Here is a 113,995-nt window from a genome sequence, read left to right as displayed (position 1 = left end):
CGTCTCGGACGTAGAGGTCGAGCACGTCGTGGCGCATCTGAAAGCGCAAGGGCGTCCCGAATATCTCGACACCGTCACGGCCGACGAGGAAGAGGCTGAGGAAGCGGCGGACGCCGGTCCGGTCTTCGACAAGAGCGCGATCGCCGAGGAGGATGGCGACGCCCTCTATGAGGAAGCCGTCAAAGTGGTCAAGCGCGACAAGAAATGCTCGACCTCCTACATCCAGCGCCGGCTCGGCGTCGGCTACAACCGCGCCGCCTCGCTGGTCGAACGCATGGAAAAGGAGGGCCTGGTCGGCGCGCCCAACCATGTCGGCAAGCGCGAGATCCTCACCGGCCGGCGCGATCGCGAGCCCGAACGCGACGAGAGGGATTGATCCTGACGGATAGGTACCTGGCGGCCGGTGTCAGCCGCCGTTCGCCACCAGGGCGATCGCCGCGCGCAACTCATCCAGCCCGGCCGCCTTCTCCGAGGAGGTCGCAAGCACCACCGGAAACGCCGCCGGGCGCCTCTTGATCTTGGCCAGGGTCTCGTCGATCAGCCTCGGCACGCCGGCCGCCTTGATCTTGTCGGTCTTGGTCAGCACCACCTGGTAGGACACCGCCGCCTTGTCGAGCAGCGTCAGCACTTCCTCGTCCTTGGCCTTGATGCCGTGGCGGGCGTCGATCAGCACATAGACGCGCTTCAGCGTCACGCGGCCCTGCAGATATTCATAGATCAGCTTGGTCCACTCATCGACCTTGTCCTTCGGCGCGCTGGCGTAGCCGTAGCCCGGCATGTCGACCAGCGCCATCGGCGGCAGGTCGGCGCCTTCGCCGGAAAACCCGTCCGGCACGAAATAGTTGAGTTCCTGCGTGCGGCCGGGCGTGTTGGACGTGCGCGCCAGGCCCCTGTGCCCGACCAGCGCATTGATCAGCGACGACTTGCCGACATTGGAGCGGCCGGCGAAGGCGATCTCCGGCGGCCCTTCCGGCGGCAGGAATTTCATCGACGGCACGCCGCGGATGAAGATCCACGCGCGGGTGAACAACTCGGGGCTGATCGCCGTGTCGTTCGTGGTCTTGTCGGGCGCGTTCAAACCGCTGCCTCCAGTCTGGAAATATCGGCGCCGCGAATGGCGTCGAGGTTGCGGCCGATCTTGTCGACCGGCCAATCCCACCAAGCCGCCTTCAAGAGCCGCCGCACCGTGAACTCGTCGAAGCGCATTTTCACCACCTTGGCCGCATTGCCGGCAACGATCGCATAAGGCGGCACGTCGTGCGTGACAACCGATTTCGCCGCCACGATGGCGCCGTGGCCGATCCTGACGCCCGGCATGATCACGGCGCCCATGCCGATCCACACGTCATTGCCGATGGTGGTGTCGCCGCGAATCTCTTTCGACCATGTCTGCGGGTCAAAGCCTTCCTCCCAGCCATGGCCGAAGATGTTGAACGGATAGGTCGAGAAGCCGGACATTGCGTGGTTGGCGCCGTTCATGATGAAGCGGGTGCCCTCGGCGATGGCGCAGAACTTGCCGATCACCAGCCTGTCGCCGATGAAGGGATAGTGATGCAGCACGCATTTCTCGGCGAATTTGTCGGGGCCGTCGGGGTCGTCGTAATAGGTGAAGTCGCCGATCTCGATGTTGGGCACGTTCACCAGCCCCTTCAGGAAGCCGACGCGCGGATGCGTCGCGATGGGATGCTTGATATTGGGGTTGGGTCCGGTCATCGCGGTCCCTCCATGGTTGTCCGCGGGTTCGCGCGCCGCCGGCGACACCCGCGCGCGATCAAACTAACGTGATCCTTCCATAAGCACCAACCGTTCAGTGGCTGCCGCGGCAGATCACGATCGGATTGGAAAGGGCGCTATCGAACCCGCTGCCCTGATAGACCTGGACGTTCGACGCTCCGGGCGGCAGCGAGAAGCTGCCCTCGACGACTTTCTGGTCGCCGGCCATCGTGTGCAGGGCCCAGCTGAACGTGCAGAATTGCGGCGGTGCCTTGGGTTGCACGTGGCTGCAGTTGAGCTGCGCACCGCCCAGCATCGCCGCCCCGCCGCAGCTGACCGCTTCCTTGGCCGCGGCTGGAAAGGCGTATCCCGTCAGCACCGCCAGGATGGTGATCTTGAGCCAGTTCATCGTCTTGTCCTTGCCGCAAAACAGGCCGTCCGGCCGGGTTCTGGCCCATGCGATATTTTTACCAAGCGACTTAGTCGGTCTTGCGCTGGGCGTCTAGCAGGATTATGTGCATGATGATAATAAGCATGCTCACGAAAACTTGTCTGCCCGACTCCGAAGTTCTCCCATGCCCTCCTCACCCAATATCAGCTTTGTGCTGCACGACGTCGCGCGCCTGCTTAGGAAGCGGTTCGAGCAGCGGTCGCGCAGCTTTGGGCTGACCCGCGCGCAATGGCAGGTGCTGGCCTGTCTTTCGCTGCGTGAGGGCATCCACCAGAACAAGCTGGCCGACCTCATCGAGATCATGCCGATCACGCTCGCAAGATTGCTCGACAGGATGGAAGCGCGCCGCTTCATCGAGCGCCGGCCCGATCCCGCCGACCGGAGGGCGTGGCTTCTCTATCTGACCCCGAAGGCCCATCCGCTCATCGAAGTGATGCGCGGCAATGGCCTCAAGACGCGCGAGGAGGCCTTTACGGGCCTGTCCGCGGACGCGCGGCGGCAACTGCTGCAAACCCTTTGCCTGATCAAATCCAATCTGCTCGAGGCCTGTACCCAGCCGGCCGTCGACCGGGAGAAAGTCCATGTCTGAATCAACCTCATCAAGAAAGCCCGCCGAAGGCGACAATGGCGGCAACAGGGTAGGCGACCAGGTCATCCGCCTGGATAGCCAGCGCGAGCAAAGGCGCACCACCAACCCTGTCATCGAAGACGACGAGCTGGAGGCGCCCGTGGCCCCCGAGCCCGCCACGATGGAGGCGCCGTCGGCACAGCCGAAGCCTGCCTCGGTCACTGTGGCCCCGCCGGCTCCCGTCAAGCCGCGCCGCAGCCGGACGCGGCCGATCCTGTTCGCGCTGCTCCCGGTCGCGCTGGTGGCCGGCGGTTATTACTATGTCGTCGGCGGCCAGGTCATGACCACCGACAATGCCTATATCCAGGCGCAGTCGCTCGGCGTTTCCACCGACGTCTCCGGCACCGTGCAGGAGATCGACGTGCATGACAACGAGGCGGTGAAGAAGGGCGACGTGCTCTACCGGCTGCGGCCCGCGTCCTTCGAGACCGCGCTTGCGGGCGCGCAGGCGCAGCTCGGCACCGTGCGCAACCAGGTGCTGACCCTGCAGGCGAGCTATCAGCAATCGCTGGCATCGATCGACCAGGCCGAGGCCGACATCCCCTATTACGAGTCCGCCTTCCAGCGTCAGCAGGATCTGCTCAAAACCTCGACCGCTTCCAAGGCGACTTTCGACAGCGCCCAGCACGACCTCGTCGCCGCCCGCCAGAAGGTGACCGTCGCCAAGGCGCAGGCGCAAGCGATGCTTGCCCAGCTCGGCGGCGACGCCAGCCAGCCGGTCGAGAAGAACCCGTTCTACCTGCAGGCCCAGTCGGCCGTGGACGATGCGCGGCGCAACCTCAACGACTCCGTCGTCAAGGCGCCGTTCGACGGCATCGTCACCAATGTCGATGCGGTGCAGGTCGGCAAGTATCTGCCGGCTTCGCAGCCGGCCTTCAGCCTGGTGTCGTCGACCGATATCTGGATCGCCGCCGAGCCCAAGGAAACCGAGCTCACCTATGTGCGCCCGGGCCAGAAGGCGACGATCAGCATCGACGGCTATCCGGGCGAGGTCTGGCACGGCACCGTCGGCTCGATCAGCCCGGCTTCGTCGTCCAGCTTCTCGCTGCTGCCGGCGCAGAACACCAGCGGCAACTGGGTCAAGGTCGTGCAGCGCATCCCGATGCGGGTGACGATCGATGATCCGGAAGGCAAGGCGCCGCTGCGCGGCGGCATGAGCGCCGTCGTCAGCATCGACACCGGCCACGCCCGCGGCCTGCCCGACTTCGCGAGCGACCTTCTCAAGCGCTTCGGGCAAAAGTCATGACCACCGCTTCCGCGACAGGCGTGGTCGCCAATCGCGGCGCCATCACCGCTTGCGTGATCCTGGCGGTCATCATGCAGGCGCTGGACACCACCATCGCCAATGTGGCGCTGCCTTACATCCAGGGCAGCGTCTCGGCGAGCGCCGACCAGATCAACTGGGTGCTCACCTCCTATATCGTCGCCGCGGCGGTGATGACGCCGCCGTCGGGCTATCTTGCCAACCGTTTCGGCCGCAAGCGCATCCTTTTGGTGGCGATCACCGGCTTCGTGGTGGCCTCGGTGCTGTGCGGCTTCGCGCAGTCGCTACCGCAGATCGTCGGCTTCCGCCTGCTGCAGGGCCTGTTCGGCGCGGCGCTCGTGCCGCTGTCGCAGAGCATCCTGCTCGATATCTACAGCGTCGAGGAGCGTGGCTCCGCCATGGCGTTGTTCGGCGTTTCGGTCATGGTCGGCCCGGTGCTCGGCCCGGTCATCGGCGGCTGGCTGACCGAAAACGTCTCCTGGCGCTGGGTCTTCTACATCAACGTGCCGATCGGCATGCTGGCTTTCGCCGGCGTCTCGATGTTCGTCCAGGAAACCAAGCTCGACCTGAAGGCCAGGCTCGACTGGCTCGGCTTCGGCATGCTCAGCGTCGCCATCGCGTCGCTGCAGATGTTCCTCGACCGCGGCGAGCAGCTCAACTGGTTCTCCTCGGCCGAGATCATCGTCGAGGCGCTGGTCTGCGCGTCGGCCTTCTATATCTTCATCGTCCACACCTTCACCGCCCGCGACACCTTCGTGAACCCGCGGCTGTTCCTCGACCGGAATTTCGCGGTCGGCATGGTCTTCATCTTCATCATCGGCATCACCTATCTCGCCTCGCTGGCGCTGATGACGCCCTATCTGCAGACGCTGATGGGCTATCCGGTGGTGACGGCCGGTATCGTCATGGGGCCGCGCGGCCTCGGCACCATGGCCTGCATGTTCCTGGTCGGCAGGCTGGTCGGCAAGGTCGACACACGCTGGCTGCTGTTCATCGGCCTCGCGATCACCGCCTGGGCGATGTACGACATGACCGGCTGGACGCCGGGCGTCTCGCAATGGACGATCATCAGCACCGGCTTCATCCAGGGAGCGGGCTTAGGTTTCCTGTTCGTGCCGCTCACCACCATCACCTTCGCCACGCTGGCCCCGGAACGGCGCTCTGAAGGCACGGGTCTTTACAATCTTTCGCGCAACATCGGCTCCAGCGTCGGCATCTCGGTCGTCACCGCGCTTCTGACGCAGAACCAGCAGATCAATCACGCCGACATCGCCACCTATGTGACGCCGTACAATCCGGCGTTCGCCGACCCGGCGGTCTCCCAGGCGCTGAGCCCTTACACCGCCGCCGGCCGCGCCGCGCTCGACGGCCTGGTCACGCTGCAGGCGACGATCATCAGCTATGTCGACGACTTCAAGCTGATGATGATCCTGTCCCTGGCCGCCATCCCGCTGGTGCTTCTGCTGCGCAAGCCGTCCACGCCTGCCAAGGTCGATCACAGCGCGGCCATGGAATAAAGGACCAGGGTCCCGCCGCGGCACCCCGGCCTGCCGCACAGCCTCACCGAGGCAGATCGCGCGGCACATGCCGGGCTGGTCGCGACGCTCGCTGAAAAAGGCCCTGGCTGAAGATGGGGGCGGGGTGAACGGGCGCTACTGGCGCCGACGTCGGAGATTGGCCGAAACCCCCGTGACGTCGTCATACTCGGGCTTGACCCGAGTATCCATGCCGTGACCTCTGCCGTAGGGTGCAACGGTGCAGAATTCTGAAGAGCAGCAACGCCTTAGCGTCGCGGCATGGATTCTAGGGTCTGCGCGCGTCGCTTCGCTCCTTGCTCCGCCCTAGAATGACGACCGGGACGTAAGCCACGGCCAATCGCGAAGGTTGGCGCTGGCGCTTCTTGTCGCCGACGTTGGAGATTGGCCGAAACCCCCGCGACGTCGTCATCCTCGGGCTTGACCCGAGTATCCATGCCGTGACCTTGAATCGAAGGGCGCAACGGAGCAGAATTCTGCACCCTTGCAACGCTTCGAGATCACGGCAGGATTCTAGGGTCTGCGCGCGTCGCTTCGGTCTGCGCGCGTCGCTTCGCTCCTTGCTCCGCCCTAGAATGACGACCGGGAAGAGGGCCACGGCCAATCGCGAAGGTTGGCGCTGTCCCGTCGGCATTTCCAACAAAAAACCCCGGCCAGGCCGGGGTTTTGGTGTGGATCTCGGGGAGCCTTCTATTCCGCCGGCGATGGTTTCTTGCGGAACAGCGCCGCCAGATTGTCCCACAATTCGATCTTGGCGCCCTGGCGCTTCATGATCACGCCCTGCTGCAGGATCGACAGCGTGTTGTTCCAGGCCCAGTAGATGACGAGGCCGGCCGGAAAACTGCCCATCATGAAGGTGAAGATCACCGGCATCCAGGTGAAGATCGCCGCCTGCGTCGGGTCTGGCGGCGCCGGGTTCATGCGCATCTGCAGGAACATGGTTATGCCCATGACCACGGCCCAGGCGCCCATATGCGGCAGGAATGCCGGCGCCGCGAACGGCAGCAGGCCGAACAGGTTGAAGACCGACGTCGGGTCGGGCGCCGCAAGGTCGTGGATCCAGCCGAAGAACGGCGCATGCCGCATCTCGATGGTGATGTAGAGCACCTTGTAGAGCGAGAAGAAGACCGGGATCTGCAGCGCCACCGGCCAGCAGCCGGCCAGCGGATTGATCTTCTCGGTCTTGTAGAGTTCCATCATCGCCTGCTGCTGCTTCATCTTGTCGTCCGCGTATTTCTCGCGGATCTCGACCATCTTCGGCTGCACCTTCTTCATATTCGCCATCGAGGCGTACGACTTGTTGGCTAAAGGGAAGAAGATGGCCTTGACGATGACGGTGGTGGCGAGGATCGCCAGGCCGAAATTGCCGAAGAATTTGTAGAGCGTGTCGATCAGCCAGAACATCGGCTTGGTGATGAAATAGAACCAGCCCCAGTCGATCAGAAGGTCGAACTGGCGGATATGTCGGTCCTTGGCATAGGCGTTGATGGTGGAGACTTCCTTGGCGCCGGCGAAGATTTCGGACTCAATGGTCGTCGATTGCCCGGGGCCGACGCTGACTGCGTCAGACAGGAAGTCGGCCTGATAGCTATGGCTGTGCGGCCCGTCCTTGAATTCGAAATACGAGAACTTTGGCTGGAAGGGCTGCTTCTCGGTCGGCACGAGGGTTACCGCCCAATATTTGTCGGTGATGCCAAGCCAGCCGTCGGTCGACTTGCCAGGTTTGACTTCCTTGTCCTTTTCGATGGTGGCGTATTTGTACTCCGCCAGCCCTTCCGTGCCAGTAACGCCAATCAGGCCTTCGTGCAGCACGTAGGTGCTGGCGACAGGTGGCTTGTCGTAGCGGGTGACGCGGCCATAGTTGTAGAGCGAGACTGCGGCGGTTCCCGAATTCTGCACGGTGTCGGAAACGGTGAACATGTATTCGTTGTCGATCGAGATGGTGCGCTTGAACGTCAGGCCCTTCTCGTTGGTGAAGGTCAGCGTCACAGGGGTCGACGGTGTCAGCGTGGCATCGCCTTCGGCTTGCCAGACGGTGTCGGGCCCGGGGAGCTTGCCAACATCCGCCGATCCTGAAAAGCCGATCTCGGCGAAATAGCCATTGGGCAGCGATGACGGGTTGAGCAGCTCGATCTCGGGCGAGTTCTTGTCGACCGTCTCGGTGTAGTGCTTGAGCTTCAGGTCATCGAGGCGTGCGCCGGTCAGGTTGATCGAACCCTCGAGGCTGGGCGTGTCGATCCTGACGCGCTTGGTCGCAGCGATGGCCTGGTCGCGGCTGGCCGCCGTCACCGTACCGCCGCCGGGTGCGCTGGGAATGGCGCCCGGCGCCGGAGCCTGCGTCCCGGTTGCACCGGAAGTCGCGGCACCGCCCGCTTCCTTTTTCTGCGCTTCGACGCGCTGCTGCTCGACGCGGGCCTGGTCGCGCTGCTGCTCCATGCGCGGGTTCATGTAGAACACCTGCCAGAGTGTCAGGATCAGCACCGACAGCGCGATGGTGATGAAGAAATTGCGGTTGTTTTCCATCGAAAGCCCTTGGCCTATCGTGTTGCGCGCAGCCGGCGGGAAAGCTCGGCCTTCAATTGGCCGAACGGTATGGCAAGCACGTCTTCACGCCCGACGATGACATAGTCATTACCGGGCGCCATGTCATCGGCCGCATGAACGCGCACGGCTTCCCTCAGCCGCCGCCGGACGCGATTGCGCACCACGGCGTTGCCAACCTTCTTGGTGACGGTGTAGCCGACGCGCGGCGCGAGATCATCGCCGCGGTCGAGAACTTCAACGAGAAAAAGCCGTCCGCGGCGTTTCTCGCCGCCGCGCACAGCCAGGAAGTCCGCGCGTTTCAGAAGCCGCCCGGGAGTTTTCCCCTTTGGCTTGCCGGTTGCGGGCAACGATCTCGTCTTCCGTTCAGGCGCTGAGCCGCTTGCGACCGCGATTACGGCGGGCAGCAACGACGCCACGACCACCTTTGGTGGCCATGCGGGCACGGAAACCATGCCGGCGCTTACGCACGAGCTTGGACGGTTGGTAGGTACGCTTCATTTGTTTTAATACCGCGGGGTGCGGCCCTTCTTGATTCTGTCACGTTGTAACAGGAGCTTTGCCGGGCCGGCTTAGGCGCGATCGAAACCGCGCCGGGACGAATGGCCCGAGCGTGAGCGGGCTTATAGAAAGAAGGTTTTTGGAAGTCAATCCGCCCCGGCCGCGAGACATTTTCTCGCGGGCCGACGATGAATTGGCAAAAAAGCCGCAAATCGCATAATCTTCACTGATCAAGCCTTTGTGAAATGCGCGTCAATGACGAGTGAAACCCTGTCCACGAACGAGAAGGTAAGACCGGCGGCGGCGAATTCGACGCGCCGGGTGCCGCTTTCGCGCGGCCTGTCGACCAAGCTTCTCCTGCTCACCATCGCCTTCGTGCTCTTGGCTGAAATCCTGATCTTCCTGCCCTGGATCGCCAGCTACCGGGTCAATTGGCTGAAGGAGCGGCTGGGCACCGCCGCCGCCGTGTCGATCGTGCTGCTGCAGGGCGAGCCCAACTCGCTGTCGCACAACGCCCAGAACGACGTGCTGATGGCGATCGGCGCCAAGGCGATCGCCGTGCGCGACGGCGGGGTCTCGCGGCTGCTCGTCGTTTCCGACATGCCGCCCCAGGTCGACAAGCATATCGACATCACCAATGTCGGCCTGGTCAACGGCATGACCGGCGCGCTCGACACTTTGTTCTTCGGCGGCAAGCGCATGCTGCGCGTCTTCGGCCCGGTCGGCGACAGCGACAAGGAATTCGAGCTGATCATGCCGGACTACCGCCTGCGCGACGCCATGCTCAGATACTCGCGCAACGTCGCCGTCGTCTCGCTGCTCATCTCGCTGTTCACCGCCATGCTGGTCTATGCCGCGATCGACCTGATCATGATCGGGCCGATCCGCACCATGACGCGCTCGATCCTGTCCTTCTCCGAGGCGCCCGACGACCCGGGCCGCGTCATCTGCCCGACCGAGCGCGCCGACGAGATCGGCGTGGCCGAGCGCGAGCTGGCGCAGATGCAGGACCGGCTGCAGAAGATGCTGTCGGAGCAGAAGCACCTCGCCGATCTCGGCATGGCCGTGTCGAAGATCAATCACGACATGCGCAACATCCTTGCCTCCGCGCAGCTGATGTCCGACCGCCTGCGCCAGGTGAAGGACCCGACCGTGCAATCCTTTGCGCCGAAACTTCTGCGCGCGCTCGACCGCGCCGTCTCCTATTCGGAAGGCGTGCTTCACTATGGCCGCACGCAGGAGCCGGCGCCGTCACGCCGGCGGCTCAGGCTGCGCCAGCTGGTCGACGACGTGCACGGCCTGCTCGATATCGAGCAGGGCATCGAGTTCATCAATGGCGTTGATCTCGCTTTCGAGGTGGACGCCGATTCCGACCATCTCTTCCGCGTGCTCACCAATCTGTGCCGCAACTCGGTGCAGGCGATGGCAGCCGATACCGAAAGCGCGGTGGTGCGCCGGCTGGCGGTCGCGGCCGAGCGCCATGGCAGCGTCAGCCGCATCACCGTCACCGATACCGGCCCCGGCCTGCCGCCCAAGGCGCGCGAGAACCTGTTCGCCGCCTTCCGCGGCTCGGCGCGCAGCGGCGGCACCGGCCTCGGCCTGGCGATCGCGCATGAATTGATCCGCGCCCATGGCGGCGCGGTCGAGCTCGTCGAATCGATCGGCGGCCGCACGGTCTTTGCCGTCACCATCCCCGACCAGCCGGTGCGGCTCGACCAAGCGCGCAACGGCCTGCGCCGCCCCGCCTGAACTGGATCCCCACGCCTTGGTCGGTATTGGCAAAACGACCTGCGACAAAACTTTTGCCGGATCGGCTTGCTTTTCGCAAATTCAGTCGTTAGGGAACACTCCACATCGCGGCCGGCCGTCTCGACCGGATCGTGGGGCTTGTGTCAAACATGGCCTGTTGCGCGCCCGTAGCTCAGCTGGATAGAGCACCAGACTACGAATCTGGGGGTCAGGAGTTCGAATCTCTTCGGGCGCGCCATTGCATCCAATTGATTTGTCTCCGCTTTTTGGCATTTGAGACGGGACGGCGCCGGCTTGATTTCTAAAATTCAGCCGGTTTTTCAGCCGGTTTTGGAACGACGGCGGCAGACGGCGCCAAAATCGCACTATGGGCTAGTCGTTATCTTGGAACGACACAATCTGTGGCGACCGGCAGCAGCTTCGCTGGCACGACTACCCTGCCGGCTCAAGCGGTTTGCGCTCGGCCGGCGCGCGGCATGGACGCCTTCAACCCGGTTCTCTTTGCCGGCCAATCCGGGCAATATCCTCGATGGCTGAGCGGATTTGGGGCCAGGGAAACTCGGCATCGTTCGCAGACGACTGACCTTCCCTGAGCACTGCATCAAGCTTGGCTGCCACGCCGGCAAGAGTAATGGCAGGCGTTTCCGACAATTCTTCGAGCAAGGCCTCCGCTCGGCTGGCCGCCTTGTGCTCAGCAAGCATCGCGGCGGAGTACCCTATTTCCCTGTCGGCAGCATCCCAGCGCGCCTGGTGGGCCGCCAAGTCGGCCTCAGCCTCCGCACGGATGCCCTCATCGATAAGGCCGACGCGTTGCAATTCACGAATTTCTTTTCGCGAATGTAGCGTCACGCTCTCACCATTCGACTGGAGGATGGTCGCACTCGGAAAGCCAATAATTTCGGCGAGCTTCCGCTCTAAGCGTTGTTGCTCACGGCACAACTGTTCGGTCAATTTGTGGGCATCCTGCCAGTGGCGCCACACGGTCACGGCACGATCGGAGGTGTGGTCCTTTTCCAAGTCGCCCCGCGCAAGCTCGGTTGGATGCGATTGCAGCTTTACATTCGCCGTTCGCGCAAGTTCCTTCCCGCTCGTGACGAACGACAAAGGCGTGCTATTGTCGGAGTCGCCCATGATCCGAGCTCCAAACGGCTTGGCGTGGTGAGGCTGGGCTATGTGCAGTCGCATATCGCCCAGCCGTACTTGCGCGCAGCCAGACCTGCAGGGGCTTGGGACACTGCAGACGGCTCGCGTGAGTAGTCCGTTCCTATCTAGCAGTTAAGAGATCACTTTGCAATCATATGATATGAAAGATATCACTGGCGCGCAGATGCGAGCGGCGCGCGCGTTGGTGCGTTGGAGCGCAAAGGATCTGGCAGACGCCGCCAGCGTGGGGGTGGCGACCGTAAGGCGCGCGGAATCCGACGACGGCATACCCTCTATCACTGCGGCGAATCAAAGGGCGATTCGCAATGCACTTGAGGCGGCCGGCATCGAGTTTATTCCAGCAAATGGTGGCGGCCCAGGTGTAAGGCTTGCCCGTCGATTTTGATGGCGGATGACTTTCGAAGAGGCTTTTGCTCGAACCGCCACCACCGACGAAGCATAAGGCCTTTAGAAGTAGGAGGACGGTCGCAATCGAAATGTGGACGCGAAGGAATGCCGCCTTCGCGACCGTGTCCATACTCGCGCCAGCCCGTAGGCCAGAACCAGCAGCACCAGGATCAGAATGGCGCTGACCCGGTGATACGACACTGCGCCATAGTGGTCAGGCCTGCTCTTCAGTATTCACATTCTCCTCGAAATACTTCCGCAGGATCTTCACGACGCGAATTGCTGCCTTGACGTCCTCGATGGCAATTCCCTCCGCCAGCGCGTTGATGCTGGGGTCATAGATTCCGATGGCGGCGTCAAAGGCCTGCCGTCCCTTGTCTGTCATCACCACCAGCTGGGCACGGCGATGATGCGGATTGCGCTCGAACCTGACGAACCCGTCCCTTGCCAAGTCATTGACGATGCGCTGCACGTTCTGCCGGTTGGCACCCAGATCACGGGCCAGCCATGCGACGGGCTGCGGACGATCTGCGGCAACAATGGCTCCTAGTATCTGCCACCGTGCGCTGGTCAGGCCTAGGTGGGCTACGAGCCGGTCCCCCCACGTCACAGTCAAGTTGTTCACCCGGAACAGGTCGAGCACGAGTTCGGTCATAGCCTCCCCAGCTGGGGTTCGTTTGGTCTGATTCATTTGGTCACCATAAATCATTGTTGACACCACGATGTCAAATCACTATGTAGCGGTCTCACCGAATTGACATCATATAACCAAATGGAAAGAACCTGTCATGACCCGAATGCGCTCTATGGACCCAAACTTCCCGATCGAACGCCAATTCGCCGTCGACGCCTCCCCCATCGTGCTCGTCAATCTCATCACGATGGGCAAGGCTGACGAGCAGGCCTTCCTCGACATTTGGGGTCGCGAAGCCATCGCAATGAAGCAGAAGCCTGGTTTCATCTCGACCCAGCTCCACCGGGCCATCGGCGATAGCCCGACTTACCTCAACTATGCGGTTTGGGAATCGACCGCCCACTTCCGTGCCGCGCGGCAAAATTCCGCCGCTCCGGACGCAAGCATCGCCATTCCGTCATCTGTCGTCTCCGCGCCGCACCTCTTCCAGAAGGTCGCGTTGGCCGGCGTTTGCGTGGCTTAGCCCGCTGCAGGAGACAAATTCGTGACCAAGATCATACACCCACTGGCCGGTATGGTCGTGCTTCTGACGATCGCGACCTTCTGGCTGTCGACGGTTCTCAGCGAACTGTTTGCATCCGAGGCAACCATTATCGCCGTCAAGACGGCGATACCTTGGGGCTTCCTGCTGCTGATCCCCGCCTTGGCGGCGACAGGTGGCTCAGGCTTTGCCCTGGCGAAGGGTGGACGATCCAGCGTGATCGGCAAGAAGCTGAAGCGAATGCCATTCATTGCCGCGAACGGCCTTCTCGTTCTCATCCCGGCGGCGCTGTTCCTCGCGTCCAGGGCCAAGGCCGGGGATTTCGATATCGCCTTTTATACGGTGCAGGCGCTCGAGCTGATCGCGGGCGCGACGAACATCACACTGCTCGGGCTCAACATGCGTGACGGCATGAAGCTCACGCGGTGGCGGCGGAAAAGCTTTCTTCGTCCTGCCTCCACATTCTCGACCAGCCTCACCGCCCGGGAAGAGGTCGCAAAAGGCACGATGGCGTTTCATTTGAAGAAGCCTGAAGGCTTCGTGTTCGAAGCCGGGCAGGCGATCTATATGAGCCTACCCGACCTGAAGGCCACAGATGCCAAGGGACAGGTCAGGACCTTCTCGATCGTCAGCGGGCCGCACGAGCCGGAATTGATGATCGCCACACGGCTCACCGATACGAGCTTCAAGCATGGCTTGATGAGCTTGCCCCTGGGGACGACCGTCGAGATCGAAGGACCCTATGGCGACCTCTCGCTGCATGAGGACGCGGCGAGGCCGGCGGTCTTTCTCGCGGGCGGGATCGGCATCACGCCGTTCCGCAGCATGATCATTGATGCAACGAAGCGCGGTCTCCCGCAGCGGCTGTTTCTTTTCTACGGCAATCGCCGCGTCGAGGACGCCGCTTTCCTTTCCGAACTGACAGAGATCGCGAGGCAGAACCCGCGCTTCAATCTTGTCGCAACATGCACCGAGGCGGATGGCGCCCCTGCCGAGTGGCGCGGGGAGCAAGGGTACATCACACAAGAAATGATCTCGAAATACGTCGGCGATATCGCGGCACCCGTCTACTACGTCGCCGGACCGGAAGCGATGGTCTCCGCGATGCAAACGCTGCTCAGGGAGGCGGGGGTCAAGGGTAAGGACGTCAAGATGGAGACGTTCCTGGGTTACTGATCTCCGGCCAGACGAAACTCACGTCCCAACCCCTCATCATAAATGCCACGGCGGGCTGATCAGCACTATCGCCAGGGCAGAGGCTTGTGGTCGTGCCACCGGTCGTATCCGTACAATTCCAAAATGAGGTTCACACAATGATTGCAGTTACAGGCGGTACTGGCCAACTCGGCCAACGCGTCATCGACGCTCTCCTCAAAAAGATGGCTGCGGCCGATATCGTTGCGTTGGTTCGCAATCCCAGCAAGGCCGCGGGGCTGAAGGCCCAAGGCGTGACCGTTCGGCAAGGTGACTACAATGACCCGGTAAGCCTGCAGTTGGCCTTCGCCGGTGCGCAAAAGCTATTGTTGATCTCGGCGGGCGAGCCCGCCGAACGCGTTCGGCAGCACGAGAACGCCGTTCGAGCCGCGAAGGCTGCCGGCGTACAACTGATCGCCTACACCAGTATACTCCACGCCGACACCTCCCCAGTCTCCCTTGCGGAAGATCACCGGGCGACAGAAGCCTTGTTGAAGGCCAGCGGCGCGCCCTACGTGTTGCTGCGCAATGGATGGTACACCGAGAACTACCTCGAGGCGCTGCCAATTGCGCTGCAACACGGTGCCTTTCTCGGATGTGTCGGCGATGGACGGCTAACGACAGCGACCCGAACGGATTATGCAGAGGCCGCCGCTGCGGTCATGGTGTCTGATGAAGATCAGTCCGGGATCACCTATGAGTTGGCCGGCGACCAGTCTTATACTCTTTCAGATTTGGCTGCGGAGGTTGCCCGCCAGTCCGGCAAGGTAGTCACGTACCGGAACTTGTCGGAGGAGAGCTATCTCCAGGCCCTTGTCGAAAGCCGCCTTCCGGTAGAAGTGGCTCAAATGCTCGTCGGCTTCGATGTAGCCGCGAAGCAGGGGGCGCTATTTGATGACAGCCAGACCCTTAGCCGACTCATCCGCCGAGCCACTACCTCACTGGAACGCGCGGTGGCCGATGCACTGGGGGGCTAATCCGGCTTGGGAGGCGATTTGGCCTGCGGAGCATGTTTTGGTCGGCGCTGGACTGCGCGCGCACGCTGATGACCGCTTCTGAGGACCAACCCGCTCACCAACGATGTCTGCTCCGGGAAATGGCGAGATGATCTATATGGCCGACTCGGGCGCATATCAGGCATTCAGCAGCTGACCGTCCGCCTGCAGGTCGTATCATCGCTTCCACATCGTCGATCCAAGAACAGCCTGCATATGCTCTGCCAGGTCGAGTTCGCCGCGCGCCTCGATCTCTAAAAGATAGTGAGCCTTGGCCTGGCGATCCGCTTCCTTAACCGCAGGATAGCTGCAGATGGCCAGGAGCGCCCTCTCCTCTCTATGGCTGGCCCTGACGACGTCGCGAATACCGCCGCCCGTTTCATGCAAGGCTTCGCCGAAGGACGAGTATGCCGTCTTGTGCGCGTCAATCAGCGTTCGCAATTTGTTGGACGGTTCTGGGTCTTGGCCCTGCGGCTCTGTGCCGAGTGCAGTTGCCGCAACCGTCGAGGCGACGGCTACGCTGCTGGAGTGGAAGAGCAAGGCGCGGCGGTTGATCCTGGACGTGGCGAACTCTCCATTTGCTTCGAGGGCTATCGAACGGTGACGTAACACCATCAGACCGTAACACGCCGGTTCCCGCATTCCTGTCAGGATGGAGGTTCCATGTCAGCCGGCAGCCACTGCGCTGGGCGATGCGCAGCGCCCGCATCTCGGACGGGGCGCTGCGCCCTGCAAGCCGAGATGGAAGCTTGGACCGGGGCAGGCTTGTGGCGGCCGGGGGGTCTCTATCGAGGCCGTGAAGTCGGTGCATCCGCAATGCGGTAGGGGCGGACAAGCCGGCGCGGCCGCCATCCTACGGCCGGCGCTGGCGATGTCGGCTGCAACGAAGACCGCCCACACAGCCCTGCCCACCGCCGTCGCAAGCCACCGCAAGCTGAGTCGACGAGATTCTGACGTTGAGGATCCACCTGCTCAGCCGCCTGCCGACCAGAGGTCACCGAAGGGACCCGCGTCCCTCCGAGAACTGGGCTTTTCTGTTGAGCGCCTTGCTGCTGTCTCTGACCATTTCCCTTCCCGGCTCCGGCCTCGTCAAGTACCGGCCTAAAGTCGGCGCACGTTGCATTAAGATATGGATCTCGCTCAGAGATCGCCAATGCGGCAATGTGCAGTGAACGTTCACACATTGCGAAATCATTGCCTAACTCGTTGAAAAACAACCGCCAGACCGGAGCACAATGTGTGGGCTTTTATCTTGCCATCTTCAACGGTCGTATTCTGCGAGATTTATTCACTATCGTCGTTACTCCTCTACGCTACGATAATGTACTATTCTATGCTCGATGTCACGACTCCGTATTCTGGCGTCGAGTCCCAATGCGCCGTGCATTCTTCCGCGCTCGGCGACGGTGTTGTTGCGCTGCTCATTTGCAGCACGGGAACCTTCGTGACGCACTTTCCATCGAGCCGACGGAACATCGTCACAGGCAATCCGGCGCGGTCCGGCCGTCTCGCGATCGGCGCGGCCGCAGGCAAGATAACGTGCGTTCCGTCGTTCCTGGTCTGCATCAGTCCTCATCCGCCGGAGCGGATTCCCTTTGTCAGATGGCGCCCGTCAGCGTGCCGACGCCATGCGGTTCAACTTCCGTTGCACCGTCCATCGATGCACTCCCAACAGCCTGCGATCGTTGATACGAGCGCGCCGGGCGGCATCGCTTCGGTTCGCCGCGGAATCGCCGACATAGAACGTTCCGTCGCACCACATGGCGTGCATGATCACCGCCAGCTTGCGCGCCACAGCGACACAGACCTTGCGGTGGCAGGAGCGTTTGGCGATCGCCTGGCCCCAGTTCTTGACCTTGTCGGAGCCCTTGAAGGCGTCATCAGCGCCGACGCCGCCTCGTAGAACGAGCGTCGAAATCAGCGTCGCCGGCTTTCGATAAGCGACCCTGAACGTCGGCCGAGGTGCCCGACTGACATTGCCGCGAGGTCAACCCCAAGTAGGTCGGGACGTGGCGAGAGCAGCGGATGAACGACGGATCGTCGATCGCCATCATGAACGACAGCGCCTTCACCGGGATGGCCATGGATCGTCGGCACGGCTCGCTGCGCGCGACGATCGTTATGACGAGATCGTGCAGTTGGCGATACGATCGCCACAACCCCGCGCGTGACAGCGGCATGGCGTCCGTAGCCCCAAGCGACAGCGGATCGTCAGCCACAGCCTGCGCGAACGCACCGCGACCGACTCTAGCTCAAGCGGATGCCAAACGCCTTCCCCGAATGATGGATTGGCGTTCTCCAAGTCGAGCAAACCTGTCCTTCGAGTTGCACCGGTGGGTCAAGAGAAGCTTCGTGTAGAAGCAGCTCTACGTTTTTGATGTAGGTTTGGCGGAACCGCCTACGCGCATCAAGATGGCAGTGCTAAGCGCATCGAACTTGTCAGTCTTGTATCGCTGCGCCGACATCGGGGGCACGCATGCACCGTCGCGAGGCAGATCGCCTGCATCAACTCCCGATGCAGCCAAGCGACAACGATCCCGGCTGGTGGCCAACAAGGCGGAGCCGTCCAGGATCGCCCGCGCACCCTTCTACCGCGGTCTGGGCTGGGCATTATGCGGCCACACCGGCTTATTCCAACCTACGCCGAGGAGTTGTCCGAGAGCTCGGCAATAGAATCCGTGACCGCGTTCGCATCGAGAGCATAGCTGCGAAACGAGAGCACCGAATCCCCGACTGAGTAGGCCTCCTCATGTTCGACCATCGCGTCGAAGAGCATCACAGAGAGGCTATCTTCCTTGAGATATCGATAGAGGAATTTGGGATCAGGCTGAGTAGCATTCCAAAGGTTCCGCTCAACGACATTCTCCGTGCGGACGTCTAGTCCGGAGCCGTCATCAAACACCGACAACTGTACGGTTCTGACAACCCCCTTTTCAATCATGTTCAACAACTCAGCCCATCTTCTCACAGGGTGTCCGTCGACCCGAAGGCCGGAGAACATGCCATTGCAGGAGACGATACAGGTCACAATCTCGTCCGCAGGACCAACGCTCCATCCCAATCGACGATAGAATTCCGCCTCGATTTTCGGATCCGAGAGCAAACGGATTATCCGATCGAGTTGGCCAGCGCCTGTACGAACGTGTTTGAACGAAGTTCTTAATTCGTGCACGTTGCAGGGCAGCAGTGAATGTTTGCACTCGAACAGAAATAGATATTCCCCAAACCGACAGACTGCATCAATCTCGATGCGTTGACCGTTGAGTACGGTCTCATATTCCGCTCGCACGTGTTCGCAATGGCGCTGCAGGGCATGCGTCAACGCACGAGAAGCGGCTTCTTGTTCAACCGAGTCAGTGAGGCGAATTTTTCCGGTATGAACGAGGTTTCGATACCAGTTGGCCATCCCTGCGATATGCATAGGCACAAGGAGATGGCCGTCCTCTCCTCGGATGATCGGCCGATACTGAAGATCAAACACGCCTGCGCTACCCGGCTTCCAGGATAAAAGGCCTAGCACATCGTCGATTTGTTCGGGTCTCAGACACCAACCCAAAAGCCCTTTCAACACCCCTTCTTTAAACACCGGGATCAACGAGCGATAAGCAATGGCGGGGTCATGGCTCAACAGAGGCTCTAGTTGCCTCGTCGCAAGGCGGGCGACAAACAGGAAGAGTCGATAAACTTTCGCAACGTCGAGAAGCGACAAGCCAGGGCGGAGCTCAAAACGCTCCAACTCTTCCCATGTCACCAGTTCCGTATTTACGATGTCACGCAGGTAGACTATTTCCTCAGCCGTGAAAGCATCATTCGAAAATAAGGCACGCAAAGGCGGCACATCCGGCAGGTGAAATGTATAACGGCTAAAAGGAAAATCGATGAGTTTGACGACACTTTCATGCAGACGATCATAGAACGCATCAGATATATCGAATACCGAGATTACGCCTCCTTTAATAGTCTTTATTCTTTCAAATTGCATCCGGCTACGCGCTTGATTTTCTTGTATATATCCTAATCGTATACTCTTTTCCAATTCGGGCGTTGGTGCTGATACGATAGATTTACCTTTACTCGTGTGAATTTGATAATTGAACGCATCGACAAGGATTTCCGCCTCGCAATACCGGCGGATCTTGCAAGCCTTTACGATTAGCTTGTCAAAAATTCCGCGCGAGATCTTCGATTCGGCCATCTTGTTGAAGTGCTTAGTTTCGATGCCGATTTCGGTGTCCATGCAATGGACGATGTAGGATGCGCCTTCAGCCAGGTCCTCCTTCGAATAGAAGCCGATATCCTCCGTGCTTGCTCCATGGTCGGCCTGGTGACCAGTCATGAATATGGCATCGACCCTGGCTATGACTGATTTTAACGCGGTGTCGGCATTGCGCCTTAGAAACTGCCGAAGAGTCTGGTCCAGGTGATGAATCGGAGTGGCGAGATGGGCTAGCGCCTTCACCGATGCGAGATATGTGCTAACATCCTCAGATAAATGCAACTCCGCGCCTGTCTGCTGAAGAGCGGTCAAAACGTCCAACAGGCTCTTGGCCTTGAAGCCATACTTCGAACTACGAAAGGTCCCCGAGGCTCCCAAAGCCTCTCTCGCGATCGACTGATCGCAATAGAATCCGAGCGCAAGCCAGTTCACCGCCTGTTGCGCCTTGCCGACCGCAATGGCTCGCAAAGCAAGGTCGCCGACCTGGGAGAGTTCCCGCCGCAGCGCCTGACACAATTCGACCTTGTCTAGGAACACCAAGGTCGGTAGCCAGACCTCGGCCGCCAGTAACTTGGGGGAGACCAAACCGAGGCGGTCTTCAAGGCTTCGTTCTTGTGCCATCGAGAAGAATCCCAGACCAAAGGCTCCAGTCCCGCCGATGCCACCTGAATGGTGATGGACCGTCGGGCAATTCCGGTTGATGAGCAGACGCGAGGCGCTCAACCTATGCGTGACCGACCAGCAGAATTAGCAAAGTCTAAACTAGCGCCTTTCTGACAGTCCGGAAGCTCAAGTTTCACCGATCTGGTTAATCCTGATCTGCTATTGGCACCAGACCGGATCTGCTCCTACGTTGCTGAAGCCGTCGACTTTCCAGACCCATTGTCGCCTGACAGCCTCGACCTTGACTTCGATATCATTTCAGGACGAATTCTAGCGGGGGGATTTGGCATGAAGCGACCTTTTATTTCGTTGAGGATCGACCAGCTTGAAACGATGCTGGAAAAGGCCACGGCGAACGGAGACAGTAGGGCCATCAAGGCCATCGCGAGTGAGGCAGCAGTTCGGAGTACCGCTCGGGCGGGAAAGCTACTGGTCCGAGCCAAATCCGCACTCGATGTCAAGCAGGCGGATCTTTTCGAGCAAGCCCCGAAAGCCTCCAAGAAGCAGCCCCGCGTTGTACACACGCGGGCCCCGGTCACGAAAGGGAAGCGCAAACCCACCGGAGAGCAGGAGCAGGCAATCGACGCCTTCCTCTCCGGCGGATCGCTCCGCATCAATGCCTATGCCGGTACGGGGAAGACCTCGACCCTGCAGTTCCTTGCCCACGGAACCCGCAGTCGCGGCCAATACATTGCTTTCAACAAGGCTATTGTCGGGGATGCCCGCGAGAAATTTCCTTCCACGGTGGATTGCTCGACAACTCATAGCTTGGCGCTGAGGTCCCTTCACTCTGATTACAAGAAAACCAAGGACAAGTTTGCCGGAAAGGTCAGCGCAAAGCAGCTCGCAGAGATACTTGAACTCAAGAAGGCATGGCGGGTCGACCGTGACCACTCCCTGCAGCCGGTGTCGCAAGCCTATCTGATCCAGCAGACTGTCAGACGTTTTGCCCAAAGCGGCGACGAGGAAATCTCTGACGAGCATGTACCGCGTCACGGATCGCTGCTTGCGGCGAGCGATGAAACCTTGAACGCGGTGAACGAGTTTGCGCGCAGCAACGCCAAGCATCTCTGGGGGCGCATGTGCGATACAAAGGACGCAATCCCGCTGGGTTTTGACGGATTTCTGAAGCTCTGGGGGCTGTCCAAGCCGCAGATCGCTGCCGACTACATTCTTCTTGATGAGGCACAGGACACCAATCCCGTGGTCCTGGACGTTCTGAAGCGGCAAAACGCTCAACTTGTCTACGTTGGAGATCGCTATCAGCAGATCTACGAATGGCGTGGCGCAATTAATGCGATGGAGGCGATCGAGACCGATGCCGTCGTGAGCTTGACGCAATCGTTTCGGTTTGGTCATGCGATTGCCCACGAGGCATCCCGCATCCTGCAGCGACTCGGCGAAAGCGTACCACTGACCGGCAACCCGGCTTTGTCGAGCAGAGTCGGGACTTGCAAGCCTAACGCCATTCTGGCGAGAACCAACGCGAACGTCATGACTGCGCTGATTGAGTGCATTGATGAAGGTCGCAAACCCCATCTCGTTGGCGACAACAACGACCTTAAGGAGTTGTTATGGGGGGTACGAGACTTGAAGGAAGGGCGTCCAACAGACGTCGCCGACTTTTTCGGGTTCAATAGTTGGGAGTCGGTGGTCGACTTCGCCAAAACCGCAGAGGGCGAGCACCTGACCATGTTCGTCAACCTCGTGCAGAGCAAGGGCGAAAGACGCCTTTTGTGGGCTATCAATCAATCCGTCGGTGAGGATCAGGCCGATATCGTCATCTCGACGACACATAAGGCTAAGGGACGAGAATGGAAGAACGTTCGACTTATGGACGACTTCCTGAAGACCCGTGCAGCAAAGGGGCATAAAGAGGGGGCTGATCGAGAGCGGGAGGACGCGGCGGAACTCAGACTTTTCTACGTCGCGGTCACGCGCGCAAAGGAGGCGATCGAGATTCCTGCTATGGGCGATAGGGCCGAGGCGCAGCGGGCTTCATCGCGGCAGGCCACTCCGGTGTCGGCTAAGACTGTATTCGCCCAACCAGTCGACTGGACGGAGCCGGCCAAGCAAAATCGCCAGCAAGCGCAATCGCAACATACCAATCAAAAGGAGTCCAAACGTGGCTTCTTCTCACGCCTTTTTGGCCGCTAACGCAGACGGCCATCGAACCCGTTCGCTTGCGTCCCCCGTTCGACCGGGACCGTTCCGCTAACCGTTCGCCTTCCTCGATCGGCGGACTGGCAGAGAGTTGCTGGCTTCGACCGGCTCGAAGAGTCTGATGGGGGTCATTTCTGCGTATCGGACGCTGAATGGGCCGAAGTTCCGCATGATCCGGCGCCATTCATCAGAAAGCTCAGAGGGGGTAAAAATTAGACTTGGCTCAAATTTGCCATGTGTGTCTATTCGAAACCCATCTCGGCCATACTCGGCAAGCTTGTACTGGTTGCCTATAAAATGAATGGCTTTGATCTTTTCCGCCAATGCCTCGTTCATGAAAAGAGCAATCATGCAGTCGTCAATGTCAGAAAGGCGGAGGTAAGGACCGAAGCGAAAGCTCCCGCCTCCATACCCAAATTCAGCACGCAAAAAGCGCACATTCTCCATCCCGACTGATGTGAAAGTGCCGACATTCGTACCCTCGTCATGATCGGCACCCCCATCGGCAATATCCTCGTTCAGCGTGTCTGCCGCAGCCGGAATGCGCCCCTCCCACTTGGCGCCCATCATTCCATGCAAGATGCCTGCCGGCATGGCCTCAACATCGGCCACTGATTTTGCACTCGCCCTATCTGCTCGATCCGATGTCCCAAACGTCACCATAAAGAGCCCATCTCGTGGTTCGGCGAGACTCATGCTCACGAAAAACCGGAAGTGGCCGATTTCCTTGCCATTGTACTCGCGGTCCAGTTCCAACAGGACGAGGAACTGATCAAGAGGAGCATTCATCTCTTGCAAAAATTGCATTCGGTTCAGCGATTTCTTAATTTCGCTGAACCCATCAACAATCACACTCTGGATATCGTCGCCCCATCTAGCGAAGAATGTTGCCTGTTCCGCCTCAGACATCGAAATGCCGAGCGACTGAAACCGGATCGCCATTCCATCTGCGCCATCAAGGACTAAGCGAATTCTTTCTCGGTCGAAGATTTCGCAATGGGCCAGTCCGCTTTTTGTGACCTTCTGGATCAAGGCATCCTTTTCGCCAGCGGTAAGATTCACGTTCGTAAAAAAAACAAATGCCTTGATTTCAGGATCGGCTGCGATCGCGCTCGCCAAATCCCCCACGAACTTTTTCTGGGCTTTCTTCTTGTGATCCGTCGAATCGTTGGCTTGATTGACGAACCCGATAGCACCGTAGGCTTTCTGTTCTCCATTTAGGATAGCCTCAATATCTCGGCCGCCATCAGGCCCACCTCGAGGGTGGCGTGGCCGAACATTCGTAAACCGCTTGTCCAAGGCAAGGACGGCAGTGCACATCCGTTCCCTTTGCAACTGGTTTGTGTCCAGGTAGCTTTTCAAGCGTTCATCAGTACCAAACGTCATGACACTATTCTTTGAAAACGAGCAGAGATCGGGCTTGGCGTTGTTCTACTTCTAACACGTCACTCATGAGCGAACGTGATAGACCAGTGTTGGTCAACGCAAATCAGTGGCGAGAATTTCGCTTCGAGCCTATGCCAGTCAGGTAAGCCTGCGGCTGTCAATTCCTGCACACCGTGGTTATGCTAGGGAACGCACTTAGAATGACGAGTACTTTTTCGGACGCATCGCATATCGCGCGAATTGCCGAAGCCCTTTGGGCACGTGAGCCGGTGGGGTCGGCAGCTTTGCTGGTCGGCGCTGGTTTCAGCCGCAACGCCGCTCCGGTGCGGGCCTCAGCCGGCACAATGCCCGGCTGGAACGACATCTATAGAACGATGGTAAACCAGCTTTACCCGGCACCCTCCCGCCACCGTGAATGGCTGTTAGGACTGAGCGGCGCAACCAGCGCCTATCTGCGGGTAGCAGAAGAATTCGAGGCACAATTCGGACGCAACACGCTCGACAAATTGATACTGGCAAATGTCCCCGACCGCCAGTTCGCGCCGGGTAAACTGCACAAGATGCTCGTCCAGCTCCCTTGGGCCGATATAATGACGACCAACTGGGACACGCTGCTTGAACGTGCGGCTGAAAGCGCCGAAGAGCGCGTTTATGACATCTTGCGCACGGTCGAGGAGATACCGGAGGCGCGGGCACCGAGGGTCATCAAGCTGCACGGCAGTTTGCCCTCCCATCGACCATTTGTCTTTACGGAAGAGGATTTTCGGACCTATCCGGCGCGTTTCGCGGCGTTCGTCAATCTCGCGCAGCAACTCGCGATGGAAAACACATTGGTGTTGCTCGGTTTCTCGGGAGACGATCCCAATTTCCTGTTCTGGTCGGGCTGGGTCCGCGATCGGCTCGGACCGAAGGCGCCACTGATCTACCTGGTGGGGGCGCTGGATTTAAGCGCAGCGAAGCGCAAGATGCTTGAAAGCCGCCGCATCCAGCCAATCGATCTGGCAAAGCTCCAGATGTTCGAGAATTGGCCGGAAAGCCGCCGGCTGGAAAATGCCCATCAGTGGTTTCTTGAATCCTTGCGTGCGGTTGAGCCGTACCGTGCACAACGCTGGCCGCGGCCGGCTGCAGGTTTCATACCCCCGCTGGTGCATGTGACTTCGGTTCCCGATCCCAGATCGCCAATGCCAGAGCCCCAGTTGGGTAACAGCATCACGCCCGCCCAAACGGTTCGCGAACTGGTGGTGCAGTGGCGGCAGAACCGAGCGGTTTACCCCGGCTGGGTTGTGCCGCCCTTTGATACGAGCCAATTGCTCTGGCGACGTCTAATCATGCGGATCCACGATATCATTCCCGGCCTGCGTGAGCTTGGCGAGGATGAGCGGCTCGATGCATTGTTCGAGCTCAACTGGCAACAAGAGGTCGCGCTCGTGCCTCTGGTGTTGACTGTCGACGATGTCATTGCCGAACTTCTAGACACTTTGATTGGTCGATACGAACAATTGCCACCCGAGCAGGCAAGGCAATTCCGTGCTCTTGCGCTTGCGATCCTGCGCCATGCACGCGAGGACAACGACGCCGTGCTTTACAAGCGCTGGTCGGATTGGCTGGCGCCCAGACTTGCGGAGGATACGGAAGGGCTAGAACGCCTGACTTATGACAACTGCCTGCGCCTCCGCGCGGATTTCGATATCGACGGACTTGAGGCCGCGCTCAACAAGTGGAATGTCCAGGGGGACAGCTTCTGGCTGCTGCGCAAGGCGGCTTTGCTCGCAGATCTTGGGCGCGACGAGGAAGCATCGCAATTATCGGTGCAGGCGCTCAACGCGATCCGTGAGCAAACTCAGCGGGGCGCAAAGGACATCGCCTCATGGTCACGTGAAAGTTTCGCCCTTTTGTTCCGCAGTTCCGTCCTTTTCGGTGCGCTCGGCGATTGGCGTGAGAACGGACCGGTGCGTGATCGGTTCGATATGCGCCAGGAGGAACTGCAAGCGCGCGGCTGCCCGGGTCGCAGCGACTTCTTCGACTTGCAAGAGAGACTTGCTCAGCCGGCGCCGCCGCTCAAGCAGGAGCGCGAAAGCACACGGCGATTTGATCTCGGCTCGATATACAGAACCTTCAACCTTGGACCACTCGATCCGCGCGTTGAGCGGCTTCTAGCCTATCAGGCCCTCCGGTTCCAGGAAGAGGGTGGCCTTCCGCTTCGGATCGGACATGCAGCGGTCGCCCGGCAACTCGTGTTCGACGCCGCGCGCTGGCTGATGGATGTGGCACCAACGAGGGCGATCGACGCCTTCCTTCGGGCCTCACCTGGATCCGCTAACAGGGATTTCGATAAGCTTTTTTCTCGGGCGACGATCGCCAGGATCAATGCAGGAGAAGCGAACCGTTTAATCGATCGCGTTTTCCGCCTCATCGCTGCGGCAAAGGAGCGGATCGATGCGGGCAACACGGAGCCCCGCTTTTGGATGGACCGCCTCAAGTCCGCGCTCGATATCGCTTCGCGCGTGGTCCTGCGCACGCCTCATCGCGCGCCAAAGCTTCTGGAAATCGGGCTGGCCCTACATGCCGATCCGCGATTTCGGCGTAATATCGATCTAGGCGGTCAGCTGCACCAGCTTGTGAGCCGATGCTTCGAGGCTGCGGAGATCTCCGAGCACGATGCGATGCTGCTCGCAATCTTCGAACATCCGATCACCAAAAATGCCGGCGATTTCGCCCACGGCGTTCGCGATCCGGAGGAAAATCTGCCAGGCGACGTCAAGATCGAGAAACCCGATCCGAGGTGGCGGAAGGTCGTCTCAGATACAACTGCGGCCTTGCGTCAGGCCGATACGCGGCTGGCGGCCGCATCGCGAATGGTATGGCTGTTCAATGCCAAGCTGCTAAACAAGAAAGACTTGCAGGTATTTGGCGCTGCGTTGTGGGATCCAAATCATGTTGAGGACGGCCTGCCTAGCGGAACTGCCTTCTACGCCGGGGCCTTCCTTTCATTGCCAAAACCGGCCCGCGCCGATCCGCAACGAGGACTGTGCGCCAAGTTTCTTACCGATGCTCAGCTTACGGATGCAGATTTCGACAGCGGAGCGTTGGCAAACCTGCTCGGCGAAAAACAGTTTCTGCTTGACGAGGCTCAACTCGTTGCGTTGATCGAGCGTCTGCACGTCTATGTTGCAAGTCACGCTGCCGCGCCGGCGATGCCAAACCTGTTCAGCGGCAATGGCCGAAATTTGGCACAAGAATGCGCGCGGATCGTAATAAACCTTGCGATTCGTGCACGATCGAGTCCCATGGCCACCGACAAATTAAGAGCGCTAGCGAGGCTCAATCGATATCCACTTCGCATCGAACCTGCCTACCCCTTGCTCCTAGACCTCGGCGTTGTGACTGTGACTGCGGCGACGAAGGGGCTTCGGACGTTGATAGCAAGTCGCGATGAAACCGACGTCCTGATTCTCGGGAGCTTGCTTGATCAGATTTACCGGTCAAAAGCCTGTGTGCCTGCCTTCGAAGTAGTGGTTTGGCGCGAGATCGCACAGGTAGTAGCTGTGCGAACGCCTTCGTCCTTGACGTTGGCCCTTCGGTTTTTGGCATCTTCGATGCGCAAGGACCCCGCGCGAATACCTGCTGAAATTGACGACGCATTGAGCACCGGCCTCAGACTGATCCTCGATGAAACCGAAATGACTAGCCCGGTAGAGCATCTGCACTCCGATCCGTTCCTCGCGAGATACTTCAGCGCCGCGCTAGTCAGCGCGATGGACCACAACAACCGTGGCGACCCTGCCATGCGCGCAGCCTGGGCGGAAGCGATTGAGAGCGACCCGCTACCCGATACGCGCCGCGGCCGTCGATCAGCATCGTAGGTGTCGGACAGGACTAGGTCTCAGACAACATTTCGAATGGCTTCAAGCACCCAGCTAGGTTGGAGAGCCCATTCGACGCCTTTCGTTGAGAAGCTTACTGTTGGCCGTCGCCCATGGGAAAAGACCGCTCGCCCCCAAGCGAGTACGTCAATCAACTTTGTCCGCAACGGAATCTGTAATCTCGTTGTCCATGGGCGGCGCGGATCGTATCGCGGGCCGGTGAAAATTTCGAGAGAATAGGATAGATTCACATGTACCTCTGAAAGGCTCGAACCAGGGCATTTGACCGCATCGCCGCAGCCCTGAAGGAACCGCGCACATCTTGACTGCCTGAACCCTTCAGATACCTTCTACGTGCCTTGAGATAAGCGGCCCTAGGCGCGCCTTTGACTAAGCCGCGTGATAACCGACGATGGGGGAGCCCTTACGTCGTAGAGAACGAGCAGCACGGCTGCCCCCACGACACTCCCACACGTCAACTGGCTCGCCACCCTCCGATAGGTGTTGCGGCCCCTATAGATCATATGGAGAGATCGATGCAGGCGAGCGATGGATACTGGTGGGCAAGCCACTTACACGAGGACCGCAAGCCGGAGATTATCGACGTGCACGGTTTGGCAGCGTCACGCATGACCGATGACTGGCCCTACCATGTCGGCGAATTCGAGCTGCTTCGGCATATCGATACCAGCGCCTGGCCGCAGAAGGGAAAACTGACGGAGCAGGAACTACTCGACGAAAACTACGCGGTCGATCCATCCGCTGTCCGCGCAGGCTATTGGTGGGTCATCCACTATGAGGATCTCCTGCCGCTCATTGTCTTGGTCGGAAAGGATGCCGTCTATCGAATTGATGGCGAAGACGGCCTCAACGACTTCGAATTTCTTATGCCGATCGACACAGATGGCTGGCCCAAGGAAATAGGTCATGGATGAAAACAAGGCAGAGAAAAAGCCAAAGGTCGTCTATGGCGTCGGCGTCACGCCGTACGGCATGTATTTGATGGCTCAAAACTACCGGGCCACCGCTGACGCCCTTGAGAACATCCTCGTTCTGCCCCGAACATCGAACCATCCCCGGCGCTTTCTTTACTACCAGGCGATCGAGCATTTCCTCCGGACCTTCCTGCGTTTGAACAGTCAAGAACTGGAGAAAATCCAAGGGTTTGGGCATAGGTGGGGTGACATGCTGGACTCCTGTAACAGCTACGGCCTTGTGATCCCCGCCAATGTTGAAAAATACATCCGACTATGTGCGCTCAACAACGCCTTGGTCGGCATTCGATATGAATATGAACTCGACCTGGATCCGGGAACTGGCAAGAAGGCCACGCGCTCGACCCTGCCGCTTGAAAAGACCATCTACGCGCTGGAGCTCGCCGTGGGTGAAGCAATCGAGCGAACCGGCCGAGAGGTGTTCAAGAGACCTGATCCGCCCTGGCTTGATCAGCCTAGTGGCCACAGCTAATGGCACCTTCCGACAAACACCTTCGATGTTGCTAGCGACTCCGTTAGTCCCGGTCCGAATCCACGTCTGCCAAGCGGATTAGATGCCCTCTGGAGTTAGCCGCTCGCCGGAGCCCAATCTCACAGGCTTCCGAAGTGGTATTTATTCTCGCCATCGCTCAAAATTGCGATATACGACAAATGGGCGAGGCGGATTTGACCCCATGCCAGGAGCGAATACTTGAGTGATCAAAACGAAACTATGACGGCCGATTTGGTTGGGCTGACGGCAGACATTGTCTCTGCCTATGTCAGCCAAAACCCCCTGCCCGTCGCTGGGTTGCCAGACCTTATCGCATCGATCCATTCGTCGCTTACAGGCCTTGGTCAGCCGAATGTTCCCAAGCAGTCTCAGCAGGAACCCGCCGTCAATCCGAAAAGATCGGTAACGCCGGACTACATCATCTGCCTGGAAGACGGGAAGAAATTCAAATCGCTCAAACGTCATCTTGCGGTTCACTACGAGCTCACCCCGAACGAATATCGCGAAAAGTGGGGATTGAAGCCGGATTACCCGATGGTTGCGCCGAACTACGCGGCCCAAAGATCCACGCTCGCCAAGGCGGCGGGGCTCGGACGCAAACCGCAACCTACCCCGACACGAAAGGCACCTGCTAAACGAAAGCCTAGGGTTGAGTGAATGCTGGCTGTCGGTGCGTCAAACCTCGGGCGCGCCGTCAGGGGCAGCTAGCGAATCGGGACCGTGCGTCAAGCGACCCTAATTCCGACGATCTTCGGCGACGTTTACGCTCTTGCCGATCGGCGCCGATAGCAGAAGAGTGCTTCTTCGATAGTGGGTCTCGCGATGTAGCGGTCTCCTGACTCGAACCCCTGATAGACGACCAACCGATGCCTAGATGGGTCATCTAAACCATGAGCTGCCGAGGTCCCTGTGGCTCTCCAACACTCGCTCAAAAGTTCAAGCTGAACGTCGCGGTCAATGCCGCTCGCCTTTGAGGCAGATTCCCTCTTTCCAAGGCAGCATCGTGCAGAGCGCTGCTTTCTTCCCGCTTGGCGGCGTCGATTGCTTGATGCGTCGCATATGGACCAAGCCAAGAGCGAATTGTTGCGTCCTTAGTGATCATATTGCCCAAGGCGCTGAACATCGTGTTGCTGATGGCTTGTTGCTGCGCACGGAGGTGATCTTCAAGCAGCTTGTGTCGCGAAATGTACCCGGCATTCACGCCGGGAATGGCGTGGTTCATCAGCAGACGTGCGTCGAACTCGGAGATGCCCGCAGGGTTCGCTAGCGTTCTAAACGTCTGGCGTAGGTCATTGCCCCACTTAGCGAGGACGACCCGATCTTCCTTCTGTTCGGCCAGATGGCCGCTGTCACTGTCCGCCGTGAAGAGCCAGTTCTTGGCTTCAGAGGGATAGAAATGACAGGCAAAGCGGATCGCGCGCACAAGGCAGAGGATCATCTGGCGTGACAGTGGAATGTCGAAGGCACGATCCGCGCCCCCCTTGGGCCGCGGGATGTGCAGTACGCGGCGGCGGAGATCGAGATGCTGGGGCTTCGCCTCCATCAGCGCCGTTGGGCGGCACCCTGACAGCAGTGAGAACAGGTGGAATTCGCGCCGGATCGGGTTCTGCAGTGCAGCGACTTGGTGGAACCAATGGGGCAGATCGTCGAGCCCCATCGCTGTGTTACGCCGTTTTTCCGAATTCCAATCTACGACGCTTGCAGGGTTATCGGGTGGAAGGTAGCGATGGGCCTTGCGCGCGTGATTGTAGACCGCGCGCAGGGTCCGCATGCTGCCATTGGCGATGTAAGGGCCGTGCTCCTTGGTGATCTCGTCATGCCTGGTGATGACTTTGGCCGGGTCCTCGGCGAGGTCTTGTAGGGGCGTATCTCGCCAATCCTTGAAGAGTCGTTCAACGTGGTCGCGATAGCCCTCGATCGTACCGTCGCTTCGGCCCTTCCGGATCAGGTGTGCATCGCGATAACGCTCCCATGCTCGGCTCAAGGTGACACCTTTGGGTGCTGCATCCGTCTGTTGATCCAACTGTACCGTCGGATTGTCCCGAGACACACTCGCACTGCCTGGTTGCTCGGTCGGCACGTCAGGTTTCGGATCCGGGTGTTCCCCCTTGGAAATCTGCGCGAGGTATGTCTTTGCTGTTGCGCGAGCCTCGCGCGTAGACATCGTCTCCGCGTCGCCGATCCGTACTGAGATCGATGCAACGCGCTTGCCATCCTTCCGCAGGTCTCCTTGAACGGCGAATGTCTTGCTTCGCCTGCCGACGATGACGTGGAACCCTTTAAGCTGGGTGTCACGGGCGCGATACTGTCCCGAACTAGGCGCCTTAAGGTCGCTGACCGCCCTGTCGTTGATGAGGATACGGATGTCGGCCATGGCGCGGTTCCTGCAAGTCTAGTGGATACCGGACAGAATATTCAGCCGGTTTTTCAGCCGGTTTTAGACTCGCATGGGATGATGCGCCGTGTCCACGCCAAACTTCGCGGTTCCGCGCAAATAACTGAAATTAAAGATGCATTTACAACTATGGAGAACAATTGGATATTTTAGGCGAACCACAAAAGTAAACTACGAATCTGGGGGTCAGGAGTTCGAATCTCTTCGGGCGCGCCATTTTTTCAGACGTTAGCCGGACCTCACCGTTTCAAATGGCCCCGCGGAACGAGATGATCGCCTGCCGTATTGTTCGGAACGCGGTCCGAGGTCTTAGGACGGCGGAGCTTTAAATCTGCATCTCTTTTTCCCACCAGCCGCGGGTGTTCACATTAGCGGCGCCAGCAAGAGCTTCCAGGTCCGCGATCTCGTCGCCGGTGAGCGTGATGCTGCCGGCCCGGACTAGACCGTCGATATAATGGGGCTTGGTGACGCCGACGATCGGCGTCGCGCCCTTGGCGATGGCCCAAGCCGTCGCGACATCGGGCACTGCGGCATCCTGTGTCTGGCCGATCGAGGCGAGCTTGTCGGTCAGCGCCTTCAGCTGAGGCAGCATGGCATTGTAAGTTTTTGCCCGGCTGCTGCCTTCCGGCAGCGGGTTCTCCGGATTGTACTTGCCGGTCAAGGCGCCCTGTTCGAGCACCATATAGGCGAAGAACGGGATGCCTTGGTTGCGGCAGTAGTCCAGGATGCCAGCATCCTCAGAGCTGCGGTAGAGGAGGCTATAGTGGTTCTGGATGGCTTCGACCCGGAACCCGGCTTCCCCGAGGATCTGGTTGGCGAGCTCGATTTCGCTCAGGTTGTGATTCGAGACGCCCACATGTTTGACCTTCCCGCTCTTCAGCAACGGGATCAGGTGCGGGGTCCAGCGTGCTACATCTGCTGGGTTGTGAATCCAGTAGAGGTCGATGTAGTCGGTGCCGAGGCGTGCCAGGCTCTGCTCCACCATGTCCGCCATCGGGTCGTCGCCAGTTCCCGCGGCCTGTGGGGTGAACTTCGTGGAGAGCTGGTAGTCGCTGCGGGCGTAGCCCTTCAGTACATCCCCGAGTACGGCCTCGGAACGGCCCATGCCATATACCGCGGCGGTATCCCACAGGGTGAAGCCGGCCGCATGCGCCTTGTCCGCGACCCCTTCCAGGTCAGCCCGGGTCAGGCGGCTGCCGAAGTAGCCGTCGCCAGCCTCGCCGCTGTCGCCCCAGGCCCAGGTCCCCAGTGCGACCGTGGGGATATTCAGATTATCGATTGTCATGTTCGCGCTCCATACTTGTTTTGCGGCCAGGTTTGCTGTGACCCAGGCGCTGCTGACACTATGATGCGCGGCGACGCCGAACCGTTAGCCCGATGCACCGGGACTATTGCCCAATCCTCCAGAAGTCGCGTTTCGCATTGCCGCCCTTCCGGGCGCGTGCGATGGTCCGTTTCATGGAAATACTGACCGAAATCGCGGCCGTGATTGCCCGGCACGTCTCGAAGGATGGCTTCCACGCCACCCCCATCGAACGCGTGACGCTTGTTCGATCCTCCACGGTGACGATGCCGATGCCGAATGTTTACCGGCCGCAACTGTGCCTCGTCGCGCAGGGGCAAAAGGAGGTCACGCTGGGCGACCGCGTGTTCAGATACGCACCGGGGCGCTATGGGGTCGTGACCTACGACCTGCCGGTTACAGGCCATGTGGTCGAGGCGACGCCTGACAAGCCCTATCTCTGTCTGTACCTCGATTTCGATCCGGTCATGCTGGGGGACTTGGCGTTGCGCGTGCCGTCGCCGCCGGGAGCGCCATCCCCGCCCATAGGCAAGACGGTGTCCGACGCCGGCGCCGGTCTGCTCGACGCGGCGCTGCGCCTGCTGCGCCTGCTCGACGATCCGGCAGCGCTGCCCGTGCTCGGGCCGCTTGCCGAGCAGGAAATTCTCTACCGCCTGCTCGCCGGTCCGGACGGCGCCAGGATGCGTCACATCACCTCCAGCCAGGGTCGGGTGGCCCAGGTCGGCCGCGCCATCGCGTGGATCGGCAAGAACTTCCGGGAGCGGTTCAGCATCGAGCGGCTTGCCGCGGACGTGGGCATGAGTCCGTCGAGCCTGCACGAGCATTTTCGCGCCGTGACGGCGATGACGCCGCTGCAATTCCAAAAGCAGCTCAGGTTGCAGGATGCGCGCAGCCTGATGCTGGTCCAGGACATCGACGCCACGACTGCCGCCTTCCACGTGGGTTACGAAAGCCCGTCTCAGTTCACTCGCGAATATCGCCGCCACTTTGGAGAACCGCCGGCCCGCGACATAGCCCGCTTGCGCGCTTCGCCGGGCTTGGCGGTGGTAGCTTGAGTTCAGCTACGACGTCGGCGCATTGACGTTTGGTCCAAATATATCCAGATTCCCGTCAGGATGCCGGTCGATGTAGTCCAGCGCCCGCTGCATCCGGGCATGGTAGTTCTGAAGCGCCGCTTTCATCGTTCCCTGCTCTGTGGCCGCATCAGTTAGCCGCCCGAGGCCACGATGTTCTCGACCGATCTTGCGGTTCGGCAACGATCGAACGGAAACACGCCAAAAAACCAATTGCGAAATAAAACCAGTCGATCTAACTTACAACCGATTGCATAACGCAATCGGGTACGCATTGTACCATTCGAAGGAACGGGTATGGCCAAGCTCGTGTTCGGAATGAACCAGTCGCTGGACGGCTATGTCGATCATATGGCATTTGGGCCGAGCCCCACGCTCTTCCGACACTTCATCGAGGATGTGCGGCGGAAGGCGGGTAGTGTTTACGGCCGCCGCATGTATGAGACCATGCGTTACTGGGACGACGATCATCCTGAATGGGATGCCGGGCAACAGGCCTTCGCTGCGGCGTGGCGGAACCAGCCGAAATGGGTCGTCTCGCGCTCGTTGACGTCGGTCGGCCCCAACGCCACGCTTGCCGGGGATGATATCGAGGGCGCGATGCGTGAGTTAAAGGCCGAGCGCGACGGCGAGATCGCCGTTGCCGGCCCTGACCTTGCGCGAAGCCTCACCGAGCTTGGATTGATCGATGAGTATCGGATCTACCTCCGGTCGTGCTGGGTCACGGCAAGCCCTATTTCGCCGGACCCCGGCCGCCGCTCCGCCTTTTGACCAACGATCGGATCGACGAGGATGTGATCAGGCTGACCTACGCTCCTGCCTGAACTTGCGATTCGCCGGCTGGAAATCGCCTGAAGTCTGGTCCTTGGGCTGGGCCCACGGCGACGAGAACGGCGTGCCTTGTGCGGTCGCGGCAAGCGGTGCTCTACGCCGCCATTGCATCCTTGCCGAGCAGCCGGCTCCAGAGCCGCGGCAACGTCGCGGCCCTGGCCGCTCAGCCCCTGGAAGCGCCGGCCTTCCCGTTCGCGCCGTCGAGCAGCGCGATCAGCCCCTTGAGGATCTCGATCGGCGCCGGCGGGCAGCCTGCAATGTGCAGGTCGACGGGCACCACGTCCGACACGCCGCCGACAACCGCGTAGCTGCCGGCGAAGCAGCCGCCGTCCTTGGCGCAGTCGCCGAGCGCGACCACCCATTTCGGGTTGGGCGTCGCATCCCAGGTCCGTTTCAGCGCCTCGCGCATGTTCTTGGTGACCGGTCCGGTGACCAAAAGCACGTCGGCATGGCGCGGCGAGGCGACGAAACGGAAGCCGAAGCGCTCGATGTCGTAAAAGGCGTTGTTGAGAGCGTGCATTTCGAGCTCGCAGCCATTGCAGGAGCCGGCATCGACGGCGCGGATCGACAGGCTTCTGCCCAGCCGCCTGTGGGCAACGCCGTCGAGTGCGCGCGCCAGTTCGTCGACCGCAGCATTGCTGACTTGCGGCGGGCGCTCGGTCAAAGGCGGGCGGATCAGGCTTTCGAAGAGGAGCTTACGCATGACGGCATGCCTGTTGTTTGACCATGATCTTCTCCGAAAAACCGGCTTTCACTTTTCGCTGACGCGGACCTTCGGTTCGGGATCATGGTCCTAGAGGTCATGGCCGGAGTAAGAGCAGTTGAACGATTTGTTGCAGAGCGGGAAGTCGGCGACGATGTTGCCCTCGATCGCCGCTTCCAGCAGCGGCCACTGGAACCATGAGGGGTCGCGCAGATGGCAGCGCTCGATGGCGCCGTCTTCGCCTATGCGCAGCCAGACCAGTATGTCGCCGCGAAAACCCTCGACCAGCGCCATCCCCTCGCGCGGTCCATCCGCAATATTGCCCGCTGTGGCGAAGTCGATGCCGATCGGCCCGGCGGGCAGGCGCGCCAATATCTGCTCGACCAGCGACAGGCTCTGCTCGACCTCGCGCACGCGGATCCAGACGCGCGCGTTGACGTCGCCCTCCTGCAGCACCGGCACATCGAAGGCGAGCTGGTCGTAAGGCGCGTAGCCTGGGCTGCGCCGCGCATCGAAATCGCGGCCCGACGCCCGCCCGACATAGCCGCCGGCGGCATATTGCCGGGCAAGCTCGACCTTGAGCCGGCCGGTCGCCACGGTGCGGTCCTGCAGCGAGGCCGTGTTGTCGTAGAGTTCCACCAGATGCGGGAAGCGCTGCCCGATCTCGACGACCAGCGATCGGATGGCGCTGATGCCAGCCTCGTTCAGATCGCTTGCCGTGCCGCCGGGCAGGATGCGGTCGCGCATAAGGCGATGGCCGAAGGCCGCGTCGGCGGCGCGCAGCACGCGTTCGCGCAGCACGCCGCAATGGGCGTGCATGATCGCGAAGGCGGCGTCGTTGCAGATGGCGCCGATATCGCCGAGATGACTGGCAAGGCGCTCCAGCTCAGCCATCAGCGCCCGCAGCCATATCGCGCGCGGTGGTGGCGTGATCCCGAGCGCCGCCTCCACCGCGCGGGCAAAGGCCAGCGAATAGGCAACCGTGCTGTCGCCGCAGGTCCGGCCCGCCAGCCGCGCCGCGCGATCGATGGTCGCGCCGGCCATGAGGCCCTCAATGCCTTTGTGCACATAGCCCAGCCGCTCTTCCAGCCGCACCACCGTTTCGCCGCCGGCCGTGAAGCGGAAATGCCCCGGCTCGATGATCCCGGCATGCACCGGCCCAACCGCGATCTGGTGGAGGCCTTCGCCCTCGGCCGCCAGGAACCGGTAGGGAGAGGCGGCCGCCGGCCCGCCCGGTTGCGCCGCCAGCGGATGCGAGATGCCCCATTGGCCATGGTCGAGCCAGCGGCGGGTGTCGGGAAGGCCCTGCGGAGCCAGCCCGAAAAGATCCGCCGCAGCGCGTTCCAGCCGCAAGGCGGGCGGGTGGCGATGGCTCACCGACGGGTAGCGGCCGCTGCGGCAGTCCAGGCTGATCACCCCGACGTTCAGCGCTTCGTCGAGAAGCGCCATGTGCACCTTGTCCGGCTCGCCCCACAGGCCGAGCAGGCTCCAGCGGCCGCCGGCGAGCTGCTCGACGGCAAGGTTCCAGACCTTCGGGGCGACCACGGCGCGCCGCCAGGGCGCGTGATGCTCGATCCGGCGATCGGCATTGATGAGATCGGCGAGCGCGGGCGTTCTTCTCCTGATCATCCGCCTCACCCCAAGATACCGGCAACGTGCTGGAACCACGCGACCAGCGGCGCCGGCAGATAGATACCGGCGGCAAACACCAAAGCGAGGTGCGAATACATCGGCACGTAGGACGCTTCGACCGGTGCCATGCCGCCGCGCGGCTCGCCGAAGGCGAGGCCGGTCAGCCGCAGCAACAGCGCGCCGAAGGCAATGAGCAGCCCGAACACCAGCGGGATCGCCAGCCACCAATATCTGGCGAAGGTCGAGCTGACGACCAGGAATTCACTCATGAAGATGCCGAGCGGCGGCAGGCCGGCGATGGCGACGACACCGATCACCAGCGCCCAGCCCAGTCCGGGATGGCTTTCGGTCAGCCCCCTGATCTCGGAGATATTCTGCGTGCCCTTGACCTGCGCGATATGGCCGACGGCAAAGAAGATCGCCGACTTGGTCAGGCTGTGCATGACCATGTGCAGCAGGCCGGCGAAGTTGGCGAGCGGGCCGCCCATGCCGAAGGCAAAGACGATGATGCCCATATGTTCGATCGAGGAATAGGCGAACAGGCGTTTGATGTCGCGGCGGCGGTAGAGCATGAAGGCCGCGAAGACGAGCGAGGTCAGCCCCATCGTGGCCATCAGCGGTCCGGGCCCGATCGCCTGCGGGTTTGCCGCCAGCAGAAGCTTGAAGCGCAGCACGGCGTAGAGCGCGACGTTGAGCAGCAGGCCCGACAGCACCGCCGAGATCGGCGTCGGGCCCTCGGCGTGCGCGTCGGGCAGCCAGGCATGCAAGGGGGCAAGGCCGACCTTGGTGCCGTAGCCGAGCAGCAGGAAGATGAAGGCGACGCTGAGCAGGGCCGGATCGAAATGCGCCGCCTTTTCGATCAGCACCGACCACACCATGGCGTTTGTGCCCTCGCCGACAACCGGCTGCGCGGCCATGTAGACGAGGATGGTGCCGAACAAAGCGAGCGCGATGCCGACGCTGCCGAGGATGAAGTATTTCCACGCCGCCTCCAGCGCCTCATGCGTGCGGTAGATGCCGACCATCAGCACGGTGGTCAGCGTGGCGAGCTCCACCGCGACCCACATCAGGCCGATATTGTTCGACACGAAGGCGAGGTTCATGCCGAACATCATGATCTGGTACATGGCGTGATAGAACCGCAGGTTGGGCGCGGTCAGCCGGCCGGTTTCCAGCTCATGCGCGATATAGGACGCGCTGAACACGCTGGTGGTGAAGCCGACGAAAGTGTTGAGCACGATGAAGACGATGTTGAGGTCGTCGACCAGGAGATATTGCCCCGGCGCCGGCCGCTCGGTGACGAACAGCGACAGCGCCGCGAGCAAGGTGAGCAGGCTGGCCGCGACGTTGACGGCCGCCGTCATGCGGTAGTTGGGCAATACCGCCAGAATGGCCGCGGCGGCCGCAGGAATGAAAAGGATGGCGGCCACGGCATCGAAGGAGATCACCGGCGCTCTCCACGATAGTCGTCGAGCGCGCCGACATCGACCGAATCGAACCGCTCGCGGATGCGGAACAGGAAGACGCCGATGACGATGAAGGCGATCAGGATCGAGAAGGCGACGCTGATCTCGACGACCAGCGGCATGCCCTTGGCGCCGGTGGCGGCCAGCACCAGGCCGTTCTCCAGCGACATGAAGCCGACGACCTGGCTGACGGCGTTGCGCCTTGTGACCATCACCAGCAGCCCCAGCAATATGATCGACAGCGCGAAGGCGAGATCCTCGCGGGCCAGCGGGTCGGCCTCGGGCGTCACGCGAAGCATCAGCACCATGGAGAGCGTCACCAGCCCGATACCTGCGAGCATGGTCGGGCCGATGCCGACGGCGGTCTCGATGTCGCGGTGGATGCCGAGCCGCTGGATGATGCGATGCAGCCCGACGGGGATGACGATCGCCTTGAAGACCAGCGCGATGCCGGCGGTGATGTAGAGATGATGCGCATCCTGGATATAGGCCTGCCAGGCGACCGACAGCGCAAGCACGACCGCATGCAGCGCAAAGACGTTGATCAGCGCGAACAGGCGGTCCTGGTAGAGCATCATGAAGGAGATCAGCACCAGGCTGCCGGCGAGCAGATGGGCGATGTCGAAGGTGAGACCGCTCATCACAGGCTCCGCGAGACGAACAGCAGGAGCGTGCCGAGCAGCGCCAGCATCAGCGCGGCGCCGAGGAAGTCCGGTACGCGGAAGACGCGCATCTTGGCGACCGCCGTCTCGAAAACGGCAAGCAGGATGGCAAGCAGCGCGAGCTTGCCGAGATAGGCGGCGGCGCCGATGGTCAGCGATTTCGGCCCCGCGCCCGCGCTCTCCAGCCCCCAGGGCAGGAAGACGCAGGAGATCAACGACATGTAGAGCAGCAGCTTGAGGAAGGTGGCAAGTTCGATCATCGCCAGATGACGGCCGGAATATTCCAGGATCATCGCCTCATGCACCATGGTGAGTTCCAGATGCGTGGCCGGATTGTCGACCGGAATGCGCGCATTCTCGGCGATCGCCACCATCACCAGGGCGATCAGCGACATGCCGAGCGACACCCGCAGTCCGACCTGCGGCGATCCCATGAAGGCGGCGACCGTCGAAAGCTGCGTGGCGCCGGCGACGAGCGCCAGGCTGAAGACGATGAGCAGCATCGCGGGTTCGGCCAGCGAGGCGATCATCACTTCGCGGCTGGCGCCGATGCCGCCGAAACTGGTGCCGACATCCATTCCGGCCAGCGCCTGGAAGAAGCGCGCGCTGCCGAGCAGCGCCACGATGACGATGAGATCGGCGGCCCAGCTGAACTCGAGGCCGGTGGCGAATGTCGGAACGAGCGCCGCCGCGACCCAGGTGGCGGCGAAGATCAGATAGGGCGTCACCCGGAACAGCCAGGACGCATTGTCCGCCAGCACGACCTCCTTGCGCATCAGCCTGGCGAGGTCGCGATAGGGCTGGATCACCGGGGGTCCCTGCCGCCGCACGAGCCTTGCCTTCACCTTGCGCACGAAGCCGATCAAAAGCGGCGCCAGCAGAAGCACGACCAGCATCTGCGCGCCCTGCACGGCCAGATCGAAGATCACGGCCATAACGCAAGCACCAGAAGCAGGATGACGAGGTAGAGGAAGACCAGCGTCAGGTAGCGGCGGATGGTCAGGAACTGCAGGTGGTTCAGCCGCTCGGTGGCGAAATCGATCGCCCCGGCGATCGGCTGGTAGAAAATCTCCCAGGCCACATCGTGCATATCCACCTTGAGGCGCGCCGGTTCGAGGGCGCCCGGCACCGGCATTTCCACCGTCTCGCGGGCGCGGAACGCGAAGCCGCCGAAGACGCGGCGAATGGGCTGCGCGAAGCTTACGGCGGTGTATTGCGCGGCGGGCACCGCGTCCGCGAAGCCGCATCCCCATGCCGGGCCCCGGCGCAGCGCGTGCGAGGCGAAGCGGTGGATGACGAAGGCCGCGAGCGACGCCGAGATGGTGATGAAGACGAACACCAGCAGGCCGTTATAGGAGCTGCGGCTCTCGGCGATCGGCACGATCGACAGCCAGGGCTGAGCCATTTGCACCGGCATGCTGTCGCCGATGAGCGAAAGCGTCACCGGCGACAGGCCGTCGATGACGAAGCCGGGCAGAATGCCGGCGAGCAGGCAGAAGGCGGCGAGCATGGCCATCGCCGACAGCGACCAGCGGTCGACCTCTTGCGCGCGTTCCACCGCCGCCGACCGCGCCCGGCCAAGGAAGGTGATGCCGAATGCCTTGACGAAGCAGGCCGCGGCCAGCGCCGCCGACAGTGCCAGCATGCCGCCGACCGCGGGCACGATGACCTTCAGCCCCCATTGCGGCAGCTCGGGGCTCCGCAATATGGCCTGGAAGACCAGCCATTCGGAGGCGAAGCCGTTGAAGGGCGGCAGCGCCGAGATCGAGACGCAGCCGACGAGGAAGACGAAGCTGGTCACCGGCAGGCGATGGATCAGGCCGCCCAGTTTTTCCATGTCGCGTTCGCCGGTTGCCGAGAGCACCGCGCCGGCGCCGAAGAACAGCAGGCTCTTGAAGAACGAATGGTTCAGCACGTGGAAGAGCGCCGCTGTGAAGGCCAGCGCCGCTGCCGACGGCATGGCGTTCGCGTGGAAGGCCAGCGCGAGGCCGAGGCTCGCAAAGATGACGCCGATGTTCTCGATGGTCGAATAGGCAAGCAGCCGCTTGAGGTCTTTTTCCATCAGCGCGTGCAGGATGCCCAGGACAGCCGTGACGCCGCCGATGAGAAGCACGGCAATGCCGGACCACCATGCCGGCTGGCCAAGCAGGTCGAACACCACGCGGATGAAGCCGTAGATGGCGACCTTCGTCATGACGCCGCTCATCAACGCCGAGACGTGGCTGGGTGCTGCCGGATGGGCAAGCGGCAGCCAGGCATGCAGCGGCACGAGGCCGGCCTTGGAGCCGGCGCCAACCAACATGAGGACGAGCACCGCACCGGCGGCGAACCGGCCGGGATGCGCCGTCCGTATCGCGTCGAACGCATAGGTTCCCGCCGGGCCCGCCAGCAGGCCGAAGGCAAGCAGCAGCGCCAGCGTGCCGAAGCTTGCCATCACCAGGTAGATAGTGCCGGCCCGCCGGTTGGCCTCGTCGCGGTGATGCGCCATGACCAGCGCCCAGGAGGTGAGCGACATGAATTCCCAGGACAGCAGGAAGCTGAAGGCATCGTTGGCCAGCACGACGAGGTTCATGCCGGCGAGGAACGCCGGATAGAACGGCAGCACGCGATGCGGCGCGGATTCGTGCCGGCCGTAGCCGAGGCCGTAGAGGCTGGCAATAGCGCCACCCAGGTTGACGACGACCAGAAAGAACGCCGACAGGCCGTCGAGACGGAACCGGGCGCCGGTCCAGGGCAGGCCGAGCGGCAAGGTGATGGCGGACACCGCGCCGGGATTGCCGGCGACATGGCCGGCAACGGCGGCGAGCAGGGCGGCTGAAATCACAAGCGTCATGCCATAGATCAGGGGCGTCGCGTAGGCGAGCCGGCTCACGACTGCAGCAAGGACAGCTGTTCCCAGAAACGCGGCGGGGCCGCACAGCAGAAGGGCGACGGTCGTACTCACGACAGGCTCCCGCCGGGTTCAGCCTTGCCTTCGGACGCCTTGGCAGGATCGAAACCGGCCTTAAGCCGCACGCCGCGCCCGCCGCCCTGGCTGACTGTGCCTTCCCCGATCAGTTCGATGCCGGCCACCTCAAGCGCCGCGATCAGCTTCATCAGCGAATCGACATTGCCCCGGATGATCGACCCGCTGGCTTCCATGCGCTGGATCGTCGGCACCGACAGGCCGGACAATTCGGCAAGCCGGCGCTGATCGATGCCGAGCAGCGATCTGGCGGCGCGCAATTGCGGGGCGGTTATCACCGACGACCCTCTTGTTCACTTCTGAAATATGAGGTCTCGGTGCTGTAGCATACTTAAAAACGTTTTATCGTCAATGATTGACGTTTCATACATCTACGTTGATGGGTAACCCGCCGCGAGGGACAGGGGACGCACCGCAAGATATCGTGATGCTGTCAGCCCGGGTTACGGCCTTGCCTTTCCGCCGAGCGATCGGTCGAGCCAGACCAGCACCTCTCCCGCCGCCACGAAGGCAAGTGCGATCAGGGCGCTGTTGATGAGGGTCTGTTCCCAGCCAATCCGGGCGCGGCGCGTCACGGGGCGTGCCCGATTTCCATCGCGCGGGCATCGATCGGCGTCACGATGCCGTAAAGTTTCGCCGGGTTGCCGCGCCAGACCGTGTTCGGCTCCAGCACCTCGCCCTTCATGACGAAACAGTCGATACGCCTCATGGCACACGACCGGATCGGTGAGGATGTGATCAGGTTGACCTACGTTCCTGCCTGATCCAATTGTTCCTGCGGCCACCATGAGCCGCCGCTTCCTGCCATCGCGCCTGCCGGCGATTCAGCAGCACGCCCAGTCGCCTAGAGCGGTTCACCGTTTCACGGAAACGGCGAACCGCTCTATCTCTTTGATTTCACGCAATTCCGGACGGAAAACCGCTCACACTTTTCCTGAAATTGCTCTAGCTGGATGGAGCAGCCATCGGCTGCGGCAGGCGGCTGATCCGGTGGAATGACCAGAGAAGCAGAGGACAGGTGAGGAGGGCGGCGGCACCGAAGTCGAGCGCGGCCGTTGCGGTGCCGGCCCAAACGGCAAGCTTGCCGCCTACTGCAGGCGCGGCCAGCATGCCGGCATAGTAGACGGTGTAGAACACGCCCATGCCGATCGATCGCGTCCCTTGGTCGAGCACGCGCGTGGGCAAGCTCATGATCACGCCCGCAGGCAGGCCGCATACCATCCCCATGGCAATGACGAGGGGCAGCGCTGGTCCGTTTCGCGATAGAAGGAGCACCAGCAATGCGAAGCCGGCACAGCCCGCGGCGAGGACCGCGCCGCCGCGTTTGCTGCGATCGGCCAGCAAGCCGCCCAGGGGAACTGAAAGGGTGGCCAGCCAAAGCACGACGCTGATCGCCGATCCCGCCGCCGCGTTGGACCAGCCGCGCTCGACGAGCATCGAGGGACCGAAGCTGAAGACCATCGCGAAGCCGACATTGTAGAGGCACCAGATCAGGCCGGCACTGATGAGCGCACAGCTTGTCCCGGCCGAAATGCCGCGGCCGTCTATTCTCCCGGCGGGCGACCGCTCCGGGGTCCGATAGACCAAGGCCATGAGGCCGATGCCGACGACAATCAGGACCGAAACGGCAATGCCCACGGCGGTCATCCCGAACGCCGTCCCGATTGCCGGCAACAGCATGAGAGCGATGGCGATGCCCGCTGGCCATGAGTTGATGTAGATGGCCATGGCGGTTGCGATTTCCCGGCTGGAAAACCAGTCGGCGACCATCTTGGTCATCAGCACGTTCAGGAGCACACCGCCGGTGCCGCCGATCAGCCGGCCGCCAATCTGCAGGCTCCAGGAAGTCGAAGCCGTCATCAGCAGTTCACCCGCCAGCATCATCAGGAGGCCGGCGAGAACGGTCGCCTTGTCGCCATGGCGCCGGCCGATGGTCGCGCCGGGCAGCGCCAACGCGACCCCGGGCGCAAGATAGAGGCCGATCAGCATCCCGATGTCGGCGAGGCTCGCCCCGAGGCTTCCGCGGACGAGCGGCGCGACGGCGGCAACGCTCTGGAACTGAAACGCCATTGCCGTTCGGGCGACAAACAGCACGGCAAGGATCGTCCAGCGACTGCGCACGGTTGTTCCGCCACGGATTTGCGAATTATCCAGGCCTGATATTCTGGTTCAACCGGAAGAAATTGGTCGGGTCGTATTGCTTCTTGACGGCGGCGAGGCGCGCATAATTGGCCCCATAGGCATCGCGCACCCGTTCGTCGCCCTCGTCGCCGAGATTGTTGGCATAGACGCCGCCGGTGGAGAATGGCCTGACCGCGTTCCACAGCTCGCGCGCCCAGCGCATATTTGCCTCGTCATCGGCCGGATCGTCCCAGATGGCGATCGGGAAGCAGTCGAGGGCCGCATCGCGGTTGACATAGGGCGAGTGCGACGCGGGCACGCGAGCGATCGCTCCGCCGACCTGCTGGAAAACCAGCAGGGCCGAGCGATTGGGAGCCCTCGCGTAAGTGTCGAGCAGCGCCTCGATCGCGCCATCGTCGATCTCGCGCAGGAACTGCGCCTTCCAGTAATAGCGTCGCCCGCGTGGAAAGAGGCTGTCGCCCGCCGATTGAATCTGGAGATAAGGAATGGCCTGAACGCGGCTGTCGATCGCGGATCCGAATTCCATCAGCGGCGCGATGACGGGTTCGCCAGCTTCGGGTGGCCCGACATAGCAGGCCGAGATGCTGAAGGCTCGCTCGCCCGAGGGTAGCGTGACGAGCGCGGCATCGACGCTCACCTCGTCCGGGGCGTCGCGGGAGAACCTGTCGTAGAACCGCATGGCCTCGCGCGCATCACTGTAGGCGTGCAGCACCGAGCCGACGAGAAGATTTGGGCCGATCGGGTGCAGCCGGTATTCGAACACCGTCACAATGCCGAAATTGCCGCCGCCGCCGCGCAAGGCCCAGAACAGGTCGGGATGCTCGCTGGCGCTTGTCCGCAACAGCCGTCCCTCTGCGGTGACGATTTCAGCCGCGATCAGATTGTCGCAGCTCAGGCCGTGCTTTCGCCCGAGCTTGCCGAAGCCGCCACCCAGCGTCAGGCCGGCAATGCCGGTGTCTCCGTTCACGCCCATGGTCGTTGCGAGGCCGTGCGCCTGAGTGGCTGTATCGAACTCACCGAGATTCAGGCCGGCTTCGGCCCTGGCGACGCGGCGCTCGGGATCGACGACGATCTTCTTCATGCGGGATAGATCGATCACCATCCCGTCATCGCAGACCGACAGGCCGGCGACGTTGTGGCCGCCGCTGCGAACGGCAACGAGACTGTCTTGTGACCTGGCATAGGTCACGGCACGGACTACGTCATCGGAATTGGCGCAAAAGACGATTGCGGCGGGCCGTTTGTCGATCGCCCCGTTCCATACCGCGCGCGCCTGGTCGTAGCCGGCGTCCGCCGGCAATACGACTTCGCCCTGTAAGCCCTGCCGTAGCTGTTCGATCGCGGTGTTCAAGGAATGAGATCGGCCCAATAGCGTTTCGGTCTGCCGTGCAATCTCCATCGGTATCGCCCTCGGTTCCAACAAGACCACGGTCTCACAGGAACCCGGTCTTCTGCAAAAGCGAAATTCTTAGCTACTGGATGAGCGGAATTCATCTACACTGCCGGCATGAGGAACAGTCCGCCGCTCCGCGCCTTGCACGCCTTCGAGGCCGCCGCCCGGCACGGCAGCTTCAAGGCCGCGGCGGCGGAGCTCGGTGTGACGCCGACGGCAATCAGCCACCAGGTCCGCCTGCTGGAAGAAATATGTGCTTGCAAGCTGTTCCAACGCCGGCCGCGCCCGCTGATGCTGACGAGTGCGGGAGCACGACTGTTCCCGATCGTCCGCAATGGCTTCGATCTTCTCGCCGGTTCCCTTGCCGCGGTCGCCGAGCCGGATGTTCAAGCGCCATTGCGGGTGACAAGCCCGAACGCTTTCGCCAGCCGATGGCTGGTGCCTCGCCTGCCGAAGTGGCGAGAGGCCAACCCAGCCGTGCCGCTGGAGATCATCGGGACCGACGCGCTGCTTGATCTGCGCGCCGGCGCCGCGGACGTGGCGATCCGCTACACACGGCGCCCGCTTTCGGGTTTTGCCGGGCAAGAGCTGTGCCGCGATTCCTTCTTTCCGATTTGCAGTCCGCGATTGCTGGCAAGCGACGGGCGGTCGATCGAGCGCGCCGCTGATCTCCTGCGCTATCCGTTGATCCATTTCGACTGGATGAATCGCGATCCGGACGCTCCCACCTGGCGCCGATGGCTGGCGACGGCCCGTTCAATCGATCCCGACCTGACCCCGGACAAAGCCTGGGATCTGAGCTTCCGCGAGGAGCTGCATGCGATCGACGCGGTTGCCGCCGGGCAAGGTATCGCGATCCTGAGCGACGTCGTGGTCGGCCGTGAACTGGAAAACGGCTCGCTCGTCAAAGCCCATCCATTGTCCCTGCCGGGCTACAGCTTTTATGTCGCATGGATGCACCACAGTCCGCGATCGGCGGTGATGGAAACCTTCCTGGTGTGGATGAGAACCGTCTTGTGAGGTGGTCGACGCTGGAATAAGCCGCGCCGGATTCGACTGTCGAGAGGGTGGCCGTGGCGGCGAAGACCGCCGGCCCAGTTCAGTGCGCTCACGCCGCATAAGCCAGCGCCAGAATTCTCGGGGAGGTAGTGAAGCGCACCGTCAGACAACGCCCTGCTGAAGTGACCGCTTCGCCCGTTTCGAAATCGACGACGATATCTTCAAAGCCAAGCACGCGACCGTCGAGCGGAAACGACGCCTTGTAGGTCGCCTCCTTGACCGCGAACAGGATACGTCCGCCCAGATGCGGATCGAGGCCGCCCAATCGGTCCTGCGGCGTGATCACCAGGGATCGGAGTTCGAGCGGCAATGGCAAGGCAGGTTCGATATCGACGCCGACGCTTCCCAGCATGTCGGATCGCGCGGCGACTGCCACGGCGGTCTCGCCGTCATGCGCGATCGAACCGGCAATGCCGGGCGGCCAGATCGGGTTTCCCAACTGGCCTCGCAATATTGCCAGATCCATGCATCCCAGGCGCCGCAGCAACTCGTGCGCGATGCGGCGGCCTGCCCCCGTGGCGGCGCGCGCGCTATGTTCGCGCGTAGCCATGGAAGCGGTTTCCGCCGGCAGGATGTATTGTTCGTCTCCAGCGTGAATATGACGGCAGCCTATGCTGAGGCCGGGCGGCGCGAGGCCGGTCAATGCCTGAGTGATGCCGCGTTCGATATCCACGCACGAGCCTTTCGACCGGGTGTTCAACGCTCTATCCGCCGAGTTCGAGCACGGCGATCATTTCGTCGTCTTCGTCCAGTCCTTGCTCGACGAAACCGAAGCCGGCGTAAAGTCGGCGCGCCGCCTCGTTTTCCGGTTCGTAGCAGATCGAAACGCGGTGGATGCGGCTGAGTTGCGCAATCTCTTCCAGCGCCTTGGCGACGGCGGCGCGGCCAAGGCCCTTGCCCTGCTCGCGGCGGTCGATCATGAGGCGATAGATGATCGCCTCGTCATCGTCTTCCGGCGCGCTGTACATCAAAAACCCGACGACGCGGCCGGCTGCGACAATGGCGCGGGCTATCGCCTCGTCATCGTGCCGGGCCTCCGCCAGCGATTCGGCGTTGGAGGCGACGAACTCTTGCTGCTCCGGCAACAGTTCGAGCTCCAGTATCGCCGCCCGGTTGCCCTTGTCGGCAGCCTCCAGGGCAATCGGCTGGTCGTTCATGCCGGAGGGGGGCGTCACGGTGCGTGCCCGATTTCCATCGCGCGGGCATCGATCGGCGTCACGACGCCGTAAAGTTTCGCCGGGTTGCCGCGCCAGACCGTGTTCGGCTCCAGCACCTCGCCCTTCATGACGAAACAGTCGACGTCCGCCACGCATCCCTCGCCCATCACCACCGCGTAGTGAACGAAAGAGGAGGGCGCGAGCGTGCAGCCGTTGCCGATGCGGATGTAGTCGGACTTGAACGCGCCTTCCTCCAGCGAATGAGCCTGGATGACGCAGCCTTCGTTCAGCGTCACGTCGTCGCCGATCTCGACCAGCGATCGCTCGGTGATGATGCTCCCTCCGTCATAGAGGCGTCGCCCGACCTTCACGCCCAGCAGGCGCAGGATGAGCGGCCTGAACGGGGTCCCGGTGAACAGGCCCATGATCGGCGAATCGGACAGCTTCCAATGGCGTTCGTGCCGCCAGAAAACCGGGTCGTAGATCGTCGCCATTCGGGGCTTCAGCCGGCGGAAGCCGAGGCTGACGCGTTCCAGGAAGATGTAGAACGGGATACCGATCGCGGTGGTCAGCATCACGGCCACGAACAGCGCCGTCTGCCCCCATTCGGTATAGTAGTTGAGCGCGCGGTCCCAGATGGCGAGCGTCAGGAAGAGGATCAGCCATTGCGCGGCCACGAACATCAGCGCGGTGACGAGGTTGTGCAGGTTCTTCAGCGGCAGGCGACGGTTGCGCTCCTTGTCGGAGATCAATCCGAGAAGCTCCTTGTCGCGATTGACCATGCGCGGAATCTCGAAGGGGGGCGAGCCCAGAAGTCCGACATTCTCGCGCATGGGGCCGTCCACCGGAACGTGGACCTTGGTGCCGAGCAGGCAATTGTCGCCGGCGCGGGAATCCGGTGAGTAGATGATGTTGTTGCCGAAGAAGTTGCATTCGCCGACCCGAGTGTGCTCGAGGCGGAAGGAGTTGGCCGACTTCTGCATGTTGACCATGAACAGGCCGTCGGACACCATCGTATGCGAGCCGATCTCGCTCAGCTGTGGATTTTCGTGCCGCTGGTTGGTGCCGAAATTCGATCCGGTCTGATCCACCTCGTTCAGCCGCCAACCGATGGCGCGCAGGTAGTAGATGATGGCCGAGCTGTCGCCGAACAGCACGTTCAGCAGCCGCACATTGCTGATCAGCTCCAGCATCGTTTGCAGCCAGTAGTGGAACCCGTAGAGCGAATAGTTCCGGCCGGGCTTCAGCATGAGGTTGAACAGCCGCGGCACGATGGCCGCCAGCAGCACCCCGCCGATGATGAACCCCGCCACCGTGACCGTGGTGCCGATCGCCACGACGCCGATGGTTTCATCGTAGTCGTCACCGACATTTTCCCAGTAGCTGTGAAACAGAAGCGGGAACGGTGTGACGATGGCAAATAGGATGAAGAGCTGGATCATCTCGTAGATGACCCGGCGCACCCGCGAGAGCGGGACGTTGGGAACGGTGCAGTAATCCGCCTCGGTCGGGATCGCCGGCGATCCGTGCCACCGCTCGCCGGCCGGGATCGCCTGGCCGCGATGCAGCGACGAGGCATGGCCGAGCTGCGCGCCGTCGCCCATGCGGGTGTCGATGTCCAGGGCCGATCCAACGCCGACGAAGGCATTGCTGCCGATGTTTACGGGCCCGGTATGGATGTAGCCCGCCTGCGCGCGGAAACCGAGGATCGTCGAATCCTTGCGCAGGATCGAGTTGTCGCCGATGGCGATCAGGTCGGTGCAGACCGGGACCGCCCTGCACTCGACGACCGTGCGGTTGCCGAGCCGCGCGCCGAGCAGGCGCAGATAGAGGCTGTAGAGCGGACTGCCGCGGAACAGCACGACCGGGGCGCTGCGGACCAGCGTCTTGACGATCCAGAAGCGATAGTAACGCCAGCCCCAGATCGGAAAGGTTTCGGCCTTCCAGCGGCCGACCAGCAGCCATTTGGCGGCGATGGCGAAGCCGCTCAACCCGAAGAACACGCCGGCTGACAGAAGAACGCAGCGAAGGTACAGAGATGCCGGGTCGTCCAGGGCGTCATAGACCCAGTTGAGGCCGTCATTGATCGCCCACAGCGCGAGATAGCTGTAGGCCGCGTAGAACGACAACTGGCCGAAGCCTGTTGTCCAATAGGCAAGGTTGGATGCCTGGTGCGTCAGCATCGGCTCGCTCGCCGCAACCGCGGCCATCTGCGGCGCGCGCAGGTGATCGGCGAGCCGCGCCACGGTCGGGTGCAGGTAGATGTCACGCATCGAAGTCGTCGACCAGGCCTTGCGCGAACGGATGCGCGCGCAGAACCGCGCCATCAACAGCGAGTTCGCGCCGAGATCGTCGAAGAAGTGATCCTCGATCGAGATATCCTCGAACTTCAGCACGTCTTGCAGCGTGTCGACGAGGAACTTCTCGTCCTCGTTGCGTGGGTCGATCATCGCATGGCCGGCGGCGACGCGGGCGCTTGTCGGCTTAGGCAGCTTCCGCAAATCGACCTTGTTGGAAACGGTCATCGGGATCGCGGGCAATTGCTCCAGATAGGCTGGAACCATGTAGTCGGGCAGCCGCCGCTTGAGCTCCTGCACCAGCGCGGTGCGATCCACGCCGGCGCCGCCGCTCTTGGGCGCATAGTAGCCGACAAGCTCCGTGCGCTCGGGCTCGATCTCCCACGTCGTGACCGCGGCCTGCGCGATGCCCGGCTGATCCAGAAGCACGGCCTCGATCTCGCCCAGCTCGATCCGGTAGCCGCGGATCTTCACCTGCGTGTCGATGCGGCCGTGATATTCGATATCGCCATTGTCGTTGATGCGGCCAAGGTCGCCGGTTCGATAGATGCGGCCGCCGGGGTTGTTGGGCAGGCCGATGAAATCCTTGATGAATCGCTGCTCGGTGAGTTCCGGCCGATTGAGGTAGCCGACCGCCACGCCCATGCCGCCGATGCAGACTTCGCCCAACTGGTCGCCGCTCAGCACTTCCGGCTTTTGCGCGTCGAGAATGACTATCGAATAGGTAGGCAGCGGCTTGCCGATGGTCACCGGCTCGTCCGGGCTCAGCAAGGCCATGGTTGCGGTAACCGTCGCTTCGGTCGGCCCGTAGGTGTTGAGAATCTTGCGGCCCGGCTTCGCCCAGCGGGTAACGAGCTTCTGCGAGCAGGCCTCGCCGCCGACCAGGATCGCGCGCAGGCTTGGAGCGTCGCTCTCGATCGATGACAACAGCGTCGGGCTGCAGGCCATGCAGGTGATGTTGTGCTCGCGCAGGAAGCTCGCCAGTTCCTCGCCGACGAGCGGTTGCTGGCCGGGCGCCGGCACGACGGTGGCGCCAGCGGCAAACGGCACCCAGATTTCCTCCGAGGAGAAATCGAACGCGATCGTCATGCCCTGGTACACGCGGTCGCCCGGCCGGTAGCCATAGGACGCCGCCGCGACGCGGATGAAGTTGCAGAAGCTCTGATGCGTAATGACCACGCCCTTGGGCTTGCCCGTGGTGCCCGAGGTGTAGAGGATATAGCAGGTCTGATCCTGGCTGCCGTCCGACAAGGGCGCCGTTTCCGGCTGGAGCGCGATTTCGGACTCCGCCGAATCGATCGAGATGTGCGGAACCGGCAGGCGCGCCACGCGCGCCGCATAGCCGGAGACACTGATCACCATCGTGACGTTGGCGTCCTCGATGATCATCACCATGCGATCTTCGGGAAACGCGGTAGCCAGCGGAACGAATGCCGCTCCGGCCTTCATGACGGCAAGGATGGCGATATAGGTCTCGGCGGAGCGGTCGAGCAAAAGCCCGATCCTGTCCCCAGGCCTCACGCCGCGCTCGATCAGCAGATGCGCGAACTGGTTGGCGCGGTTGTTCAGCTCGCGATACGACCAGGGCCGGCCGCCGGAAATAACCGCGGGCGCGGCGTCGAAGCGGCTTGCCAGGTCGCCGAAGAACCGGTCGAGCCGCTCATGCGGCTCGCCTTTCTGGATGAAATCGGGGCCGATTAGGATCTGATCGCGCGCCGGCGCTGCAGCCGTTGCTGTGGTCTGGCCGGAGTCCTGCCTGGCGGGCTTGGTGGCTTCATTGAGAGACATTGGGAACCCCGCGAGCTCGTATCCGCTCGCACTATGCGTGGATGGTGAAAATGACAAAAAACGAATGATGTCTGATCAGGGTCCCCGCTTCGCGGCCGGTTGAAATGATCGCACCGCAGCGTGTTGGACGGGAAACTGGCCGACTTCCGCCTGGCCTATGCTGCTGCTCTGATGGCCGATCCGTGACGATCGCGCGACTTCACGATGATTTGATGACGGGCGATGCCTCAGGCGTCGGTCAAACGAGGACGGCGCGGATGTCGGCATTCTCGAGACAGTAGGGCGCGTAGCGGAAATCGCGGATCCCCACGACCAGGCCATTGCGCCAGTCCAGGAGCATAAAACCACGCACCGCATTGTCGGCTTGCGGGTTGCGGATCAGGATCGCCGGCCGGCCCTCGACAAAGCCGATCGACAGCGCCCAGTCGCTGACGCGATCGTAGTTTCCGAAATAGGTCGAGGCCTGCTTCTTGCCGCTGAGACGCGTGCGGTTGACAACCTCGAGCTGGATGTCCTCCGCGATCAAGGCCCTGACTCCATCGAAGTCACGGGCGTTGAACAAGTCGATGTAGCGGCGCAGCCGACGCTCTTCTTCCGGATCGAGTTTTGGCGCCACCACATCATCCGGCAACGCCGCCAATGCCTTCAATTCCGTCCGGCCGCGATGCAGCGCCGCCTTGGTGGCGGCAAGCGTTGCACCCGTCACCTCGCAGGTTTCGGTGAGGCTGAGGCCGAGCACGTCGGTCAGGATCACGGCGCTGCGCTGCGCCAGTGAAAGCTGCATGAAGGTGCGGAGGCTTGTTGCCGCCGCAAGCCTTGCCTCGGCGTTGGCCGAGAGGTCCTCTATTCCAGTCATATCGGCCTCGGTCATGCGGGAATGTTCCCGCTGGCGGCGGCGCAGATGATCCTGCGCCGCATTGTGGGCGATGCGGTACAGCCACTGTTCGGGACGTTCGATCGCGGCGCCGCCGTCATGCGCGGCAAGCGCTTTCACCACCGCTTCCTGCACGATGTCTTCGCCGTCGACCGTCGAGCCGGCCATGCGGGCCGCGTAGCGGTGCAATTTCGGCCGCAGGCCGACAAGCATGGATTCAAGTTCCGCGCGGTCGAATTTCGCTGAGATCATCGTCCTCGTTCTCTTGATCGCCGGCCTTGGAGCCATGCTACGCCGGTCAGGCTGGAACGGCTTCGTCAGTGTTCGCCAGCATATGATAGTTGCCGACGATCTTCGCCGGCGACCTGGCAAGCGGCGTCGAACGCCGATCGGCATGGCTGGCTCCGAAAGCCTTGAAAGCGTCGAGTTCGGTCAGCGCCGAGCTGTCCTTGTCGTAGCCGACAAGATGGACGAATTCGCCATTCTCCAGTTCAAGCACCAGATAGCGCACGGATTGAGGCTGTGTTTCGTCCAGCGCCTCGAACACTTTGGCAACCAGCGCCCGGTTCTCGGCGATGCTGGCGTCTTTCACGCCGTATCGGATGAGGTTGTAGGTCATGGTCGTCTCCTTCGATGGGTTTGCGAAGGAAAGACGTTTTGGTTCGGCAAAAAGATTCTCGTCGAACGAGAATCTTTTTGCCCGTCTTCGTCGTCTTTTACACGTCGAGGCCGCATCGGCGGCCTCCGCGATGAGGAGAGACATCCATGCATATCCAGTTTGCCGAGCTGCCGGTATCTGACCAGGACCGCGCCAAGGCGTTCTACACCAACAATCTTGCCTGCCATGTCATTGCCGACCAGCCGATGGGTGACAGTGGCTGGCGTTGGGTGGAACTGGCCTTCCCCCACGCGGTCACAAACCTGCATTTCATCAGCCGCGCCGATACGTTGCCGAGTGCCGATCCGGTGCTGGTCCTGATCGACGACGACGTCGAGGCCAGGGTCGGCTCGCTCAGGGCCAAGGGCGTCGAGATCGTCACCGAGCCGCTGGAAGCGCCATGGCATCCGGGCCGCACCGTCGCGGAGTTCCGCGACAGTGAAGGCAACCGCATGATGCTGGCCAGCCGGTAGCGGCCCGCGGTCGCCGGCCTATGCGGTCAGGCGACCGCCTTGGCCGCCGCCCGCCCGGCGCTGCGGCCTGAAAAAATGCAGCCGCCCAAAAAAGTGCCTTCCAGCGCGGCATAGCCATGCACGCCGCCGCCGCCGAAGCCGGCCACCTCGCCCACCGCGTAGAGCCCCGGCACCGGTTGCCCCTCGGCGTCGAGCACGCGGCTGTCCAGGTCCGTCTCCAGGCCGCCCAGGGTCTTGCGGGTCAGGATGTTGAGGCGCACCGCAATCAGCGGGCCGTTCGCCGGGTCGAGCATCTTGTGCGGCTTCGCCGTGCGGATCAGTCTGTCGCCGAGATAGGCGCGCGCACCGCGCAGCGCGGTGATCTGCGCGTCCTTGGAGAACGGGTTGTCGAGCTGCATGTCGCGGGCGCGGATCTCGCGCTCGACCTGCGTGACCTCCAGCAAGGGCTCGCCGCCGGCCAGCGCGTTCATGCGCGCCACCAGCTTGGAAAGGTCGGCCTCGACGATGAAGTCCTCGCCCCTTTCCATGAACGCCTTCACCGGACCGGGAATACCCGATGTGGCGCGGCCCAGCACCTGTCGCCAGCTTTTGCCGGTGAGGTCGGGATTCTGTTCGGAGCCCGACAGCGCGAACTCCTTCTGGATGATCTTCTTGGTCAGGATGAACCAGGAATAGTCGAAGCCGGTGCTCATGATGTGGTTGAGCGTGGCTAACGTGTCGAAGCCCGGATAGAGCGGCACCGGCAGCCGTTTGCCGCGCGCGTCGAGCCAGAGCGACGAGGGGCCGGGCAGGATGCGGATCGCATGCTCGGTCCAGATCGGCGCCCAGTTCTTGATGCCCTCGACATAGTGCCACATGCGGTCGCGATTGATGACCCTCCCGCCGGCCGCCTCGGTGATCGCCAGCATGCGGCCGTCGACATGGTCCGGCACGCCGGTGATCATCCGCTTCGGCGCAGCGCCCAGGCGCTGAGGCCAGTTCTGGCGCACCAGCTCGTGATTGCCGCCGATGCCGCCCGAAGCGACGATCACCGCTTCCGCGCTAAGCCTGAACTCGCCGGTTACCTGGCGCGCGCTCTTCTGCCCGCGCTGGGCGCTGCTCGGCTCCAGCACATCGCCGCGCACGCCCGTGACAGTGGCGCCGGTTCGGATGATCTCGTTGACCCGGTGGCGGAATTTGAACTGGACCAGCCCGCGCTTCTGCGCCTCGCGCACGCGCAGCACGAACGGCTCGAGCACGCCAGGGCCGGTGCCCCAGGTGATGTGGAAGCGCGGCACCGAATTGCCGTGACCGTAAGCATTGCCGCCGCCGCGCTCGGCCCAGCCGACGACGGGGAAGAATTTCAAGCCCCTCTCCATCAGCCAGGAGCGTTTCTCACCGGCGGCGAAGCCGACATAGGCTTCCGCCCATCTGCGCGGCCAGAAATCCTCTGGACGGTCGAAGGCGGCTGTGCCCATCCAGTCTTCGAGCGCCAGGTCGTGGGAATCGCGGATGCGCATGCGCCGCTGCTCGGGCGAATCGACCAGGAAAAGCCCGCCGAACGACCAGAACGCCTGGCCGCCCAGCGACTGTTCCGGTTCCTGATCGACGATGATGATTTTCTTGCCGGCGTCGGTCAGTTCGGCCGCGGCAACGAGGCCGGCCAGCCCCGCGCCGACAATGATCACGTCCGCGTCAGCCATTTTTCCTCCCAGAATTAGCCGGCAAACTTATTGCGAGAGTTAGAGCAATCCCAGGAAAAGTGTGACGTGGCTTTCCGTCTGCAATTGCGTCAAAACAAAGAGTTATGGCGGATCGCCGTTTCCGTGAAACGGTGAACTGCTAGACTTTCTCCCAGCCGTCTTTTTCGCCGGCGCGGAAGATGGCGTCGATGACCTTCTGGTTCAGCACCGATTCCTCCAGCGTGAAGACGCGGTCCTTGCCACCCTGGGCGGCACGTACGAAGGTCTCGCACTCGAGCCGGTATTGCTGCGTGCCGGGGAAGCGGAACACCTGCGCCTCGGTGTGGTTCTGGTTGTGCAGCTCGATGCGATGGTGGTCGTAGAGCCCGGCGTTGAACGGGGCGAACACCTCGATGAAACCCTTCTCGCCGTGAAACACCATCACCTGCCGCGCCGCCATCTGCGTCGACAGATAGAAGGACAGCTCGAAGTCGCCGAAATCGGCGCGGATCGAGGAATAGATGTCGGTGCCGAATGTCTTGTCGCGCTCGATCGTCGCCTGCACGCGAACAGGCTCCTTGCCGGTCGAAAAGCGCGTCGACACCGTCGGGTAGACGCCGATGTCGGGCAGCGCGCCGCCGCCGAGGTCGAGCTGGTTGCGCATATTCTTGGGGTCGACATTGTAATAGGAGAACGCGCCCTGCACATGGCGCAGCCGGCCGATGGCGCCGCTGGCGATCAAGTCGCGCACCTTGATCCATTGCGGGTGATAGACGACCATGAAGGCCTCGCAGACCAGCACCTTCCTCTGGTCTCGCAGCTTGATCAGCGGCAAAATGTCCTTGGCGTCGAGCGCCAGCGGCTTCTCGACCAGCACATGTTTTCCGGCCTCGATCGCCTTTGCCGTCCATTCGACATGCTGCGAGGTCGGCAGCGGGATATAGACGCCATCGACCTCCTTGGAGGCAAGCAGCTCCTCATAGGAGCCGAAGGCATGACGAGCGCCGAAGCGATCCGCAAGCGCGCGCGCTTTCGACAGGTCGCGGCTGGCGATCGCCGACAAGACGCCGTTCTCCGAATCCACGATTGCCGGCAAAAGCTGCTCGCGGCCGATCTTTGCCGTCGACAGAACACCCCATCGGAACATCACGCTTCTCCATATCGGTTTGCAGGCGACGAGGTTTGCCCGAAATCGAAGGAAAAGCCAATGCGGGGACCTAACCCCTCTTGCCCATCAGCGTCATGTCGAAGTCGACGATGTTGGAATAGAGCGGCGTGCCGACATCCATGCCGTAGCGCGACCGCAGCACCTTGCCGGTGACGTGGAACTTGATGGTTCCGCCCTTCAATCCGCCGAGCTCGGCCGTGAACTTTTCCGGAAATGTCTTGCCGCGCGCGGTCAGCCGGCCGGTCACCAGCGCCGTCGTGTCGCCGGTGCGGGTCACGCTGGTCGATCGGAACTGGATTTCCGGATTGTTGGTGGCGTCGAACACCGCGTCGGAGCGCAGGAAGGCGTCGATGCGGCCCTGGCCAGTGCCGACGCTTTCGGGATAGATGGTGAGGTCGACCTTGGAGCGGCCGACATCGCCATTGTCGATGCGGATCGTGCCCTTGAAGCGGCCGAAGGCGCCGTCGAAGCCGCCGCCGCCGGCCTTGCCGATGGTGAAGCGGACGCTGGAACCCGACGGGCTGATCGTGTAGCTGCCGGCGGCGTCGCTGAGCGCCACCGCCGCGTAGACAGGCATGGCAAGGCAAGCGGCGAAAGCCGCCAATCCGAGGATACGCGCGTGCATGGGGATGGTCCTTTTCCTGAGGCAGCGCATTGCTGTCATCTCGCCCCCGTCAACGAATGGCGGGTCTGTTCTATTCCCCGCCTGACGAAGGCGTGATCATGCGCGTCAGTATATTATCGCGCAGCAGGAAATGATGCCGCAGCGCCGCCGCCACATGCAGCGCCACCAGCGCGATGCCGGCATAGGCGAGATACCAATGCGCGGCTGCCCAGAAACCTTCGGCGGCATCGGATTCTGCCAGCGGCAGGTTGGGCATCACGAACAGATTGAACGGCATGCTCGGAATTTCCAGCGTCGACACCGAAACCAGCGCCCAGCCGGACAAGGGCAGGGCGACCTGGAACGCATAGAGCGCGAAATGCGCCAACGGCGCCGTCCTGCGCTCCAGCATTCCGACCGAAGCCGGCAGCGGCGGCGCGGCGTTGCCGAGCCGCCAGGCGATGCGCAGGATGATCAGCCCAAGCAGCAGGAAGCCGAAGGACTTGTGCAACTGGATCAGCTCGAAGGACGTTCGCTGGCTCGCCATGCGCACCATGACGAAGCCAAGCACGAACTGGCCGATGAAGATGATGCCGATCAGCCAGTGGAGGATGATGGTTGGCCAGCCATAGCGGGTGGAGGTGTTGGTGATGGAAGTTTGCATGGAAGGCGAACGAAGCTGGCGCCGGCTTTCTTCCGGGAGCCTTACCCTCCCCGCAAGGCGGAGGGTGGGCTTACCCGCCGACCTTGAAGAAATCCACGAACGCCCTGAGCGCCGGGCGCATCTGACGACGGCTGGGGTAGTAAACAAAAAAGCCGTCGAAGGACGGGCACCAGTCCTCCAACACGCGGACCAGCCTTCCGTCGGCCAGCGGCGCCTTAACATAATCCTCGAAGACGAAGGCAAGCCCGGCGCCGTCCACCGCCGCCTGGGCGATCAGATGATCCTCGTCGAGGACAAGCGGCCCCTGGACCGCCATCTCGATCTCTTCGCCGCCCTTGTCGAATTCCCAGCGATAGAGGATGCCGCTGGAAAAGCGGAAGCGGATGCAGCGGTGGTTGGCCAGATCGCGCGGATGGCGCGGCTTCGGCATCGTCTTGAAATAGGAGGGCGCGCCGACCACCGCGCCGCGAATGCTCGGCCCGATGCGCACCGCGATCATGTCGCGCTGCAGGCTTTCGCCGAGCCGCACGCCGGCGTCGAAGCCGCCTTCGACCACGTCGGTGAAACGGTCCTCGATGGCGATCTCCAGCACGATCTCGGGATAAGCGGCGGCAAAGGCGCCAAGCCGCGGCGTCAGCACCAGATGCGCGGCGGTGCGCGGGACGCTTAAGCGCAGATTGCCGGCCGGCCGGTCGCGCGCCTCGACCGCCGTTTCCAGCGCGAGGTCGATCTCCGAGAGCGCGGGCCGCAGCCGTTCCAGGAGCTGCGCGCCTTCCTCGGTCGGTGCGACGCTGCGCGTGCTGCGCGCCAGCAGCCGCACGCCGAGCCGCGCCTCCAGGCTCGACACCGCGTGGCTCACGGCTGAAGGCGCAATGCCGAGCTCGCGCGCGGCGCCACGAAAGCTCGCGCATTGGGCGACAGTGGCGAGCACGGCAAGCTGGGAGAGGTTGGTGCGATCCATTGATCTATAATCTAGTACAAGCCGTGCAAAAGAGACATGATTATCGAACGGAAGGCAAGGCGCTATCTCTGGCCCATCGCAACAAGGAGATGCGCCATGAAAACCCGCAAATTAGGAACTGAACTCGAAGTCTTCCCCGTCGGCCTCGGCTGCATGGGCATGAGCTTCGGCTATGGCGGTCAGCCTGAGGCTGAAGCCGTCGCCACGCTTCGCCGCGCCGTCGAGATCGGCGTGACCTTCTTCGACACCGCCGAAGTCTATGGGCCTTTCGAAAACGAAATCCTGCTCGGCAAGGCGTTGAAGCCGGTGCGTGACAAAGTCACGATCGCCACCAAATTCGGCTTCAAGATCTCCGAGCAAGGCTCCGGCACCGATCGCATGATAGGCGTCGACAGCCGCCCCGAGCACGTCAAGGCGGTGGCCGAAGCTTCGTTGAAGCGGCTGGGCACGGACGTGATCGATCTCTATTACCAGCATCGCGTCGACCCGAACGTGCCGATCGAGGACACTGTCGGCGCCATGGCCGAGCTGGTGCGCGAAGGCAAGGTCCGGGCGCTTGGCCTGTCGGAAGTGAGCGGCGCGACGCTGCGCCGGGCGCATGCCGTGCATCCGATCGCCGCCGTGCAGAGCGAATATTCGCTGTGGAGCCGCGATCCGGAGGATGAGGTCTTCGCCGTCTGCCACGAGCTCGGCATCGGCTTCGTGCCTTACAGCCCGCTCGGCCGCGGCCTGCTCACCGGCACGCTCAGCAAGCCGGACGCGCTCGGCGCCGGCGATTGGCGCCGCACCCTGCCGCGCTTCCAGGCCGAGGCGATGGAAGCCAACAACGCCGTCATCGCGATGCTGGAAAAGATGGCGACGGAAAAGGGCGTCACGCCGGCGCAGCTGGCGCTCGCCTGGGTCCTGCACCAGGGCGATTTCATCGTGCCGATCCCGGGTGCACGCAAGATCCGCCACCTTGAGCAGAACACGGCAGCGGCCGGGATCGAGCTGAGCGCGGCGGAAGTGGCGGCGATCGGCGATGCGCTGTCACCCGACAAGGTGGTCGGCAAGCGCTATACCGAGGAGCTGATGGCGCTGGTGAATGGGTGAAGGTGGAAAGGGGCGCTTCGGCGCCCCTTTTGTTGAAAGGTCGGCGCGAGGCGCCCCCCTCTGCCCTGCCGGGCATCTCCCCCTCAAGGGGGGAGATTGGATGTCTCCCGCGCTTTCGCCAATCGCCAACCTTATGAGGAGAAGCGCCGGCGCCCAAGCTGCCAATCTCCCCCCGAGAGGGGGAGATGCCCGGCAGGGCAGAGGGGGGCGCCTCGCGCCAGCATCTCTCACCAAGGCATCACCTCGATCTCCGGCCAATACTCCCGCGCTCGCGCCCCCTTCGCCTCATGCGTCCGCTGATTATCCAGCACCCGGTTCGGCGTGATGCGGAACGAAAAGACATCGTCGAGCCCAAACGGCGCCACCAGCTCCAACTGCCCTTCAATATCGTACCGCACCCCCACCGCATGCGTCTTCGATGCAAAATAGCTCACCGACTCACGCGCGCTCGCATAGCGCGGACATTCCTGCCCGAACTTCGTCGGATACCACAAATGCACCCGCGCCTGGTTGCGCACCTCGACCGGCAGCTTCAGTCCCTCGAAATGCTTCGCCGCGCGGTGGATCACCGCATCCTCGGCTTCGTAGGAAAGGTCGGCATCGTCGAAATAGAACAGGTCGACATCCTTGATGCCGTAGCCCGGGGGCTTGCCGGTCAGATGATTCCAGACGCTGTTGTAAAGCGCGCCGGAAACCACCAGCCAGTCCGGCAGCGCGAGTTGGCGCACGCGCGCCAGCGTTTCATCCAGTAGCGGGTCCGTTGCGACGATGGCCAGGAAAGCCGCGCGCTGCTCTTCGAACGGAATGCCGGAATAGCGGAGATGGCTCATCGCCCTTTGGAGGACGATTCGCCATCGCTCCGCAACGGCTGGCTTAGCGTTTGTACATCACATCGGTGCGGATGACATATTTGCGCCCCGACAGCACTTCGTCGCCGCGATGCTCGATCGGGTGATAGAAAGCCAGCGCCATTCCTTTGCGGGGCTTCACGGTCAGGCTGGTGCCGTCGTAGCCCGGCAGCGAGCCGCGAAACGACGTGCCGCCGCCATCGAAGTCGTCCGATAGATAGATCATGAATGTGAACTGGCTGCGCTCGTCAGCGCCACGCTCGAAATAGCCGTCATTGTGCCAGTCGAATTTCTGGCCCGGTCCATAGCGATAAAAGCGGAAGCGCTCGTTGAAGCCCTTGAGCCGCCACTCGCCTAAGCCACGGTAGAGCAAAGGCCGCGCCCGTGCGAAAAACAGGTCGGCGAGATCCTCGTCGTCGAACACGACGCGGTCGTTGTTGCGCAGATCTTTCATCAGCAGCGCGTCGCCACCACTGTTGACGCGGGCCTCCTCGAAGCCGCGTCTTTCGCTGTCGGCGATCAGGTCGGCGCACTCCTGCTCGTTCAGGAACCCGTCGATGGTTCCGATATGCGTCGCCAGCCAGTCGATGGACAGATTTTCGCTCACAGCCACTTTCCCCTGGCGGAAGCCGTTGGGCGTGCCGCACTTCACGCCCTCAGCACGCCGCCCGTCTGCTTGTTGACGTTGTCGACGATCCGCTTGGCCAGCGCCTCAAAATCCTCGTCGGTCAGCGTCTTTTCGACCGGCTGGATCGAGACTTCGATGGCGATCGACTTCTTGGCAGCACCCAGCGAGGCGCCCTCGAAGACGTCGAACACCGAAACGCCGGTGACCAGCTTCTTGTCGGCGGCAAGTGCCGCCCGCACCAGCATGCCGGCCTCGACCGACCTGTCGACGACGAAGGCGAAGTCGCGCTTCACCGCTTGGAACGGCGAGAGTTCCAGCTTCGGCTTGGTGCGCGTCGGCTTGGCCTTCGGCTCCGGCACGGCATCGACAAAAATCTCGAAGCCGCAGATCGGACCTGACACGTCGAGCGTTTCCAGCGTCTTCGGATGGAACTCGCCGAAGGTGCCGAGCACCGTCTTGGGGCCGAGCTTGATCGTGCCGGAACGCCCTGGATGATACCAGGCCGGGCCGCCGGGCTCGATCTGCAGCCGGTCGACCGGCGCGCCGCAGACTTCGAGCGCCGCGATTGCATCCGCCTTGGCGTCGAACACGCCGACCGGGCCGGCATTGCCGGCCCAGCTGCGGCCCGAGCCGTCGAGCTTGGCCGTGCCGCGCCGCACGCCGGCGGCGACGCGCCGCTGCTGGTCGGCGGCGTCGCCCTCATAGGTGCCGGAGACCTCGAACAGCGCCACGTCGCCGATGCCTTTGTCGGCATTGCGCTGCGCGGCCGCGATCAGCCCGGGCAGTAGCGAGGGCCGCATGTCCGACATATCGGCGGCGATCGGGTTGGCGAGCTTGAGCGCCGTCTGGCCGCCGCCGAACAGTTCGGCGTGTTTTGCCGGGATGAACGACCAGGTGACGGCCTCCATCATGCCGCGCACGGCCAGCGCGCGCCTGGCCGCGCGGGTGCGGATCTGCAGAATGGTCAGGATCTTGCCGTTGACCGCGTCATGCGAAGTCAGCGGCTGCGGGGCGATGTTGTCGACGCCATGGATGCGCATCACCTCCTCGACGAGGTCGGCCTTGCCGTCGACGTCCGGCCGCCAGGACGGCACCTTCACCTTGACGACATCGCTGGAGCCCTGCGGCCCGAAGCCGAGGCGGGTCAGGATATCCAGCGCCTCGGCCTTGGGCACCTCGATGCCGGTCAGCCGCTTCACTTCCGACAGCGGGAAGGCGACGATCTTCGGCTTGTGGCCGGCATAGCCCGCCACCTCGATCTCGCTCGGCGTGCCGCCGCAGAAATCGAGCACCAGCTTGGTCGCCAGCTCGATGCCCGGCACCATGAATTCGGGGTCAACGCCGCGTTCGAAGCGGTAGCGCGCATCGCTGATGATGCCGAGCGTGCGGCCGGTCCGCGCCGTGGTGATCGGATCCCAGAGCGCGGATTCGATCAGCACGTCGGTGGTGTTCTCGTCACAGCCCGAATGCTCGCCGCCCATGATGCCGGCGATCGATTCGACGCCGTCCTCATCGGCGATGACGCACATCTCGGGCGTCAGCGTGTATTCGCGTCCGTCGAGCGCCAGCACCTTTTCACCCGCCCTGGCGCGACGCACGGTGAGATTGCCGGCGACCTTCGCCGCATCGAACACATGCAGCGGCCGACCGCGATCGTAGGTGACATAGTTGGTGATGTCGACCAGCGCGCTGATCGGCCTGAGCCCGATGGCGATCAGCCGCCGCTGCAGCCATTTCGGCGAGGGGCCGTTCTTCACGCCTTTGACCAGGGCGAGCGCAAAGCCGGGGCAGAGCTCCGGAGCTTCAATCGTGACCTTGACCGGGCACAGGCCGTCGCCGGCATGCGGCATGATCCCGCCGCCGGTGAGCCGGCCGAGCCCGCTCGCCGCGAGGTCGCGGGCAATGCCGTAGACGCTGGTGGCGTCCGGGCGGTTCGGCGTCAGATTGATCTCGATGACCGGATCGTCGAGATGCGCGTAAGCCGCGAAGCTGGTGCCGACCGGCGCATCCTGCGGCAGATCGATGATGCCATTGTGCTCGTCGGAGATTTCCAGCTCGCGCTCGGAGCACATCATGCCATGGCTTTCGACGCCGCGAATCTTGCCGACCGAGAGCGTCACGTCGATGCCCGGAACATAGGTGCCGGGCGCCGCGAAGGCGCCGATCAGGCCGGCGCGGGCGTTGGGCGCGCCGCAAACGACCTGCACCGGCGGCTTGCCGTCGCCGGTGTCGACGGTGAGCACGCGCAGCCGGTCCGCATCGGGATGCTGCACCGCCGTCAGCACCTTGGCGATGACGAAGGGCTTCAGGCTGGCCTTGTCGTCGACATGTTCGACTTCGAGGCCGATCGCGGTCAGCCGCTCGACGATCTCGGCAAGCGAGGCGTCGGTCTCGAGATGGTCCTTGAGCCAGGAGAGGGTGAATTTCATGGTTCTGTTCCGTTCGGTACTTGCCCGTCAGGCCTTTGTTCGTCGGGCCGGGGCACGCTGGTCTTGAGCTCGCGCGGCAATGCGTCGGGCATGTGCAGGAAGGGCAGTTGCTCGCGCACATGCGCATGCACGGTCGGCCTGAAATAGGCCGGCATGTCCATGGCGCCGACCATGAAATAGATCTGGTTGTCGAGCCGCTGGTCGACATAGGCGATGGGCGAGCCGCAAATGCCGCAGAACGAGCGTTCCACCGGGCCGTTGCGGTAGTTTTTCAGCGATTTGCCATTGAGCGCGACCTGATCGGCCATGAATCCGACAAAGGCCGACACCGGCGCACCGCTGGCGTGCCGGCAATCGCCGCAATGGCAATAGCTGATGTGGTGCGGCTCGGCTGACGCCTCGAACCGCACCGCGCCGCAGCGGCAGCCCCCGGTGTGGGGAGCGGTCATGTCGACAGTCCTCCGAACAGCGTCGGCAGGTCGAGCGGCCTGAAACCGTAATGCGACAGCCAGCGCACGTCGGCATCGAAGAAGGCGCGCAGGTCCGGCATGCCGTATTTCAGCATGGCGATGCGGTCGATGCCCATGCCCCAGGCAAAGCCCTGATATTCGTCGGGATCGAGCCCGCCGGCGCGCAGGACGTTGGGGTGGACCATGCCGCAGCCGAGGATCTCCATCCAGTCGGAGCCTTCGCCGAAGCGCACTTCGCCCGGCCGCGAGCGGTCGCACTGGATGTCGACCTCGAGGCTGGGCTCGGTGAACGGGAAGAAGGATGGCCGAAAGCGCATCTTGACGCTCGGCACCTCGAAGAAGGCCTTGCAGAACTCCTCCAGCACCCACTTCATGTTGGCGACGTTGGCGGTTTTGTCGACCACCAGCCCCTCGACCTGATGGAACATCGGCGAGTGCGTGGCGTCCGAATCCTGCCGGTAGGTCTTGCCGGGGATGACGATGCGGATCGGCGGCTTCTGCTTCTCCATGGTGCGGATCTGCACCGGCGAGGTGTGCGTGCGCAACAGCTTGCGCTCGCCCTTCTCGTCCGGATGGAAGAAGAAGGTGTCGTGCATCTCGCGCGCCGGATGTCCCTCGGGGAAGTTCAGCGCGGTGAAATTGTAATAGTCGGTCTCGATATCCGGACCTTCGGCGATAGCGAAGCCGAGATCGCCGAAGATCGCCGCGATCTCGTCGATCACCTGGCTGATCGGATGGATGCGGCCGCGCTCCGCCGGCGACTGGCGCACCGGCAGCGTGACGTCGACCGTCTCGGCGGCGAGCCTGGCTGCGATCGCCACGTCCTTCAGCTCCGCCCTGCGCGCCATCAGCGCCTCGGTGATGCGGCTTTTCAGGCCGTTGATCGCCGGGCCCTTCACCTGCCGCTCCTCGGCGCTCATGGCGCCCAACGTCTTCAGCATTTCGGAGACCGAGCCCTTCTTGCCCAGCGCCGAGACGCGCACCGCCTCGATCGCCGGCTCGTCGGCCGCGGCCGCGATTTCGGCTAGAAGGGAATTTTCAAGTGTATCCAAGCCGGTAGTTGCGTCGTTCACGGTCAAACTCGCTTCGTTGGAAATCAACCTCGAAAGTGAAAGTCACGTTTAAGGTGATTTTTCAGGCATAAGAAAAACCCGCGCCAGCCGTGCCAGCGCGGGTTCCCCAAATCAGTATTAAAAATGCTTGGGAAGCGCTGGCTTAGGCGACAGCGCTCTCAAATGCATTCGGCGTGGTGTTCTTCAGATATTCGAGCGCGACCTTGGCCTTGGCGACGAGGGCTGCGAAAGCCTGCGGCTCGTGGATGGCCATGTCCGAAAGGATCTTGCGGTCGATCTCGATGCCGGCCTTGTTGAGGCCGTCGATGAAGCGGCCATAGGTCAGGCCGTGCTCGTGGGTCGCCGCATTGATGCGCTGGATCCACAGCGCGCGGAACGAGCGCTTGCGGTTCTTGCGGTCGCGGTAGGCGTACTGCAGCGACTTTTCCACCGCCTGCTTGGCGATGCGGATGGTGTTCTTGCGGCGGCCGTAGAAACCCTTGGCGGCCTTCAAAACCTTCTTGTGCTTGGCGTGGGCGGTGACGCCTCTCTTTACGCGTGCCATGTCATGATCTCCTTAAAAGCAATTCCAGGAAAAGTGTTCAGCGGTTTTCCGTTCGGAATTGCGTAAAAACAAAAAGCGGTTCCAGGGCCGAATGCTCAGAGGCCGTTCGGCAGAAAATTCTTGATGACCTTCTTGCCGTCCGGTTCAGCCAGAACCATCGTGCCGCGGGCATCTCGAATGAACTTGTTGGAACGCTTGATCATGCCGTGGCGCTTGCCGGCGGCAGCCGACAGCACCTTGCCGGTGGCAGTAATCTTGAACCGCTTCTTGGCGGCCGATTTGGTCTTCATCTTGGGCATTTTGCTACTCCGTATTGGTGGCGCACCATCGCGCTTCTTTTCTCGCTTCGGGCCGACCAAAGCCCGAAAAGCAAACGAAACCGCCACGGCATGCCCTGCCGGGCGGTTTTTTTGGAACCGCGGTCCTATAGATCAAACGGGGCCGGTGCGCAACACCCGAAGCCGTGCGACGCACTGTCCGCAGTCAGGGCAGGCGGAACCATACCGGCAGCACACCTGTCAGCTGCGCGCCGTCAATCAGCTCGAAGGCCGGCAGCGCCACCAGAAACACCAGCCCGTCGAGCAGCGTGTTCAAGAGCAGACGCGGCTTGAAGCTGCCGGTCTCGGCTTCCTGATAGAGCGAAAGCTTCGGGAAAAAACGCGGCACACGCGCCAGATAAGCCGCATAGGGGGCGCCGAGCACTTCCTTCAGATACCGCTCCTCGCGCAGGATGACGATGTGGAAGGCGCCGGCGCAGAGCAGCGCGAAGAGGATGATGCCTGAAAACGAGCCGATCTGCGCGCCGACGCCGGCTGCAGCAACCGTCGAGAACAGATAGAGCGGATTGCGGGTGATCGAATAAGGCCCGCCGGTGACCACTTCGGCCGATTTGCGCCCGCCGATATAGAGCGTCGACCACAACCGCCCGACAATGCCGAGGAAGATCAAAAGCACGCCGAACATCTCGATCGACTCGTGCATCGGGGTATCGGGAGGAAAAGTCGACTGGCCAAAAAGAAGCGTCGCAAACAGCACCACCACAAGCACCGCCAGCACGATACGGCGCATATATTGGTAGCCGCCCAACCCTTCATTCTGGTTGTCGGCAGGCACCTTCATTTCATCGACCATGACCCATCCGATCGTCGAGCGGCGATCGGATTGAAAACAGGCGCCCCGCCGATCGTCGGGACGCCGTGCCCGGCAATTCGGGCGGATTTTAGAGCGGGATGCGACGCGGACCGGTCACTTCTCTTCCCTCGAAACCGTGATGGACGCGACGGTTTTGGCAGCCGCGCCTTTCTCGCCTCTACGGGGACGAACGCACAGGCACCCCAGTCAGCGCGGTGCCAGAACCATCATCATCTGGCGGCCTTCGAGCTTTGGCTCCGCCTCGACCTTGGCGATCAGAGCGACTTCCTCGCGCACCTTGTTCAGAAGCTGCATGCCGAGTTCCATATGCGCCATCTCGCGGCCGCGGAAGCGCAGCGTCAGCTTGACCTTGTCGCCTTCCTCGAAGAAGCGGCGCACCGCCTTCATCTTGGTCTCGTAGTCATGGTCGTCGATGTTCGGGCGCATCTTGATCTCCTTGATCTCGATGACCTTCTGGTTCTTGCGCGCTTCGGCCGCCTTCTTCTGGTTGGCGTATTTCAGCTTGCCGAGATCGAGGATTTTTACGACGGGGGGCACCGCATTGGGCGATATCTCGACGAGATCGAGCCCGGCCTCTTCGGCCAGCAGCAATGCGTCGTTGATGGAAACATCGCCGCGGTTCTGGCCTTCGGCGTCAATGAGCTGGACCCGGGGCACCCGGATATCTCGGTTGGAGCGCGGCCCGTCCTTGGTGGGTGCCGCTGCTTTGAAAGGTCTGCGAATGGTCGTGGTCTCCTCGGCCGTTTCGTTCAGGGTTTCTTTAGAGTCAAAATAGGTGGACGCGCCTATGTGGTGAGCGCGCGGCCGGAGTCAATAGCATAGCCCTGCCGGAAAATCACCTGCCGCCTGGCAATTGTCTGCACCAAGCAAAGAAATGCCGCGAGCACTTTTCGTTGAACCACGGCCTGTGCCAAAAGACCGGTCGGAAGGATAGGATCATGGCTGCCAGCGCTCCGGTTTTCATCGATGTGGACGGGTCGAACATCGCCGTCAGGCAGACGCCTGGCGCGGTACCCGGCGTGGTCTGGCTCGGCGGCTACAAGTCCGACATGCTGGGCACGAAGGCGGAGACGCTTGCCATCTGGGCCAGTCGCGAAGGCCGCGCATATCTCCGCCACGACTATTCCGGCCACGGTGAATCGGGCGGCGAATTCGCCGACGGCACGATCTCCAAATGGCTGGCCGAGAGCCTTGCCGTCTTTCGTCGGTTCAGTAAGGGCAAGCAGGTTCTGGTCGGCTCCTCGATGGGTGCGTGGATCGCGCTGCGCATGGTGCAGGAACTGCGCAGGGCGGGCGACGCAAGCGTAGCCGGCCTTGTGCTGCTCGCCCCGGCGCCTGATTTCACCGTCGAGCTGATCGAGCCGATGCTGACCGCCGCGCAGCGGCAGGATCTTGAGGAAAAAGGCTTTTTCGCCGAGCCGTCCGATTACTCGGACCAGCCCTATCTTTACACGCGCGCGCTGATCGAGGACGGCCGGGCCAACCGGGTGATGACCGGGCCGATCGACACCCACTGTTCGGTTCACATCCTGCAGGGCCTGGCCGATCCGGACGTGCCTTCGGGCCATGCGCTAAAGCTCGCGGCGCTGCTGCCGGCCGACGACGTGACGCTGTCGCTGATCCCGGACGGCGACCATCGCCTGTCCCGTCCCGAGGATCTCGAAATGCTCAAGCGAGCCGTAGGCGACATGGTCAAGCGGGCGGCCTGAGAATGCGCGTCTCGATCCCGATATCCGCCTTCGTCGCGGCGATCGTCGGCTTCGGCGGGACGCTGGCCATCGTCATTGCGGCCGCCAAGGCGGTCGGCGCGACGCAGATCGAGACCGCGAGCGGCGTGACGGCGATCTGCCTCGCCATGGCGATCGAATGCCTGTGGCTGTCCTGGCGCACGAAAATGCCGGTTATCACCGCCTGGTCGACGCCTGGTCTGGCGCTGGTTGCCGCGTCCAGCGGCTTCACCATGCCCGAAGCCGTCGGCGCCTTCATCGTCACCGGCATTCTTTTGATCGCTACCGGCCTGTTCAAGCCCTTGACCAGGCTGATTGCCCAGATACCGGCGTCCGTCGCCTCCGGCATGCTGGCCGGTATCGTCGTCACCTTCGCCATCAATGCGGTGAAGGTCGTTCCAGCGGACCCTTGGCTCATTTTGCCGCTGATCGCGGCCTTTTTCGTCATCCGCCTGTTCAATCCGGCGCTGTCGGTGCTGGCGGTTCTGGTTGGCGGCGGGCTCGCGGCCTTCCTCACCGGCCGTGTCGGCGGCCTGCCGGCGCCGGAACTGTCGACGCTGACGCTGATTGCTCCTGTTTTCACCGCCCAGGCGGTCGTCGGGCTGGCGCTGCCGCTCTACCTCGTCACCATGGCCTCGCAGAATCTCTCCGGCCTCGCCGTGCTGCGCGCGGCGGGCTACGACCCCGAACCTGGACCGCTGATCGGCGTCACCGGCCTGTTTTCGCTGCTGTCGGCGCCGTTTGGCGCCGCAACCACCAATCTGGCGGCGATTTCGGCGGCAATCTGCACCGGCCCCGACGTGCACCCGGACCCCGCCGAGCGTTGGAAGACGGGCCCGTTCTATGCGCTCGCCTATCTGATCTTCGCCATCTTCGGCGCCTCGCTGGTCGCGATCTTCGCCGTCCTGCCGCAGAGCCTGATCGTGCTGGTCGCCGGGCTTGCGCTGATGGCGTCTTTAGCCAACGCCTTGTCGATCGCACTCCGGGATGAGGCCGAGCGCATGCCCGCCACCATCACCTTTGCCGTCACCGCCTCCGGGCTCACCCTGTTCGGCGTCGGCGCCGCTTTTTGGGGCCTTGTCGCCGGAATGGCAGTGCTTTTCCTGGAGAAACTCAAAAAGCGATAATCATTTCAGGCGCTTCGCCGGTTTTGGCCCAACTTGCCTTGAATCGCCCATTTCGCCTTCCCATTTCGATTCCACGCAGCCGGTTTGGCTGTCTCCAACGTAAGGATTGGGAGAAAATGAACACAAGTGCATTGATCCGTCCGGCTTGGACGCCGGCCACCATCGCGCTGATGGTCATCGGCTTCATGGTGTTCTGGCCGCTCGGCTTCGCCATGCTCGCCTACATCATCTGGGGCGATCGGCTCGATGGCTTCAAGCGCGACGTCAACCGCGCCACGGACGGCATCTTCGCCGGCTGCCGCCGCGGCTCCGACAAGGCGGCCCGCTGGGGCCACGGTTCGGCCCGCACCGGCAACGTCGCCTTCGACGACTGGCGCGAGAAGGAACTCGAGCGCCTCGCCGAGGAGCGCCGCAAGCTCGACGAGATGCTGACCGAGTTCGACGACTACGCCCGCGAACTGCGCCGCGCCAAGGACCAGGATGAGTTCGATCGCTTCATGGCGAACCGCAACAAGTCGACCGCGCCGACCGCCACCAGCTCGACCGACAAGACCGCTCCGAAGCGCGGCAAGGGCACGAACCTGCTCGACGACTGAGACCGCGCGACAGGTCTCGGTATGATATGCGGCGTCGCGTCCAGCGGCGCCGTTTCTTTTTTGTTCTCTATGTGACTTCCCTCCACTGGCCGTTTTTTTCGAATCGCGTATCGTCCAGCCATGACTCTCGGCTTCTTTCGCAATCTGACCAAGCCAAAGCCCACGCCTGTCGTGGAGCGGGAACATTGCGTCGCCGGTCGCACGCTGCCGCTGAAAATAGTCGAAAGCGCCAGGGCCAGGCGGCTCACGCTGCGCATCGATTCCGGCGGCCAGGGTCTGCGCATCACCGTGCCGCCGGGTCTGCGCCGCGGCGAGGTGGAAAAGTTCCTCGACCGCCACCAGGACTGGCTGGAGCAGCGCCTGGCCAAGGTGCCGACGCGGCCGCAGGTGCGGCCTGGTATCAAGGTCCCGATCCGCGGCGTGCCGCACCGCATCGTCCATGAGCCGGCAAAGCGCGGCTCCGTCACCGTCTCGCGAGACGAGCGCGGACCGCTCTTGATCGTCCATGGCGAGCGCATCCACCTGCCGCGCCGCATCGCCGATTACCTCAAGCGCGAGGCCAAGAAGGAGATCGAGAAGCTGGTGGTGAAGCACACCGAGGCGATCGGCAAGCGCGCCAAGGCGATACGATACAAGGATACGTCCAGCCGCTGGGGGTCATGCACCTCGGAGGGCAATCTCTCTTTCTCCTGGCGTATCATGATGGCGCCGGCGCCGGTGATAAACTACCTGGTGGCGCATGAGGTGGCGCATCTCAAGGAGATGAACCACGGCCCGAAATTCTGGAAACTGTGCGAGAAGCTTTGCCCGGATACCGACCGCTGCAAGGACTGGCTCAAGCGCAACGGCGGCGCCCTGCAGTCGATCGTGTTTGAGTAGGGCGTCTGCGAGGCGCCATTACGGCTGGCCGTCGCTCGTGGGCAACGCTGGAGATTAGCTGGGTCAGCTCAGCTTCGTCATCCTAGGGCGAAGCAAGGAGCGAAGCGACGCGCGTAGACCTAGGTTCCATGCCGTGACGCGTGAGCGGGGTCCAGAAGTTGCTTTGCCTTGACAAGAAGCGTCTCAGAACGGCGGTTATTCTCGGTCGCCGCATCCTGGGCGGACGTCACGGCATGGATCCTCGGGTCAAGCCCGAGGATGACGAAATCACGGTTGCCGCGCCCTGCGACCGCTCAATCGTCATTCGCCGCATTCAGCTCCTCCGGCCGCAACCCCTCTTCGCCCTGATGCGGCCACGGCAGAAAATTCCGATCAAAGGCATCGCTGCCGAAGTAATCCAGCGCCCGGTGCGCCTCGGCGCCGTTAAAGGCCGCCTTGTCCATCAGATGCATGATCACCTCGCGCGCCTGCGCGATCTTCTGCTTCAGTTCGGCGACGGTCTGGTCGGCCATGCTTATCGTGCTCCCGCCTGTGGTTCCTATATGAAGGTAGTGTTTTCCGCAGAGCCGGCAACAGCATGCTTTTTCTCGACTCTTCGGCCGTTTCGTGCCAAGTCCGCGCCATGACGCTCGACATCAAGATCTGCGGATTGAAGACCGACGCCGCGATGGCCGCCGCCCTTGCCGGCGGTGCCAGCCATGTCGGCTTCATTTTCTTCCCGAAGAGCCCGCGTTATGTCGAGCCGGCTGAGGCCGGGCGCCTCCGTGAAGCGGCGCGCGACAAGGCCTTGGCGGTTGCCGTCACCGTCGATGCCGATGATGCCTTTCTCGACGAGATCGTCGCCAGGATGCAGCCTGACATGCTGCAGCTGCATGGTTCCGAAACGCCCGAGCGGGTGGCGGAACTCAAGGCCTGTTACGGCCTGCCGGTGATGAAGGCGCTGTCGATCAGCGAGCCGGCCGATCTGCAGCGAATAAAGCCGTATATCGGCGTCGCTGACCACTTCCTCCTGGACTCCAAGCCGCCGATGGGGTCGCAATTGCCGGGCGGCAACGGCGTCGCCTTCGACTGGCGCATCCTTGCCGGCCTTGACGACGGCGTCGAATACATGCTTTCCGGGGGGCTCAATGCCGCCAATATCGGCGATGCCCTGAGACAGGCCAACCCCCCCGGAATAGATGTTTCGTCCGGTGTGGAAAGCGCTCCGGGCGTCAAGGATCCGGCGCTGATCGAGCAGTTTTTCCGGGCCGTCGGGGCCGCGCGCGACGACCGCGCCGCCTGAACGAACTTTTCAAACCCGAGCATGTCCCCGGAAAAGTGGGAACCGGTTTTCCGACAAGGACATGCTCGCAAGCCAAGATTTAGGAGATCGGCGATGAACAAGCCGGCAATGCCCAATTCCTTCCGCACCGGGCCCGACGAGCAGGGCATGTTCGGCATTTTCGGCGGTCGTTTCGTCGCCGAAACGTTGATGCCGCTGATCCTCGACCTTGAGCGGCACTGGAACGAGGTCAAGAACGATCCGGACTTCAAGGCCGAGCTGACGAACCTGTCGACCCACTATGCGGGGCGGCCGTCGAAACTCTATTTCGCCGAAGGCCTGACCAGGCATCTTCGGGAGGTTTCCTCGGCACAGGGCCTCGGGGGTGGCGCGAAAGTCTATTTCAAGCGCGAGGATTTGAACCACACCGGCTCGCACAAGATCAACAACTGCCTCGGCCAGATCCTGCTCGCCAAGCGCATGGGCAAGAAGCGCATCATCGCCGAGACCGGCGCCGGCCAGCATGGCGTCGCCGCCGCCACGGTCGCGGCGCGTTTCGGCTATCCGTGCGTCGTCTACATGGGCGCCACCGACGTCGCCCGCCAGAGCCCGAACGTATTCCGCATGAAGCTGCTTGGCGCCGAGGTGCGGCCGGTCACCGCCGGCCACGGCACGCTGAAGGACGCTATGAACGAGGCCCTGCGCGACTGGGTGACCAATGTCGAGGACACCTATTACCTGATCGGCACCGCCGCCGGCCCGCATCCCTATCCCGAGCTGGTTCGCGACTTCCAGTCGGTCATCGGCACCGAAGCCCGCGCGCAGATCCTCGAGCAGGAAGGCCGGCTGCCCGACACCATCATCGCCGCCGTCGGCGGCGGCTCCAACGCCATCGGCCTGTTCCATCCCTTCCTCGACGACAGGCAAGTCCGCATCATCGGCATCGAAGCCGGCGGGCGTGGACTCGACGGCATCGAGCATTGCGCCTCGATGAACGCCGGCGCGCCGGGCGTGCTGCACGGCAACCGCACTTACCTCCTGCAGAATGCCGACGGCCAGATCATGGACGGCCACTCGATCTCGGCCGGTCTCGACTATCCCGGCGTCGGCCCCGAGCATTCCTGGCTGCGCGACTCCGGCCGCGTCGAATATGTGCCGATCCTCGACGACGAGGCGCTGGAAGCCTTCCAGCTGACGACGCGCGTCGAAGGCATCATCCCGGCGCTGGAATCGGCGCATGCCATCGCCCACGCGATAAAGATCGTGCCCAAGATGGGCAAGGACCAGATCGTCATCGTCAATTTGTCCGGCCGCGGCGACAAGGACGTGCACACGGTGGCCTCGATGCTGGGCATGGAGATCTGACAATGACCACCCGCATCGACCGCCGCATGGCGAAGCTGAAGTCCGAAGGCCGTCCGGCGCTCGTTACCTATTTCATGGGTGGTGACCCGGACTATGGCACTTCGCTGTCGATCATGAAGGCGCTGCCCGCGGCGGGCGCCGACGTCATCGAGATGGGAATGCCGTTCTCGGACCCGATGGCCGATGGTCCGGCCATCCAGGCGGCTGGCCTGCGGGCGCTTAAGGGCGGCCAGACGCTGGCCAAAACGCTGAAGCTGGCGGCCGAATTCCGCGCCGGCGACAATGAAACGCCGATTGTGCTGATGGGCTACTACAACCCGATCTACATCTACGGCGTTGACCGCTTCCTCACTGACGCCAAGGCAAGCGGTATCGACGGCTTGATCGTCGTCGACCTGCCGCCGGAGATGGACGAGGAGCTTTGCATCCCGGCGCTGAAGGCCGGCGTGAACTTCATCCGGCTGGCGACGCCGACCACCGACGACAAGCGCCTGCCGAAGGTTTTGGAAAACACCTCCGGCTTCGTCTACTATGTCTCGATGACCGGCATTACCGGCTCCGCGCTTGCCGACACCGGGAAGGTGGCGGCGGCGGTCCAGCGCATCAAGGGCCACACCGATCTGCCGGTCTGCGTCGGCTTCGGCGTCAAGACCGCCGAGCAGGCCCGTGTCATCGGTGCCAATGCCGACGGCGTCGTCGTCGGTACCGCGATTGTCAACGCGGTTGCTAACGTGCTGGGCCCCAAGGGCGAAAAGACCGCCGATCCGGCCGAGGCCGTCGCCACACTGGTCAGCGGCCTTGCCCAGGGCGTTCGTTCGGCCCGCCTTGCTGCCGCCGAATAGCCCGACTATTTGTTGCCCGGCAATTCCGGTCGGAAAACCGCCACAGACTTTTCCTGGAATTGCTTGAAGTCCTTCCGGGACAGGAGCCGAAGCCATGAACTGGATCACCAATTACGTCCGCCCGAAGATCAATTCGATGCTCGGCCGGCGCACCGACATGCCGGAAAACCTCTGGATCAAGGATCCCGAGACCGGCGAGATGATCTTCCACAAGGATCTCGAATCCAACCAGTTCGTCATCCCGGCTTCCGGCCACCACATGAAGATCTCAGCCAAGGAGCGGCTGCGGTACTTTCTCGACGACGGCAAATACGAGCAGCTCGAAAACCCCAAGGTCGTTCTGGACCCGCTCAAATTCCGCGACGAGAAGCGGTACACCGATCGCCTGAAGGAGGCGAAGGCCAAGACCAGCCTCGAGGATGCGATCCTCAATGGCGCCGGCACCATCGACGGGCTGCCGGTCATCGTCACCGTGCAGGACTTCGCCTTCATGGGCGGCTCGCTCGGCATGGCCGCCGGCGAAGCCATCGTGCATGCCTTCGAGGTCGCGCTGCAGCGCAAGCGGCCGCTGATCCTGTTCGCGGCCTCCGGCGGCGCCCGCATGCAGGAAGGCATCCTGTCGCTGATGCAGTTGCCGCGCACCACGATCGGCGTCGACCGCCTGAAGGAAGCCGGCCTGCCCTATATCGTCGTGCTGACCAATCCGACCACCGGCGGCGTCACCGCCTCCTACGCCATGCTGGGCGACGTCCAGATCGCCGAGCCTGGCGCGCTGATCGGCTTTGCCGGCCCGCGCGTCATCGAGCAGACCATCCGCGAAAAGCTGCCCGACGGCTTCCAGCGCGCCGAATACCTGATGGAGCATGGCATGGTCGACATGGTGGTCTCGCGCCTGGAGATGCGGCAGACCATCGCACGGCTGCTGAAAATGCTGCTCAAGGTGCCGGAAGTAGAGAAGCCGCTCGAGCAGGAGATTTTACCGCCGGCAATCGTCAACGCCGAGACGCGGCCGCAGGTCTGAAGCGACGCTACCCGACGCGAACCGCGATTGCGCGCATCGCCGCGTGCGCTTAGGATTCCGCCATGACAACGCTTTCCGCCGACCGCGAAATCGAACATCTGATGACGCTGCATCCGAAAGGCTTCGACCTTTCGCTGGACCGCGTCACGCGGCTTCTCGAACGCCTAGCCAATCCGCAGGACCGGCTGCCACCGGTCATCCATATCGCCGGCACCAATGGCAAGGGTTCCTGCGCCGCCTTTTCGCGCGCATTGCTTGAGGCGGCCGGCCATCTCGTCCACGTCCACACCTCGCCCCATCTGGTGAACTGGCATGAGCGCTACCGGCTGGCGGCCGAAGGCGGCGGCAGGCTCGTCGACGACGACGTCTTTGCCGAGGCCATCGCTCGTGTCGCGGCGGCCAATGCAGACCAGAAGATCACCGTCTTCGAGATCCTCACCGCCGTCACTTTCATCCTGTTTTCGGAGCACCCGGCGGAGGCGGCGATCGTCGAGGTCGGCCTCGGGGGCCGCTTCGACGCCACCAATGTCATCACACGGCCGGCGGTTACGGTCATTATGCCGATATCGATGGACCACGAGGCTTATCTCGGCGACCGCGTCGAGCTGATCGCCGCCGAAAAGGCAGGCATCATGAAGCGCGGCTGCCCGGTGGTGATCGGCGCGCAGGAAAGCGAGACGGTACTTCAGGTGCTGATCGAGACGGCAGAGCGGCTGGATTGCCCGACCGTCGTCTATGGCCAGGATTTCCTCGCCTTCGAGGAGAACGGCCGCATGGTCTATCAGGACGAGGACGGGTTGATGGACCTGCCTTCGCCGCGCCTGCCCGGCCGCCACCAGTTCGCCAACGCCGCGGCGGCGATCGCCGCCGTCAAGGCGGCCGGCTTCGAGATCAGCCACCGCGCCACCGAAAAGGCGATGACCAATGTCGCCTGGCCGGCAAGGATGCAGAAGCTGACGCAGGGCAGGCTGGTCGAGCTCGCGCCGAAGGGCGCCGAGATCTGGCTGGATGGCGGTCACAATCCGGGCGCCGGCGTGGTCATCGCCGAAGCGTTGGCCGAGCAGGAAGAAAAGAACCCGAGGCCGCTGATCCTGATCTCCGGCATGATCAACACCAAGGATCAGACCGGCTATTTCAGCGCCTTCAAGGGCCTTGCCCGGCATGTCTATACAGTGCCGGTAAACAACAGCGACGCCGGTGCACCGAATGACGAGCTGGCGCTGCGCGCCACTGAGGCCGGCCTTTCGGCCGAGCCGGTGAGCTCGGTTGCCAGCGCGCTGATGCTGCTTCGCGACAGCTGGGACGGCCCGGCGCCGCGCATCCTGATCGGCGGCTCGCTTTATTTCGCCGGCGCGGTGCTGGCCGAGAACGGCACGCCGCCGACGTAAGCCAATTCCAGAGAGCGCGTCGCATTTCGGCGGGGGGCGAAAGGAACCGGCCATGATCAGCGTGAAGCAGCTCGCCCATGTTTGCATCTTTGCGCATGACCTGGAGGCGACGCGCAGCTTCTACCGGGACGTGCTCGGCATGGACACACGGTTCAATTTCCTGCGCGACGGCAAGATATTCGGCTTCTACCTCGACTGCGGCGGCCGCAGCCATGTCGAGGTGTTCGAGAAGAGCGCGGCCAGTTACAGCGAGCGCAACCAGATCAATCACTTTTGCCTCGAAGTAGAAGACATCGACGCCGCGGTCGCCCATATCCGGTCGAAGGGCATCGAGGCGACGCCGAAGAAGCTCGCCTGCGACGACACCTGGCAGGCCTGGATCACCGACCCCAACGGCGTGAGGATCGAGCTGTTCGAATATACCGGCAAAAGCGCGCAGTTCGCCGGCGGCGACCGCATCGCCGACTGGTAACTTATTGATCAGTCGGAAATTCGGCTACAGTTCACGGCCTTCACGGATAATTTTCTCCAGATCAATGTCGGCGCCGCTGCTTGCCGCCAGGCGAGCATAGAGGTTGGATGCGGGCTCGCGCCCAGCTTCCCGAATCTCATAGGATTCGAGGGATTCGAGCGCGCGTTCGACTACGTCTGCTATCGAGCGATTTTCCAGACGCGCAAGTCGATGAGCAAGGTCTCGTGCTTTTACGCTACGGACCGAGAGTTTTGGTAGGGCCATTTGAAACTCCGCTTCCCGGAAATGGATACCGGCAAGACTTAGCCATCAAGATAGCAGATGCTGGCTAGCCATCTCGCTTACTTCAGCTCGATCTCGATGAAGGCATATTCGCCGTCATTGGCGTTGATGACGTCGTGCTCGACACCTTCCCTGCGGAAATAGGGCGCGCCTTGCTTCATCTCGGCGAAGGATTCACCGTCCCCGGTCACCAGCTTCACCTTGCCGTCCATCAGCGGCACCACGACATAGTCGTGGCCGTGGCGGTGCCAGCCGGTGTTGGCGCCCGGTGCGAAACGGTATTCGGTGACGATCACCCGCTCATTGTCGACGTGGACGGTGGCTTTGGCGGTGCCGGTCATGGAGCTCTCCCTTTTCTATCTCTTTTTTACGCAATTCCGGACGGAAAACCGCCTCACACTTTTCCTAGAATTGCTTCAGCAAAGGCGATAGCGTGCCAAAGCGTCAGGGCCAGAGCGCGTCGAGCCATGGCGCCAAAGAAAAGCCCGGCGCGATGGCCGGGCTTCGTTCTTTGAATGCTTGGATTGGCTCAGGCGAGGCTGCCGTTGATCCAGTGCGACAGCGCGGTCTTTGGCGCGGCGCCCACCTTCATGTCGGCGACTTCGCCGTCCTTGAAGATCATCAGCGTCGGTATCGAGCGCACGCCATACTGCGCGGCAAGCTCGGGGTTTTCGTCGATGTTGAGCTTTGCGACCTTGATCTTGGCGCCAAGCTCGTTGGCAATGTCTTCCAGCGCCGGCGCGATCATCTTGCACGGGCCGCACCATTCGGCCCAGAAATCCACCACGACCGGCTCCTTGGCATTGAGCACATCGGCCTGGAAATTGCCCTTGTCGACCTTGACGGTGGCCATGCTGAAATCCTTTCGAAAACTCGGGTTGCACCAAATGTGGTGGTTGCGGCGGTGATGTTCAAGCAGTTCTTGTGTCACGCTGCCGTGAGTCGGGCAAGGGCGCCGTCCATGGCCGCTGCCGGCAGCTCGATCAGGCGCGGCGCCTCGGTGAACAGCAGCGCAGCCGTCACCTCGCGGCCCGGATAGAGCGGCTTGAGCAGCGCGCGGTAGAGCGCAAGCTGCAGCACATAGGCAGGCGGCACCTCCGCCAGGCTTTTGGGCGCCGGCCGGTTGGTCTTGTAGTCGACGATCGACACCTTTTCCGCGGTGACCGCCAGCCGGTCGATCTTGCCGGAGATCGAGCGCAGCTTGCCCTTTACGTCGAGGCTACCCATGACGGCCACCTCGGCGCGCGATGACGGCGAGAACAACGCTCCGAAGCGGTTGTCGGACAGGATCGACAGCACCGCGTCCAACGCCTTGTCGCGCTCGCCCGCCGGCCAATCGGCGCCGGCACGCGCCAGGTAGCGCTCCGCGGCGCTTTGCCTTTCGTCCTCCGCGATGCCGGGCAGCATTTGCAGCAATTTATGCAGGGCCAGACCGCGCATGACGGCAAAGCCGGGCTCGGCGGCGGGGTCGAGCACCGGCGAGCGTATGTCGGGGACAGCGTCTTTCGCCTCGTCGATCAGCGCCGAGGCGCCGGAAGGCGAAAGCGGTCGCGGCAGCTCCTCATAGGGCGGCAGCGGCCGGAACAGGTTTTCAGGCAACGGCGCGGCATGCTCGAATGGTCCTGCCTCGTCGACGCCGGTCGGCGCCACCGGTGGCAATTTCGTCATATGGAAGCGATGCACCGCCACATCGGCCGTCGCGGGATGCCGGCGCTCGGAACTTTCAGGCGCGCCCAGCAGCGCCCGGCTGACGATCGAATGCCAGGTGCCGGTGCTGGGCTGCCGCTTGCCGTGATAGCCGCAGACGACCAGCCGGTCCTCGGCGCGCGTCATGCCGACATAGAGCAGCCGCCTGTATTCGTCATCCGCCAGTTCGCGCGCCCGCCCCGAAGCCGCCTTTGAGACGCCGTTGGCGACATCGCTGGCCGAACGCCAGAGGTAGCCCTTGCCTTTCCATTGCGAACCCGAGCTCTCGAAGGGCATCAGCCGCGGCAAATGCTGGTCGCTGAACGGCGCCGAGCCGCCGTCGACCAGGAAGACGACCGGCGCCTCCAGCCCCTTGGCGGCATGCACGGTCATGACCCGTACCTCGTCGCGCGTCTGGTCCATCTCGCGCTTGATCTCGGGGCCGGCGTTTTCCAGCGTCGAGAGAAAGGACTCCAGTCCCGGCAGACCGGTGCGTTCCTCGGCCAGGCAAAAGCTCAGGAATTCGTCGAGGATGTCGCCGGCCTCCGGTCCGAGCCGCGCCGTCATCTTGCGCCGCAGGCCGTCGCGCGAAAGCACCGCAGCGTAGAATTCGAACACCGGCTTGAAAGCGACCTCGTTCGTCCAGGCATCGAGCCGGCTGACGACGGCGGCCAGGGCCTCGCCGCCGGCCGCATGCTGTCGCAGCGAGGCAATCAGCGACTGGCCTTTGGGCCGCTCGCCGGCAAGCGCCAGCAACGCTTCTTCGGAGACCTCGAAGATCGGGCTGCGCAGCACCGCGGCTAGCGAAAGATCGTCCTCCGGCTGGATGAGGAAACGGCCAAGCGCGATCAAATCCTGAACGGCGATATGCCCGGGCAGGCTCAACCTGTCGGCGCCGGCGACCGGAATCTGACGGTTCTTGAGGCTGCGCGACAGGGCGTGGACGAAACGGTCGCGCTTGCGCACCAGGACGAGGATGTCGCCGGCGGTCAGTTTCCTGCCCTTGCCTTCGATCATCTCGCCATTGCGCAGCCAGGTCTGGATGGTCGTCGCCACATGCTCGGCCACCCGCACGGCCGGCGCGCTGGCATGGTTGACCGGCAGCGTCCAGTCGTCCGGTTCCTCGACCATTTCGGCGCCGACCGAGGGCCATACCTCGACATAACCCGGCGCGTCATTGCGGATCGCCTTGTGAACCAAAGGATCGGGATCGTGGCTGATGCCGCGCCGCACGCCCGGTTCGGCGAAGACGCGGTCGACGGCGGCAAGCACGTCGTCGCTCGAACGGAACGACCAGGTGAGCCGGAGATCGGCGAAGGCGGCTTCGGCGTCGCGCACGCGGCCGGCAAACAAAAGCCGGCTTTCGGCAAAGGAATCCGGCGCCGCGCCCTGGAAGGAGTAGATCGACTGCTTCTCGTCGCCGACGGCAAAGACCGTGCGCTTGACCGCCTCGCGCTGGCCGAGCCCGGCGAAGAATTCCTCCGTCAGCTTCTTCACCACTTCCCACTGGTCCGGGCTGGTGTCCTGCGCCTCGTCGAGCAGGATGTGGTCGATGCCCTGGTCGAGCTTGAACTGCACCCACGGCCCGGCATCGGGCCGCGACAAGAGACCGACCGTGCGGGTGATCAGGTCGTTGAAGTCGAGGAAGCCGCGCCTGCGCTTCAACTGCTCATAGCGCGCGATCAGCCAGCCGGCGACGGTGAGCGCCGCCGCTGTCCCTTCGAGCATGCGAAACAGCGCCAGCCGGTCGGTTACGTCGAGGATTGCCTTTGCCGCCGCGAAATAGCGGTCCGGCAGGTCGGGCAGGCGGTCGACCAGAGCCTTTCGGAAAATCTTGGGCGGATCGTAAGGGTCGCCGTCGGCGCGCAAGAATGCCTTGGCGAGCAGCCGCAGCCGCCGGATCGGATCGGCCTCGGCAAAGGCACTCTGCGCATAAGGCAGCACATTGTTCAGCACTTGCTTCGCGTCGGCGGCATCCGCGGCATGCGCGAATTCGGCGAATTGACTGGGGGCGAAGCCAGGCAGCGGCCAGAGGGAAGCGGCGATGTCCTCGGCCGTCTGCCCGGGCCGGAAGCCGAATTCGACGAACAGCGGCCGAAAGTCCCGATCCTTGCCGAGCTTGGCGATGAAGTCGCGCAATTCGTCGCGCTTGTTGACGATCTCGGCGAGCAGCGTGTCGAGCCCGAACTCGCCGCCGCGCTCCAGCACCGTGGCAAAGGCTTCCGCCAGCCCTTCGACGCCCGCACCTGCGCCCGAGATCATGTCGCGGCGGGCCTCGCCGAACAGCGAAGCCTCCATCTGCGGATCGAGCATCTCGAAATGCGCCGTAATGTTGGCCTCCAGCGGGAACTGGTGCAGCACCGATTCGCAGAAAGCGTGGATGGTCTGGATCTTTAGCCCGCCCGGCGTCTCGAGCGCCTCGGCAAACAGCCGGCGCGCGCGCCGCATCATGTCGCGGTCGGCGCCGCGGCCGTCGAGCGCCGCGATCCTGACCGCAAGCTCGGCATCGGGCAGCGCTGTCCATTCCGACAGGGTCGAAAAAACCCGGTTCGACATGTTGGCGGCGGCCGCGCGCGTATAGGTCAGGCACAGGATCTTCGATGGATCGGTGCCGTTGAGCAGCAGCCGGATGACACGCTGCGCCAGCACGTGCGTCTTGCCCGACCCGGCATTCGCCGACACCCAGGCGGAATTGGCCGGATCCGAAGCGCGCGCCTGGCTGGCGGCGGTAGCGGAGGGGATCGGATATTTCATCCTTCCGCCTCGTCTTCGCTGGCGCCGCCGGCCGACCATTCCAGCACACGCGCCAGATGGTCGTAGTCGCCGTCGGCTTCGCCCTCGCGGAACGGCAGCGCGCGCGACAGATAGCCGGTTGCCGGATCCGCGTAGTGAAACAGCAGCCGTTCCAGCCGCGCCCAGGCTTCCTCGGAAAGGTCGTTGGCGGTGCGAAGTTTCCGGTTGTATTCCAGGATGGATTCCGGATCGACATCGCCGTTCGCCTTCAGCCGCACGAAGGCAAGCTGCGAAGGCTCGCGAATGCCGAGCTCCTTGAAGGCGCCGCGCCTGAGCAGCGCGCCTTCCAACGCAAGCTGCGGCGACAGCAGCGTGTGTGCCTGGGCCTTTGAAGGCGAGGAACCGGTCTTGTAGTCGAGGATGTCGGCCATGCCGCCGGCGAGCAGATCGATCCGGTCGGCTCGGCCTGACAAGGTAATACCAGTTCGGCCGACAACGGTCTTTTCAGCACGCTCCTCGGCATGCCGACTGACTACATCAGGTGCCCGCGCTCGCTCCCATTGAATGATGTTGACCGCGAGCTTTTCGAAACGCGGCCACCACACCGCTTCGATGTCGGGCGGAAGCGCTGCGTCCGCAAAACAGGTGCGGCCGGTGTCGACAAGGGCCGCCAGCGCACCCGGCGCGCGTGGATCGTCGACCCGTCGCGAGAACAAATGCAGGATTTCATGGAACAGCGTGCCGCGTTCGGCGGCACCCGGATCGCGGATCAGCGGATCGAGCGGCATCAGGCCGAGAATGCGCCGCGCATAGACCGCGTAGGGATCGCGGCGCAGCGTCTCGATCTCGGTGACCGAGAAATGCCGCGGGCGCTGGCTGAGCGGCGGCTTCGGCTGCGGGCGGGGCGCAAAATCCTTCTTCTCGCCGGCATCGAGCGCGCGCGCCCAGGCAAGCAATGCATCGCCGCGCCCGCGAAGTGCGGCCGCCGGCTCCTTGCCGATGAAGGTCAGGATGCGCTGCAGCCAGCGCGACGGCACCGCCGGCGCGTCGCCCGAACGTGCCGAACGCGCCAGCACCACTTCCCTGGCGCCCATCGCCATCTGGAAGTCATGGGCGGCAAGGCCGATGCGCCGCTCCGGCGGCTCGAGGTCGATGCCGGTTTTCATAAGCCGCGACATGAAGCGGTCGCTCTCGGGCTTGCGAGGCCACACGCCTTCGTTCAGCCCGCCGATGACCAGAGTGTCGACGTTTTGCAGCCGGGCCTCCAGCGCACCCCAGATGGCAATGTTGCGGTCGGTGCCTTGCGCCGGCTTGACCGTTTCCGGCGCAATCAGCGCCTCCATCACATCGGGCCATTCGCTCGCCGCGAAGGTGAAGGGTGAGGACGCCGCCACCAGTCCGCGCAGCAGCTCGGCAAGCTTTTCGCCGGCGTCCCCGGCATAGAGTTCCGCCAGGCTGCTATCGGCCGCGCGGCCCAGATCCTCCAGCGCAACCACGCTCGCGCGCGTCAGCGTCGCGATGTCGGCGTCTTTCTCGTCGCGCAGCGCGGCGAGCGGCAAGAGGGCGTTGGTAAGACGGCTAAGCACATCTTGCGCCTGCTCTATGCCGCGCACGGTCAGGCGCGAAAACCAGAAAGGCTGCCTTGTATCGCCACTCAGCTCCGCTAGCCGTATGTCGAAAAGCTTACCGAGCGAAGCGACGTCGGGCCGACCCGTGCCGCCGCGCAGTGCCACCAGCTCGATAAGCTCGGTCGCCTTGCGCACGCTTCGGCGTTCCAGACCGAGCCCGAGCAGCGGATGCTTGAGCAAGGAAAGCAGGCTTACCGGATCACCGGGCCGAAACGCGGCGCTCAGCGCCAGCCTGAGCAGGCCGGCGGCTGGCGTGTTGGTGAGCGGCGTGCCGCCGGAATCGTCGGCAACCACGCCGAAACGCAGAAGCTCCGCCGAAACCCGCCGCGCCAATGCCCGGTCGCCGGTGACCAGCGCCGCGCGCTTGCCCGGCACCTCCACCGCCCGCTTCAACGCGATTGCGATTGCCGCCGCCTCGTCGCGTTCGTTCGCCGCCTCCACCAGCGTCACGCCGGCCAGCGCCTGTTCGACATCGCTTGCCGAAAAACGCGGCCGCGTCTCGGTCCAATATTCGGTGGTTTCGGCCGAACGCAGCGCTTCGCCGACAAGCGCCGTGCGCAACGCAAGCGGAGGTGGCGCCGCGACGATATCCTCGACATCGCGGCGCGGAACACCGATGCCGCCGATCAACTTGGCGAGGCCATATTGCGGATGGCCGAGCGTTGCCGGCCGGGCGCCAGGCGCAGAGATCGCCGCGAATGAGGCATCGTCCAGGTCTCGGTCGAGCCCGGGAAGCACGACGGCGCCGTTGGGCAGGCCGGCGATAATGCCAAGCAGTTCGGCGGTGGCGGGAATGGAGCCGGTCGAGCCGGCGGCGATCACCGGTCCTGCAGGCGGATTGCGCTTCAGCCGCGCCGCCTCCAGGCGGATCAGCGCGCTGCGGTGCGCGGCGGGATTGGAGCGGTTGCGCTCCTTGAGCAAGTCCGGCCAGTTGTCGGTGACGATGCCGAGGAAATCGAGCGTTACCTGCCACCAGCCGGCGAGGTTGCCGGTGACCAGCGTCGCAAGCTTCGCCCAGTCCGTGCCTTCGGTCTCGATCTCGTCCATCAGCCGGGCGAGGTCGCGCGCCAGCCAGATGGCATCGGCGGCCGAGGTCGGCACGACGAATTCCTCGTTGAACCGCTCCCTGACATGCGCCGGCAGGCTCTCCTTCCAGGCGCGCACCAAAGGCGCCAGCAAGAGCAGCCGCTCCTGCGCGGCGATCGGTGGCGCAAGGTCTATTGCCGGTGCCGCCTCAGTATCGAAGGCCGCTTCGTCCTCGTCGAATTCGCCGAGCGGCCGCACCGTTGGCAGAATGGCCGAGCGTCCACCGAGCATGTCGACGAAGGCGCCGCGCAGCGCCCGCGCCGCGCGCCGCGTCGGCACATAGATGGTGGCATCGGCGAGCGCCAGCGGATCGCCGTCGAAGCGGAAGCCGGGGATCAGCCGACCGTCGAGCAGCGCCCCCGCCAGAGTCGGCAGGAACGGCGCTCCGGGCGGGATTGAAAAGACGCGGCGCGAGCCGCTCATACCGCTTTCGCTAAAGCGCCGGCGACCGCCGCCTCGGCCACCGGAATGGCGTCCGGCGTGCCGACGGTGATCCAGCTTCCATTCATCTTCATGCCGAACAGGCGCCCAGCGGCGATCGCCTTGTCGAAATAGAGATTGAGCGAATGCGAGCCCGTCGGCGCATTCTTGAAGATGCGCGGATGGATGATCGCCGCACCCGCGTAGATCAGCCCCGTCGGGTCACCTTTCGAGCGCTGTAAGGCACCATCGGCGGCAACCAGGAAGTCGGTGCCGACGCAATGTCCGGTCGCTGAGTCGAGATCGGTAAGCATCAGCAGAATATCCATTCTGGTAGCGTCCCACGCAAGGGCAAGGCGTTCGAGGCTGGGCTCACCACTGTCGATCCAGAAAGTGTCGGCGTTGACGACGTAGAAGGGCGCATCGCCCAAAAGCGGCAATGCCTGGACGATGCCGCCCGCCGAGTCCAGCAGCGCCTCGCGCTCGTCGGAGATGACGACCTTCGGCGCCTTGCGGCCGGCGACATGGGCGATGATCTGCTCGGACAGATAATGCACGTTGACGACGGCCTTGGCGGCGCCGGCTGCCTCGAGGCTATCCAGTCCCCAGTCGAGCAAGGTCTTGCCGGCGATCTTGACCAGCGGCTTCGGCATTGTGTCGGTGATCGGCCGCATGCGCTTGCCAAGCCCGGCCGCCAGCACCATCGCGGTCGTCGGCTTCATGGCGAGCGGTCCTCGAGCAGGCCGTGGGTCATGTAGAAATCCTTCAGGCCAGCCAGCGCCGGATGCGCCAGCGCCCGCCTCAGGTAATCGCGGATGCGCGGCAGGTGCTTCAGATAGTAAGGCTTGCCGTCGCGCTTTTCGAGCCGCACGAAGATGCCGAGGATCTTCGAATTGCGCTGCGCCGCCATGATCGCATAGGCCTCGGCGAAACCGGCCTTGTCGAAAGCGCCGGCGGCGCGCCGCGCCGCGACATAAGCCTTGACCGTCCGCCGCTCGATCTTGGGCGAGACGGTGACGCGCGCATCCATGGCTAGAGAAGCGACGTCATAGGCGGCCGGTCCGATCAGCGCGTCCTGGACGTCGACGATGCCGAGCCGGTCGAGGCCGGATCGCTCCGCGCGCCAGATGATGTTGGGCGAATGGAAATCGCGCAGCATTAGCGTGTATTCGCTGCCCGCCAGGCGATCGAGAAGGGCATTCCAAACCTTATGATAGCCTGCCCGCAATTCATCGTTTGCCGGTCCGCCGGTGATCCATGGCACATACCAGTCGACCAGCAGATCGGCCTCGATCAGCATGGCTTCGCGATCGAAGGGCGGCACGTCGTGGTACACGCTTGGCGCTGCTTCCATGCGCTCGGGCCAAGCCTTGCCATGCATCATGGCCAGCAACTCGGCCGCCGCTTCGTAACGTTCGGCGATGGGCTGGCCGTCGTGGCCGAGAAAACCTTCCGAGCCGAGATGTTCGATGAGCAGAAAGCCCTGGTCGAGGTCCTGGGCATGGATCACGGGAACGCTGACGCCGGCTGCAAGCAGCGCCCGGTCGATGGCGACGAAGGCGGTGACGGACTGGGCCGTATGGGCGATCACCGCATAGGGCTTGCCGTCGCGTACCGGCGGCCCGAGCACGAGGCGCGGCGAGTTCATCAGCACGCGCGGCGCCTGGCCGGGCAGCGAGACGATTTCGTAGGAGCGGGCGGAAGCGTCGCCGATGAAATGGCGGCGGCTGGCCTCGCCCCACCCGGCGGCGGCCAGGAAATCGCGCATGGCCAGCGATCGCGCCACGCGCTCGAAGACCGGTCCCTGTCCCGACAGCCTCGCCACGCGGCCTTCGCCGCGTTCGGCAAGATCGATCCACAGCGCGGTTCCCGGCAGCCGGTCTCCGGCCCGTTCCGGCCATTCGACCAGTGCCGCGCCCTGGGTGAGCGCATCGTCGAGGCCGAGCTCGTCGAGCTCGTCCGGCGCCGACAGCCGGTAGAGGTCGAAATGATGGACCGGAACACGCGTCTCGTAGCTTTGCACCAGCGTGAAGGTCGGGCTCGGCACTTCGAGGCCGGTATCGTCGGCGAGTGCCCGGATCAGCGCCCGGGCCAGCGTCGATTTGCCGGCGCCGAGATCGCCTTTCAGCGCGATCGCATCGCCGGCGCGCAACGCCATGGCGAGGTCCTCGCCAAGCCTTGCCGTTGCCGCCTCGTCGGCGAGAAAACGCTCCAGCAACGTCCCTGCCATGCGGGCCGCGCTACTCGGCCGCGTCGCGGATGCCCGCCGGCGTATCCGGGATACCCGAAGGCTTGTCCGGGAAGGTGCAGATGACCGTGGTGCCCCGGTCCTTGCCGGTCTCGATGCGCACGCTTCCGCCGTGCAATTCGACGAAGCTCTTGACGATAGAGAGCCCTAGCCCGGCGCCGCGCCGCCGCCCGCCATTGGCGCGCGGCTCGAAGCGGCGGAAGACCGATTCCAGCACGTCCGGCGGCATGCCGGGGCCGTTATCATGCACCGAGAACTCGACGCTGTCGGCCAACCGGCGGCACGTCAGCGTGATCGTGCTCGCCTCCGGCGCATAATTCGCCGCGTTGCTGAGCAGGTTGTAGAGGATCTGGCGGATGCGGATTTCGTCGCCATGGAAGCTTGCCGGCGCCTCCGCCGCGTCGATATCGAGCTTGATCCGGTGCTCGTCCAGCCGGTCGGCGACCAGTTCGGCGGCCGCGGCGATCGTCCGGTCGATGTTCATTTCGGAAATGTCGAGCTGCATGATCCCGGCATCGACAGTCGCCAGGTCGAGAATATCGTTGACGATGGTGAGCAGCACCGATGACGACGAGCCGACATGCTCGACATATTCGCGCTGCTTCTGCGTCAGCGGCCCGGTCGCGGGCAGCGACAGAAGCTCGGTGAAGCCGATGATGTTGGTCAGCGGCGAGCGCAGCTCGTAGGACACGTGCTGCACGAATTCGTTCTTCAGCTGGTCGGATTTCTCCAGCGCCTCGTTCCTGTCCTTCAGCGCCCGTTCGACATTGACGGTGTCGGTGACGTCGACGAAGGTAATCATCACCTGGCCGTTGGGCAGGTGGATCACCGCGTAGCTCAACACCGTGCCGTCGACGAGCTCGATCTGGCCGCGACGGTCGCGGCGTTCGTCGTCGAAGCCGGTGACCGCGGCGACGAAACCGCCCCACGGGCTGTTCGCGACCCGCTGGTCGCACAGATCGCGGATCGCCGAAACATGGACATTGGGCTTGACGGCTTCCACCGTCAGCCCCCACAGCGCGATGAAAGCCGGATTGGACAGGCGCAGCCGACCGTCCGGACCGAACACGACCACGCCCTCCGCCAGATTGTCCAGCGTCTCGCCCTGCACCCGCACGGCGGTCTGGTAGCGGCTTTCGAGGTCCATCTTCTCGGTCAGGTTCTCGAACACCCAGGTGACGCCGCCCTTTGGCTGCGGGTTCGCCACGACGCGAATCGTCTTGCGGTCCGGCAGGTGCCACCAGTGCTCCTGCGATTCGACGGCGCGATAGGCGCTGAGCAGGTTTTCCTTCCAGCGCCGCCATTCCGGCTGTTCGGCGATCTTGCCTTCGCTGCGCAGCCGGTCGAGCAGCAGCGTGTTGGAGGGAGCACTGAGCAGGAAGCCGCTGTCGAGGCCCCAGAGCTTCTGGAACGCCTGGTTGAAGAAACGCAGCTTTTCCTCGGTGTCGAAGATCGCCACGGCGGTGTTCAACTGGTCGAGCGTGTCGGCATGGCTGCGCACGGTCCGCTCATATTCGGCGCGGATCGTCTCGGCGGCACTGATGTCGCAGGCAAGCCCCGCCGAGCCGTCGGCGCCGGCGAAGTCGGTGACCGCGAACATGCGGCGGTCGCCTTCGATCACGGTGGAAAGCGTCTGTTCGAAGACCGGGCGCGATTTATGCTGCTCGGCGATCTGCTCGCGCGCCTGGCCGCCAAGGAATTCCTTGGCGTCGCGCACGGCCGTGGCCGCGCTTTCCGCCTCGACCGCCTCGGCATAGGCGCGGTTGACCCATTGCAATCGCCCGTCCGCGGCGCGCAACCATGTCGGCATCTTCAAGGCGTCGAGCAGGCCGACCATGGTGTCGTAGTCGGCGCTGAGCCGCTGGTTCTCGATCTTCAGCCTGGCCTGGCTGCGCAGCGTCTCCGACAGCGAGACGAAGCGCACCAGCACATGCGCCGCGCTCTTGCGGCCATGCACCTCGAGCGGCACGCCGGCCTGCGTTTCGATGACAAGATCGAAGGCCTTCGCCTGTTCGCGCAGCGCGGCAACCGCATGCTCCAACGCCGCCGCCGAGCGCGGCATCAGCCAGCGGCCGAAGGCGAGGAAAGCCGACCTGTCCTCGGGCGCGCCGCTCTCCAGCGGCAGGCTGCCGATGAGTTCGGGTTTCTTGTTGTCCGTGGTCCACACCACCAGGCGCTGGTCGCGCAGATTGAGCAATGCCTCGGAACGCTGCAGCGCCGCGTTGACGTCCGCTATGCGGGCTCTGAGCTGCACGTTCTGCGAGGCGGTGCGCGCGCGCTCGCGGATCAGGAAGATGGCCGAGACCAGCGCGGCGCCCATGACGCCGACGAACATGGCGAGCTGCATGACCTCGACGGTGCTGACCGGCGTTCCGGCCCTTCCCGGGATGCTTGTCTCGGCATGTACCGCAAAGGCGAGCAGCGGGCTGGCAAGCGCCGAAGTGGCAAGAAGCAAAGCCAGCCGCATGCCGGCACGAAAACCGCCGACCTTCAGGACAGCGCCGGCCTCGTTCGAATCCCTATGGCCGCCGGAAACGGCCTTTCCCGCGCTTGGCGGGTATTCCCCCGGCATGTCTTGGTCCTCTTCGCCGCTTGTATGCAAGACCGCCCTGAATGCGCCCGCGGCCCATCATGTCCCCGGACCGCGAATCACAACAATAACGCCTGCCGGAATCGGCGTGAAGAATCATGACGCAAAAAATAAAGCCGGGCGGAAAGTCAACCACCCGGCTTCAATATATGGTAGATAATTTCGCTTTGGTTAATAGCGGTAGTGTTCCGGCTTGAACGGTCCCTGCGGCGTCACGCCGATATAGGCGGCCTGTTCGCCGGACAGTTCGGTGAGGCGCGCGCCGAGCTTGTCGAGATGCAGGCGCGCCACCTTCTCGTCGAGGTGCTTGGGCAGCACGTAGACCTGGTTCTGGTACTGGCCGTGCTTGGAGAAAAGCTCGATCTGCGCCAGCACCTGATTGGTGAACGAGGCCGACATGACGAAGCTCGGATGTCCGGTGGCGTTGCCGAGGTTGAGCAGGCGGCCCTCGGACAGAAGGATCATCCGCTTGCCGTCCGGGAAGGTGATCAGGTCGACCTGCGGCTTGACGTTGGTCCATTTCAGGTTGCGCAGCGACGCCACCTGGATCTCGTTGTCGAAGTGGCCGATATTGCCGACGATCACCATGTCCTTCATCGACCGCATATGGTCGAGCGTGACGACGTCCTTGTTGCCGGTGGTGGTGATGACGATGTCGGCGGTGGGGGCAGCGTCTTCCAGCGTGACCACCTCATAGCCGTCCATCGCCGCCTGCAGCGCGCAGATCGGGTCGACCTCGGTGACCTTGACGCGGGCGCCGGCGCCGCGCAGCGAAGCCGACGAGCCCTTGCCGACGTCGCCATAGCCGCACACCACCGCGACCTTGCCGGCCATCATCGTGTCGGTGCCGCGGCGGATGCCGTCGACCAGCGATTCCTTGCAGCCATACTTGTTGTCGAATTTCGACTTGGTGACGGAATCGTTGACGTTGATCGCCGGGAAGGGCAGCAGGCCCTTCTTCTGCAGCTGGTAGAGGCGGTTGACGCCGGTGGTGGTCTCCTCGGTGACGCCGCGGATCGCGTCCCGCTGCCTGGTGAAGAAGCCGGGCGACGCCTTCAGGCGCTTCTTGATCTGGGCGAACAGGATCTCCTCCTCCTCGCTGCCGGGATTGGACAGCACGTCCTCGCCGGCCTCGGCGCGCGCGCCGAGCAGGATGTACATGGTGGCGTCGCCGCCATCGTCGAGGATCATGTTGGAGGTGCCGCCGTCGGTCCACTGGAAGATGCGGTCGGTGTAGTCCCAATAGTCGTCGAGCGACTCGCCCTTGATGGCGAACACCGGAATGCCGGCTTCGGCGATCGCCGCGGCCGCGTGGTCCTGCGTCGAGAAGATGTTGCAGGAGGCCCAGCGAATGTCGGCGCCCAGCGTCTTCAGCGTTTCGATCAGCACCGCCGTCTGGATCGTCATGTGCAGCGAGCCGGTGATGCGCGCGCCCTTGAGCGGCTTCTTGGCGCCGAACTCCTCGCGGCAGGCCATCAGGCCCGGCATTTCGGTTTCGGCGATCTCGATCTCCTTGCGGCCCCAGCCGGCAAGCGAGATGTCGGCGACCACATAGTCCTTGCTACCCGTCATGGCAGTGCTCCGGTGTGATTTATCTCAAAAACGCGCCGGCGCCGGGACGGCGCAGGGAGGGCGCGAATTGCCGGCCTGACTAGCAGATCGGTCGGAAGACGACAATGGGATATAAAGAAATCTTTATGCGCGTATGTCTTGGAAAAGCGAGATGTGAAGCAAGGGACTAAACGCGCTTTAGTTCCTCGACACAGGGATTTTGAAAGGTTGCCGTTCCGTGACATCAGCGCAAACGCCCAGGATTGGTTGAAGCCGCCCCAACGTCGTCATTCTATGGCGGAGCAAGGAGCGAAGCGACGCGCGCAGACCATAGAATCCATGCCGTGACTTGGAAGCGTTGCTGCGGTGCAGAATTCTGCTCGGTTGCGCTCCTCGGCGAAGGTAACGGCATGGATTCTAGGGTCTTCGCGACGGAGCTTCGCTCCTGCTCCGCCCTAGAATGACGATCGCGATGGGCGCTTTCGGCCAATCTCCAAGGCATGCCACCTGCCAACGCAAACAGAGCCGACCGGTCAAAATCCCTGTGCTGGGGTTCTAGATTTCCTCGCCGAAACGCGAGGCGACCAGCTGCTCCAGCGCGTCCATGGCCGGCACGGCCTCCGGGCCGCTGGCGATGACGCGGATCGAATAGCCCGGGCTTGCCGCCAGCATCATCAGGCCCATGATCGAGGTGCCGCCGACCTTCACGCCGTCCTTCTCGACATGAATGGTGGCGTCGAAGCCGCTGGCGACCTGGACGAACTTGGCCGAGGCGCGCGCATGCAGGCCGCGCTGATTGATGATTGGAAACTCCCGCACCACCTCATCCGTCTGTGGCGCCGATGCGTTCATTTGCTGCTCAGGAGCTGGCTGGCGACGTTGATGTATTTGCGGCCCGCGGCCTGCGCCTCGTCGAGCGCGGCGGCCATGTTGTCGCCCTTGCGGATCGAGGAGAGCTTGATCAGCATCGGCAGGTTCATGCCGGCGATGACCTCGGTGCGGCCGGATTCCATCACCGAGATGGCGAGGTTGGAAGGGGTGCCGCCGAACATGTCGGTGAGCACGATGACGCCGGTGCCGGTGTCGACGCGCGCGACCGCGTCGACGATATCGGCCCGGCGCTGCTCCATATCATCGTCGGCGCCGATCGCCACGGTTTCGAAATTGTCTTGCGGCCCGACGACATGCTCTACGGCATGTCGGAACTCGGTGGCGAGTTGACCGTGCGTCACGAGCACGAGTCCGATCATTCTTTGGTGGCTCCCGTCATCGCCGTTTCATAGGCGTATCGTATGTTCGCCAGCCATTCCAGGCGGCGGGAGCGCAATCTTGTCGACGCACGGCCAGTTGACAAGCCCAAAATTGCGCCGGCCCAAGCCATTTTGCCGCATTGCAGCAAAAAACCCGGACCCGGATCACGAAAAAGGCGGTATCGACAGCCGCGCCATGACGACCGGAAGCGCGGCTGTGACGTTTTGTCGGACAACATCGACGCGCGGCAGCTGGCAACCGGCGATCGTCTCGGTCGCCTCGCCCTGAAACCGTGTCATCTCGCCTGCTTGCACAAGGCGCACCGTGAGGTCGATCAAGCCGGCCCGTTCGGATGGCAGCGAACGCGGACCGATGCCGGGCACTTCGGCAAGGCCAGCGATGGTGGTTGGCGCATGGCAGACAAGCCGGCCCGCGTGACACGCGGCAAAAAGCTGGTCGTCGCCGATCATTCGGGAAAACAGCCCGCGCATCTGGCAATGATCGACAAGCGCCAGCGCCAGCGTCGTCTTGCCGGCACCGGACGGCCCGATGATCAGCACGCCGTGCTCGCCGATCAGGATGGCCGTCCCATGGATGTTCCGGGGCTTCGGGGCGGAGTCTGGCATGTTCGGCTCGGCGATCAGCCTTCGGCCGGCAGCGTCACCACGAAACGCGCGCCCTTGATCTCGCCGGGCTTGGTGCCGGGGATGTTCTCGGCCGTCAGCGTGCCGCCATGCGCCTCGACGATCTGACGGCTGATCGACAGCCCGAGGCCGGAATTCTGGCCGAACGCCTCGCCGGCCGGCCGGTCGGTGTAGAAGCGCTCGAAGATGCGATCGATCTTCTCCGCCCGGATGCCCGGGCCGTTGTCGTCGACGGTGATGATGTTGAATTTGCCGGCACGCGAAAGCGAAATCGCGATGTGGCCATGCTCGTCGGGAACGAAGGAGCGCGCGTTCTCGATCAGGTTGGTGATGACCTGGCCAATCCTGAGGTCATGGCCGACAACGAAATAGCCTTTGGCGCCGGCCGGTAGCTTGGCGACCTTGAGCTCGATCTCGACGGCCTTCTTGTTGCGCGTCGCCTCACGCGAGACCGCGATCAGATCGGTCGCGAACTTCTTCAGATCGACGATTGCCGCATCATCGCGCGCGAGTTCGGCATCGAGCCGGGAAGCGTCGGAGATGTCGGTGATGAGCCGGTCGAGCCGCCTCACATCGTGCTGGATGATTTCCATCAGCCGGCCACGCGAGTTCTCGTTCTTCGCCAGAGGCAGCGTCTCGACGGCGCTGCGCAGCGAGGTCAGCGGGTTCTTCAATTCATGCGAAACGTCGGCGGCAAAACTTTCGATCGCCTCGATTCTTGCGTACAGCGCATTCGTCATGTCGCGCACGGCAATGGACAAATTGCCGATCTCGTCCTGCCGGTCGGAAAAATCGGGGATTTCCTCGCGGCTCTTGACGCCGCGGCGCACCCTGACGGCGGCGGCGGACAGCCGCCTGAGCGGATTGGCGATGGTGGATGCCAGAAGCATCGACAGGATCGCGGTGACAAGCGCCGCCACCCCGAACACGCGCAGGATCGCCTTGCGCTCGGCCGCGACGATCTTGTCGATGTCGCCGCCTTCGGTGGAGAGCATCAGCACACCCAGCACGGCGCGAAAACGCTGGATCGGCACCGCGACGGAGACGATCTGCTCGCCCTGTTCGCTCACCCGCACGATGGTCGATGGGCTGCCGGTCAGCGCCTTGACCACTTCCGGGAAGGCCGCGCCATTGCCGCCGGGCTGCTCGTGGTAGACCGGCAGGTCCTTGTTGCGGAAGAAGTCGAAGATGAATTTCTCGACCCGCTCCACGGCGCCGGGCTGCTCGTCGTCGACGGGCGGCAGGTCGTAGCGCAGGATCTGGCCGCGCGAATAGAGATGACGGGAATCGAGCAACAGGTTCGCGTCGCGGTCGTAGATGCGGGCGCGCGTGCGCGTTGGCGAGATCAGTCGCCTCAGCACCGGTGCGACGCGTTCCGGATTGATCGGGAAGTCGAGATTGTCGAGCTGGTCCGAACCGGGTCCAAGGCTCTCGCCGGCCTGCAGCTCGAGCAGCTTTTCCGGATCGATGCTGATCGAATCGGTCTCGACGGTCGCCGAAGCCGCGATCGCGCCGGCGATGATCTCGCCTTGCGTCATCAGGCTTTCGACACGCGCGTCGATCAGTCCGTCGCGGAAGGTGTTGAGATAAAGGATGCCGGTGACCAGCACGGCGAGGCCGGCCAGATTGAGGAACAGGATGCGCCGCGTCAGGCTGGAAAAGATGTGATGGCCGAGAAACCGGCGCATCGGCACCGTGAATTTCGACACGAAGGCGGGCACGATCCGCCGCGGACGCTTTGCGGCGCCCGCCCGTCTGCCTCGCTCTACTTCCACTGCCATCGAATAGCAGGCCCTGCTTAGTTAGTGAGTAGTGAGTGGGCAGTAGGGAATAGGGAAATGGTTGGCGGCTATGCGTGAGTGGCCGCTCGCACCATTCAATTCCCTACTGCCTATTCAAGCTTCGCGGAACCGGTATCCGACTCCATAAAGGGTTTCGATCATCTCGAAGTCGTCGTCGACGGCCTTGAACTTCTTGCGCAGCCGCTTGATGTGGCTGTCGATGGTGCGGTCGTCGACATAGACCTGTTCATCATAGGCCGAATCCATCAGCGCATCACGGCTTTTTACCACACCGGGGCGCTGCGCCAGCGAATGCAGGATGAGGAACTCGGTCACCGTCAGCGTCACCGGCTCGCCTTTCCAGGTGCAGGTATGCCGCTCCTGGTCCATCACCAGTTGGCCGCGTTCGAGCGAGCGGGCCTGCTGGCTCGGCGCCTTGGCCGCCGCCTCGCGGGCGCTGGTCCGGCGCAGCACCGCGCGCACGCGCTCGACCAGGAGGCGCTGCGAGAACGGTTTGCGGATGAAGTCGTCGGCGCCCATCTTGAGGCCGAAAAGCTCGTCGATCTCGTCGTCCTTCGAAGTCAGGAAGATGACCGGCAGGTCGGACTTCTGGCGCATGCGGCGCAACAGCTCCATGCCGTCCATGCGCGGCATCTTAATGTCGAGGATGGCGAGGTTCGGCGGCCGCGCCGCCAGGCCTTCCAGCGCCGACGCGCCATCGGTGTAGGTTTCGACCCGATAGCCCTCGGATTCGAGCGCGATCGACACCGAGGTCAGAATGTTGCGGTCGTCGTCGACAAGCGCGATTGTTGCCATTTCAAGCGGCTCCCTCATGAGCTGTCCCTTCTGTCGTCGAGAAGGGGCTTTTGCAGGACAAATTGGGTACAAAATGTGGCATAGGCCCCGTGCGAAGTCACGGGCAGCCTGCCGCTACACACCATCGCACCCGTATCGGGATTGGACGAAGCAAGCCTGCCAATCCTTTGGGCAACCTCTGTGATTTTTTGCACATATAAACGATTTAAACAACTTTCAAATTTTTTAAATCGATTAATGATTTGATATCATTCGGCTTTTCTGGTTCTGAAACCTGACAGTCCCTTAGCGGGCTCCGGGAAATTCCCGGTCAGATGCGGCCAAATCCAGAGAGGAAATTTGATGTCGGAAGCCGGCAAACGCAACCCCGACTGCGCCATCGACGCGATCGGCCTGAAGACCACAGGCATGGTGCGCTACAATTTCGGCGCGGCCGAACTTTACGAGGAAGCGATCCGGCGCGGCGAGGCGAGGCTGACCGCGCAGGGCGCGCTGGTCGCCGAGACCGGCCAGCACACCGGGCGTTCGCCGAAGGACAAATTCGTCGTGCGCGACGAGGCGACTGGCCCGCATGTCTGGTGGGACAACAACAAGGAGATCTCGCCGGCGCAGTTCGAGGCGCTGCTTGCGGATTTCAAGGCTCATGCAATCGGCAAGGATCTCTACGTTCAGGACCTCGTCGGCGGCGCCGACGCCGACCTCAGGCTGCCGGTCCGGCTCGTCACCGAATTCGCCTGGCATTCGCTGTTCATCCGCAATCTTCTGATCCGGCCGCAAGCGGCGGAGCTCGAGCGTTTCGTGCCCCAGATGACGATCATCGACCTGCCCTCCTTCCGCGCCGATCCGGCGCGTCACGGCACCCGCGCCGAGACGGTCATCGCGGTCGATCTCACCCGCAAGATCGTGCTGATCGGCGGCACCTCCTATGCCGGCGAGATGAAGAAGTCGGTGTTCACCATGCTGAATTATCTGCTGCCGGAAACGGGCGTGATGCCGATGCACTGCTCGGCCAATGAAGGGCCGGACGGCGACGCGGCCGTCTTCTTCGGCCTGTCCGGCACCGGCAAGACGACGCTGTCGGCCGACCCGTCGCGCACGCTGATCGGCGACGACGAGCATGGCTGGGGTCCGCACGGCATCTTCAACTTCGAAGGCGGCTGCTACGCCAAGACCATCAGGCTTTCGGCCGAGGCCGAGCCGGAAATCTTCGGCACCACGCAGCGCTTCGGCACGGTGCTGGAGAATGTCGTGCTCGATGCCCGTCGCGTGCCGGACTTCAACGACGGCAGCCTCACCGAAAACACACGCTGCGCCTACCCGCTGGACTTTATCCCCAATGCCTCGAAGACCGGCCGCGCCGGTCACCCGAAGAACATCATCATGCTGACCGCCGACGCTTTCGGCGTCATGCCGCCGATCGCCAGGCTGACGCCGGCGCAGGCGATGTACCACTTCCTGTCGGGCTATACCGCCAAGGTTGCCGGCACGGAAAAGGGCGTTACGGAGCCGGAGGCGACGTTCTCGACCTGCTTCGGCGCTCCGTTCATGCCGCGCCATCCGTCCGAATACGGCAATCTGCTGCGCCAGCTGATCGCTGGCCACGGCGTCGACTGCTGGCTGGTCAACACCGGCTGGACCGGCGGCGCCTATGGCACCGGCCGCCGCATGCCGATCAAGGTGACGCGCGCCCTGCTGGGTGCCGCGCTCGACGGTTCGCTGAAGTCGGCCGAGTTTCGCACCGACGCCAATTTCGGCTTCGAGGTGCCGGTGGCGGTTCCGGGCGTCGACGGCGCCATTCTCGACCCGCGTTCGACCTGGGCGGACAAGGCCGGTTACGATCGCCAGGCCGCGAAACTGGTCAGTATGTTCGCCGTCAATTTCGAGAAGTTCGAACGCCACGTCGACGCGACCATCCTCGGCGCCGCGCCGCGGCTGCAGGAAGCTGCCGAGTAGCGACGGCTTCCAACACCTTTCCTCCGGAGCCCGGCCAGCGCCGGGCTTTTCTTTTTGCCGCCATCGCGTCATGAGTGCGTGCATGGCGAGCGACGACGACATCATCATCAGCGGCGAAGCCGTTATCCGTCCGGGCGACCTGCACGAGGACTTCATTCGTTCCTCCGGCCCGGGCGGCCAGAACGTCAACAAGGTGGCCACTGCCGTACAGCTGCGCTTCGACGCGGCGAACGCTTCAGGCCTGTCCGAGCGCGTGCGTGAGCGCGCCATCAAACTTGCCGGTCAGCGTGCCACCAAGGACGGCGTCATCGTGATCGAGGCCGGCCGCTTCCGCACTCAGGAGCAGAATCGCGCCGATGCGCGGGCGCGGCTGACCGCGTTGATCGCCAAGGCGGCCGAGCCGCCACCGCCGCCGCGCAAGAAGACCAGGCCGTCCAAAGGCGCCGTGGAGCGCCGACTGAAGAGCAAAGCAGGCCGGTCGACGGTAAAAAAGCTGCGCGGTCGGGTCGAGAACGATTAGAGCAATTCCAGGAAAAGTGAGAGCGGTTTTCCGTCCGGAATTGCGTCAAGACAAAGAGATAGAGCGGTTCGCCGTTTCAGTGAAACGGTGAAACGCTCTAAGCACGGTTGGATAGGCTGGCTTCCAATTCAGGGTTGCAGATGGCAAGTTCGCATTGCTGCAACAGCGAGGAGACCAGCAATGGGTATTTTCGATTTCGTCAAAGGCGTCGGCAAGAAGCTCGGGCTTGGCGGCGACGACGAGGCATCGCCAAACGCGGATACGTTGAAGAAGGAACTCGATTCGCACAAGCTGGGCACGGACGGCGTCGAGATTGCCGTCCAGGGTGACACCGCGGTGCTGAAGGGCACCGTCAAGGATCAGTCGGCCTTCGAAAAGGCGGTGGTCGCTGTCGGCAACACGCTCGGCGTCTCCAAGGTGCAGGCAGACGAGCTGAAAGTCGCGCCCGAAGCCGGCAAGGCGACCGCGCCGGCCAAGGAACCGACGTTCTACACGGTTCAGAAGGGCGACAACCTCTGGAAGATCGCCGAAAAATCTTACGGCAAAGGACAGGGCACGAAGAACAACATCATCTTCGAGGCCAACAAGCCGATGCTGACGCATCCCGACAAGATCTATCCGGGCCAGGTGCTGCGCATACCGGATATCGACCACGCCTGAGGGGCATATCGCGCAGATTGAACGAACGGCGGCTTTCGGGTCGCCGTTTTCGTTTGCCGGTGGCATGCTTGGACCAGTTAACTGCATCGGTAAGCCAACCGGATCGACCATGCTCGTTCTTCCCAAAGGCGTCCGCCACATGCCGGGTTACCTTGCGCGCCCCGCCCAGGAAGCGCTGGTTGAGGAGATCAGGCGCGCCGTGCAGGCAGCGCCCCTCTACGTTCCGGCCATGCCGCGCACCGGCAAGGAGTTGAGCGTGCGCATGACCAATTGCGGCGCGCTTGGCTGGGTGACCGACAAGGAGGGTGGCTATCGCTATCAGCCGACGCATCCCGTGACCGGCGAGCCCTGGCCACCGATCCCCGAGGCGTTGCTGCAATTATGGCGCGAGGTTTCGGCCTACCCGCATCCGCCCGAGGCCTGCCTGGTCAACTTCTATTCGGCTGACGCCAAAATGGGCCTGCACCAAGACCGTGACGAGAAGGATTTCGCTGCGCCCGTGGTGTCGGTCTCGCTGGGTGATGACGGCCTGTTCCGGGTCGGCCAGAACACCCGCGAAGGTGGCACGAAATCGTTCAGGCTGAAAAGCGGCGACGTCGTCGTGCTCGGCGGCGAAGGGCGCCTCGCCTTCCACGGCGTCGACCGCATCTATCCCGCGACGTCGGCGCTCTTGAAGAACGGCGGCCGCATCAATCTGACGCTGCGGCGGGTGACGGTGCCTGGCTGACGCTCGTGTCGCGAAGCAGCACCCGCACGGTCTCGTCCTCGGCGACCGCTCGGTAGTCTTGTGTGAAACGGACATAGTCCGGGCGGCGCGATAGCTCTTCGGCCAAGGCTCTGTCGTTTTTCTGAATGATGATCATCGTCGGCCGTTTCGTCTCCAACTCGGCAAGCTTGCCGTCGATGTAGCGGTCGGCAATCTCGCGGTAGTGGTCAGCCGCCTCTTTGTCGCCGTTCCCGGTCGCGATCGCCGAAAGGTAAAGTGCCGATTCACTCAACCAGTCGCTGCAGTAGCGTGAAATCCATGTTCCGCCGAGCATGCGGGTGAGCGGATGGCCGGCCGCGATGTCGGAGCCGACAAGCGCGACTGTCGGCTGATGAACCGCGGCCTCGAGCTTGACAACCAGCTCGGCGTTCGGCTTCTGCGTTTTCATGAATGGGATGGCGGCGGCTGCGATGACGGCCGCGAGCAACAGCTTTCGCGCCGGCTCGATTGCTTTGCCCGGTGATGACTGATCGATCTGCGCTGTCCTCAAAAACAGCGCCGCCAACACCAGGCTGAACGCCGGGAATGCGTGATAAGGCCAGCCCTTGGCCTGGTAGATCAACGGCACCATTGCCGCCAGCGAGGCAACCGTGAACACGCTGACCAGCGGCGACAATGGCAAGCCCGGCCGGAGAAAGCGCAGGATCAGGAGCGCGATCAGATAGATAGGTCCGTAGGCGATCAGCAACCCCGGTAGGTTGCCCATCCGCATATAGGTGTCGGCCAGGGTCGGGTAGATGACGCTGAGGAATTCCGGATAGAGAAGCATCACGGCCACGAGATAGGCGACGCAGGCAAATCCGATCACCCAGTGTTCAATGGCGAAGAGCGACCAGATCGATCGGCGCCGCCAGGCCACATAGAACGCCGGGGCGAGCACCACCAGCGCGTAGTAGGGTTTGACCAGCAGCAGGACACTGCCGCAAAGCCCGGCAAGGACCGCCACAAGCATGCCCGGCCGGGCACCATCCGTCGGCGTCGCACGCCATGCCGCCAGCACCAGCGACGGCAGGAACAGGGCGACGCCCAGGTGCTCCCGCTCGCTGAAGGCATTGCCGGGAAGGATGACCAGCAGCGCCAGGAGCAGCGGAAGCATGGAGAACAGCGTGCGGTTCTCCGCAAAGCCGGCCTGCTTGGCGATCAGCGCGGCAAAGCCGAGCCCCACCAGGCAGATCGCATAGGCATAGAGATGGATCACGACTTCCGGCGACAGGCCGAGAGCATGTGCCAGGGCCACGGCCGGCATGAACATCCAGGGCGTAAAAGGCGGATTGACCTCGAAGAGATCGACGTAAAGCCGTGCGCCGGCAAGCACCCGCTCGGACATGGTGATTGCCCAACTGGTGTCGGGTATGACGCCCCATCGCATTTGCCAGGGCACGGCCGCCGCCAAAACGAGGAGGCAGAGGACCAAAGTCCGTGTGGCTACGCCGGATGCGTTGGCCGGCGACCGGTCCAGGATCGGGGTCACGGCGGACCTCTCGGCAAGCGAAGGGCGGGTCTCCACGCTCATCGGACCGCCGCCACGAAGACGAATTTGCGCAGGATAATGAAGTTCAGGACCGGAACCAGAATGGAAGCGATTGCCACCGGCACCAATGGCGGCAGCCCGGCGACGTCGGCAAGGATCACGGCCAGCCCGACGGAGAGCAGGAACCCGATCGCCGTAGCGCCGGCAAAGCGGACTATCTCGAAGCCAACCGCGCCGTCCGACATGAACGTCACGAAGCGGTGCCCGCAATAGGAGAATGCCGCGCCGGCGCCGTAGCCGGCGATCGAGGCGATCGTCGCCGGAATGCCGAAGCCATGTCGGTCCGACAACCCCAGGGTCACCACCACATAGATCATGGTCGATACGCCGCCGATCGCGGCAAACCGCAGGACGCGCGCCGGCTCCGAACGACCCATGGCCCATGACCGGAACCGGTAGCCGGGCGAAGGACCTCCCCCGGCCACGGAAACCGTGGCAGCGCTCTGGGGATTGACCGCCTGCCGCAAGGTCAGCCGAACCGGCGTTCGCGCGTCGCGGGCAGGCTGTGCTGCGACGTCTTGGGATTGCTCATCGCCGCGATCGCTTCCTCAAAGCCGGTCAGGCGGTCGATGACGTAAAGCGGCCGCCGCTTCACTTCGGCGTGGATGCGACCGACATAGAGGCCGATAATGCCGGTCATGAAGAGGTTGATGCCCGACAGGAAGGAGATGATCACGACCGTCGAGGTCCAGCCATGGACGACGCCGCTGGCAAACAGCCAGGAAAACAGCGCATAGACCCCAAGCAGGGCGGCAAAGCCGGAAATGGCGAGACCCAACCACAGCGCCAGCCGCAAAGGCTTGTCGGAAAAGCCGATGACGCCATGGACCGCCAGCCGCAGCATTTTCCAGAACGGATATTTGGTTTCGCCGGCCGCCCGCTCGGGCCGTTCGAACGACACTGCCGTCTGCTTGAAGCCCATCCAGCCGAACATGCCGCGCACGAAACGGTCGCGCTCGGGCATCTGCTTGAACGTCTCCAGGGCTTTTCTTCCCACGAGCCGGAAATCGCCGACGTCGCGCGGGATCGTCACCGAGGTCATCTGCTCGAGAGCGCGGTAGAAGAGGCTGGCGGTTGCGCGCTTGAACAGCGTTTCGCCCTCGCGTTTGGTGCGGCGGGCATAGACGATCTCGTAGCCTTCCTTCCACTTGGCGACGAGGTCGAGCACCACTTCGGGAGGATCCTGCAAATCCGCGTCCATGACGATCACGGCATCGCCGGCGGCTGCATCCATGCCGGCGGTGATCGCTATCTGGTGGCCGAAATTGCGCGACAGTTCGATCAGCCGGAAACGCGGGTCCGCCGTGGCCATGCCGCGCAGGAAGATGACGCTTGTGTCGCGGCTGCCGTCGTCGACGAAGATGGCCTCGGCGCTGGCGTCGAGCTTGTCGAGCAGGGCGGTGATCCGCCGCACGAGCAGCGGCAGCACCGCCTCTTCATTGAAGATCGGAATGACCAGTGAATAGACCGGGGCCTTGCGGCCCTCGGCATCGCCCGCATTGATCACCGGTTGCCTCCCGACACCCGCTGGAGTTTGGTCCGCAAAGCTAGTCGGGATTGCCTAAGGTGCCGTTAAGGGGCTCACAATTTCCGCAACGCCACTTCCTCGATCAGGTGGTTGGTGCCCTTGCGCAGGATAAGATCGGCCCGCGCCCTGGTCGGCAGGATGTTCTCGCGCAGGTTCTTCAGGTTGATGTTGGCCCAGAGCCCCTCGGCAATGGCCCGCGCGGCATCATCGGAAAGCTGCGAATAGCGGTGGAAGAAGGAGTCCGGATTGCGGAAGGCGGTCTCGCGCAGCCGCATGAAACGCTGGATGTACCATTGATGGATCAGCTTGTCGTCGGCATCGATATAGATGGCGAAATCGAAGAAGTCGGACAGGAACGGCACGATCTTGCCGTCCTTCGGCAGCTTGCCCGGCTGCAGCACGTTGATGCCTTCGAAGATCAGGATGTCCGGACGGTCGATGGTGACGAACTCGCCGGGGATCACGTCGTAGGTCAGGTGCGAATAGACCGGCGCGCGGACACTGCTTTGCGCCGACTTGATGCCGGACAGGAACCTGAGCAGCGCGCCGACGTCGTAGCTCTCGGGGAACCCCTTGCGCTCCATGAGATTCTCGCGGCGCAAGGTCTCGTTGGGCAACAGGAAGCCGTCGGTGGTGATGAGATCGACCTTCGGGCTCGATGGCCAGCGCGCAAGGAGTTCTTTCAGCACGCGCGCCGTGGTTGACTTGCCGACCGCGACCGAACCCGCAATGCCGATGATGAAGGGTGTCTTGACGACGTCCTGCGCATTGAAAAAGGCCTGGCGCTGCCGGAACAGCAACTGGCTTGCCTCGACATGCGCCGACAGCAGCCGCGACAGCGACAGATAGATGCGCTTGACCTCTTCGAGGTCGACCGGGTCGTTGAGCGAGCGCAGCCGGTCGATCTCGTCCCCGGTCAGCGTCAGCGGCGTGTCGGCGCGGAACTGCGACCATTGCTCGGCGGAGAAGAAGCGATAGGGGGAATATTTCTCGGTAGGAGCAAGTTGGTCCATCGAGTTTCCTGCCCTCCTAAAGCATGATGCCGAAAAGTGTGAAGCGGTTTTCGGGCAACATCATGCTCTATCCGTCTCTTTCAACCCTTCGACCGGGATGCCTTTTCGGCGATGCCCGAACGGCCGGTGCGGCCCTCGAGCTCCTTGAGCACGTCGTCCAGCGCAACACCGGCCATGCCGAGGACGACCAGCCAATGATATATAAGATCGGCGCTTTCCGAAACGAGGGCTTTCTTGTCTGCCTTGATGGCGGCAATTACCGTCTCGACCGCTTCCTCACCAAGCTTCTGCGCCGCCTTGTCGATGCCCTTGGCGAACAGCTTCGCCGTCCACGAGTCCGGATCGCCGGAATGGGCGCGCTGATGAATGATCGTTTCCAGCTCGGCGAGTGAAAATTGAGCCATGGGAGTCATCTATCTGCTTGTTTAAGCATGATCTTTTCCGAAAACCGGTTCCCGCTTTTCGGGATCATGCTTTAAGCCCGATGGACGGCCGAGTCCAGCCGCATCGGCAGGCCGGCTTTGGCCATATGCGCCTTGGCCTCGGCAATGGAGTAGGTGCCGAAATGGAAGATCGAGGCGGCAAGCACCGCACCCGCATGGCCGTCACGAATGCCTTCGACCAGGTGATCGAGCGTTCCGACGCCGCCCGATGCGATCACCGGCACGCGCACCGCATCGGCGATCGCGCGGGTCAGCGCAATGTCGTAGCCGGCCTTGGTGCCGTCGCGGTCCATCGAGGTCAAAAGTATCTCGCCGGCGCCGCGCTCGACCATTCGCCTGGCGAAGTCGACCGCGTCGATGCCGGTCTTCTCGCGCCCGCCATGGGTGAAGATCTCCCAGCGGTCGGCCTCGCCTTGCGCCGACACCTTCTTGGCGTCGATGGCGACGACAATGCACTGGTTGCCGAACTTGTCGGCGGCTTGAGCGACGAAATCCGGGTTCTTCACCGCCGCCGTGTTGATCGACACCTTGTCGGCGCCGGCCAGAAGCAACTTGCGGATGTCGGCCACCTGGCGCACGCCGCCGCCGACGGTGAGCGGCATGAAGCATTGCTCGGCCGTGCGGGCGACGACGTCGAAGATCGTCTCGCGATTGTCCGACGATGCGGTGATATCGAGGAAGCAGAGCTCGTCAGCGCCGGCCGCGTCGTAAGCCTTGGCTGCTTCGACCGGGTCGCCGGCATCGATGAGGTCGACGAAATTGACGCCCTTGACCACGCGCCCGTTCTTGACGTCGAGGCAAGGGATGACGCGGGCTTTCAGCATCACTTGCCTTCCAGCGTCGAAAGCAGGTCGACCACCAGCTCGCCGACCAGAGGCGGCACATCGCCCTTGGGGTCGAAAGCCGGATCGTAGGCGGAAATGGTCAGCCCCGCGATGCTGAGTGGACCTGCGAGACCGCACATCGCGGTGCGCACCTGGTCGGGGGCCGGGCCGCCGGGCGTGGTGTAGCGGTTGGCCTGCAGCTTCTCGGGGTCGTGCACGTCGAGGTCGACATGCATGTGGACTTGCCTTGCGCCGTCGGCCTTCAGTCTTTGCGCCGCGCGCTTCCAGTCCGGGCATTCGGTCCGGATGATCGGCAGTTTCTCCAGCAGCTCTTGTTCCGCGCTGTCGAGATCGCGCGCGTTGACCAGGACGCAGCGCGACGGATCGACCGGCTTGAAACCGGGGATCTGGTTCGCCATCGGCCGCCAGCAGAGGCCGAGCACGGTGGCCAGTGCCATGCCGTCGAGGAAACCGGTGGTCGAGGTTTCCGGCGTGTTGAGGTCGCCATGCTGGTCGGCCCAGATGATGGCGTCGGCGCCGGCACCTGCCACGGCACCCGCGCCGGTCAGGCAGTTGCCGGCCAGCACGATCGGAAACCGCTTCTTGTCCAGCGCAATGCGGACTTCACCCGAAACGGCGTTGCACACGGCGAAGCCGGTTGCGATCTCGCGTTCCTGCTCGTCCTCGCTGACCTTGCCGATGTCATACACGTCGACGTCGTGGCCGGCGAGCGTCAGCGCCTCGGCCAGCCCGCCCGAGATCAGCGCGTCCGGGCCCTGGCCGCAGCCGCCGTGGAAATGGCCGCTGTCATAGGATGCCAGGATGATCGAAATGTTCACGGTCTTGCCTCTGCCCTCTCGCCGCGCAGGATCGCCAGCGCCTCGGCCGGGTCGATACGCCCGTCATATAGGGCGCGGCCCGAGATCGCGCCTTCGAGTTTTGTCGCATCGGGCATGGTCATGCGTACGATATCGGCGATCGAGGCGAGGCCGCCGGATGCGATCACCGGAATGGACACCGCCTCGGCGAGGTCGATCGTAGCATCCCAGTTGATGCCGGAAAGCACGCCGTCGCGGTCGATGTCGGTGTAGATGATTGCCGCGACGCCCGCGCCTTCGAATTTTCGGGCCAGCTCGATGACGCCGAGCTCGGAGGCCTCGGCCCAGCCTTCGACCGCGACCTTGCCACCCTTGGCGTCGATACCGACGGCGACCTTGCCGGGAAAGGCCTTGCAGGCTTCCCTGACCAGCTCCGGCTCGCGCACCGCGACCGTGCCCAGAATGACGCGGGCCAGGCCGCGATCCAGCCAGTCCTCGATCTGCGGCAGGGTGCGGATGCCGCCGCCGAGCTGCACCGGGTTCTTCGTCGCCTTGAGGATGGCGCCGACGGCCGCGGAATTGACGCTCTGGCCTTGGAAGGCGCCATTGAGGTCGACGACGTGCAGCCACTCGAAGCCCTGTTCCTCGAAGGCCTTGGCTTGGGCGGCGGGATCGTCGTTGTAGATGGTGGCGGTGGCCATGTCGCCATGTTTCAGGCGCACGCATTGGCCGTCCTTGAGATCGATGGCGGGAAACAGGATCACGATCAGGCGCCCTCGACGATGACGAAATGGCCGGTGGAGCCGGCAAGCCGGTATTTCGACGCCTCCTGATATTCGGGCGATTGGTAGCAGGCTACCGCCGTGTCGTAGGAATCGAACTCCACCACCACATGACGATTGCCTGTCGGCGTTTCGGGATTTTCATAGCGACCCGCTCGAACGATGAACTTCGCCCCATATTTGGCGAAGGCCTTGGCGTTGGCCTCGATGTACTTTTTATAGATTTCCTGGTCGTGCACATCGATCAGCGCGATCCAGTAGCCCTTCTTGGCTGTCATCAGGGCCTCCATCTCAGGAAATTGGTGATGAGCGCCAGGCCGAGCGCCTGGCTCTTCTCGGGATGGAACTGCGTGCCGGCGACATTGTCGCGGGCAACGGCGGCCGTCACCGGGCCGCCATAGTCCGCAATCGCCAGCACCTCGCCAGGTTTCTTCGCGTCCAGATGATAGGAATGAACGAAATAGGCGTGCAGCCCTTTCGGCCCGGTCCCGATGCCGGAAAACAGCGGATGTGGGCGCGTAAGCTCGATCGTGTTCCAGCCGATCTGCGGGATCTTCAGCGCCGGATCGGAGGGCGTGATCTCCTTGACGTCGCCGGCGATCCAGCCGAGGCCCTTGGTGACGGTCTTTTCGAGACCGCGTTCCGACATCAGCTGCATGCCGACGCAGATGCCGAGGAACGGCCGTCCTTTGGCAATGGCAACTTCCTCCACCGCCTCCCACATGCCTGCCACCCCGTGCAGTCCGGCGGCGCAATCGGCATAGGCGCCGACGCCCGGCAGCACGATGCGGTCGGCGCTTCGCACCCGCTCCGCATCGGCCGTAAGATCGATCGTCGCGGCCAGGCCCGCCTCATGCGCGGCGCGCTCGAAGGCCTTGGTGGCCGAGCGCAGATTGCCCGAGCCGTAGTCGATAATGGCTACCCGCATGTCAGGGCCTTCCAGGCGTATGGGTCAGCCCCAGCGCCATACCGGTCTGTGGCGGACGCGCCAGCGACGCGTCCGGCACGATGCGCGGCATGGCTGCCGGCTCCTCGTCATCGTCGCCGGCTTCCAGCGCCTGGCGCATCTCCGCATCGCCGAGGTTGCCGGCCTCGACCACGCCCCATTCGCGCCAGCCGCGTCGGCGCAACGCCGCGACGCGCAGGCCCTGTCCTTCGAACCCGACATAGAGCGAGACCAGCAGCGACAGCATCGATCCGGCCCATTCGAGCCCGAGCCTTTCGCCGACCACTGACAGGATCGCCATGACGACGAAGGTCAATGCCGCCTCGATCCACAGCCGGTTCCAGGCGAGCCAGAGCGGCGCGACCAGGAAACCCAGCCAGGTGAAGCTGTCGCGCACGAAGCGGAGGTCTTCGGCTTTGTTGCCGGCCGGCGGCTCCATCACGACATAGATCGCCATAGGGCTATCCTTTCAGGGATCCCTTGGTGGAAGGCACCGCGTCCGGCTGGCGCGGATCGGGCTCCAGCGCCGCGCGCAACACGCGCGCCACCGCCTTGAAGCAGGTTTCGGCGATATGATGGTTGTTGGCGCCATAATGGTTGGTCACATGCAGCGTGATGCCGGCATTCTGCGCCAGCGCCTGGAAGAACTCGCGCACCAGCTCGGTATCGAATGTGCCGATCTTCGGCGACGAGAAAGCGACGTTCCAGACCAGGAAAGGCCGGCCCGAGACGTCGATCGCCGCCCTGGTCAGAGTCTCGTCCATGGCGAGGTCGATCGAGGCATAGCGCATGATGCCGCGCCGCTCGCCCAGCGCCTTGCTCAACGCCTGGCCGATCGCGATGCCGGTGTCCTCGACGGTGTGGTGGTCGTCGATATGCAGGTCGCCCTTGGCCTTTATGGTCATGTCGATCAGCGAATGCCGCGACAGCTGGTCGAGCATGTGGTCGAAGAAGCCGACGCCGGTCGAAATGTCGGCTTTGCCCTTGCCGTCGACATGGACCGAAACGGAAATCTCGGTTTCCCTGGTCTTGCGGCTGACTTCGGCGGAACGCGGCATCGCTCTGTCCTTGTTGGCCTACTCGGAGGCCTCGGGCTTGAAAACGAAAGCCTTCTATCAGCATGATCCGGCGATTGCCAGTTGCCAATCCGGTCGCTATCGGCCTTGGTCCGGAGCGGTTTGCAATCGTTGGCCCCATGCATACATATGGCCGATCAAACTCACTCGTACCGCGCCAATCGCCTTTTCAAGGGATAGCGCGCATCGGAGCCGGAAATGTCGAATGAACTCACCATGCATGCCACGACCATCGTCAGCGTGCGCAAGGGCAGCAAGGTCGTGATCGCCGGTGACGGCCAGGTCAGCCTTGGCCAGACGATCATGAAGGGCAACGCCCGCAAGGTACGCCGCATCGGCAAGGGTGGCAGCGTCATTGCCGGCTTCGCCGGCGCCACCGCCGACGCCTTCACCCTGCTCGAGCGGCTAGAAGCCAAGCTCGAGCAATATCCCGACCAACTTACGCGCGCCTGCGTCGAACTCGCCAAGGACTGGCGCACCGACCGCTATCTGCGCCGGCTGGAGGCGATGATGCTGGTCGCCGACAAGTCGGTCTCGCTGGCGCTGACCGGCAATGGCGACGTGCTGGAGCCCGAGCATGGGGTGATGGCCATCGGCTCCGGCGGCAATTACGCGCTGGCCGCGGCCCGCGCGCTGATCGACACCGACAAGGACGCCGAGGAGATCGCCCGCAAGGCCATGCAGATCGCGTCCGAGATCTGCGTCTATACCAACAACAACTTCGTCGTCGAAACGCTCGATGCCGCCTGAACAGCCTCAGCCATACGATTTTCGCCCGGTCACGGTTAACGACCTGCCGCTGATCGCCGGCTGGCTCAAGGAACCGCATGTCGCCGAATGGTGGGACGATCCGGCAAAGGAAATCGCCGAAATCCGCGAGCATATCGATTCGGTCTCGGTGGAGCCGCTGATCGTCGAGCTCGACGGCAGGCCGATCGCCTACCTGCAGAGCTATGATCCGCATATGGAGGACGACCATCCCTATGCCGACCAGCCGTTCGGCACGCTGGGCATCGATCTGTCGATCGGTCCGCCGGAGCTGGTGGGCATTGGCCATGGCTCGGCCATCGTGCGCCAGTTCGTCGAGGAGCTGTTCGAGGAAGGCGCGCTGCGCGTCGTCATCGATCCGCATCCCGACAATGGTCGCGCCATCCGTGCCTATGAGAAGGCAGGCTTCAGGCCGATCGGCCGCAGGCATTCGCAATATGGGGACGTCGTGCTGATGGCCGTCGATGCGGCCGAGGACGACGAAAATTTGGGGGACTGACCGAATGACCGCGCCCGCGGAGGACAAGACGCTTTCCGCCTATGAGGACAGCTGGCGCATGGGCTTGCTGCTGGTCCTCGCCCTGATCGTCTTTCAGGCGGGCACCTTGTATGGCATGGGCCATCCACCGATCTGCACCTGCGGCTATGTCAAGCTCTGGCACGGCGTGGTCAACAGCTCGGAGAACTCCCAGCACATCGCCGACTGGTACACCTTCTCGCACATCATCCATGGCTTCCTGTTCTATGCGCTGGCAACATTTCTGTTCCCGCGCTCGCCGGTCGGTCTGAGGCTGGCCTTCGCGGTCCTCATCGAGGGTGGCTGGGAGCTTCTGGAAAACAGTCCCTTCATCATCGACCGCTACCGCGCCGGCACCATCTCGCTCAACTATTACGGCGACTCGATCATCAACTCGGTGTCCGACACGCTGTTCATGGCGCTGGGATTTGTGATGGCGCGAAAGCTGCCTATATGGGTGATCGTGGCCCTGGCGCTCATCTTCGAGCTCGGCACGGGCTACATCATCCGGGACAATCTGACGCTCAACGTGATCATGCTGCTGCATCCGTTCGAGTCCATCAAGCAGTGGCAAAGTGGAATTTGAGTCTTATGAGCACCTTCTCCCCCCGCGAAATCGTTTCGGAACTCGACCGCTTCATCATCGGCCAGAAGGACGCCAAGCGCGCCGTGGCCATTGCCTTGCGCAACCGCTGGCGCCGCCAGCAACTGGAAGGCCAGATGCGCGAAGAGGTGATGCCGAAGAACATCCTGATGATCGGTCCGACCGGCGTCGGCAAGACCGAGATCTCGCGCCGCCTGGCGCGGCTCGCCGGCGCGCCCTTCGTCAAGGTCGAGGCGACCAAGTTCACCGAGGTCGGCTATGTCGGCCGCGATGTCGAGCAGATCGTGCGCGACCTGGTCGAAGTCGCCATCGGCCTGGCGCGCGAAAAGATGCGCGGGGACGTCAACGCGCGGGCTCAGGTCAACGCCGAGGAACGCGTGCTGGAAGCGCTGGTCGGCAAGACGGCGAGCCCGGCCACGCGCGATAGCTTCCGCAAAAAGCTTCGCGACGGCGAGTTGGACGATAAGGAGATCGAGATCGAAGTGGCCGACACCGGCACCGGCGGCATGCCCGGCTTCGAGATTCCCGGCATGCCCGGCGCCAATGTCGGCGTGCTCAACATCAACGACATGCTGTCGAAGGCGATGGGCGGCCGCAAGACCAAGACCCGCAAGACCACGGTGCGCGATTCCTACGCGCTCCTGGTCAACGACGAGTCCGACAAGCTGCTCGACCAGGACGAGGTGGTGCGCAGAGCGCTGGAATCGGCCGAAAACGACGGCATCGTCTTCCTCGACGAGATCGACAAGATCGCCGCCAGGAGCGACATTTCGGGCGGCCCGTCCCGCGAGGGCGTGCAGCGCGACCTGCTGCCGCTGGTCGAAGGCACCACTGTCGCGACCAAATATGGGCCGATAAAAACCGACCATATCCTGTTCATCGCCTCGGGCGCGTTCCACGTCTCCAAACCGTCGGACCTTTTACCGGAGCTGCAGGGCCGCCTGCCGATCCGCGTCGAGCTGCGCCCGCTGGAGAAGTCCGATTTCATCCGCATCCTCACCGAGACCGAAGCGAGCCTGATCAAGCAGTATATCGCGCTGATGAAGACCGAAGGCGTCGAGTTGACCTTCACCGACGATGCCATCGATTCGCTCGCCGGCATCGCCGTCGATCTCAACGACAGTGTCGAGAACATCGGCGCCCGGCGCCTGCAGACGGTGATGGAGCGTGTGCTGGACGAAATCTCCTACGACGCGCCGGACCGCAACGGCACCGCCGTGACCATCGACGCCGCCTATGTCGAGAAGCATGTCGGCGACCTGTCGCGCAACACCGACCTGTCCCGGTTCATCCTTTAAGCCTGCTCTTGATTTCGGGTCGGCTTCAGGCCGGACCGAATCGCCCTTCCAATGCCCCGATTTCAGGCCGGCTTCGGGCCGGCCTGAAACGCCCTTCCAATGCAAAGTGTGGCCAAATGGAAGCATCTGGCCGCCATTCTTGGTGGCAGGTAGCAGCCTTCTCTCGACTCTACCGAGCGCTTTACCTAGGTTGCCGCGGCTTTCGAAAGCAATTTCAGGAAAAGTGTACGGCGGTGTTCCGTCCGAAATTGCGTATAATCAAATGGCTGGAACGGATCGGCGATTGCCGAACCGTTCCAAGGCGGCGGCGGATGAAGAAATATCTGTTTCTCTTTGTTGGTCTTGCACTGGCGGCGGCGGCGACGATCGCCGATGCCACGACCATGGTGCCACCGGGCAACCGCAACAGCGTGCAGCCGGATATTCCGGGCGCGTCCAGCCGGCGCACCCAGGCGACCAACACCACCTTCCAGGCCAAGTACCGCAAGGTCTACGCGCTGCTGCAGAACGACGCCGACCTGCGCGCCAAGATCGGGAAGGCGGCGTCGGCCTACGGCATCGACCCCATGCATATCGTCGGCGCCATCGTCGGCGAGCACACCTACAATGTCGACGCCTATGACCGGCTGCAGACCTACTACGTCAAGGCGATCTCCTATTTGTCGAGCAAGCTTACCTTTGCCTATGACGGCGAGGACGTCGGCGATTTCATCCAGCGGCCGGAGTTCAAGAAATGCGCCGGCATGGACGACAGCTACGATCTTTGGGAATGCCGCGAGCAGGTGTGGAACCATTCGTTCCGCGGCAAGACGGTCGGCGGCGAGGATTTCCCCAACGACCGCTTCGGCGCCACCTTCTTCCAGCCCTATTACGCCGGCCAGACTTTTGGCCTCGGCCAGCTGAACCCGCTGACGGCGCTGCAGATGAGCGATCTCGTGCACAAGGTCTCCGGCCTGCCCGAACTCGACGTCAACGATCCCAACGCGGTCTACAAGACCATCATGGATCCCGACCTCACATTGCCCTACGTCGCCGCGACGATCAGGAAGTCGATCGATGCTTACCGGACCATTGCCGGCTTCGACATTTCGAAAAATCCGGGCCTCACCGCCACGCTCTACAATGTCGGCAATCCCGAGCAGCGCGCCTATGCGCTGAAGGCCGAGAACGACAAGCGCCGCGCCGCCGGCGAGCCGGAAAAGCTGCCCGAGGAAAACTATTACGGCTGGCTGGTCAACGACAAGCTGGACGAGTTGAAAGCGCTTTTTTAGGGCGCCACGTTCGCGCTGCCCCTCAAGGCCGCGACCTATCTT

General features: G+C 63.1%; 109 protein-coding genes, 1 tRNA gene and 2 pseudogenes (1 of these 112 cut by a window edge). 41 read left to right on the top strand and 71 right to left on the bottom strand.

Annotation, left to right across the window (positions count from 1 at the left end; genetic code table 11):
• Positions 1-376: the 3' portion of a DNA translocase FtsK gene (locus tag RFM68_RS12920; protein ID WP_320233357.1), read on the top strand. 2,087 nt of this gene lie to the left of the window's left edge; the window shows 376 of its 2,463 coding nt (coding positions 2,088-2,463); the start codon falls outside the window, past its left edge; its stop codon occupies positions 374-376.
• 30 nt (positions 377-406) lie between these two features.
• Here RFM68_RS12920 and yihA read toward each other — a convergent pair whose 3' ends face one another.
• From yihA to RFM68_RS12905, 3 genes are all read right to left on the bottom strand, one after another.
• Positions 407-1,078 (bottom strand): ribosome biogenesis GTP-binding protein YihA/YsxC, encoded by a 672-nt coding sequence (gene yihA, locus RFM68_RS12915; RefSeq protein WP_430694852.1) that lies wholly within the window; start codon positions 1,076-1,078, stop codon positions 407-409.
• Positions 1,075-1,713, bottom strand: coding sequence for a CatB-related O-acetyltransferase (locus RFM68_RS12910; protein WP_320233356.1), 639 nt, complete (start codon positions 1,711-1,713; stop codon positions 1,075-1,077). The genes yihA and RFM68_RS12910 overlap by 4 nt, the downstream gene beginning before the upstream one ends.
• Positions 1,714-1,807: 94 nt before the next feature.
• Entirely contained in the window at positions 1,808-2,122 is a 315-nt protein-coding gene (locus tag RFM68_RS12905) for a hypothetical protein (protein WP_320233355.1), read from the bottom strand.
• Positions 2,123-2,288: 166 nt separating this feature from the next.
• On the opposite strand from RFM68_RS12905, the gene RFM68_RS12900 reads away from it, so the two are divergent.
• From RFM68_RS12900 to RFM68_RS12890, 3 genes are read left to right on the top strand one after another with little or no spacing between them, the layout of a single operon-like run.
• Positions 2,289-2,753: a MarR family winged helix-turn-helix transcriptional regulator gene (locus tag RFM68_RS12900; protein WP_320233354.1), complete on the top strand. Its 465-nt coding sequence runs from the start codon at positions 2,289-2,291 to the stop codon at positions 2,751-2,753.
• On the top strand, positions 2,746-4,038 hold the full coding sequence (locus RFM68_RS12895; protein WP_320233353.1) for an HlyD family secretion protein: 1,293 nt from the start codon (positions 2,746-2,748) through the stop codon (positions 4,036-4,038). Before RFM68_RS12900 ends, RFM68_RS12895 begins: the two co-directional genes overlap by 8 nt.
• Positions 4,035-5,573 (top strand): DHA2 family efflux MFS transporter permease subunit, encoded by a 1,539-nt coding sequence (locus tag RFM68_RS12890; protein ID WP_320233352.1) that lies wholly within the window; start codon positions 4,035-4,037, stop codon positions 5,571-5,573. Before RFM68_RS12895 ends, RFM68_RS12890 begins: the two co-directional genes overlap by 4 nt.
• A gap of 708 nt (positions 5,574-6,281) precedes the next feature.
• Here RFM68_RS12890 and yidC read toward each other — a convergent pair.
• From yidC to rpmH, 3 genes are read right to left on the bottom strand one after another with little or no spacing between them, the layout of a single operon-like run.
• On the bottom strand, positions 6,282-8,114 hold the full coding sequence (gene yidC, locus RFM68_RS12885) for a membrane protein insertase YidC (protein ID WP_320233351.1): 1,833 nt from the start codon (positions 8,112-8,114) through the stop codon (positions 6,282-6,284).
• Positions 8,115-8,128: 14 nt separating this feature from the next.
• A complete protein-coding gene (rnpA, locus tag RFM68_RS12880; RefSeq protein WP_320233350.1) occupies positions 8,129-8,482 on the bottom strand; it encodes a ribonuclease P protein component in 354 nt (117 codons plus the stop codon).
• 16 nt (positions 8,483-8,498) lie between these two features.
• Positions 8,499-8,633 (bottom strand): 50S ribosomal protein L34, encoded by a 135-nt coding sequence (gene rpmH / locus RFM68_RS12875; protein ID WP_008833937.1) that lies wholly within the window; start codon positions 8,631-8,633, stop codon positions 8,499-8,501.
• Between the two features lie 255 nt (positions 8,634-8,888).
• Between rpmH and RFM68_RS12870 the strand changes: the two genes are divergently transcribed.
• Both RFM68_RS12870 and RFM68_RS12865 read left to right on the top strand, forming a co-directional pair.
• On the top strand, positions 8,889-10,382 hold the full coding sequence (locus RFM68_RS12870) for an ATP-binding protein (protein ID WP_320233349.1): 1,494 nt from the start codon (positions 8,889-8,891) through the stop codon (positions 10,380-10,382).
• A 161-nt stretch (positions 10,383-10,543) separates the two neighbouring features.
• Positions 10,544-10,620, top strand: a tRNA-Arg gene (locus RFM68_RS12865).
• 248 nt (positions 10,621-10,868) lie between these two features.
• Here RFM68_RS12865 and RFM68_RS12860 read toward each other — a convergent pair.
• Positions 10,869-11,513 (bottom strand): hypothetical protein, encoded by a 645-nt coding sequence (locus RFM68_RS12860; protein ID WP_320233348.1) that lies wholly within the window; start codon positions 11,511-11,513, stop codon positions 10,869-10,871.
• A gap of 172 nt (positions 11,514-11,685) precedes the next feature.
• Between RFM68_RS12860 and RFM68_RS12855 the strand changes: the two genes are divergently transcribed.
• Positions 11,686-11,931, top strand: coding sequence for a helix-turn-helix domain-containing protein (locus RFM68_RS12855; RefSeq protein WP_320233347.1), 246 nt, complete (start codon positions 11,686-11,688; stop codon positions 11,929-11,931).
• A 216-nt stretch (positions 11,932-12,147) separates the two neighbouring features.
• Here RFM68_RS12855 and RFM68_RS12850 read toward each other — a convergent pair whose 3' ends face one another.
• Positions 12,148-12,624 (bottom strand): MarR family winged helix-turn-helix transcriptional regulator, encoded by a 477-nt coding sequence (locus RFM68_RS12850; RefSeq protein ID WP_320233346.1) that lies wholly within the window; start codon positions 12,622-12,624, stop codon positions 12,148-12,150.
• A gap of 97 nt (positions 12,625-12,721) precedes the next feature.
• Here RFM68_RS12850 and RFM68_RS12845 point away from each other — a divergent pair, with 97 nt between their 5' ends.
• The 3 genes from RFM68_RS12845 (at position 12,722) to RFM68_RS12835 (ending at position 15,279) form a co-directional block, all read left to right on the top strand.
• Entirely contained in the window at positions 12,722-13,090 is a 369-nt protein-coding gene (locus RFM68_RS12845; RefSeq protein WP_320233345.1) for an antibiotic biosynthesis monooxygenase family protein, read from the top strand.
• A 21-nt stretch (positions 13,091-13,111) separates the two neighbouring features.
• Complete coding sequence (locus RFM68_RS12840) at positions 13,112-14,284, top strand: ferredoxin--NADP reductase (RefSeq protein ID WP_320233344.1); 1,173 nt, start codon at positions 13,112-13,114, stop codon at positions 14,282-14,284.
• Between the two features lie 137 nt (positions 14,285-14,421).
• Positions 14,422-15,279: an SDR family oxidoreductase gene (locus RFM68_RS12835; RefSeq protein WP_320233343.1), complete on the top strand. Its 858-nt coding sequence runs from the start codon at positions 14,422-14,424 to the stop codon at positions 15,277-15,279.
• Positions 15,280-15,474: 195 nt separating this feature from the next.
• On the opposite strand, the gene RFM68_RS12830 is transcribed toward RFM68_RS12835, so the two are convergent.
• A complete protein-coding gene (locus RFM68_RS12830) occupies positions 15,475-15,912 on the bottom strand; it encodes a hypothetical protein (RefSeq protein WP_320233342.1) in 438 nt (145 codons plus the stop codon).
• A gap of 718 nt (positions 15,913-16,630) precedes the next feature.
• Here RFM68_RS12830 and RFM68_RS12825 point away from each other — a divergent pair.
• The gene (locus tag RFM68_RS12825; RefSeq protein WP_320233341.1) at positions 16,631-17,200 is read left to right on the top strand and encodes a hypothetical protein; all 570 of its coding nucleotides are present in this window, start codon (positions 16,631-16,633) and stop codon (positions 17,198-17,200) included.
• Here RFM68_RS12825 and RFM68_RS12820 read toward each other — a convergent pair.
• Both RFM68_RS12820 and RFM68_RS12815 read right to left on the bottom strand, forming a co-directional pair.
• Entirely contained in the window at positions 17,178-17,516 is a 339-nt protein-coding gene (locus RFM68_RS12820; RefSeq protein ID WP_320233340.1) for a transposase, read from the bottom strand. The genes RFM68_RS12825 and RFM68_RS12820 overlap by 23 nt on opposite strands.
• A 419-nt stretch (positions 17,517-17,935) precedes the next feature.
• Positions 17,936-20,236, bottom strand: coding sequence for a hypothetical protein (locus tag RFM68_RS12815; protein ID WP_320233339.1), 2,301 nt, complete (start codon positions 20,234-20,236; stop codon positions 17,936-17,938).
• A 228-nt stretch (positions 20,237-20,464) separates the two neighbouring features.
• On the opposite strand from RFM68_RS12815, the gene RFM68_RS12810 reads away from it, so the two are divergent.
• Entirely contained in the window at positions 20,465-22,333 is a 1,869-nt protein-coding gene (locus tag RFM68_RS12810; RefSeq protein WP_320233338.1) for a UvrD-helicase domain-containing protein, read from the top strand.
• A gap of 57 nt (positions 22,334-22,390) precedes the next feature.
• On the opposite strand, the gene RFM68_RS12805 is transcribed toward RFM68_RS12810, so the two are convergent.
• A complete protein-coding gene (locus RFM68_RS12805) occupies positions 22,391-23,725 on the bottom strand; it encodes a hypothetical protein (protein WP_320233337.1) in 1,335 nt (444 codons plus the stop codon).
• A gap of 200 nt (positions 23,726-23,925) precedes the next feature.
• On the opposite strand from RFM68_RS12805, the gene RFM68_RS12800 reads away from it, so the two are divergent.
• The 4 genes from RFM68_RS12800 to RFM68_RS12785 all read left to right on the top strand — a co-directional run bounded on the left by RFM68_RS12800 (position 23,926) and on the right by RFM68_RS12785 (position 29,733).
• Positions 23,926-27,588 carry an SIR2 family NAD-dependent protein deacylase gene (locus RFM68_RS12800; protein ID WP_320233336.1) on the top strand — a complete coding sequence of 1,221 codons (3,663 nt, stop codon included), beginning with the start codon at positions 23,926-23,928 and terminating at the stop codon, positions 27,586-27,588.
• Positions 27,589-28,124: 536 nt separating this feature from the next.
• Positions 28,125-28,523: a hypothetical protein gene (locus RFM68_RS12795; RefSeq protein ID WP_320233335.1), complete on the top strand. Its 399-nt coding sequence runs from the start codon at positions 28,125-28,127 to the stop codon at positions 28,521-28,523.
• The gene (locus RFM68_RS12790; protein ID WP_320233334.1) at positions 28,516-29,055 is read left to right on the top strand and encodes a hypothetical protein; all 540 of its coding nucleotides are present in this window, start codon (positions 28,516-28,518) and stop codon (positions 29,053-29,055) included. The genes RFM68_RS12795 and RFM68_RS12790 overlap by 8 nt, the downstream gene beginning before the upstream one ends.
• A 240-nt stretch (positions 29,056-29,295) precedes the next feature.
• A complete protein-coding gene (locus RFM68_RS12785; protein WP_430694855.1) occupies positions 29,296-29,733 on the top strand; it encodes a Ros/MucR family transcriptional regulator in 438 nt (145 codons plus the stop codon).
• Positions 29,734-30,004: 271 nt separating this feature from the next.
• Here RFM68_RS12785 and RFM68_RS12780 read toward each other — a convergent pair whose 3' ends face one another.
• Both RFM68_RS12780 and RFM68_RS12775 read right to left on the bottom strand, forming a co-directional pair.
• Entirely contained in the window at positions 30,005-31,450 is a 1,446-nt protein-coding gene (locus RFM68_RS12780) for a tyrosine-type recombinase/integrase (protein ID WP_320233332.1), read from the bottom strand.
• A gap of 346 nt (positions 31,451-31,796) precedes the next feature.
• Complete coding sequence (locus RFM68_RS12775) at positions 31,797-32,756, bottom strand: aldo/keto reductase (RefSeq protein WP_320233331.1); 960 nt, start codon at positions 32,754-32,756, stop codon at positions 31,797-31,799.
• 161 nt (positions 32,757-32,917) lie between these two features.
• Here RFM68_RS12775 and RFM68_RS12770 point away from each other — a divergent pair, with 161 nt between their 5' ends.
• Both RFM68_RS12770 and RFM68_RS12765 read left to right on the top strand, forming a co-directional pair.
• Complete coding sequence (locus RFM68_RS12770) at positions 32,918-33,829, top strand: AraC family transcriptional regulator (RefSeq protein WP_430694851.1); 912 nt, start codon at positions 32,918-32,920, stop codon at positions 33,827-33,829.
• Between the two features lie 315 nt (positions 33,830-34,144).
• Positions 34,145-34,671 (top strand): annotated as a pseudogene (locus tag RFM68_RS12765) (dihydrofolate reductase family protein).
• Between the two features lie 170 nt (positions 34,672-34,841).
• Here RFM68_RS12765 and RFM68_RS12760 read toward each other — a convergent pair.
• The 9 genes from RFM68_RS12760 to RFM68_RS12720 form a co-directional block, all read right to left on the bottom strand.
• Entirely contained in the window at positions 34,842-35,381 is a 540-nt protein-coding gene (locus RFM68_RS12760) for an NADH-quinone oxidoreductase subunit B family protein (RefSeq protein WP_320233330.1), read from the bottom strand.
• 90 nt (positions 35,382-35,471) lie between these two features.
• Positions 35,472-37,010, bottom strand: a complete 1,539-nt coding sequence (locus RFM68_RS12755; RefSeq protein ID WP_320233329.1) for a hydrogenase large subunit — start codon at positions 37,008-37,010, stop codon at positions 35,472-35,474.
• A gap of 5 nt (positions 37,011-37,015) precedes the next feature.
• Positions 37,016-38,461: a hydrogenase 4 subunit F gene (locus RFM68_RS12750; RefSeq protein WP_320233328.1), complete on the bottom strand. Its 1,446-nt coding sequence runs from the start codon at positions 38,459-38,461 to the stop codon at positions 37,016-37,018.
• Positions 38,458-39,120: a hydrogenase-4 component E gene (locus RFM68_RS12745; RefSeq protein ID WP_027166917.1), complete on the bottom strand. Its 663-nt coding sequence runs from the start codon at positions 39,118-39,120 to the stop codon at positions 38,458-38,460. The genes RFM68_RS12750 and RFM68_RS12745 overlap by 4 nt, the downstream gene beginning before the upstream one ends.
• On the bottom strand, positions 39,120-40,076 hold the full coding sequence (locus tag RFM68_RS12740; RefSeq protein WP_320233327.1) for a respiratory chain complex I subunit 1 family protein: 957 nt from the start codon (positions 40,074-40,076) through the stop codon (positions 39,120-39,122). The genes RFM68_RS12745 and RFM68_RS12740 overlap by 1 nt, the downstream gene beginning before the upstream one ends.
• Positions 40,067-42,085: a hydrogenase 4 subunit B gene (hyfB, locus tag RFM68_RS12735; RefSeq protein ID WP_320233326.1), complete on the bottom strand. Its 2,019-nt coding sequence runs from the start codon at positions 42,083-42,085 to the stop codon at positions 40,067-40,069. The genes RFM68_RS12740 and hyfB overlap by 10 nt, the downstream gene beginning before the upstream one ends.
• The gene (locus RFM68_RS12730; protein ID WP_320233325.1) at positions 42,082-42,384 is read right to left on the bottom strand and encodes a helix-turn-helix domain-containing protein; all 303 of its coding nucleotides are present in this window, start codon (positions 42,382-42,384) and stop codon (positions 42,082-42,084) included. Before RFM68_RS12730 ends, hyfB begins: the two co-directional genes overlap by 4 nt.
• Before the next feature lie 165 nt (positions 42,385-42,549).
• Entirely contained in the window at positions 42,550-42,681 is a 132-nt protein-coding gene (locus tag RFM68_RS12725) for a hypothetical protein (protein WP_320233324.1), read from the bottom strand.
• Complete coding sequence (locus RFM68_RS12720) at positions 42,678-42,815, bottom strand: hypothetical protein (protein ID WP_320233516.1); 138 nt, start codon at positions 42,813-42,815, stop codon at positions 42,678-42,680. Before RFM68_RS12720 ends, RFM68_RS12725 begins: the two co-directional genes overlap by 4 nt.
• Here RFM68_RS12720 and RFM68_RS12715 point away from each other — a divergent pair.
• A pseudogene (locus RFM68_RS12715) lies at positions 42,805-42,870 on the top strand (dihydrofolate reductase family protein); the annotation flags it as partial. The gene RFM68_RS12720 and the pseudogene RFM68_RS12715 sit on opposite strands and share 11 nt — an antisense overlap.
• Before the next feature lie 181 nt (positions 42,871-43,051).
• Here the strand turns inward: RFM68_RS12715 and RFM68_RS12710 are convergent.
• Positions 43,052-44,227 carry an MFS transporter gene (locus RFM68_RS12710; protein WP_430694850.1) on the bottom strand — a complete coding sequence of 392 codons (1,176 nt, stop codon included), beginning with the start codon at positions 44,225-44,227 and terminating at the stop codon, positions 43,052-43,054.
• Positions 44,228-44,252: 25 nt separating this feature from the next.
• Positions 44,253-45,599, bottom strand: a complete 1,347-nt coding sequence (locus tag RFM68_RS12705) for an FAD-binding oxidoreductase (RefSeq protein ID WP_320233322.1) — start codon at positions 45,597-45,599, stop codon at positions 44,253-44,255.
• Positions 45,600-45,782: 183 nt separating this feature from the next.
• Between RFM68_RS12705 and RFM68_RS12700 the strand changes: the two genes are divergently transcribed.
• Entirely contained in the window at positions 45,783-46,661 is an 879-nt protein-coding gene (locus tag RFM68_RS12700) for a LysR substrate-binding domain-containing protein (RefSeq protein WP_320233321.1), read from the top strand.
• Positions 46,662-46,749: 88 nt separating this feature from the next.
• On the opposite strand, the gene RFM68_RS12695 is transcribed toward RFM68_RS12700, so the two are convergent.
• The 5 genes from RFM68_RS12695 to RFM68_RS12675 all read right to left on the bottom strand — a co-directional run bounded on the left by RFM68_RS12695 (position 46,750) and on the right by RFM68_RS12675 (position 53,435).
• Positions 46,750-47,373: a 4'-phosphopantetheinyl transferase family protein gene (locus RFM68_RS12695; protein ID WP_320233320.1), complete on the bottom strand. Its 624-nt coding sequence runs from the start codon at positions 47,371-47,373 to the stop codon at positions 46,750-46,752.
• A 31-nt stretch (positions 47,374-47,404) separates the two neighbouring features.
• Complete coding sequence (locus RFM68_RS12690) at positions 47,405-47,875, bottom strand: GNAT family N-acetyltransferase (protein WP_320233319.1); 471 nt, start codon at positions 47,873-47,875, stop codon at positions 47,405-47,407.
• Entirely contained in the window at positions 47,872-51,942 is a 4,071-nt protein-coding gene (locus RFM68_RS12685) for a Pls/PosA family non-ribosomal peptide synthetase (protein ID WP_320233318.1), read from the bottom strand. The genes RFM68_RS12690 and RFM68_RS12685 overlap by 4 nt, the downstream gene beginning before the upstream one ends.
• 238 nt (positions 51,943-52,180) lie before the next feature.
• On the bottom strand, positions 52,181-53,068 hold the full coding sequence (locus RFM68_RS12680; RefSeq protein WP_320233317.1) for a sigma-70 family RNA polymerase sigma factor: 888 nt from the start codon (positions 53,066-53,068) through the stop codon (positions 52,181-52,183).
• A 46-nt stretch (positions 53,069-53,114) separates the two neighbouring features.
• On the bottom strand, positions 53,115-53,435 hold the full coding sequence (locus tag RFM68_RS12675; protein ID WP_320233316.1) for a hypothetical protein: 321 nt from the start codon (positions 53,433-53,435) through the stop codon (positions 53,115-53,117).
• A gap of 146 nt (positions 53,436-53,581) precedes the next feature.
• On the opposite strand from RFM68_RS12675, the gene RFM68_RS12670 reads away from it, so the two are divergent.
• On the top strand, positions 53,582-53,947 hold the full coding sequence (locus RFM68_RS12670; RefSeq protein WP_320233315.1) for a VOC family protein: 366 nt from the start codon (positions 53,582-53,584) through the stop codon (positions 53,945-53,947).
• A gap of 26 nt (positions 53,948-53,973) precedes the next feature.
• Here RFM68_RS12670 and RFM68_RS12665 read toward each other — a convergent pair whose 3' ends face one another.
• The 5 genes from RFM68_RS12665 to RFM68_RS12645 all read right to left on the bottom strand — a co-directional run bounded on the left by RFM68_RS12665 (position 53,974) and on the right by RFM68_RS12645 (position 59,005).
• Positions 53,974-55,629: an FAD-binding dehydrogenase gene (locus RFM68_RS12665; RefSeq protein ID WP_320233314.1), complete on the bottom strand. Its 1,656-nt coding sequence runs from the start codon at positions 55,627-55,629 to the stop codon at positions 53,974-53,976.
• 139 nt (positions 55,630-55,768) lie between these two features.
• Positions 55,769-56,755 carry a Gfo/Idh/MocA family protein gene (locus RFM68_RS12660; RefSeq protein ID WP_320233313.1) on the bottom strand — a complete coding sequence of 329 codons (987 nt, stop codon included), beginning with the start codon at positions 56,753-56,755 and terminating at the stop codon, positions 55,769-55,771.
• A 70-nt stretch (positions 56,756-56,825) separates the two neighbouring features.
• A complete protein-coding gene (locus RFM68_RS12655) occupies positions 56,826-57,401 on the bottom strand; it encodes a YceI family protein (RefSeq protein ID WP_320233312.1) in 576 nt (191 codons plus the stop codon).
• A 70-nt stretch (positions 57,402-57,471) separates the two neighbouring features.
• Positions 57,472-58,044 carry a cytochrome b gene (locus tag RFM68_RS12650; RefSeq protein ID WP_320233311.1) on the bottom strand — a complete coding sequence of 191 codons (573 nt, stop codon included), beginning with the start codon at positions 58,042-58,044 and terminating at the stop codon, positions 57,472-57,474.
• A 70-nt stretch (positions 58,045-58,114) separates the two neighbouring features.
• Positions 58,115-59,005, bottom strand: coding sequence for a LysR family transcriptional regulator (locus tag RFM68_RS12645; RefSeq protein WP_320233310.1), 891 nt, complete (start codon positions 59,003-59,005; stop codon positions 58,115-58,117).
• A 96-nt stretch (positions 59,006-59,101) separates the two neighbouring features.
• Here RFM68_RS12645 and RFM68_RS12640 point away from each other — a divergent pair, with 96 nt between their 5' ends.
• Positions 59,102-60,097: an aldo/keto reductase gene (locus RFM68_RS12640; RefSeq protein ID WP_320233309.1), complete on the top strand. Its 996-nt coding sequence runs from the start codon at positions 59,102-59,104 to the stop codon at positions 60,095-60,097.
• Positions 60,098-60,324: 227 nt separating this feature from the next.
• On the opposite strand, the gene RFM68_RS12635 is transcribed toward RFM68_RS12640, so the two are convergent.
• The 9 genes from RFM68_RS12635 to infC form a co-directional block, all read right to left on the bottom strand.
• Positions 60,325-60,927 (bottom strand): nucleotidyltransferase family protein, encoded by a 603-nt coding sequence (locus RFM68_RS12635; RefSeq protein ID WP_320233308.1) that lies wholly within the window; start codon positions 60,925-60,927, stop codon positions 60,325-60,327.
• Between the two features lie 43 nt (positions 60,928-60,970).
• Positions 60,971-61,552, bottom strand: coding sequence for a prolyl hydroxylase family protein (locus RFM68_RS12630; RefSeq protein ID WP_320233307.1), 582 nt, complete (start codon positions 61,550-61,552; stop codon positions 60,971-60,973).
• 41 nt (positions 61,553-61,593) lie between these two features.
• Positions 61,594-64,002, bottom strand: coding sequence for a phenylalanine--tRNA ligase subunit beta (gene pheT / locus RFM68_RS12625; protein WP_320233306.1), 2,409 nt, complete (start codon positions 64,000-64,002; stop codon positions 61,594-61,596).
• On the bottom strand, positions 63,999-64,451 hold the full coding sequence (locus tag RFM68_RS12620; protein WP_320233305.1) for a GFA family protein: 453 nt from the start codon (positions 64,449-64,451) through the stop codon (positions 63,999-64,001). Before RFM68_RS12620 ends, pheT begins: the two co-directional genes overlap by 4 nt.
• Entirely contained in the window at positions 64,448-65,545 is a 1,098-nt protein-coding gene (gene pheS / locus RFM68_RS12615; protein WP_320233304.1) for a phenylalanine--tRNA ligase subunit alpha, read from the bottom strand. Before pheS ends, RFM68_RS12620 begins: the two co-directional genes overlap by 4 nt.
• A 142-nt stretch (positions 65,546-65,687) precedes the next feature.
• Positions 65,688-66,089: a 50S ribosomal protein L20 gene (gene rplT / locus RFM68_RS12610; protein WP_027053776.1), complete on the bottom strand. Its 402-nt coding sequence runs from the start codon at positions 66,087-66,089 to the stop codon at positions 65,688-65,690.
• Positions 66,090-66,184: 95 nt separating this feature from the next.
• Positions 66,185-66,388 (bottom strand): 50S ribosomal protein L35, encoded by a 204-nt coding sequence (gene rpmI / locus RFM68_RS12605; protein WP_027166935.1) that lies wholly within the window; start codon positions 66,386-66,388, stop codon positions 66,185-66,187.
• A gap of 184 nt (positions 66,389-66,572) precedes the next feature.
• Positions 66,573-67,220 (bottom strand): methyltransferase family protein, encoded by a 648-nt coding sequence (locus RFM68_RS12600; RefSeq protein ID WP_320233303.1) that lies wholly within the window; start codon positions 67,218-67,220, stop codon positions 66,573-66,575.
• 207 nt (positions 67,221-67,427) lie between these two features.
• The gene (infC, locus tag RFM68_RS12595) at positions 67,428-67,964 is read right to left on the bottom strand and encodes a translation initiation factor IF-3 (RefSeq protein ID WP_320233506.1); all 537 of its coding nucleotides are present in this window, start codon (positions 67,962-67,964) and stop codon (positions 67,428-67,430) included.
• Between the two features lie 215 nt (positions 67,965-68,179).
• On the opposite strand from infC, the gene RFM68_RS12590 reads away from it, so the two are divergent.
• The 4 genes from RFM68_RS12590 (at position 68,180) to RFM68_RS12575 (ending at position 71,570) form a co-directional block, all read left to right on the top strand.
• A complete protein-coding gene (locus tag RFM68_RS12590; RefSeq protein WP_320233302.1) occupies positions 68,180-68,950 on the top strand; it encodes an alpha/beta hydrolase in 771 nt (256 codons plus the stop codon).
• Between the two features lie 2 nt (positions 68,951-68,952).
• Positions 68,953-70,095 (top strand): benzoate/H(+) symporter BenE family transporter, encoded by a 1,143-nt coding sequence (locus tag RFM68_RS12585; protein ID WP_320233301.1) that lies wholly within the window; start codon positions 68,953-68,955, stop codon positions 70,093-70,095.
• 116 nt (positions 70,096-70,211) lie between these two features.
• A complete protein-coding gene (locus RFM68_RS12580; protein WP_320233300.1) occupies positions 70,212-70,691 on the top strand; it encodes a DUF2852 domain-containing protein in 480 nt (159 codons plus the stop codon).
• A 120-nt stretch (positions 70,692-70,811) separates the two neighbouring features.
• Positions 70,812-71,570, top strand: a complete 759-nt coding sequence (locus RFM68_RS12575; RefSeq protein WP_320233299.1) for a M48 family metallopeptidase — start codon at positions 70,812-70,814, stop codon at positions 71,568-71,570.
• A gap of 293 nt (positions 71,571-71,863) precedes the next feature.
• Here RFM68_RS12575 and RFM68_RS12570 read toward each other — a convergent pair whose 3' ends face one another.
• Complete coding sequence (locus RFM68_RS12570) at positions 71,864-72,082, bottom strand: hypothetical protein (RefSeq protein ID WP_320233298.1); 219 nt, start codon at positions 72,080-72,082, stop codon at positions 71,864-71,866.
• Between the two features lie 110 nt (positions 72,083-72,192).
• Between RFM68_RS12570 and RFM68_RS12565 the strand changes: the two genes are divergently transcribed.
• The 6 genes from RFM68_RS12565 (at position 72,193) to RFM68_RS12540 (ending at position 77,919) form a co-directional block, all read left to right on the top strand.
• Positions 72,193-72,852 carry a phosphoribosylanthranilate isomerase gene (locus tag RFM68_RS12565; protein ID WP_320233505.1) on the top strand — a complete coding sequence of 220 codons (660 nt, stop codon included), beginning with the start codon at positions 72,193-72,195 and terminating at the stop codon, positions 72,850-72,852.
• Positions 72,853-72,945: 93 nt separating this feature from the next.
• Positions 72,946-74,196, top strand: a complete 1,251-nt coding sequence (trpB, locus tag RFM68_RS12560; RefSeq protein WP_320233297.1) for a tryptophan synthase subunit beta — start codon at positions 72,946-72,948, stop codon at positions 74,194-74,196.
• A gap of 2 nt (positions 74,197-74,198) precedes the next feature.
• The gene (trpA, locus tag RFM68_RS12555) at positions 74,199-75,038 is read left to right on the top strand and encodes a tryptophan synthase subunit alpha (RefSeq protein WP_320233296.1); all 840 of its coding nucleotides are present in this window, start codon (positions 74,199-74,201) and stop codon (positions 75,036-75,038) included.
• Between the two features lie 94 nt (positions 75,039-75,132).
• Positions 75,133-76,059, top strand: coding sequence for an acetyl-CoA carboxylase, carboxyltransferase subunit beta (gene accD / locus RFM68_RS12550; RefSeq protein ID WP_320233295.1), 927 nt, complete (start codon positions 75,133-75,135; stop codon positions 76,057-76,059).
• A 62-nt stretch (positions 76,060-76,121) separates the two neighbouring features.
• Positions 76,122-77,447, top strand: a complete 1,326-nt coding sequence (locus RFM68_RS12545) for a bifunctional folylpolyglutamate synthase/dihydrofolate synthase (protein ID WP_320233294.1) — start codon at positions 76,122-76,124, stop codon at positions 77,445-77,447.
• A 52-nt stretch (positions 77,448-77,499) separates the two neighbouring features.
• On the top strand, positions 77,500-77,919 hold the full coding sequence (locus tag RFM68_RS12540) for a VOC family protein (RefSeq protein WP_320233293.1): 420 nt from the start codon (positions 77,500-77,502) through the stop codon (positions 77,917-77,919).
• Positions 77,920-77,943: 24 nt separating this feature from the next.
• Here the strand turns inward: RFM68_RS12540 and RFM68_RS12535 are convergent, their stop codons facing one another.
• The 14 genes from RFM68_RS12535 to RFM68_RS12470 all read right to left on the bottom strand — a co-directional run bounded on the left by RFM68_RS12535 (position 77,944) and on the right by RFM68_RS12470 (position 96,635).
• The gene (locus RFM68_RS12535) at positions 77,944-78,183 is read right to left on the bottom strand and encodes a plasmid stabilization protein (protein ID WP_320233292.1); all 240 of its coding nucleotides are present in this window, start codon (positions 78,181-78,183) and stop codon (positions 77,944-77,946) included.
• Between the two features lie 77 nt (positions 78,184-78,260).
• Entirely contained in the window at positions 78,261-78,542 is a 282-nt protein-coding gene (locus RFM68_RS12530; protein ID WP_320233291.1) for a cupin domain-containing protein, read from the bottom strand.
• A gap of 188 nt (positions 78,543-78,730) precedes the next feature.
• Entirely contained in the window at positions 78,731-79,054 is a 324-nt protein-coding gene (gene trxA, locus RFM68_RS12525; RefSeq protein ID WP_320233290.1) for a thioredoxin, read from the bottom strand.
• Between the two features lie 74 nt (positions 79,055-79,128).
• Positions 79,129-82,641 carry a double-strand break repair helicase AddA gene (addA, locus tag RFM68_RS12520; protein WP_320233289.1) on the bottom strand — a complete coding sequence of 1,171 codons (3,513 nt, stop codon included), beginning with the start codon at positions 82,639-82,641 and terminating at the stop codon, positions 79,129-79,131.
• Positions 82,638-85,757, bottom strand: a complete 3,120-nt coding sequence (gene addB / locus RFM68_RS12515) for a double-strand break repair protein AddB (protein WP_320233288.1) — start codon at positions 85,755-85,757, stop codon at positions 82,638-82,640. Before addB ends, addA begins: the two co-directional genes overlap by 4 nt.
• Positions 85,754-86,476 (bottom strand): nucleotidyltransferase family protein, encoded by a 723-nt coding sequence (locus tag RFM68_RS12510; protein WP_320233287.1) that lies wholly within the window; start codon positions 86,474-86,476, stop codon positions 85,754-85,756. Before RFM68_RS12510 ends, addB begins: the two co-directional genes overlap by 4 nt.
• The gene (gene tsaE, locus RFM68_RS12505) at positions 86,473-87,984 is read right to left on the bottom strand and encodes a tRNA (adenosine(37)-N6)-threonylcarbamoyltransferase complex ATPase subunit type 1 TsaE (protein WP_320233286.1); all 1,512 of its coding nucleotides are present in this window, start codon (positions 87,982-87,984) and stop codon (positions 86,473-86,475) included. Before tsaE ends, RFM68_RS12510 begins: the two co-directional genes overlap by 4 nt.
• 10 nt (positions 87,985-87,994) lie before the next feature.
• Positions 87,995-90,574, bottom strand: coding sequence for a sensor histidine kinase (locus tag RFM68_RS12500; protein WP_320233285.1), 2,580 nt, complete (start codon positions 90,572-90,574; stop codon positions 87,995-87,997).
• Between the two features lie 189 nt (positions 90,575-90,763).
• A complete protein-coding gene (gene ahcY, locus RFM68_RS12495; protein ID WP_320233284.1) occupies positions 90,764-92,164 on the bottom strand; it encodes an adenosylhomocysteinase in 1,401 nt (466 codons plus the stop codon).
• A 534-nt stretch (positions 92,165-92,698) separates the two neighbouring features.
• Complete coding sequence (locus tag RFM68_RS12490; protein WP_041000039.1) at positions 92,699-92,995, bottom strand: HPr family phosphocarrier protein; 297 nt, start codon at positions 92,993-92,995, stop codon at positions 92,699-92,701.
• Positions 92,992-93,393, bottom strand: a complete 402-nt coding sequence (locus RFM68_RS12485; RefSeq protein ID WP_140674263.1) for a PTS sugar transporter subunit IIA — start codon at positions 93,391-93,393, stop codon at positions 92,992-92,994. The genes RFM68_RS12490 and RFM68_RS12485 overlap by 4 nt, the downstream gene beginning before the upstream one ends.
• 165 nt (positions 93,394-93,558) lie before the next feature.
• Positions 93,559-94,020: an HPr kinase/phosphorylase gene (locus RFM68_RS12480; protein WP_320233283.1), complete on the bottom strand. Its 462-nt coding sequence runs from the start codon at positions 94,018-94,020 to the stop codon at positions 93,559-93,561.
• Between the two features lie 14 nt (positions 94,021-94,034).
• Positions 94,035-95,819 (bottom strand): sensor histidine kinase, encoded by a 1,785-nt coding sequence (locus RFM68_RS12475; RefSeq protein WP_320233282.1) that lies wholly within the window; start codon positions 95,817-95,819, stop codon positions 94,035-94,037.
• Positions 95,820-95,933: 114 nt separating this feature from the next.
• A complete protein-coding gene (locus RFM68_RS12470; RefSeq protein ID WP_006201274.1) occupies positions 95,934-96,635 on the bottom strand; it encodes a response regulator transcription factor in 702 nt (233 codons plus the stop codon).
• Positions 96,636-96,977: 342 nt separating this feature from the next.
• On the opposite strand from RFM68_RS12470, the gene RFM68_RS12465 reads away from it, so the two are divergent.
• From RFM68_RS12465 to RFM68_RS12450, 4 genes are all read left to right on the top strand, one after another.
• Entirely contained in the window at positions 96,978-98,588 is a 1,611-nt protein-coding gene (locus RFM68_RS12465) for a phosphoenolpyruvate carboxykinase (RefSeq protein WP_320233281.1), read from the top strand.
• Between the two features lie 82 nt (positions 98,589-98,670).
• Positions 98,671-99,108: an alternative ribosome rescue aminoacyl-tRNA hydrolase ArfB gene (gene arfB, locus RFM68_RS12460; protein WP_140633630.1), complete on the top strand. Its 438-nt coding sequence runs from the start codon at positions 98,671-98,673 to the stop codon at positions 99,106-99,108.
• A gap of 180 nt (positions 99,109-99,288) precedes the next feature.
• Positions 99,289-99,768 carry a peptidoglycan-binding protein LysM gene (gene lysM, locus RFM68_RS12455; RefSeq protein ID WP_320233280.1) on the top strand — a complete coding sequence of 160 codons (480 nt, stop codon included), beginning with the start codon at positions 99,289-99,291 and terminating at the stop codon, positions 99,766-99,768.
• A 109-nt stretch (positions 99,769-99,877) separates the two neighbouring features.
• Positions 99,878-100,495 carry an alpha-ketoglutarate-dependent dioxygenase AlkB gene (locus tag RFM68_RS12450; RefSeq protein WP_320233279.1) on the top strand — a complete coding sequence of 206 codons (618 nt, stop codon included), beginning with the start codon at positions 99,878-99,880 and terminating at the stop codon, positions 100,493-100,495.
• Here RFM68_RS12450 and RFM68_RS12445 read toward each other — a convergent pair.
• The 12 genes from RFM68_RS12445 to hisB form a co-directional block, all read right to left on the bottom strand.
• Entirely contained in the window at positions 100,458-101,861 is a 1,404-nt protein-coding gene (locus tag RFM68_RS12445) for a hypothetical protein (RefSeq protein WP_320233278.1), read from the bottom strand. The two genes, RFM68_RS12450 and RFM68_RS12445, sit on opposite strands and share 38 nt — an antisense overlap.
• Before the next feature lie 182 nt (positions 101,862-102,043).
• Positions 102,044-102,442, bottom strand: a complete 399-nt coding sequence (locus RFM68_RS12440) for a GtrA family protein (RefSeq protein ID WP_320233277.1) — start codon at positions 102,440-102,442, stop codon at positions 102,044-102,046.
• A 92-nt stretch (positions 102,443-102,534) separates the two neighbouring features.
• The gene (locus tag RFM68_RS12435) at positions 102,535-103,572 is read right to left on the bottom strand and encodes a glycosyltransferase family 2 protein (RefSeq protein WP_320233276.1); all 1,038 of its coding nucleotides are present in this window, start codon (positions 103,570-103,572) and stop codon (positions 102,535-102,537) included.
• 74 nt (positions 103,573-103,646) lie between these two features.
• Entirely contained in the window at positions 103,647-104,606 is a 960-nt protein-coding gene (gene coaA, locus RFM68_RS12430) for a type I pantothenate kinase (protein WP_320233275.1), read from the bottom strand.
• Between the two features lie 80 nt (positions 104,607-104,686).
• Entirely contained in the window at positions 104,687-105,010 is a 324-nt protein-coding gene (locus RFM68_RS12425) for a phosphoribosyl-ATP diphosphatase (protein WP_320233274.1), read from the bottom strand.
• A 71-nt stretch (positions 105,011-105,081) separates the two neighbouring features.
• Entirely contained in the window at positions 105,082-105,876 is a 795-nt protein-coding gene (hisF, locus tag RFM68_RS12420; protein ID WP_320233273.1) for an imidazole glycerol phosphate synthase subunit HisF, read from the bottom strand.
• Entirely contained in the window at positions 105,873-106,712 is an 840-nt protein-coding gene (locus RFM68_RS12415) for an arginase family protein (RefSeq protein ID WP_320233272.1), read from the bottom strand. Before RFM68_RS12415 ends, hisF begins: the two co-directional genes overlap by 4 nt.
• Entirely contained in the window at positions 106,709-107,455 is a 747-nt protein-coding gene (gene hisA, locus RFM68_RS12410) for a 1-(5-phosphoribosyl)-5-[(5-phosphoribosylamino)methylideneamino]imidazole-4-carboxamide isomerase (protein ID WP_320233271.1), read from the bottom strand. The genes RFM68_RS12415 and hisA overlap by 4 nt, the downstream gene beginning before the upstream one ends.
• A gap of 2 nt (positions 107,456-107,457) precedes the next feature.
• A complete protein-coding gene (locus RFM68_RS12405; RefSeq protein ID WP_320233270.1) occupies positions 107,458-107,751 on the bottom strand; it encodes a DUF1330 domain-containing protein in 294 nt (97 codons plus the stop codon).
• Positions 107,751-108,401, bottom strand: coding sequence for an imidazole glycerol phosphate synthase subunit HisH (gene hisH / locus RFM68_RS12400; RefSeq protein ID WP_320233269.1), 651 nt, complete (start codon positions 108,399-108,401; stop codon positions 107,751-107,753). Before hisH ends, RFM68_RS12405 begins: the two co-directional genes overlap by 1 nt.
• Position 108,402: 1 nt before the next feature.
• On the bottom strand, positions 108,403-108,876 hold the full coding sequence (locus RFM68_RS12395; protein WP_320233268.1) for a DUF2628 domain-containing protein: 474 nt from the start codon (positions 108,874-108,876) through the stop codon (positions 108,403-108,405).
• A gap of 4 nt (positions 108,877-108,880) precedes the next feature.
• A complete protein-coding gene (gene hisB / locus RFM68_RS12390) occupies positions 108,881-109,477 on the bottom strand; it encodes an imidazoleglycerol-phosphate dehydratase HisB (protein WP_320233267.1) in 597 nt (198 codons plus the stop codon).
• Positions 109,478-109,693: 216 nt separating this feature from the next.
• On the opposite strand from hisB, the gene hslV reads away from it, so the two are divergent.
• From hslV to RFM68_RS12365, 5 genes are all read left to right on the top strand, one after another.
• Positions 109,694-110,245 carry an ATP-dependent protease subunit HslV gene (hslV, locus tag RFM68_RS12385; protein ID WP_320233266.1) on the top strand — a complete coding sequence of 184 codons (552 nt, stop codon included), beginning with the start codon at positions 109,694-109,696 and terminating at the stop codon, positions 110,243-110,245.
• On the top strand, positions 110,235-110,762 hold the full coding sequence (locus RFM68_RS12380) for a GNAT family N-acetyltransferase (RefSeq protein ID WP_320233265.1): 528 nt from the start codon (positions 110,235-110,237) through the stop codon (positions 110,760-110,762). Before hslV ends, RFM68_RS12380 begins: the two co-directional genes overlap by 11 nt.
• Before the next feature lie 4 nt (positions 110,763-110,766).
• Complete coding sequence (locus RFM68_RS12375; RefSeq protein ID WP_320233264.1) at positions 110,767-111,366, top strand: DUF2585 domain-containing protein; 600 nt, start codon at positions 110,767-110,769, stop codon at positions 111,364-111,366.
• A 5-nt stretch (positions 111,367-111,371) separates the two neighbouring features.
• Positions 111,372-112,682 (top strand): ATP-dependent protease ATPase subunit HslU, encoded by a 1,311-nt coding sequence (hslU, locus tag RFM68_RS12370; RefSeq protein ID WP_320233263.1) that lies wholly within the window; start codon positions 111,372-111,374, stop codon positions 112,680-112,682.
• A gap of 311 nt (positions 112,683-112,993) precedes the next feature.
• Positions 112,994-113,953 (top strand): DUF1402 family protein, encoded by a 960-nt coding sequence (locus tag RFM68_RS12365; RefSeq protein WP_320233262.1) that lies wholly within the window; start codon positions 112,994-112,996, stop codon positions 113,951-113,953.
• Positions 113,954-113,995: the final 42 nt, after the last annotated feature.

The sequence above is a fragment of the Mesorhizobium montanum genome (assembly GCF_033977145.1).
Lineage (GTDB): Bacteria > Pseudomonadota > Alphaproteobacteria > Rhizobiales > Rhizobiaceae > Mesorhizobium > Mesorhizobium montanum.
This window is presented reverse-complemented; position numbering and strand designations above follow the sequence as displayed.

Coding starts and splice junctions, on each gene's coding strand:
- RFM68_RS12910 (WP_320233356.1), bottom strand. CDS start 1,713: ATGACCGGACCCAACCCCAATATCAAGCATCCCATCGCGACGCATCCG.
- RFM68_RS12905 (WP_320233355.1), bottom strand. CDS start 2,122: ATGAACTGGCTCAAGATCACCATCCTGGCGGTGCTGACGGGATACGCC.
- RFM68_RS12900 (WP_320233354.1), top strand. CDS start 2,289: ATGCCCTCCTCACCCAATATCAGCTTTGTGCTGCACGACGTCGCGCGC.
- RFM68_RS12895 (WP_320233353.1), top strand. CDS start 2,746: ATGTCTGAATCAACCTCATCAAGAAAGCCCGCCGAAGGCGACAATGGC.
- RFM68_RS12890 (WP_320233352.1), top strand. CDS start 4,035: ATGACCACCGCTTCCGCGACAGGCGTGGTCGCCAATCGCGGCGCCATC.
- yidC (WP_320233351.1), bottom strand. CDS start 8,114: ATGGAAAACAACCGCAATTTCTTCATCACCATCGCGCTGTCGGTGCTG.
- rpmH (WP_008833937.1), bottom strand. CDS start 8,633: ATGAAGCGTACCTACCAACCGTCCAAGCTCGTGCGTAAGCGCCGGCAT.
- RFM68_RS12870 (WP_320233349.1), top strand. CDS start 8,889: ATGACGAGTGAAACCCTGTCCACGAACGAGAAGGTAAGACCGGCGGCG.
- RFM68_RS12860 (WP_320233348.1), bottom strand. CDS start 11,513: ATGGGCGACTCCGACAATAGCACGCCTTTGTCGTTCGTCACGAGCGGG.
- RFM68_RS12855 (WP_320233347.1), top strand. CDS start 11,686: ATGAAAGATATCACTGGCGCGCAGATGCGAGCGGCGCGCGCGTTGGTG.
- RFM68_RS12850 (WP_320233346.1), bottom strand. CDS start 12,624: ATGAATCAGACCAAACGAACCCCAGCTGGGGAGGCTATGACCGAACTC.
- RFM68_RS12845 (WP_320233345.1), top strand. CDS start 12,722: ATGACCCGAATGCGCTCTATGGACCCAAACTTCCCGATCGAACGCCAA.
- RFM68_RS12835 (WP_320233343.1), top strand. CDS start 14,422: ATGATTGCAGTTACAGGCGGTACTGGCCAACTCGGCCAACGCGTCATC.
- RFM68_RS12830 (WP_320233342.1), bottom strand. CDS start 15,912: ATGGTGTTACGTCACCGTTCGATAGCCCTCGAAGCAAATGGAGAGTTC.
- RFM68_RS12825 (WP_320233341.1), top strand. CDS start 16,631: ATGCTCGATGTCACGACTCCGTATTCTGGCGTCGAGTCCCAATGCGCC.
- RFM68_RS12810 (WP_320233338.1), top strand. CDS start 20,465: ATGAAGCGACCTTTTATTTCGTTGAGGATCGACCAGCTTGAAACGATG.
- RFM68_RS12805 (WP_320233337.1), bottom strand. CDS start 23,725: ATGACGTTTGGTACTGATGAACGCTTGAAAAGCTACCTGGACACAAAC.
- RFM68_RS12800 (WP_320233336.1), top strand. CDS start 23,926: ATGACGAGTACTTTTTCGGACGCATCGCATATCGCGCGAATTGCCGAA.
- RFM68_RS12795 (WP_320233335.1), top strand. CDS start 28,125: ATGCAGGCGAGCGATGGATACTGGTGGGCAAGCCACTTACACGAGGAC.
- RFM68_RS12790 (WP_320233334.1), top strand. CDS start 28,516: ATGGATGAAAACAAGGCAGAGAAAAAGCCAAAGGTCGTCTATGGCGTC.
- RFM68_RS12785 (WP_430694855.1), top strand. CDS start 29,296: ATGACGGCCGATTTGGTTGGGCTGACGGCAGACATTGTCTCTGCCTAT.
- RFM68_RS12780 (WP_320233332.1), bottom strand. CDS start 31,450: ATGGCCGACATCCGTATCCTCATCAACGACAGGGCGGTCAGCGACCTT.
- RFM68_RS12775 (WP_320233331.1), bottom strand. CDS start 32,756: ATGACAATCGATAATCTGAATATCCCCACGGTCGCACTGGGGACCTGG.
- RFM68_RS12770 (WP_430694851.1), top strand. CDS start 32,918: ATGGTCCGTTTCATGGAAATACTGACCGAAATCGCGGCCGTGATTGCC.
- RFM68_RS12760 (WP_320233330.1), bottom strand. CDS start 35,381: ATGCGTAAGCTCCTCTTCGAAAGCCTGATCCGCCCGCCTTTGACCGAG.
- RFM68_RS12755 (WP_320233329.1), bottom strand. CDS start 37,010: ATGATCAGGAGAAGAACGCCCGCGCTCGCCGATCTCATCAATGCCGAT.
- RFM68_RS12745 (WP_027166917.1), bottom strand. CDS start 39,120: ATGAGCGGTCTCACCTTCGACATCGCCCATCTGCTCGCCGGCAGCCTG.
- RFM68_RS12740 (WP_320233327.1), bottom strand. CDS start 40,076: ATGGCCGTGATCTTCGATCTGGCCGTGCAGGGCGCGCAGATGCTGGTC.
- RFM68_RS12720 (WP_320233516.1), bottom strand. CDS start 42,815: ATGAGGCGTATCGACTGTTTCGTCATGAAGGGCGAGGTGCTGGAGCCG.
- RFM68_RS12685 (WP_320233318.1), bottom strand. CDS start 51,942: ATGTCTCTCAATGAAGCCACCAAGCCCGCCAGGCAGGACTCCGGCCAG.
- RFM68_RS12680 (WP_320233317.1), bottom strand. CDS start 53,068: ATGATCTCAGCGAAATTCGACCGCGCGGAACTTGAATCCATGCTTGTC.
- RFM68_RS12675 (WP_320233316.1), bottom strand. CDS start 53,435: ATGACCTACAACCTCATCCGATACGGCGTGAAAGACGCCAGCATCGCC.
- RFM68_RS12670 (WP_320233315.1), top strand. CDS start 53,582: ATGCATATCCAGTTTGCCGAGCTGCCGGTATCTGACCAGGACCGCGCC.
- RFM68_RS12665 (WP_320233314.1), bottom strand. CDS start 55,629: ATGGCTGACGCGGACGTGATCATTGTCGGCGCGGGGCTGGCCGGCCTC.
- RFM68_RS12660 (WP_320233313.1), bottom strand. CDS start 56,755: ATGTTCCGATGGGGTGTTCTGTCGACGGCAAAGATCGGCCGCGAGCAG.
- RFM68_RS12655 (WP_320233312.1), bottom strand. CDS start 57,401: ATGCACGCGCGTATCCTCGGATTGGCGGCTTTCGCCGCTTGCCTTGCC.
- RFM68_RS12650 (WP_320233311.1), bottom strand. CDS start 58,044: ATGCAAACTTCCATCACCAACACCTCCACCCGCTATGGCTGGCCAACC.
- RFM68_RS12645 (WP_320233310.1), bottom strand. CDS start 59,005: ATGGATCGCACCAACCTCTCCCAGCTTGCCGTGCTCGCCACTGTCGCC.
- RFM68_RS12640 (WP_320233309.1), top strand. CDS start 59,102: ATGAAAACCCGCAAATTAGGAACTGAACTCGAAGTCTTCCCCGTCGGC.
- RFM68_RS12635 (WP_320233308.1), bottom strand. CDS start 60,927: ATGAGCCATCTCCGCTATTCCGGCATTCCGTTCGAAGAGCAGCGCGCG.
- pheT (WP_320233306.1), bottom strand. CDS start 64,002: ATGAAATTCACCCTCTCCTGGCTCAAGGACCATCTCGAGACCGACGCC.
- RFM68_RS12620 (WP_320233305.1), bottom strand. CDS start 64,451: ATGACCGCTCCCCACACCGGGGGCTGCCGCTGCGGCGCGGTGCGGTTC.
- rplT (WP_027053776.1), bottom strand. CDS start 66,089: ATGGCACGCGTAAAGAGAGGCGTCACCGCCCACGCCAAGCACAAGAAG.
- rpmI (WP_027166935.1), bottom strand. CDS start 66,388: ATGCCCAAGATGAAGACCAAATCGGCCGCCAAGAAGCGGTTCAAGATT.
- RFM68_RS12600 (WP_320233303.1), bottom strand. CDS start 67,220: ATGGTCGATGAAATGAAGGTGCCTGCCGACAACCAGAATGAAGGGTTG.
- RFM68_RS12590 (WP_320233302.1), top strand. CDS start 68,180: ATGGCTGCCAGCGCTCCGGTTTTCATCGATGTGGACGGGTCGAACATC.
- RFM68_RS12585 (WP_320233301.1), top strand. CDS start 68,953: ATGCGCGTCTCGATCCCGATATCCGCCTTCGTCGCGGCGATCGTCGGC.
- RFM68_RS12580 (WP_320233300.1), top strand. CDS start 70,212: ATGAACACAAGTGCATTGATCCGTCCGGCTTGGACGCCGGCCACCATC.
- RFM68_RS12575 (WP_320233299.1), top strand. CDS start 70,812: ATGACTCTCGGCTTCTTTCGCAATCTGACCAAGCCAAAGCCCACGCCT.
- RFM68_RS12570 (WP_320233298.1), bottom strand. CDS start 72,082: ATGGCCGACCAGACCGTCGCCGAACTGAAGCAGAAGATCGCGCAGGCG.
- RFM68_RS12565 (WP_320233505.1), top strand. CDS start 72,193: ATGACGCTCGACATCAAGATCTGCGGATTGAAGACCGACGCCGCGATG.
- trpB (WP_320233297.1), top strand. CDS start 72,946: ATGAACAAGCCGGCAATGCCCAATTCCTTCCGCACCGGGCCCGACGAG.
- trpA (WP_320233296.1), top strand. CDS start 74,199: ATGACCACCCGCATCGACCGCCGCATGGCGAAGCTGAAGTCCGAAGGC.
- accD (WP_320233295.1), top strand. CDS start 75,133: ATGAACTGGATCACCAATTACGTCCGCCCGAAGATCAATTCGATGCTC.
- RFM68_RS12545 (WP_320233294.1), top strand. CDS start 76,122: ATGACAACGCTTTCCGCCGACCGCGAAATCGAACATCTGATGACGCTG.
- RFM68_RS12540 (WP_320233293.1), top strand. CDS start 77,500: ATGATCAGCGTGAAGCAGCTCGCCCATGTTTGCATCTTTGCGCATGAC.
- RFM68_RS12535 (WP_320233292.1), bottom strand. CDS start 78,183: ATGGCCCTACCAAAACTCTCGGTCCGTAGCGTAAAAGCACGAGACCTT.
- RFM68_RS12530 (WP_320233291.1), bottom strand. CDS start 78,542: ATGACCGGCACCGCCAAAGCCACCGTCCACGTCGACAATGAGCGGGTG.
- trxA (WP_320233290.1), bottom strand. CDS start 79,054: ATGGCCACCGTCAAGGTCGACAAGGGCAATTTCCAGGCCGATGTGCTC.
- addA (WP_320233289.1), bottom strand. CDS start 82,641: ATGAAATATCCGATCCCCTCCGCTACCGCCGCCAGCCAGGCGCGCGCT.
- addB (WP_320233288.1), bottom strand. CDS start 85,757: ATGAGCGGCTCGCGCCGCGTCTTTTCAATCCCGCCCGGAGCGCCGTTC.
- RFM68_RS12510 (WP_320233287.1), bottom strand. CDS start 86,476: ATGAAGCCGACGACCGCGATGGTGCTGGCGGCCGGGCTTGGCAAGCGC.
- tsaE (WP_320233286.1), bottom strand. CDS start 87,984: ATGGCAGGGACGTTGCTGGAGCGTTTTCTCGCCGACGAGGCGGCAACG.
- RFM68_RS12500 (WP_320233285.1), bottom strand. CDS start 90,574: ATGCCGGGGGAATACCCGCCAAGCGCGGGAAAGGCCGTTTCCGGCGGC.
- ahcY (WP_320233284.1), bottom strand. CDS start 92,164: ATGACGGGTAGCAAGGACTATGTGGTCGCCGACATCTCGCTTGCCGGC.
- RFM68_RS12490 (WP_041000039.1), bottom strand. CDS start 92,995: ATGAACGCATCGGCGCCACAGACGGATGAGGTGGTGCGGGAGTTTCCA.
- RFM68_RS12485 (WP_140674263.1), bottom strand. CDS start 93,393: ATGATCGGACTCGTGCTCGTGACGCACGGTCAACTCGCCACCGAGTTC.
- RFM68_RS12480 (WP_320233283.1), bottom strand. CDS start 94,020: ATGCCAGACTCCGCCCCGAAGCCCCGGAACATCCATGGGACGGCCATC.
- RFM68_RS12475 (WP_320233282.1), bottom strand. CDS start 95,819: ATGGCAGTGGAAGTAGAGCGAGGCAGACGGGCGGGCGCCGCAAAGCGT.
- RFM68_RS12470 (WP_006201274.1), bottom strand. CDS start 96,635: ATGGCAACAATCGCGCTTGTCGACGACGACCGCAACATTCTGACCTCG.
- RFM68_RS12465 (WP_320233281.1), top strand. CDS start 96,978: ATGTCGGAAGCCGGCAAACGCAACCCCGACTGCGCCATCGACGCGATC.
- arfB (WP_140633630.1), top strand. CDS start 98,671: ATGGCGAGCGACGACGACATCATCATCAGCGGCGAAGCCGTTATCCGT.
- lysM (WP_320233280.1), top strand. CDS start 99,289: ATGGGTATTTTCGATTTCGTCAAAGGCGTCGGCAAGAAGCTCGGGCTT.
- RFM68_RS12450 (WP_320233279.1), top strand. CDS start 99,878: ATGCTCGTTCTTCCCAAAGGCGTCCGCCACATGCCGGGTTACCTTGCG.
- RFM68_RS12445 (WP_320233278.1), bottom strand. CDS start 101,861: ATGTCCGAGCGGGTGCTTGCCGGCGCACGGCTTTACGTCGATCTCTTC.
- RFM68_RS12440 (WP_320233277.1), bottom strand. CDS start 102,442: ATGGGTCGTTCGGAGCCGGCGCGCGTCCTGCGGTTTGCCGCGATCGGC.
- coaA (WP_320233275.1), bottom strand. CDS start 104,606: ATGGACCAACTTGCTCCTACCGAGAAATATTCCCCCTATCGCTTCTTC.
- RFM68_RS12425 (WP_320233274.1), bottom strand. CDS start 105,010: ATGGCTCAATTTTCACTCGCCGAGCTGGAAACGATCATTCATCAGCGC.
- RFM68_RS12405 (WP_320233270.1), bottom strand. CDS start 107,751: ATGACAGCCAAGAAGGGCTACTGGATCGCGCTGATCGATGTGCACGAC.
- hisH (WP_320233269.1), bottom strand. CDS start 108,401: ATGCGGGTAGCCATTATCGACTACGGCTCGGGCAATCTGCGCTCGGCC.
- RFM68_RS12395 (WP_320233268.1), bottom strand. CDS start 108,876: ATGGCGATCTATGTCGTGATGGAGCCGCCGGCCGGCAACAAAGCCGAA.
- hisB (WP_320233267.1), bottom strand. CDS start 109,477: ATGCCGCGTTCCGCCGAAGTCAGCCGCAAGACCAGGGAAACCGAGATT.
- hslV (WP_320233266.1), top strand. CDS start 109,694: ATGTCGAATGAACTCACCATGCATGCCACGACCATCGTCAGCGTGCGC.
- RFM68_RS12380 (WP_320233265.1), top strand. CDS start 110,235: ATGCCGCCTGAACAGCCTCAGCCATACGATTTTCGCCCGGTCACGGTT.
- RFM68_RS12375 (WP_320233264.1), top strand. CDS start 110,767: ATGACCGCGCCCGCGGAGGACAAGACGCTTTCCGCCTATGAGGACAGC.
- hslU (WP_320233263.1), top strand. CDS start 111,372: ATGAGCACCTTCTCCCCCCGCGAAATCGTTTCGGAACTCGACCGCTTC.
- RFM68_RS12365 (WP_320233262.1), top strand. CDS start 112,994: ATGAAGAAATATCTGTTTCTCTTTGTTGGTCTTGCACTGGCGGCGGCG.